The organism is Bacillus sp. TH25 (genome assembly GCF_016650935.1).
In the GTDB taxonomy this organism is placed as follows: domain Bacteria; phylum Bacillota; class Bacilli; order Bacillales; family Bacillaceae_G; genus Bacillus_A; species Bacillus_A mycoides.
Genome location: NZ_JAEKEU010000037.1, coordinates 576,715 through 692,057 on the forward strand (window position 1 = coordinate 576,715; position 115,343 = coordinate 692,057).

General features: G+C 35.3%; 90 protein-coding genes, 5 pseudogenes and 1 riboswitch (2 of these 96 only partly in view). Of the genes and pseudogenes, 73 read left to right on the forward strand and 22 right to left on the reverse strand.

Annotated features, from left to right (window positions below; all coding sequences use genetic code 11):
* From JFT89_RS22010 to JFT89_RS22025, 4 genes are all read left to right on the forward strand, one after another.
* Positions 1–1,077 carry the 3' portion of an MFS transporter gene (locus JFT89_RS22010; protein ID WP_201040575.1) on the forward strand. 126 nt of this gene lie to the left of the window's left edge, so only the last 1,077 of its 1,203 coding nucleotides appear in the window; the start codon falls outside the window, past its left edge; it ends in the stop codon at positions 1,075–1,077.
* 270 nt (positions 1,078–1,347) lie between these two features.
* Positions 1,348–2,052, forward strand: coding sequence for a DUF4352 domain-containing protein (locus JFT89_RS22015; RefSeq protein ID WP_002166321.1), 705 nt, complete (start codon positions 1,348–1,350; stop codon positions 2,050–2,052).
* A gap of 19 nt (positions 2,053–2,071) precedes the next feature.
* The gene (locus JFT89_RS22020) at positions 2,072–2,416 is read left to right on the forward strand and encodes a DUF4064 domain-containing protein (protein ID WP_002166320.1); all 345 of its coding nucleotides are present in this window, start codon (positions 2,072–2,074) and stop codon (positions 2,414–2,416) included.
* 79 nt (positions 2,417–2,495) lie between these two features.
* Positions 2,496–3,080, forward strand: a complete 585-nt coding sequence (locus JFT89_RS22025) for a hypothetical protein (protein ID WP_201040576.1) — start codon at positions 2,496–2,498, stop codon at positions 3,078–3,080.
* A gap of 439 nt (positions 3,081–3,519) precedes the next feature.
* On the opposite strand, the gene JFT89_RS22030 is transcribed toward JFT89_RS22025, so the two are convergent.
* Entirely contained in the window at positions 3,520–3,858 is a 339-nt protein-coding gene (locus tag JFT89_RS22030) for a winged helix-turn-helix transcriptional regulator (RefSeq protein ID WP_002087382.1), read from the reverse strand.
* Between the two features lie 167 nt (positions 3,859–4,025).
* On the opposite strand from JFT89_RS22030, the gene JFT89_RS22035 reads away from it, so the two are divergent.
* Together JFT89_RS22035 and JFT89_RS22040 are read left to right on the forward strand one after the other, a co-directional pair.
* Positions 4,026–4,565, forward strand: coding sequence for an ester cyclase (locus JFT89_RS22035; protein ID WP_201040577.1), 540 nt, complete (start codon positions 4,026–4,028; stop codon positions 4,563–4,565).
* Positions 4,566–4,588: 23 nt separating this feature from the next.
* Entirely contained in the window at positions 4,589–5,134 is a 546-nt protein-coding gene (locus JFT89_RS22040) for an NAD(P)H-dependent oxidoreductase (protein ID WP_201040578.1), read from the forward strand.
* Positions 5,135–5,280: 146 nt separating this feature from the next.
* On the opposite strand, the pseudogene JFT89_RS22045 reads toward JFT89_RS22040, so the two are convergent.
* A pseudogene (locus tag JFT89_RS22045) lies at positions 5,281–5,798 on the reverse strand (general stress protein).
* 32 nt (positions 5,799–5,830) lie between these two features.
* A complete protein-coding gene (locus JFT89_RS22050; protein WP_201040579.1) occupies positions 5,831–7,570 on the reverse strand; it encodes an SgrR family transcriptional regulator in 1,740 nt (579 codons plus the stop codon).
* Positions 7,571–7,676: 106 nt separating this feature from the next.
* Here JFT89_RS22050 and JFT89_RS22055 point away from each other — a divergent pair, with 106 nt between their 5' ends.
* Positions 7,677–8,939 (forward strand): MDR family MFS transporter, encoded by a 1,263-nt coding sequence (locus JFT89_RS22055; RefSeq protein WP_242488420.1) that lies wholly within the window; start codon positions 7,677–7,679, stop codon positions 8,937–8,939.
* 52 nt (positions 8,940–8,991) lie between these two features.
* Here the strand turns inward: JFT89_RS22055 and JFT89_RS22060 are convergent, their stop codons facing one another.
* The 4 genes from JFT89_RS22060 to gapN form a co-directional block, all read right to left on the reverse strand.
* Positions 8,992–9,195, reverse strand: a complete 204-nt coding sequence (locus JFT89_RS22060) for a hypothetical protein (protein WP_002063968.1) — start codon at positions 9,193–9,195, stop codon at positions 8,992–8,994.
* Between the two features lie 160 nt (positions 9,196–9,355).
* Positions 9,356–10,555: an ABC transporter permease gene (locus tag JFT89_RS22065; protein ID WP_201040581.1), complete on the reverse strand. Its 1,200-nt coding sequence runs from the start codon at positions 10,553–10,555 to the stop codon at positions 9,356–9,358.
* Positions 10,556–10,615: 60 nt separating this feature from the next.
* Entirely contained in the window at positions 10,616–12,040 is a 1,425-nt protein-coding gene (locus tag JFT89_RS22070) for an amino acid permease (protein WP_199673273.1), read from the reverse strand.
* A 147-nt stretch (positions 12,041–12,187) separates the two neighbouring features.
* Positions 12,188–12,369, reverse strand: a riboswitch (Lysine riboswitch).
* Positions 12,370–12,546: 177 nt separating this feature from the next.
* Positions 12,547–13,986, reverse strand: a complete 1,440-nt coding sequence (gapN, locus tag JFT89_RS22075) for an NADP-dependent glyceraldehyde-3-phosphate dehydrogenase (RefSeq protein ID WP_201040582.1) — start codon at positions 13,984–13,986, stop codon at positions 12,547–12,549.
* Between the two features lie 627 nt (positions 13,987–14,613).
* Here gapN and JFT89_RS22080 point away from each other — a divergent pair.
* The 5 genes from JFT89_RS22080 (at position 14,614) to JFT89_RS22100 (ending at position 20,920) form a co-directional block, all read left to right on the forward strand.
* Positions 14,614–16,374, forward strand: coding sequence for an ABC transporter ATP-binding protein (locus JFT89_RS22080; RefSeq protein WP_002063973.1), 1,761 nt, complete (start codon positions 14,614–14,616; stop codon positions 16,372–16,374).
* Positions 16,371–18,371, forward strand: coding sequence for an ABC transporter ATP-binding protein (locus JFT89_RS22085; protein ID WP_016094701.1), 2,001 nt, complete (start codon positions 16,371–16,373; stop codon positions 18,369–18,371). Before JFT89_RS22080 ends, JFT89_RS22085 begins: the two co-directional genes overlap by 4 nt.
* A 303-nt stretch (positions 18,372–18,674) precedes the next feature.
* Positions 18,675–19,472, forward strand: coding sequence for an amino acid ABC transporter substrate-binding protein (locus JFT89_RS22090; RefSeq protein ID WP_002063975.1), 798 nt, complete (start codon positions 18,675–18,677; stop codon positions 19,470–19,472).
* Positions 19,459–20,157 (forward strand): amino acid ABC transporter permease, encoded by a 699-nt coding sequence (locus tag JFT89_RS22095; RefSeq protein ID WP_033706449.1) that lies wholly within the window; start codon positions 19,459–19,461, stop codon positions 20,155–20,157. Before JFT89_RS22090 ends, JFT89_RS22095 begins: the two co-directional genes overlap by 14 nt.
* 28 nt (positions 20,158–20,185) lie before the next feature.
* The gene (locus tag JFT89_RS22100; RefSeq protein WP_002010843.1) at positions 20,186–20,920 is read left to right on the forward strand and encodes an amino acid ABC transporter ATP-binding protein; all 735 of its coding nucleotides are present in this window, start codon (positions 20,186–20,188) and stop codon (positions 20,918–20,920) included.
* A gap of 51 nt (positions 20,921–20,971) precedes the next feature.
* Here JFT89_RS22100 and sasP read toward each other — a convergent pair whose 3' ends face one another.
* Positions 20,972–21,175 carry a small acid-soluble spore protein, SasP family gene (sasP, locus tag JFT89_RS22105; RefSeq protein WP_000013349.1) on the reverse strand — a complete coding sequence of 68 codons (204 nt, stop codon included), beginning with the start codon at positions 21,173–21,175 and terminating at the stop codon, positions 20,972–20,974.
* Between the two features lie 653 nt (positions 21,176–21,828).
* Between sasP and JFT89_RS22110 the strand changes: the two genes are divergently transcribed.
* The gene (locus JFT89_RS22110; protein WP_002087367.1) at positions 21,829–22,074 is read left to right on the forward strand and encodes a hypothetical protein; all 246 of its coding nucleotides are present in this window, start codon (positions 21,829–21,831) and stop codon (positions 22,072–22,074) included.
* 16 nt (positions 22,075–22,090) lie between these two features.
* Here the strand turns inward: JFT89_RS22110 and JFT89_RS22115 are convergent, their stop codons facing one another.
* Together JFT89_RS22115 and JFT89_RS22120 are read right to left on the reverse strand one after the other, a co-directional pair.
* A complete protein-coding gene (locus JFT89_RS22115; RefSeq protein WP_002063977.1) occupies positions 22,091–23,551 on the reverse strand; it encodes a YheC/YheD family endospore coat-associated protein in 1,461 nt (486 codons plus the stop codon).
* Positions 23,552–23,570: 19 nt separating this feature from the next.
* Entirely contained in the window at positions 23,571–24,623 is a 1,053-nt protein-coding gene (locus tag JFT89_RS22120; RefSeq protein ID WP_201040583.1) for a YheC/YheD family protein, read from the reverse strand.
* 125 nt (positions 24,624–24,748) lie between these two features.
* Here JFT89_RS22120 and JFT89_RS22125 point away from each other — a divergent pair, with 125 nt between their 5' ends.
* The 6 genes from JFT89_RS22125 (at position 24,749) to JFT89_RS22150 (ending at position 31,514) form a co-directional block, all read left to right on the forward strand.
* Positions 24,749–25,894 carry a DUF445 domain-containing protein gene (locus tag JFT89_RS22125; RefSeq protein WP_016094699.1) on the forward strand — a complete coding sequence of 382 codons (1,146 nt, stop codon included), beginning with the start codon at positions 24,749–24,751 and terminating at the stop codon, positions 25,892–25,894.
* A 122-nt stretch (positions 25,895–26,016) separates the two neighbouring features.
* On the forward strand, positions 26,017–26,370 hold the full coding sequence (locus JFT89_RS22130; protein WP_002030016.1) for a YlbF/YmcA family competence regulator: 354 nt from the start codon (positions 26,017–26,019) through the stop codon (positions 26,368–26,370).
* A gap of 222 nt (positions 26,371–26,592) precedes the next feature.
* A complete protein-coding gene (gene alsS, locus JFT89_RS22135; protein WP_002166310.1) occupies positions 26,593–28,281 on the forward strand; it encodes an acetolactate synthase AlsS in 1,689 nt (562 codons plus the stop codon).
* A 16-nt stretch (positions 28,282–28,297) separates the two neighbouring features.
* A complete protein-coding gene (alsD, locus tag JFT89_RS22140; RefSeq protein WP_002010862.1) occupies positions 28,298–29,056 on the forward strand; it encodes an alpha-acetolactate decarboxylase in 759 nt (252 codons plus the stop codon).
* 218 nt (positions 29,057–29,274) lie between these two features.
* Positions 29,275–30,354, forward strand: coding sequence for a glycosyltransferase (locus tag JFT89_RS22145; RefSeq protein ID WP_016094698.1), 1,080 nt, complete (start codon positions 29,275–29,277; stop codon positions 30,352–30,354).
* Between the two features lie 50 nt (positions 30,355–30,404).
* Entirely contained in the window at positions 30,405–31,514 is a 1,110-nt protein-coding gene (locus JFT89_RS22150) for a glycosyltransferase (RefSeq protein WP_016094697.1), read from the forward strand.
* Between the two features lie 179 nt (positions 31,515–31,693).
* Here JFT89_RS22150 and JFT89_RS22155 read toward each other — a convergent pair whose 3' ends face one another.
* Entirely contained in the window at positions 31,694–32,308 is a 615-nt protein-coding gene (locus JFT89_RS22155) for a DNA-3-methyladenine glycosylase (RefSeq protein ID WP_201040584.1), read from the reverse strand.
* A 134-nt stretch (positions 32,309–32,442) separates the two neighbouring features.
* Between JFT89_RS22155 and JFT89_RS22160 the strand changes: the two genes are divergently transcribed.
* From JFT89_RS22160 to JFT89_RS22175, 4 genes and pseudogenes are all read left to right on the forward strand, one after another.
* On the forward strand, positions 32,443–33,315 hold the full coding sequence (locus JFT89_RS22160; RefSeq protein WP_201040585.1) for a Cof-type HAD-IIB family hydrolase: 873 nt from the start codon (positions 32,443–32,445) through the stop codon (positions 33,313–33,315).
* Positions 33,316–33,733: 418 nt separating this feature from the next.
* A pseudogene (locus JFT89_RS22165) lies at positions 33,734–37,551 on the forward strand (MSCRAMM family protein).
* A gap of 141 nt (positions 37,552–37,692) precedes the next feature.
* Positions 37,693–39,183 carry a coproporphyrinogen III oxidase gene (locus tag JFT89_RS22170; RefSeq protein WP_002010930.1) on the forward strand — a complete coding sequence of 497 codons (1,491 nt, stop codon included), beginning with the start codon at positions 37,693–37,695 and terminating at the stop codon, positions 39,181–39,183.
* Positions 39,184–39,454: 271 nt separating this feature from the next.
* Positions 39,455–41,011 (forward strand): fatty acid--CoA ligase, encoded by a 1,557-nt coding sequence (locus JFT89_RS22175; RefSeq protein ID WP_016094693.1) that lies wholly within the window; start codon positions 39,455–39,457, stop codon positions 41,009–41,011.
* A 38-nt stretch (positions 41,012–41,049) separates the two neighbouring features.
* On the opposite strand, the gene JFT89_RS22180 is transcribed toward JFT89_RS22175, so the two are convergent.
* Positions 41,050–41,520, reverse strand: a complete 471-nt coding sequence (locus JFT89_RS22180; protein ID WP_002010927.1) for a hypothetical protein — start codon at positions 41,518–41,520, stop codon at positions 41,050–41,052.
* 233 nt (positions 41,521–41,753) lie between these two features.
* Between JFT89_RS22180 and JFT89_RS22185 the strand changes: the two genes are divergently transcribed.
* Positions 41,754–43,232 carry a SulP family inorganic anion transporter gene (locus tag JFT89_RS22185; RefSeq protein ID WP_201040586.1) on the forward strand — a complete coding sequence of 493 codons (1,479 nt, stop codon included), beginning with the start codon at positions 41,754–41,756 and terminating at the stop codon, positions 43,230–43,232.
* 234 nt (positions 43,233–43,466) lie between these two features.
* Positions 43,467–43,838 carry a hypothetical protein gene (locus JFT89_RS22190; RefSeq protein ID WP_002125538.1) on the forward strand — a complete coding sequence of 124 codons (372 nt, stop codon included), beginning with the start codon at positions 43,467–43,469 and terminating at the stop codon, positions 43,836–43,838.
* 70 nt (positions 43,839–43,908) lie between these two features.
* Here JFT89_RS22190 and JFT89_RS22195 read toward each other — a convergent pair whose 3' ends face one another.
* Together JFT89_RS22195 and secA2 are read right to left on the reverse strand one after the other, a co-directional pair.
* Positions 43,909–44,790, reverse strand: coding sequence for an accessory Sec system S-layer assembly protein (locus tag JFT89_RS22195; RefSeq protein ID WP_002063995.1), 882 nt, complete (start codon positions 44,788–44,790; stop codon positions 43,909–43,911).
* Positions 44,791–44,801: 11 nt separating this feature from the next.
* On the reverse strand, positions 44,802–47,171 hold the full coding sequence (gene secA2 / locus JFT89_RS22200; protein WP_016094691.1) for an accessory Sec system translocase SecA2: 2,370 nt from the start codon (positions 47,169–47,171) through the stop codon (positions 44,802–44,804).
* 269 nt (positions 47,172–47,440) lie between these two features.
* Here secA2 and JFT89_RS22205 point away from each other — a divergent pair, with 269 nt between their 5' ends.
* From JFT89_RS22205 to sap, 3 genes are all read left to right on the forward strand, one after another.
* On the forward strand, positions 47,441–48,961 hold the full coding sequence (locus tag JFT89_RS22205; RefSeq protein WP_201040587.1) for a putative polysaccharide biosynthesis protein: 1,521 nt from the start codon (positions 47,441–47,443) through the stop codon (positions 48,959–48,961).
* Positions 48,962–49,126: 165 nt separating this feature from the next.
* On the forward strand, positions 49,127–50,227 hold the full coding sequence (gene csaB / locus JFT89_RS22210; RefSeq protein WP_002134639.1) for a polysaccharide pyruvyl transferase CsaB: 1,101 nt from the start codon (positions 49,127–49,129) through the stop codon (positions 50,225–50,227).
* A 746-nt stretch (positions 50,228–50,973) separates the two neighbouring features.
* Positions 50,974–53,424, forward strand: a complete 2,451-nt coding sequence (sap, locus tag JFT89_RS22215) for an S-layer protein Sap (RefSeq protein WP_016094690.1) — start codon at positions 50,974–50,976, stop codon at positions 53,422–53,424.
* A gap of 225 nt (positions 53,425–53,649) precedes the next feature.
* On the opposite strand, the gene patB1 is transcribed toward sap, so the two are convergent.
* Both patB1 and JFT89_RS22225 read right to left on the reverse strand, forming a co-directional pair.
* Complete coding sequence (gene patB1, locus JFT89_RS22220; RefSeq protein ID WP_016094689.1) at positions 53,650–54,840, reverse strand: secondary cell wall polysaccharide O-acetyltransferase PatB1; 1,191 nt, start codon at positions 54,838–54,840, stop codon at positions 53,650–53,652.
* A gap of 179 nt (positions 54,841–55,019) precedes the next feature.
* Entirely contained in the window at positions 55,020–56,435 is a 1,416-nt protein-coding gene (locus JFT89_RS22225) for an MBOAT family O-acyltransferase (protein ID WP_201040588.1), read from the reverse strand.
* 227 nt (positions 56,436–56,662) lie between these two features.
* Between JFT89_RS22225 and JFT89_RS22230 the strand changes: the two genes are divergently transcribed.
* On the forward strand, positions 56,663–58,120 hold the full coding sequence (locus JFT89_RS22230; RefSeq protein WP_201040589.1) for an MBOAT family O-acyltransferase: 1,458 nt from the start codon (positions 56,663–56,665) through the stop codon (positions 58,118–58,120).
* 9 nt (positions 58,121–58,129) lie between these two features.
* Entirely contained in the window at positions 58,130–59,161 is a 1,032-nt protein-coding gene (locus tag JFT89_RS22235) for a hypothetical protein (RefSeq protein ID WP_033706456.1), read from the forward strand.
* 163 nt (positions 59,162–59,324) lie between these two features.
* On the opposite strand, the gene JFT89_RS22240 is transcribed toward JFT89_RS22235, so the two are convergent.
* A complete protein-coding gene (locus JFT89_RS22240) occupies positions 59,325–60,719 on the reverse strand; it encodes an O-antigen ligase family protein (RefSeq protein WP_033706457.1) in 1,395 nt (464 codons plus the stop codon).
* 329 nt (positions 60,720–61,048) lie between these two features.
* Between JFT89_RS22240 and JFT89_RS22245 the strand changes: the two genes are divergently transcribed.
* The 6 genes from JFT89_RS22245 to JFT89_RS22270 all read left to right on the forward strand — a co-directional run bounded on the left by JFT89_RS22245 (position 61,049) and on the right by JFT89_RS22270 (position 66,890).
* Positions 61,049–61,837, forward strand: a complete 789-nt coding sequence (locus JFT89_RS22245) for an enoyl-CoA hydratase (protein WP_002010905.1) — start codon at positions 61,049–61,051, stop codon at positions 61,835–61,837.
* Between the two features lie 137 nt (positions 61,838–61,974).
* Complete coding sequence (locus JFT89_RS22250) at positions 61,975–62,295, forward strand: hypothetical protein (protein ID WP_002010902.1); 321 nt, start codon at positions 61,975–61,977, stop codon at positions 62,293–62,295.
* 17 nt (positions 62,296–62,312) lie between these two features.
* Positions 62,313–62,639: a nucleoside triphosphate pyrophosphohydrolase gene (locus JFT89_RS22255; protein WP_002125566.1), complete on the forward strand. Its 327-nt coding sequence runs from the start codon at positions 62,313–62,315 to the stop codon at positions 62,637–62,639.
* Between the two features lie 277 nt (positions 62,640–62,916).
* Positions 62,917–63,966, forward strand: a complete 1,050-nt coding sequence (locus JFT89_RS22260) for a M42 family metallopeptidase (RefSeq protein WP_002064007.1) — start codon at positions 62,917–62,919, stop codon at positions 63,964–63,966.
* A 219-nt stretch (positions 63,967–64,185) separates the two neighbouring features.
* Complete coding sequence (locus JFT89_RS22265; protein WP_002064008.1) at positions 64,186–65,775, forward strand: N-acetylmuramoyl-L-alanine amidase; 1,590 nt, start codon at positions 64,186–64,188, stop codon at positions 65,773–65,775.
* Positions 65,776–65,936: 161 nt separating this feature from the next.
* Entirely contained in the window at positions 65,937–66,890 is a 954-nt protein-coding gene (locus tag JFT89_RS22270; RefSeq protein WP_000064982.1) for a TRM11 family SAM-dependent methyltransferase, read from the forward strand.
* Positions 66,891–67,042: 152 nt separating this feature from the next.
* Here JFT89_RS22270 and JFT89_RS22275 read toward each other — a convergent pair whose 3' ends face one another.
* Entirely contained in the window at positions 67,043–67,258 is a 216-nt protein-coding gene (locus JFT89_RS22275) for a YflJ family protein (protein WP_201040590.1), read from the reverse strand.
* Between the two features lie 241 nt (positions 67,259–67,499).
* Between JFT89_RS22275 and JFT89_RS22280 the strand changes: the two genes are divergently transcribed.
* The 18 genes and pseudogenes from JFT89_RS22280 (at position 67,500) to JFT89_RS22360 (ending at position 83,461) form a co-directional block, all read left to right on the forward strand.
* Entirely contained in the window at positions 67,500–67,853 is a 354-nt protein-coding gene (locus JFT89_RS22280) for a DUF3870 domain-containing protein (protein ID WP_001225455.1), read from the forward strand.
* A 90-nt stretch (positions 67,854–67,943) separates the two neighbouring features.
* Positions 67,944–68,072 (forward strand): hypothetical protein, encoded by a 129-nt coding sequence (locus JFT89_RS30535; RefSeq protein ID WP_002064011.1) that lies wholly within the window; start codon positions 67,944–67,946, stop codon positions 68,070–68,072.
* A gap of 309 nt (positions 68,073–68,381) precedes the next feature.
* Positions 68,382–69,320 (forward strand): glutarate dioxygenase GlaH, encoded by a 939-nt coding sequence (glaH, locus tag JFT89_RS22285; protein WP_201040591.1) that lies wholly within the window; start codon positions 68,382–68,384, stop codon positions 69,318–69,320.
* Between the two features lie 58 nt (positions 69,321–69,378).
* On the forward strand, positions 69,379–70,581 hold the full coding sequence (gene lhgO, locus JFT89_RS22290) for an L-2-hydroxyglutarate oxidase (protein ID WP_201040592.1): 1,203 nt from the start codon (positions 69,379–69,381) through the stop codon (positions 70,579–70,581).
* Between the two features lie 275 nt (positions 70,582–70,856).
* Positions 70,857–71,909: a proline racemase family protein gene (locus tag JFT89_RS22295; RefSeq protein ID WP_201040593.1), complete on the forward strand. Its 1,053-nt coding sequence runs from the start codon at positions 70,857–70,859 to the stop codon at positions 71,907–71,909.
* Positions 71,910–71,928: 19 nt separating this feature from the next.
* Positions 71,929–72,906, forward strand: coding sequence for an ornithine cyclodeaminase family protein (locus JFT89_RS22300; protein WP_002064015.1), 978 nt, complete (start codon positions 71,929–71,931; stop codon positions 72,904–72,906).
* A 202-nt stretch (positions 72,907–73,108) separates the two neighbouring features.
* Positions 73,109–74,698, forward strand: coding sequence for an ABC transporter substrate-binding protein (locus JFT89_RS22305; protein ID WP_201040594.1), 1,590 nt, complete (start codon positions 73,109–73,111; stop codon positions 74,696–74,698).
* A gap of 122 nt (positions 74,699–74,820) precedes the next feature.
* Positions 74,821–75,771 carry an ABC transporter permease gene (locus tag JFT89_RS22310; RefSeq protein ID WP_016094679.1) on the forward strand — a complete coding sequence of 317 codons (951 nt, stop codon included), beginning with the start codon at positions 74,821–74,823 and terminating at the stop codon, positions 75,769–75,771.
* Positions 75,772–75,777: 6 nt separating this feature from the next.
* Positions 75,778–76,629 carry an ABC transporter permease gene (locus tag JFT89_RS22315; RefSeq protein ID WP_016094678.1) on the forward strand — a complete coding sequence of 284 codons (852 nt, stop codon included), beginning with the start codon at positions 75,778–75,780 and terminating at the stop codon, positions 76,627–76,629.
* Positions 76,630–76,655: 26 nt separating this feature from the next.
* Positions 76,656–77,648 (forward strand): ABC transporter ATP-binding protein, encoded by a 993-nt coding sequence (locus JFT89_RS22320; RefSeq protein WP_016094677.1) that lies wholly within the window; start codon positions 76,656–76,658, stop codon positions 77,646–77,648.
* Complete coding sequence (locus JFT89_RS22325) at positions 77,641–78,612, forward strand: ABC transporter ATP-binding protein (RefSeq protein ID WP_016094676.1); 972 nt, start codon at positions 77,641–77,643, stop codon at positions 78,610–78,612. The genes JFT89_RS22320 and JFT89_RS22325 overlap by 8 nt, the downstream gene beginning before the upstream one ends.
* 117 nt (positions 78,613–78,729) lie before the next feature.
* A pseudogene (locus JFT89_RS22330) lies at positions 78,730–78,969 on the forward strand (nucleotide excision repair endonuclease); the annotation flags it as partial.
* A gap of 170 nt (positions 78,970–79,139) precedes the next feature.
* Positions 79,140–79,769 (forward strand): hypothetical protein, encoded by a 630-nt coding sequence (locus tag JFT89_RS22335; protein WP_002069205.1) that lies wholly within the window; start codon positions 79,140–79,142, stop codon positions 79,767–79,769.
* Between the two features lie 251 nt (positions 79,770–80,020).
* Positions 80,021–80,317, forward strand: a complete 297-nt coding sequence (locus JFT89_RS22340) for a WXG100 family type VII secretion target (RefSeq protein ID WP_000918588.1) — start codon at positions 80,021–80,023, stop codon at positions 80,315–80,317.
* Between the two features lie 160 nt (positions 80,318–80,477).
* Positions 80,478–80,753, forward strand: coding sequence for a TIGR04197 family type VII secretion effector (locus JFT89_RS22345; RefSeq protein ID WP_042889424.1), 276 nt, complete (start codon positions 80,478–80,480; stop codon positions 80,751–80,753).
* Positions 80,754–80,794: 41 nt separating this feature from the next.
* Entirely contained in the window at positions 80,795–81,157 is a 363-nt protein-coding gene (locus JFT89_RS22350) for a DUF3958 family protein (protein ID WP_016094673.1), read from the forward strand.
* A pseudogene (locus JFT89_RS30380) lies at positions 81,154–82,782 on the forward strand (T7SS effector LXG polymorphic toxin); the annotation flags it as partial. The gene JFT89_RS22350 and the pseudogene JFT89_RS30380, both read left to right, overlap by 4 nt.
* 157 nt (positions 82,783–82,939) lie before the next feature.
* Positions 82,940–83,461 carry a SecY-interacting protein Syd gene (locus tag JFT89_RS22360; RefSeq protein WP_016094670.1) on the forward strand — a complete coding sequence of 174 codons (522 nt, stop codon included), beginning with the start codon at positions 82,940–82,942 and terminating at the stop codon, positions 83,459–83,461.
* Positions 83,462–83,568: 107 nt separating this feature from the next.
* Here JFT89_RS22360 and JFT89_RS22365 read toward each other — a convergent pair.
* A pseudogene (locus JFT89_RS22365) lies at positions 83,569–84,140 on the reverse strand (tyrosine-type recombinase/integrase).
* A 361-nt stretch (positions 84,141–84,501) separates the two neighbouring features.
* Between JFT89_RS22365 and JFT89_RS22370 the strand changes: the two are divergent.
* The 3 genes from JFT89_RS22370 to JFT89_RS22380 all read left to right on the forward strand — a co-directional run bounded on the left by JFT89_RS22370 (position 84,502) and on the right by JFT89_RS22380 (position 85,664).
* Positions 84,502–84,906 (forward strand): alpha-ketoglutarate permease, encoded by a 405-nt coding sequence (locus JFT89_RS22370; protein WP_201040596.1) that lies wholly within the window; start codon positions 84,502–84,504, stop codon positions 84,904–84,906.
* Between the two features lie 288 nt (positions 84,907–85,194).
* A complete protein-coding gene (locus tag JFT89_RS22375; protein ID WP_201040597.1) occupies positions 85,195–85,356 on the forward strand; it encodes a hypothetical protein in 162 nt (53 codons plus the stop codon).
* A 20-nt stretch (positions 85,357–85,376) separates the two neighbouring features.
* A complete protein-coding gene (locus tag JFT89_RS22380) occupies positions 85,377–85,664 on the forward strand; it encodes a hypothetical protein (protein WP_201040649.1) in 288 nt (95 codons plus the stop codon).
* A 144-nt stretch (positions 85,665–85,808) separates the two neighbouring features.
* On the opposite strand, the gene blaIII is transcribed toward JFT89_RS22380, so the two are convergent.
* Both blaIII and JFT89_RS22390 read right to left on the reverse strand, forming a co-directional pair.
* On the reverse strand, positions 85,809–86,756 hold the full coding sequence (gene blaIII, locus JFT89_RS22385) for a class A beta-lactamase BlaIII (protein WP_002016516.1): 948 nt from the start codon (positions 86,754–86,756) through the stop codon (positions 85,809–85,811).
* A 565-nt stretch (positions 86,757–87,321) separates the two neighbouring features.
* The gene (locus tag JFT89_RS22390) at positions 87,322–88,644 is read right to left on the reverse strand and encodes an MFS transporter (RefSeq protein WP_016126629.1); all 1,323 of its coding nucleotides are present in this window, start codon (positions 88,642–88,644) and stop codon (positions 87,322–87,324) included.
* A 224-nt stretch (positions 88,645–88,868) separates the two neighbouring features.
* Here JFT89_RS22390 and JFT89_RS22395 point away from each other — a divergent pair, with 224 nt between their 5' ends.
* Genes JFT89_RS22395 through JFT89_RS22405 form a run of 3 tightly spaced genes read left to right on the forward strand, consistent with a single transcriptional unit; the run spans position 88,869 to position 92,126 of the window.
* Positions 88,869–90,458, forward strand: a complete 1,590-nt coding sequence (locus JFT89_RS22395) for an ATP-binding protein (protein WP_201040598.1) — start codon at positions 88,869–88,871, stop codon at positions 90,456–90,458.
* A gap of 19 nt (positions 90,459–90,477) precedes the next feature.
* Positions 90,478–91,155 (forward strand): response regulator, encoded by a 678-nt coding sequence (locus JFT89_RS22400; protein WP_016094655.1) that lies wholly within the window; start codon positions 90,478–90,480, stop codon positions 91,153–91,155.
* The gene (locus JFT89_RS22405) at positions 91,152–92,126 is read left to right on the forward strand and encodes a tripartite tricarboxylate transporter substrate binding protein (RefSeq protein WP_201040599.1); all 975 of its coding nucleotides are present in this window, start codon (positions 91,152–91,154) and stop codon (positions 92,124–92,126) included. The genes JFT89_RS22400 and JFT89_RS22405 overlap by 4 nt, the downstream gene beginning before the upstream one ends.
* Before the next feature lie 130 nt (positions 92,127–92,256).
* Here JFT89_RS22405 and JFT89_RS22410 read toward each other — a convergent pair whose 3' ends face one another.
* Positions 92,257–93,654, reverse strand: coding sequence for a Sau3AI family type II restriction endonuclease (locus tag JFT89_RS22410; RefSeq protein ID WP_201040600.1), 1,398 nt, complete (start codon positions 93,652–93,654; stop codon positions 92,257–92,259).
* Positions 93,655–93,927: 273 nt separating this feature from the next.
* On the opposite strand from JFT89_RS22410, the gene dcm reads away from it, so the two are divergent.
* The 13 genes from dcm to JFT89_RS22470 all read left to right on the forward strand — a co-directional run.
* Positions 93,928–95,211: a DNA (cytosine-5-)-methyltransferase gene (gene dcm, locus JFT89_RS22415; protein WP_201040601.1), complete on the forward strand. Its 1,284-nt coding sequence runs from the start codon at positions 93,928–93,930 to the stop codon at positions 95,209–95,211.
* A gap of 265 nt (positions 95,212–95,476) precedes the next feature.
* Positions 95,477–97,843: a DNA phosphorothioation-dependent restriction protein DptF gene (gene dptF, locus JFT89_RS22420; RefSeq protein WP_201040602.1), complete on the forward strand. Its 2,367-nt coding sequence runs from the start codon at positions 95,477–95,479 to the stop codon at positions 97,841–97,843.
* Positions 97,844–97,846: 3 nt separating this feature from the next.
* The gene (dptG, locus tag JFT89_RS22425; protein WP_201040603.1) at positions 97,847–99,235 is read left to right on the forward strand and encodes a DNA phosphorothioation-dependent restriction protein DptG; all 1,389 of its coding nucleotides are present in this window, start codon (positions 97,847–97,849) and stop codon (positions 99,233–99,235) included.
* A complete protein-coding gene (dptH, locus tag JFT89_RS22430; protein ID WP_201040604.1) occupies positions 99,216–104,300 on the forward strand; it encodes a DNA phosphorothioation-dependent restriction protein DptH in 5,085 nt (1,694 codons plus the stop codon). The genes dptG and dptH overlap by 20 nt, the downstream gene beginning before the upstream one ends.
* A 622-nt stretch (positions 104,301–104,922) precedes the next feature.
* Positions 104,923–105,261, forward strand: a complete 339-nt coding sequence (locus JFT89_RS22435) for a magnetosome magnetite crystal formation protein family (RefSeq protein ID WP_201040605.1) — start codon at positions 104,923–104,925, stop codon at positions 105,259–105,261.
* 3 nt (positions 105,262–105,264) lie between these two features.
* A complete protein-coding gene (locus JFT89_RS22440) occupies positions 105,265–105,516 on the forward strand; it encodes a hypothetical protein (RefSeq protein ID WP_201040606.1) in 252 nt (83 codons plus the stop codon).
* A gap of 8 nt (positions 105,517–105,524) precedes the next feature.
* Complete coding sequence (locus JFT89_RS22445) at positions 105,525–106,268, forward strand: MerR family transcriptional regulator (protein WP_201040607.1); 744 nt, start codon at positions 105,525–105,527, stop codon at positions 106,266–106,268.
* A gap of 148 nt (positions 106,269–106,416) precedes the next feature.
* Positions 106,417–107,115: a hypothetical protein gene (locus JFT89_RS22450; RefSeq protein WP_201040608.1), complete on the forward strand. Its 699-nt coding sequence runs from the start codon at positions 106,417–106,419 to the stop codon at positions 107,113–107,115.
* 524 nt (positions 107,116–107,639) lie between these two features.
* Positions 107,640–108,716, forward strand: a complete 1,077-nt coding sequence (locus tag JFT89_RS22455; protein WP_201040609.1) for a Wadjet anti-phage system protein JetD domain-containing protein — start codon at positions 107,640–107,642, stop codon at positions 108,714–108,716.
* An 8-nt stretch (positions 108,717–108,724) separates the two neighbouring features.
* A complete protein-coding gene (locus tag JFT89_RS22460; protein ID WP_242488421.1) occupies positions 108,725–109,774 on the forward strand; it encodes a hypothetical protein in 1,050 nt (349 codons plus the stop codon).
* Entirely contained in the window at positions 109,771–110,331 is a 561-nt protein-coding gene (locus JFT89_RS30390; protein WP_242488422.1) for a hypothetical protein, read from the forward strand. The genes JFT89_RS22460 and JFT89_RS30390 overlap by 4 nt, the downstream gene beginning before the upstream one ends.
* Positions 110,303–111,055: a DUF6063 family protein gene (locus JFT89_RS22465; protein WP_201040611.1), complete on the forward strand. Its 753-nt coding sequence runs from the start codon at positions 110,303–110,305 to the stop codon at positions 111,053–111,055. The genes JFT89_RS30390 and JFT89_RS22465 overlap by 29 nt, the downstream gene beginning before the upstream one ends.
* Positions 111,056–111,059: 4 nt before the next feature.
* A protein-coding gene (locus JFT89_RS22470; protein ID WP_201040613.1) for a coiled-coil domain-containing protein crosses the window boundary here: on the forward strand, positions 111,060–115,343 show its 5' portion. Its footprint extends 90 nt past the window's final position; 4,284 of the gene's 4,374 nt are visible here — the first part of the coding sequence; the start codon lies at positions 111,060–111,062; its stop codon lies off the right edge, out of view.

The window sequence follows — 115,343 nt, forward strand, 5'->3', positions numbered from 1 at the left end:
ACAGGAAAGACGATGGGTTATCTCGTTGCAGTGTTTGCAATGGCTCAGCTTATTACTTCACCTATTACGGGTCGTTGGGTCGACATTTACGGTAGGAAGAAAATGATAATCATTGGATTATTTATTTTTGGTGTTTCAGAGCTTCTTTTTGGATTAGGTACAGATGTGTGGATGCTTTATGCAGCGAGGGTGCTAGGCGGGATTAGTGCTGCATTTATTATGCCTGGTGTTACGGCATATGTTGCTGATATTACTTCTATTCAAGAACGTCCAAAGGCGATGGGATATCTTTCAGCGGCTATTAGTACCGGATTTATTATAGGGCCTGGAATCGGCGGGTTTATTGCAGAATACGGTATACGTGTGCCGTTCTTTGTGGCAGCAGTGATTGCCTTTGTAGCATGTGTTATTTCCATCTTTATTTTGAAAGAGCCTTTAACGAAAGAGGAACTTGCAGAGATTTCTGCTAATACGAAAGAATCCAGTTTTATCGGAGATTTAAAGAAATCATTAAATCCAATGTATGCAATCGCATTTATTATCGTATTTGTACTCGCATTCGGATTATCGGCATATGAAACTGTGTTTAGTCTGTTTTCTGATCATAAGTTTGGTTTCACACCGAAAGATATTGCTGCCATTATTACAATTAGTTCAATCTTTGGGGTAGTTGTGCAAGTATTTATGTTTGGCAAATTGGTCGACATATTCGGCGAAAAGGTGTTAATTCAAATATGTTTAGTTGTAGGCGCAATGTTAGCATTTGTTTCAACTATAGTCTTTAATTATTGGATTGTACTTCTTGTTACTTGTTTTATTTTCCTCGCATTTGATTTACTACGCCCAGCTTTAACGACGTTTTTATCAAAAGCGGCTGGGAAAGAGCAAGGATTTGTTGCTGGAATGAACTCAACTTATACGAGTTTAGGGAATATTGTAGGGCCAGCGATGGGTGGAATATTATTTGATGTAAATATTAATTATCCATATGCTTTCTCAGGAGTTGTTTTAATAGTTGGTCTTGGCATTACATTTATGTGGAGAGAGAAGCAGTTAGCTGAAAGTTTCGCGAAGTAATTTAGTGAGTAATGAAAAACCCCTTACCATTGTAAGGGGTTTTTAGAGATAATCGAGAAACGTTCTGATTTAAGTGCATTGTAGAAGAAGAGTTTTCTATTGAACAAAAGTGAGGTTTTACATAATTCACCAAATGAATCAATGAGAGCTTCGGCTCACTTTTTTATTTTCATTCGACAAAATATGACAATATCGCGATTGATTGTTTGCTATGATAAACTCGGAAATCTTACATTTTGACCGAAAATTATCAGAAAAGGCGGATTGAATATGGAAACACTAGCAGTACTGATTTTTCTAGCTGCAATTGTTCTGTTTGTATTATTTATAATTGCTATTTTCAAAAAAAAACCTAAGGCGAAACTTATTATTAGTTCGATTGTATGCCTTGTGTTAGCAATGATATTAATACCATCAAAAGATAAAGAAGAAAAATCAAAAGTGAAAGAAACAACCCAACAAGCTTCTACAGAGGTGAAAGAAGAGCCTAAAAAAGAAGAAGTGAAAAAGGAAGAACCAAAAAAAGAACAACCTAAAAAGAAGGAAGAACCTAAGAAAGAGGAGCCTAAAAAGGAACTTTCTAAAGAAGGGGATTCTTCTAAAGTTAAAATCGCTGTAGGTTCTGTTGAATCAATAGATTCTGTTGGTGGCGAATATTTAAAAGAAAATGCACAAGGCGTGTTTAAAGTAGTTGAAATTTCTATTACAAACAATCAAAAAGATGCAATTACTGTTGACGCTAATAGTTTCAAATTAATGGACAATCAAGACCGCGAATTTACATACTCTACACAAGCTCAGACGGCTTATGATATTGGAAATGGTGGTAAATCTGATTTCTTCTTAAAACAACTTAATCCTGGACTAACTCAAACAGGAAAAATCATCTTTGACGTCCCTGCTGACGCACAAGGCTTAGTATTAAAAGCTCGCGGCGGTATGATGGGTAAAGAAATTAAATTAAAAGTAGAATAAACTTTAAAGGAGCACTAAATTGAAAAGAACAGCTGAATTTGTATTAGGACTTATTGGTGGCATTTTTGGTATTATTTGTGCATTTATCGCTTTACTGATCGGCGGTATGGGGGCAGCTTTCGAAGCTGAAGGCGCAAATACGATTATCGGATTGGGATGGGGTGCCGTAGGCCTATCAATCTTAGGAATCGTTGGCTCTGTTATGGTAAGAAACAAAGCAAAAGTTGGCGGTATCATGATGACTGTTGCTGCTATTGGTGGATTTGTTTGTATCTCTATATTTTACTTATTGCCAGGAGTATTATTATTAATCGGCGGATTAATGGGCATCTTCCGTAAAGATAAAGCTGCTGTATCTGCTTAAAAAGGAGCACTCGAAAGAGTGCTTTTATTTTGCCTTTACTAATACTATTTAACAATTATGCATAAATGGAGGAGTCAGCATGAACAAAAAGATAATTGGGGGAATTTTAGGAGTTATTGTGATTGTTATAGCTCTTGTGAGTATGAATGTATTGCAAAACAAAGCTAAAGAAGCTGAAGAAAAGAAGAAACGTGAAGCTAGCTATGTTCAAGCCGCAGCAAAATTTTATAATAATATCGAACTAATGGGGTTTGTTGCTGATACAGTTTTACCAGAGTATTCGAAAACTTGGTCTAAAGCTATTGATGATCGCCAAGATTTTAATGTAGCTGTAAATGCTAAGAAAAGATTCTATAATTCAATGATTTCTCAAGCTTCTGTACTATATAGTGATATGGAAGGTCAATTAAAAACTGTTTCTGAGGCTGCAAAAGAAAATCCAGATAAGTATAAAGAACTTTATGATGAATATAAAAAGATGTATGGAACTATTACATCTTTAAAGGAACAAACTGAATCTCCTAGTGGAACTCTGATGACATTCAACCAAAATGCAAACATGTTATTCCAAGAATACAAGAAATATAAAGGGAATATAGATGTGGCCGTATTTGAGGATGTAAAAAATGAGGTCGATAAAATTAAAGAAAAGAATAAAGAGTAAATACAATAAAATATAGATTTGAAAAACTCCCTTTAGATATCTAAAGGGAGTTTTTTCAGATTATACATTCCTCTTACGACATAACGTTTTGTTTTTTCATTTATTTACCATGAAACCAAGTATTTAAATTAATAGGATTAAAATACAATAATGGTTGTCTATACATTTTTTCGATACAATTACCTTGTAAAGAAATGGAGACTTAATGAAGTGTACGACTGGGTATTATAGGTTTTTTATCCTTTTATTAGAATCATAAATTAACTTGGAATCTATATAAAAAACTTAAATCAAGTCAGAGGAAAGCCCCTTAGCGTGTCATTTCTTTATACATTAAAAAGCCCACCTATTTCCGTAGGTGGGCTTTATCTTTATTACACAATATCAAAGTATACTCTCATTTCCTCATAAACTTTAACATATTTACAAAAACTACACTTTACAAACTTAATCCAAACCGCTTTAATTCAATAAATATCCCCTCTAATTGCTTTCCTTTATCCGTTAACGTGTACTCTACGCGAGGCGGAACTTCTGGGTATACTTTTCGCGTTATAATCCCTTGCGTTTCCAATTCTTTTAGGCGAAGCGATAAAGTTTTCGGACTAATCCCATCCATTGATTTTTGTAAATTACTAAAGCGTAAAGTTCCTTCGATAAGAAGGTCACGAATGATTAAAAACGTCCATTTTGTACTAATTACGTCAAGCGTTTTAGCGATAGGACAAGGTATACCAGGTAAACCTTTCGTTAATACAACTGGATCTATATTGCTCATGGAAATAGCCTCCATAAAATTTTTTAGATGAATTTTCCTTATCGTATCACAAAACTATACTTTTGGTAACTATATGAAAAAATATCACTACTTCCATAAAGGAAGTTAGTGCATATACAATAGCAATACGAAATACAAAGGGTTTGTATGAGGAGGAGGTGATTTCCATGGGTATGAAAAAGTTGTTTATGTTTCTTAGTTTTTTTGTCATTTGCATTGTGCTTGTAGCATGTAGTGGTGAGCAAAAAACTGAAATTCAGTTATTAAAGGAAATGCCGAAGCCAAAAGCACTGACAGTTGATCCTTCATTAAGTAAAAAGGAAGCGACAGAAATCGTGCATGCAGCTCAGCGTTTTTATGCATTTTGGGATACAGGTAAAGAGGAGCTTATTCCGCAGACTGTTACGGGAAATTTTTTCGATAATACGTTGCCGAAAGGTCGTCCACAAGGTACTGAAGGATTAAAGCTTGCGGCGCAAAATTTTCGTAAAGTCGTTCCTGATATACATTGTGAGATTGAAGACTTATTAGTTGTTGGAGATAAAGTAACAGCTCGTCTTTCTTTTACAGGAACTCATAATGATAAGAAAATCAATTTTTTTGCAATTGATATTTTGCATGTGAAAGACGGAAAAATAACGGAAGATTGGCATTTAGAAGATAATCTTACGCTGAAACAGCAACTTGGATTAATAGCTGAAGAGTAGATCATATAGGGGAGAGAAAAGTGATGAAAAATATTTTTATTATAAATGGACATGAAAAATACGGTACGAAAGAAGGACGATTAAATAGAACGTTAGTTGATTATATGGTAACTGTATTAAGTGAGAATCATTATGTGAAAACAACAACGATTCAAGATGGCTACAATATTAAAGAAGAACAAGATAAATTTTTATGGGCCGATGTTGTAATTTATCAAACACCAATTTATTGGTTTAGTGTTCCTGGATTATTTAAAACTTATATGGATGAAGTATATGAATATGGCTTGTTCTTTAAAGGTGCAGATGAATATGGAACAGGCGGTTTATTAAAAGAGAAGCAGTATATGTTTTCTACAACTTGGAACGCACCTGAAAAAGCATTCGGAGATAAGACGAAGTTCTTTGAAGGAGAAAGTTTAGAATCAGCACTTAGTCATTTACATCGTGTGCAGAAGTTTCTTGGCATGAGTCCGTTAAAGAGTTTTGCTTGTTATGATGTGGTGAAAAATCCGGATATTGAGAAATTTTTGATGGACTTGAAGAATCATTTGGCTGAGGTAATTTAATAGTAGTTTGCATCTTTGTGCGTAAAAAGGTTCATCTTTAAACATGTAAGAGAAGGTACTACTAAGGAGGTAGTACCTTCTCTTGCATTCATAAAAATTGCTTAGTTTTTCTTAGCTTAAAGTCTTCATAAGCGGAATTTAACCTTTTATGAAATACGTTGAAAATCTTTACTCATACAGGACTGTTTTAGTTTTTTTGATTTTATCAAATATTTAATATCAGAGATGTTATCGTATGAAAGCTGAGTATGATAATAGTTAATGTACTCAAGTAATGCAAAAATATAAATAAATAGAGTGAATGATAGCCCACCTAAAGGTAAGTGGGGATACCAAATTACAAAATCAATAGTAAACGTAATAAATCCCGTGATAAGTAATGCTATATTTATCTTTTTAAGTATTTTTAAATATTGAATCATCCTAATGGGTGTAACAGATGTTTTCTCTTTTTTAGTCGTTTCCACTTTACGTACCAGTAAAGTGTTCCTTGTAATAAGATAAACTCTAAAAGAAGAAATGAGATCCAAAAAGAATATAAGGAATATAAATGTAACGTAGGATAAGCATAATTAAGTAAGTAACTTGTGAAAATAAAAGTAATGACTGAAAATAACTCACCTGTGTATAGATAGGAAAGCCTTTTTTCTAGGTTGCTTTTCATGGTTCTTCTCCTTTTATAAAAAACTTCACATTTTAATGCGGGGATGGCTGTATCCATAACTTCGCAAAATTCGCCCAACCGAATGAATCAATTGTTACGTTTTTTAAAGAAGAAGGGTATGTTTTTCTTTTTAAAACATGATAGTTAAATAAAATGATGTTTTCAGCTTGTAAAAAATCTTCGATCTCATACATGAGCTTATACCGTTTTTCTTTATTGTCTTCTAATAAAAAGGTATCAAGTAAACAATTAATTTGTTTGGCATAGTGTGGGTCCATGAATCGATTTACGAAGCAACTTTTATTTTTAAATACATTTAAAAATGCAATTTCATGATCAGCAGCAAACACTTCGCCCATAAAAATAATATCGGCATGTTTATCAATAGAACGATCCATATAATCTGAAACGAGAAATGGGTGAAGTTCTACGTGTACTCCTAATTGTTCGCAGCGTTCTTTTAGGAAATGTGCATCATTTGCACTATCTTTAAATGCGAAGAAATAAATATGTATCGTTTCTCCATTATAGGTGCTCTTTTTTAAATAATCTTTCGCTTTTTCTAAAGAGTAGGATCTTCCCTGAGCTTGGCGGCTTCTTTCAGGGAAAAAGCTTGATGCAGCAATTGTTCGTCGCCCCTCTATGTTACGAAGTATCGTTTCAACGTCATATATTTCTCTCCAAGCTTTTCGAAAGTAAATATCGTGATGAGGACCAGGTTTTGTAAAGTTGAAGCCAGCATAAATACAACCTATTTCTTCTATTTGTATGTCATGTCTATCATTTTCGTTTTCATTTGGCAGTTCATAATCAGCATCTATTTGCACATGATCAGGAATACCCCAAAATTCAATACGGTCTAATAATGCGCGCTCTTTAAAATAATGGGTGAACGCTTCGAGTACGATATTGTCTTCAGAGTAATGAGTAAGTTTAAAAGGTCCAGTACCTATGTAGTGATGATTTTGAATAACTGCATCATGCGGTAAAATTGCGAGTTGCATGGAACTCACATAACGTAAGAAAAATAAATTTGGTTTTGCTAAATGGAATCGAATTTGCAGTGGTGATGGTGTTTCAATTTGGACAATTTCCTGTGTTAACCATGCGTAAGGAGATTGAGCTTGCTGCAATCTTTCAAATGAAAATTGAACATCTTTAGAAGTTAAAAGAGTTTCATTATGAAAATGTATATCTTTTCGTAAATAAAACGTCCACGTAAGTTGATCCTGACTTAATTCCCACGTATGAGCAATGTGCGGTTCCATTTGTTCTGTCACATCGTTATAAAAGACTAATGTATCAAAAATTTGACTAGTAAGATGGCTCTCCGTAGTTACAGCCACAAAAGCCGGATCTAATGGGAATATCTTTCTTGATATAGGAATCTTTAATATGTCGTACATATCATTTGAAGGTTCGTATCCAAAATGATGATGTAGTTTATTTTCTATTTTTTTTTGAAGTGCAAGAGGAAGGGGCTCTTTTAAAAGAAGAAAGACATCTTTTAATTTTTCTTGGGCTAACAGTTCATCTGTATAGGATTCAATTGCTTCTACGAAACTATGTGCAAATATAATTTCTGTTTTATTTCCGCGACCACGCCCTGGTGTCCACTTAATGAATTGTTCCTCGCTCATTTTCTTTAATAAAATCTTCACGTTTTTCGTACTGCAATATAAAATATCCGCTAATTCTTGTAAGCTATTTCGTATAAGTTGCTGATCTTGTGAATGTAACCTTAAACGAACATAATAGTCCATAATCTTCATATGTATGCACTTCCTTCTATTTAAAAGGGGAAACTCTTTAGAATATTCTAACCTTTTTCTCCCTCTTTTTCAAAGTAAAATGAATAAGCATAAGGAGGGGGAAACGATGGGATTCTGGAGTATGCATCGAAATATAAAAATTAGAATTATAACATCATTTTTAACACGAGCGGTATCAACGATGATTTTTCCGTTCATGGCAATTTATTTTTCAATAAAGTTAGATAGTGCGATGGCTGGTGCTTTACTACTAATTAATGTAATAGCTTCATTAGTAATTGGTTTATACGGTGGATATATTGGAGATCGACTCGGTCGTAAAAAAGTGATGATTATCGGCCAAAGTATACAAGTCGTTTCCATTGCTTGTATGGGAATTGCGAACTCAGATTATGTAGATTCACCGTGGTTAACATTTTTATTTATGCTAGCGAACAGCTTAGGATCTGGACTTATGAACCCAGCGACCGAAGCGATGTTAATCGATGTGAGTACACCTGAAAATCGAAAGGTCATGTACAGCATTAACTACTGGGCTATTAACTTGTCAATTGCGATTGGAGCAATATTTGGCGGGTTACTATTTGAAAACTATAGATTACAGTTGTTTATCGTATTAACGGTTGTTGCAATCATTACTTTATATGTGATGGCTGTATATATGGAAGAAGTGTATGTAGCACGAAAAACAGTGGAGAAGAAAAATGTATTAAAAGATATGGCAGATAGTTATAAAGTCGTGATGAAAGACCGAGCGTTTTTAATTTTTTGTGCAGCAAGTATATGTACACTATCGTTAGAGTTTCAAATTAATAATTATTTAGGGGTACGTTTGCAGAAGGAATTTGAAACGATTCACTTTTTCTTCGGAAATGGTTTTACGTTTGATTTAACAGGTATTCGAATGCTGAGCTGGATATCTACAGAGAATACAATTTTAATTGTATTATTTTCGGCGCTTGTTATTAAAATGTTGAAGAGCTTCAACGATTTAAAGATCTTATATGTAGGCTTATTCATTTATACAATTGGATTTACCATACTCGGAACGAGCAATAGCTTATGGATTTTATTAATTGCGGGGCTTTTCCAAACCGTAGGAGAGATGATGTATGTACCGGTTCGTCAATCCATAATGGCAGATATGGTGCCAAATGAGGCGCGAGGTTCTTATATGGCGATTAACGGAATGGTCTTTCAAGTGGCAAAAATGAATGGTGCATTAGGTGTTATGTTAGGTTCATTTATTGCCTCTTGGGGAATGAGTGTGCTCTATTTCATAGTTGGTATGAGCAGTATTTTATTATTTATGAAGGCGATAGGGAAAGAGAAGTATGAGGATGAGAGGGAGGTTTCTCAGATTGGATAAAACTATATAAAAAGCGAACCAGTTATACTGGGACTCGCTTTTTATATCATTTTTAAAACGGATCCACTTCAGCTAAGTCAGGATTAGCGTTAGGATTAGTTAATAAATTTTTCAGTTCACCTACTTCTGAGAGAGCGACGAGGATATAACCACTAATGAGGACGATGAGTCCGATGACACGTAATGTTTGCAGTGAAATTTCACGGCTATGTTCTTCTGAATCGTGTGATGGCGTTGAAGGTGGATTATTGTTCATAATAAGGCTCCCATCTATTTTTATTTACATATGTGTAAATCATTATTTAACGTATGGGTAGGAATTGTATAGTCATTTTCACTATATGAGAAATGCCTACGAAAAGTGATTAGAAATTTTAGGACGAGAAAAGAGGCTGTTATGTGCAGCCTCTTTTTCGTTAAAATGAAGAAATTCGTTTCTTCGTTTTTGGTATAATAATAAACTTTATCCAAAGTACACCGATTACCGTAATAATCAAAGCATGTAGTAATTGTCCTGTAGCAATGAGTATAACACTTGAAAATACAATGAGTTGAATACTTAGTAATGTGAAAATTAAGCTGAGAAATTGATTCATTCTTTCTTCAGTAGCAATCGGATATAATGCCACAATAATATTTCCTGAAAAATATTTCCACAGAGAACGAAGTTGCATAGAAATCATATATAGGACGATGTAAGCGATAGCGCCTTTTGCGTATATGTTCGGTATGAAGTATAGGGTGAAGGAACCGATTAACCCCAAGCGAATATATATACCGAAATAATCATTCCCACGTAAAAACGCTAGTGTATGTAAATAGAAGAAAGTAGCTTGTTTTTTATGTAGTAAAGGTTCAATCCAATTTGTAAGCCATTTTCTGCCGTTTACTTGTTTTTTAATTTGCGGAACATCGGTAAAGATGCTAGCGAATTGATAAAAGCGTATGTCCATTTTTTCTTCTTGCTCAATTATGTATTCCCACGGTATTCGCTTTGTGGGCTGTTTCTTCGTATATAGAAGTAGGAAAGCGAGAAGTAAGAGTAATCCGCCTAATACAATTACATTTGCAGTATAAAATAGCATGTAAATGATCAGGGCGTTACAAGCAATACGAATGATAAACCATATGCTTTTTTCATAACTATCACGCCATATCCAATGTATGTATATGTTCCAGCCCTTTAGAATCATTAAAACGATAAAGATTGTACATAGAAAAGGTACAGTCAATTGTAATGATTGCATGGCAATTGGTACGAGAATAAGGAACGTAAATAATAATGGGAAAAGCTGAATGATGTAATTATATAGAAGAGATTTTTTAAAATAAGAAGTTAATTTCTCTTCTAGTGCTAGTAAATAGACAGCATCGGGCTTTTGAATAAATGTACGTATTGGGCATCTCGTTATAATCGCTGTTAAGACGATTGTAATAAGCAATAGAGATATTCCTTTAGAAGGATCCGTTTTAAGAAACTTGGCGTAATAATATGCACCTACACATGAGACGAAGATGAAACTATATAGTAAACCGTTAATCATACGTGCAAAGTATGTGATGGCATTTTGAATATGTTGTTGAAAGCGAGAGCTCCATAGTGATTCGATTGACATGTTTTTCACCTCTTTTTTCTATTATATATGTTTTATTAAGCAAAAAACGAGCAAATTGCGTTATGCAACTTGCTCGTTTTTCTTTTCTTTATTTTTTTTCTGATCACGATTCATTAATGGATAGAAGGCAAAGCCAATTACGAATAAACCAATTCCGAGAAGGAATGTTTTAATATCGGATGCGCCTGTTTTAATAACCCATAGTGCATAGCAAAGTGCGATCACTGCGACTACGCCATCCATAATTCTTGCCCGCATTTCATTTTTGTATGTTTCACCAGTTGCGACTAGTTTTAACTGGAAGATTGGTGAAACGAGATATGGAATGAGGTAGGCTAAAGTTGACACTGTAATAACGAATGTATAAGCTTCCGCAATTGTTCCTGATAATGTTGAGAATAAGAACACTTGCGACATAATGTTTGTTAATCTTAGTGAATGAATTGGACTTCCTTTTTTGTTTGTTTTTGCGAAGAAGGAAGGGAAGAAACCTTCTTTTGCTGCTTGATAAGGCACTTCTGAGCTTAATAAAATCCAGCCTAATATTGAACCGAATAGGGAAGTAAGAGCAAGTAATGCCATAAGTTTCCCGCCGCCGTGACCCATTGCAGCGTTTAATGCATCTGCTAATGGACGTTCAGAAGCTTGTAATTTATCAACGTGAAGTACACCCATTGTTAAAATTGTAATTCCTAAATAAATTGCAACTGTTATTAGTAAACCGGCAACAGTCGCACGTTTTACCGTTTTGGGAGAAGTAGCTCGGTTTGATAAAAGAACGGCTGATTCAATCCCGATAAATGCCCAAAGCGTTGTAAGAGCCGCTAAATTTACTTGTGAAAGGAGGCCGTGTGATACGCCTTCTTTATCGATCATTGGTGTGTACCATTGTCCAAATTTTGAAGCTTCGAACGCAAATAACGTAACGACGATGAATAGAAGGAATCCAGTCACTTTCGTTGTTGTTGCTAAGAAGTTTAGCTTCCCAGCTCCGCTTACACCGTTTGTTAAAATTAAATGTGTTCCCCAAAGTAAGATGGAACAAATAGTAAATGTAATTAGTTTTCCAACTTCTATATTGAAAGAGCCAATTGAAAATAGTAGTCGTGTATCTTTCATAATTGGGAAGAAGAGCGATAAATATCCCGCGAAAGATGTAATAATGGCAACGTTACTTGCCCAGTTTGCAACCCAATATCCCCATACCATGCTGAAACCAGCCATTTTCTTTCTTTTTGGTGTTGAGAATAAAGCATATGCATGACTTTGTGGTCCTGTCGTTAAATCAGGACGACGAATTGCTAAATTACCGAAAACAAGAGCTAGCATTAAAACACCAAACCCTGTTGTTAACCAAGCTAAAGTGACACCGAGTGGGCTAGCTGTTTGTGCCAACGTACTTGGTACCATGAAAATACCAGCGCCAACCATGTTACCGACAACGAAAGCTGTTAGTACCCAAAAGCCCCATTTTTTTTGTTGCATAGAAAATACCTCCAAAGTTAGTATAACCAAGTCAAGCGAGGAGATATGTATGTCTTCCTATTAGGGAAGAGAAGTTCCAAACAAAACAAAAAAAGCACGTAAACTTGCCGCTACATGCTTTCTATCTTATAAGAAACCCACGACATACCTCTCGATAGCTCTCCACAAACGAAACGTTTGTGACAGTTCTGCACTTATTAAATGCAGACCCAGCAAGCGTGCATGGTGGACACATCTTACTTCGGCAACCATTCCTTTCTCATTCATTCATCAATGCCACTACATCTCCTGAAATGATACTCTTAATGATTGCAACCTCTACCTCACCGAGATACGAATGAGGATTTATGTATTAAATTAACATGTTTAAGAGTAACAAATGTATTTTTATACGTCAATGGATATAGTAATAATCAGATTATAGAGAAGAATTTGTTATTAGGTCCTGGAGGGTTTTAACTAAAAAGCAGCTGACCTAAATATTAGATCAGCTGCTGAATATAAGATTAAACTAAGTTTAATACAGTTACTTTTTGACGAGTCATAGACTCAAGACTCTTACGAATACCTTGTGCGCCCATACCTGAACCTTTTACACCGATGAATGGGAAGTGGTCAGGGCCGCGCTCTGTGCGTCCGTTAATTTGAACAGAACCAGTGTCGATTTTGTTAGCAATTGCAAATGCTTTGTTAATGTCTTTCGTGAAGACACTTGCTTGCAGACCGAACTCTGATTTGTTAGCAATTTCAATCGCTTGTTCGTCAGAAGAAACACGGATGATTGGAAGGATTGGGCCAAATGGCTCTTCCCAAGCAACTTTCATTTCTTCTGTTACGTTGTCGATTAATGTTGGATAAATTAGGTTGCGCTCACGTTTGTTACCGATAACGATTGTTGCACCTTTTTCAGCAGCATCGTCAATTAAACCTTGAACGAAGTCAGCAGATTTGTCGTCGATTAATGGAACGATTGTGCTGTTTTGTTCTGGAGATCCAACTGATAGTTCAGCTACTTGCTCTTTTAATAAGCCAGCTAGTTCGTCTGCTACATTTTCATGTACAAGTACACGCTTAATAGCTGTACAACGTTGACCTGAGTAAGAGAATGCACCGCTTACGATATGCTTTGCAGCTTCTTGTAAGTCTGCATCTTCACAAACGATACCAGGATCTTTACCACCAAGTTCTAATACAAGTGGAATCATCGCAGCTTTTTTCGCTAAATGTTTACCTGTATTTGTACCACCTGTGAACGATACCATATTTACGCCAGGATGTTCTACTAAGTAGTCACCAATTACAGAACCGCGTCCTGTAGCTACGTTTACAAGACCTTTTGGTAGGCCTGCTTTATGAAGTGCTTCAACCATTTTAACACCGCTAATTGCACCTTGAGTTGCTGGTTTGAAGATAACAGCGTTACCCATAATAAGTGCTGGTGCAAGTTTTGCAGCAGATAAGTTTACTGGGTAGTTAAATGGTGCAATTGCTAATACAACACCAAGTGGTGCGCGCTGAATAATCGCAAGTTTAGATTTAGATCCACCAGGGAAGCTATCACCCATCATGCTTTCACCGTGCATGTGAAGTGCTTCGTCAACTGTGTAACGAATTAAGTCAGCTGTACGAACGACTTCTTTTTGCGCATCTTTATAGCCTTTACCGACTTCTTTCATAATGATATCGGCAATTTCATCTTGCATATTTACGAGCTCATCAGCCCATTTATATAAATATTTTGCGCGATCTTGTAGAGAAGCTTCAGCCCATGATTTTTGAGCTTCTTTTGCAGATGCAATTGCTTCATCCACTTCTCCTCGAGTAATTGCTTGTACTTGCCCAATTACTTCGTGTAAGTATGGAGATGGAATGTCGATTGTTTGACCTGAAGAGCTTTCTTTCCATTCTCCGTTTAAATAAAATTTGTACGTATTGCTAGTTGTCATGATTAGTCCTCCTAAAATAGCAACTTGTAAGAGTGAGTATAAGGTGATTGTAGGTGGTTTGATAATATTTTTCAAATGAAATGTTTGTGAAAACGATTTCTTACTATTTTTTTATTTTGTATGCCCTTTCTTACAGAAGATTCTCTTATTTCAAACTGAATTATAAGCAGAATGCATCACTTTTATTTTTGTGATAAAAGATTATTTTATTCTAAAGCGAAAAAAATAATTGACAGAATACTCAATAAAGTTTTAAGATTATAAATGGAAAATAAATGAAGGGGGTGTGCGTAATGATTGTAATCGTGAATGTAATGGGCTTAGCTCTGTTAAATGGCGGAAAACATTCATATCATTACGCAACCCGTGCGGATATATAGGACCTTTTTGTCTTATGAGAAGCGTACGTTGCGTATATCGTAACGTACGCTTTTATGCATTCTATTGCATATCGTCAAGCGGCGGTATGCTTTTTTTTGTTTATTTTCCTTGTTACTATAAAAAATCAGAATTTGGAAGGTGGAAAAATGTGATGAAATTGTATGGCTTACGAAATGTAAATGTGATGGGTTTGGATAGCGGGTAAAGAAATGTGAATCAAACGGGAACGAGAAAGGGGAGGTTATATTGTTTTCAGTATTACTAAAGTTAAGCTGGTTTTTTAGAGAGCATTGGAAAAGGTATAGTATCGCAATTGGGGTGCTTTTAATTGTAAACGTGATAGAGGTAATTCCACCGAAAGTGTTAGGAATTACAATTGATAATATTAAAACGGGAGCCTTAACGAATGAGGCGATTATGCAATATATTTTTATTTTACTTGGGGTAACGATTGGTGGGTATGTGCTTACTTTCATTTGGCAGCACCAACTATTTGGCGGTGCGTTCGTACTTGAGAAAACGATGCGTTCAAAATTTATGGGGCATTTACTTAAGATGACACCGACGTTTTATCAAAAAAATCGTACTGGCGATTTAATGGCGAGAGCGACAAATGATTTAAAAGCAATCTCCATGACAGCTGGTTTTGGTATATTAACGCTCGTTGATTCTAGTCTATATATGCTTACAATCGTTTGTATGATGGGCTTTTCAATTAGTTGGCAGTTAACATTTGCTGCGCTTATACCGCTTCCGATTATGGCGTATGCGATGAATAGATACGGAAAGAAGTTGCATGAAAGATTTACAGTCGCGCAAGATGCGTTCGGGGATATGAACGATAAAGTACTTGAATCAATTGCGGGTGTACGCGTTATTCGTGCGTATGTACAGGAGAACGCTGATCAAGAAAGGTTTCATCATTTAGGAGATGACGTATACGAGAAAAATATGAGAGTAGCAAGAATCGATGCATTATTCCAGCCAACTGTAAAAATGCTCGTCGGTCTTAGTTATTTAATTGGTTTAGTGTACGGTGCATATCTCGTATTCCAATCAAAGGTGACACTTGGTGAGCTCGTTTCTTTTAACGTCTATTTAGGGATGATGATTTGGCCGATGTTTGCAATTGGTGAATTGATTAATGTTATGCAAAGAGGAAATGCGTCGCTCGACCGTGTAAATGAAACGTTAGCTTATGAACCGGATGTAAAGAATCCGAAAGATCCAAAGGTTGTACAAGAGCCAGATTACATTCAATTTGATAACGTTACTTTTTCATATCCTTCATCAATTGAAACAAATTTAAAAAATGTTTCGTTCTCATTAAAACAAGGAGAGACACTTGGAGTTGTTGGGAAAACAGGAAGCGGGAAAACGACGCTCGTTCGTCAGCTTCTTCGTCAATATCCACTTGGGGAAGGGGATATTGCGGTTTCTGATGTGAAGCTAGATAAAATTACGAATGATAACGTACTTGGCTGGATTGGATATGTACCTCAGGAACACATTTTGTTCTCAAAAACAGCGAAGGAAAATATTTTATTCGGAAATAGAGAAGCGACTGAAGAAGAACTTGAAAAAGCGATTGAAATAGCTGCGTTTAAAAAGGATTTAGAGTTTTTACCGGAAGGTTTAGAAACGCTCGTTGGAGAGAAAGGTGTTTCTTTATCAGGTGGGCAAAAGCAAAGGATTTCGATTGCGAGGGCTGTTATTCAAAATCCGGAAATTTTAATTTTGGACGATTCTTTATCAGCTGTTGATGCTCGTACTGAAGCGGCAATTATTGAAAACATACGAACAGAAAGAAGCGGGAAGACGACGATTATAACGACGCATCGTTTGTCAGCAGTGCAGCATGCTGATTGGATTCTCGTTATGGATAACGGTGAGGTTATTGAAGAAGGTTCGCATGAAGCGCTCGTTCGAAATGGGGGCTGGTATGCAGAGCAGTTCGAAAGACAACAAGGTGAAAGTGAAAGTACGGATAGTGGGGTGAAAATATGAGTGTTTCAAAACGATTGTTTCAATACGCGATGAAAGTAAAAGGGCCGATTTTTGCAGCGATGGCGATGCTATTTGTTTTCGTTATTGCAGAACTCGCGGGTCCTTTCGTCGCAAAAACGATGATCGATGAGCATATCGTTGGAATAGAGAGACCCTGGTATGAAACAGAAAAGAGTGAGGATGCTGTTTCATATAATGGCGCCTTTTATAAGCGAAGTGATCGCTTTGAACAAGGTGAGCAAAAAGGGAAAGAAGTCCGAGTGATTCAAGTTGGTTTTCAGTACTATTTTGTACCGAATAAAATAACGCTTGAAGGAACTCGTTCTGTTAAGGGTGATGTGCTTACAGTACAAAGTGGTAAGGCAGTGCAAGTGTATAAATCGAAAGCCTTAACGAAAGAAGAAGTATTTGCGTTTTATAAACCAGAAATAAATAGGTTATTACTACTTGGCGGTGGATATTTCGCTTTATTAGTAGTCGTATCATTATTTGCATACGGAAAGCAGTTCTTCTTACAGAAGGCGGCAAACAAAATTATTCAAATTATGAGGGAAGACGTCTTTTCCCATATTCAAACGTTGCCAATTCGTTATTTTGACCATTTACCAGCAGGGAAAATTGTATCGCGTGTAACGAATGATACAGAAGCGATTCGTGATTTGTATGTAACAGTGCTTGCGACATTCGTCTCTAGTATCATCTATATTATCGGGATTTTCGCTGCGCTATTTTTACTTGATGTAAAACTGGCGGCACTATGCTTACTCATCATCCCAATTTTAATTGTTTGGGCGATTATGTATAGAAAGTATGCGTCTGTATACAATCATAAAATGCGTTCGCGTTTATCGGATATTAACGGAACAGTGAATGAATCAATTCAAGGGATGCCAATTATTCAAGCATTTCGTCAAGAACATGAAACGAAGAAGGAATTTGAAGAGTTAAATGGTGATTATTTTAAATATCAAAATAAAATTTTAAATTTAAATGCAGCAACTTCGCATAATTTAGTGTCTGTATTAAGAAACATCGCTTTTACAGGTGTAATTTGGTATTTCGGTGGTGCTTCATTAAGTGCTTCTGGCCTCCTTTCTCTAGGGGTACTGTATGCTTTCGTCGATTATTTAACGAGATTGTTCTCGCCAATTACGAACATGGTGAACCAACTTGCTAACTTAGAGCAATCGCGTGTTGCATCAGAGCGCGTCTTTGAATTGCTAGAGGAAAAGGGAGAGGCAGTAGAAGAAGAACGTATGCCTCGCTTAACCGGAAATGTGAAATTCGATAATGTTTCGTTTTCTTACAATGGAAAAGATGAAGTATTAAAAAATATTTCTTTCGAAGCGAAACAAGGGGAGACAGTGGCACTTGTCGGTCATACTGGATCAGGAAAAAGTTCCATTATGAATGTGCTCTTTCAGTTTTATGAATTTCAAAAAGGGAAGCTTACGATTGATGGTCACGATGTAACAGAGATGCCGAAACAAGCAACACGTGAACATATGGGAATTGTATTGCAAGATCCGTTTTTATTTAGCGGGACAGTGGCATCCAATGTAAGCTTAGAAAATGAAAAAATTTCAAAAGATTGCATCGTAAAGGCGTTACGTGATGTTGGTGCGGAAAGGTTTGCGAACAATATAGATGAAAAAATTACGGAGAAAGGAAGTACACTTTCAACCGGAGAACGTCAGCTTATATCGTTTGCTAGAGCACTTGCTTTTGATCCTGCTATTTTAATTTTAGATGAAGCGACTTCCAGTATTGATACAGAAACAGAAGCGATGATTCAACAAGCGCTAGAAGTTGTGAAAAAAGGACGAACGACGTTTATTATCGCTCATCGTCTTTCAACAATTAAGAGCGCTGATCAAATTATTGTGCTTGATAGAGGAACGATTTTGGAAAAAGGTTCCCATGATGAATTAATGAAAAAGCGCGGGCGTTATTACGATATGTATAAAACGCAAATGGAAGGAAACCAGAGTGCTTAATTTTTAGAAGAACTTGCGATTTTCGCAAGTTCTTTTTTGATTGGATTGTCCGCTTAGAAGTTAATATATTTCACCGGCTGAAAAACTTATAAATAAGTAAGTATTGTTTTACCTTTTTCTTTATAAATGCTATATTAAAAAATGTTACTTATTTTTTGTATGTAGCGCTATTTTTCCATTTTGTTTGATTATGAAGAAAAAGGTTAAACTAAATAAGAACATTTTCATTGAAAAATTGTTCGAAATTGCATACAATCAATATAGTTTTTAAATTCCTATCAGAATACTTGGAGGACTACTATCATGAAAAAATTATTTTCAGTGCTTGCAGTAACTACATTAGCGATTGGGATTGTAGCGGGCTGCGGCAAAGAAGAGAAAAAAGATACAGCTAGTCAAGATGCATTACAAAAGATAAAACAAAGTGGTGAACTTGTAATTGGAACAGAAGGTACATACCCACCGTTCACATTTCACGATTCAAGCAATAAATTAACTGGATTTGATGTTGAGCTATCAGAAGAAGTTGCAAAACGTTTAGGTGTAAAGCCTGTATTTAAAGAAACACAATGGGATAGCTTACTTGCTGGATTAGATGCAAAACGTTTCGACATGGTTGCTAACGAAGTTGGTATTCGTGAAGATCGTCAAAAGAAATATGACTTCTCTAAACCATACGTTTCATCTTCAGCAGCGTTAGTTATCGCAAAAGATAAAGATAAGCCTGCTACATTTGCTGATGTAAAAGGTTTAAAAGGAGCACAATCTTTAACGAGTAACTATGCAGATATCGCTAAGAAAAATGGTGCGGAAATCGTTGGTGTAGAAGGATTTAGCCAAGCGGCAGAATTATTAAGTTCTGGACGCGTTGATTTCACAATCAATGATAAATTATCAGTGTTAAACTATTTAGAAACGAAAAAAGATGCAAAAATTAAAATTGTAGATACAGAAAAAGAAGCATCACAAAGTGGATTCTTATTCCGTAAAGGTAGCGACAAACTTGTACAAGAAGTAAATAAAGCGTTAGAAGATATGAAAAAAGATGGTACGTACGATAAAATAACGAAAAAATGGTTCGGTGAAAATGTATCTAAGTAGCGCATTGATGTCAGATCGATTGTCTACTTGGATAGATATTATGCAGACTTCCTTCGCGCCTATGCTGAAGGAAGCTGTCTTTACGACAATTCCGTTAACGCTTATTACATTTATTATCGGTATTATACTTGCGACGTTAACAGCGCTCGCACGTATTTCAGGTAGTCGTATTTTACAATGGATTGCTCGTATCTATGTATCTATCATTCGCGGAACGCCACTTCTTGTACAGTTATTTATTATTTTCTATGGTCTTCCAACTCTTAATATTGAAGTTGAGCCATATACAGCAGCAGTTATTGGATTTTCATTAAATGTAGGTGCATATGCATCTGAAATTATTCGTGCTTCTATCCTTTCAATCCCGAAAGGACAGTGGGAAGCAGCTTACACAATTGGGATGACATACCCGCAAGCATTAAAACGTGTTATTTTACCACAAGCAACACGCGTATCAATTCCGCCGCTTTCGAATACATTTATTAGTTTAGTGAAGGATACGTCATTAGCGTCGTTAATTTTAGTAACAGAAATGTTCCGAAAAGCGCAGGAAATTGCGGCAATGAACTATGAGTTTTTAATTGTTTATTTTGAAGCAGGTCTAATTTATTGGGTAATTTGCTTCTTATTATCTATCGTGCAACAAATATTAGAAAAACGTTCAGAACGTTATACTCTAAAATAACCCTTTCATAAAAGGAGTTTTTGTTTTTATGATTTCAATTCAACATTTACAAAAAAGTTTCGGAGATAATACCGTACTAAAACATATAGACTTATCAGTTGAGAAGGGCGAAGTTGTTGTTATTATCGGGCCATCTGGATCTGGTAAAACGACATTCTTGCGTTGTCTCAACGTGTTAGAAACGCCGAACGCTGGTAACATTCGCATCGGCAATAAAGAGCTCGATTTCTCTCAAAAAGTATCGAAGAAAGATATTGTAAATCTTCGTACGCAAACAGGTATGGTATTCCAGCACCATAATCTATTCCCGCATTTAACAGCAATTCACAATGTAATGGAAGGGCTCGTTACAGTGAAAAAGATGGGGAAAGAAGAGGCGAAGAAAAAAGCAAACTATTTCCTTGAAAAAGTTGGTCTTGCGGATAAAGTAGACTTATATCCGTTCCAATTATCAGGTGGACAACAACAGCGCGTTGGAATCGCTCGTGCGCTTGCGATGGAGCCGGAAGTTTTACTATTTGATGAGCCAACGTCAGCACTTGATCCTGAGCTAGTTCAAGAAGTTTTAAAGGTTATGAAAGAACTTGCTAAAGAAGGAATGACGATGGTCATTGTAACGCATGAAATGCGCTTTGCTCATCAAATTGCGAACCGTGTTATTTTCATGGATGGCGGTGTCGTTGTCGAACAGGGTACACCGGAAGATGTATTTACAAATCCAAAAGAAGAACGAACGAAGAAGTTTTTACAAATGTTGCAGTAAATTAAGGAAGGTCTCAAGGCATATGCCTTGAGACCTTTTTGCCATATATATTTATTTTTGGAATCCGCCAAGACTTTGCTCAGCCATTGCAACTAAACGTTTTGTAATTTCTCCACCAACAGAACCGTTAGCGCGAGCCGTAGAATCTGCTCCTAATTGTACACCAAATTCTTGAGCGATTTCGTACTTCATTTGATCGATCGCTGCCGTTGCACCTGGTACTACTAATTGATTGTAAGAACTTTGGTTTGCCATAGGAATATATCCTCCTTAGAGTTATAAAAATTTTTTTGGTTGGACTAGCTGGATTTGAACCAGATTATCGCCCCGTTTGGCGCTAATCCATCGGTAATTAAGTTTGTACTCATAGTATGGATGTTACCTAGAAAGATATACAAAAAAATAATTTGTAAATTTTGTAAAAAATATTTCATCATTTCGTAAATTATGAAATAAGAGTAATCGTTGTATTTTTAAGAAAGAAGGCTAAACTAAGAGCGAAATCATATGCGTTTTTTTCTTTGTATAACCAGCTTGGCTTACTTAACTTATGATTTGTTAAAGTGAGACAAATTCCAGTTTAGTAAAATGAAAATTAAATCGGGAGCAACTACATAGTTCTGTTTTAACCCAGGATGGGGCAGAAAAAGGAACTGACCGCGTCTATGCACGGCTAGATGCTCTCTTTAATCTAAAAAAGAGGCTTTTAAACGAAAATGTAATTAAAGTGAGAAAAATTAAAGCTTAGTAAAATGAAAATTAAACGGCAACAACTGCATAGTTCTGTTTTAACCAAGGGTGGGGCAGAAAAAGGAACTGACCGCGTCTATGCACGGCTAGATGCTCTCTTCAATCTAAAAAAAGGGCTTTTTAATTGTTTTTAAACGATAACGTATGGAGGAATCATGATGGGAATTTGCCCGCTTTGCAACGCACTAGAATCACAAACATATTCTTGTCAAAATTGCCAAGGTATACTCCAAGATTATGGGAAAACTGTAGATTACATAGACGATTACAGTGCATATATGGATCAAGAATTATTAAGTGCAGTAGACGGTTTAACACATAATAATTCACAGGAGTATTGCAATCATGTTTTTTATTGCGGAGTATGTAATGTGGAAACAGAAGTTGTAGTGAAGCTCGTTTAAATAAAAAACTTCCACCTTATGAAGGAGGTGGAAGTTTTTGTTTTTGTATTTGTGAGTTAATCATAGGGGAAGGGATGTTTTCGGTATGTGACGAAGGATTTGATTTTATTTGTGACATTTTTTCTTTCGTGTCGCGCAAAGAGTGTTCAGTTAAATAGATGGCATATTCATAAAATAATTGGCGCGTAAGTTCACTTTGTTCTTTTAACTTTTCATCTTGGAATACAGTTCGCCCCGGTTTAGAATTTGCTTCAAATAGCCACGGGTTTTCCGTGGTGTCTAAACCAATGTCAAAACCAATTTCTCCAATGTTCCCGGTTACTTGCCCATCAAGTGCATAACTGATTTGTAAGGCTGTTTGTTTTAGTTTATTTTCAATTTGAACTTGCTTTGTTGAATCAGGAAATAGTTCCTGAAGTAATTTCGTATCACCGCCGCTATTTACATGAGTTGTTAAGCTACCTTTGCCGGCGATTTTTGCGACGATTGCACTGACTACCCAATTACCAAAATGGTTTTTATTTGTATGAATGCGAAAATCGACGGGTTGCCCTTCGAAGCGGAGCAGTGAGATACCTTGTTGTACGATAAACTTTTTTAAATCATGTCCTTTTAACACATGGTTAAGAAGGGCTTCTAATGATTGATACTTTCTTAGTTTGTTTTGTTCATTTTCACGATAACGACAATAGTAGCAATTATCAGTTTGAGAATAGAGTATTTGATGAATATTTCTTCCGAAGCTACCGTGTATTGGTTTCATATAAATGTACTTATACGTACCGAGAAGTCGTTCTACTTGTTCAAAATGTTGAAATACTTCTGTATTTGGTAAGAATGGTTTAATTGAATCTTCTTTCATTAAAAGTTGATGCACTTCCCATTTATTGAAAAATCCCGGATTAAACCACGGAATCGCATAGTCGCTTTCTAAACGTTTTTTTGCTCTTACGATAGGTTTGTAATTTTCTGCTTGCCGATTTGGTAATCGGTCGTAAATGACATTTGGTAAAGGGACTTTGTTTTTTACCCATTTTCCTTCTTGAAAGAAGTACCCTTCAATTGTTTCCTCTCCCCAGTTTATATGTTGAATGCCAAAGACAAATACAAATGGCTGCAATGTGAATGGTGGTGTTAATAACTCACTGAGAGAGATGGAACGACTTCCTAAAGGAGAATTAGAATCATCGTTAAAGCCAGTTGTGAAAATCCCGATTAATGGGCCGAAAACAATGGTTTGATTGTGTAAGAAGGCATGGATTGTTGCTGAATGCGGTAGTAAAAGATCGGCTGCAATCTGTTCGCCAATAATAATTTCTCGCGTGAATGAATAATGAATTTTAATATTCTCACATGTAATATAACGTAAGCCAAAGAAAAAGGATGTAATTGGTGGTGTAATAGAAAAAACGTAAGGTAAAGTAATACTATTTGGATGCTCATCTGAAATACTTAATGTATATATGTGCTCTTTCAACGGGGATTTCCTCCTTTCGTTATGGTGTAAATCGGCTAAACTTTAATGGACCATGAAAAATTTGTTCAGCCAGTTCGTCGTTGTACCTAGTATAAACTTCGTAAGATGGCATCGTATTGACGTACATAAGCCAAATGGCACCTTTTTGATCCATAATGGTAGAAAGCTCTAGTTCAAATAATGAAGAATAGGACTGATCGAGTGTTTTAAACACTTCATTTACAACATCATGTAAAGCATCTTTTAATAATTGAACGCCAGTTGGAGAAAGTAAATATTTAATTTTAGAAAAAGGATGTAACATAGAACGTTCTGTTGCTGAAAGTAAAAATTGTGCTGGGAATGAAGATTTTTGTATAAATTGACCGAGCACTTTCCAATTCTGTTCTTTATTTTTTTGCATAATGGTTCGAATATGAATCGGATATGATAGTTGATTTGGAGGTTGTAACATTGGATGAATCATATAACGGAATGAGTGTATGTTCGATTTGCACCATGATATAAATTCATCTGTTCGTTTGAATTGAGTAGAAGTATGATGTTGTTCATTTATTGTATCGATATGAAATGTTTTATTTTTGTAAGTGGCCCGATATAAATTTTCATTGGAGTGTATATTGATTGGTCTTATAATAATATCTCTTGTTTCTAGTAGTAATTTAAAAATTCCTTGTACTGTTCCTTTTATTATTTTTGGTACGTAAGGGGAAAGACGTTTATTAGTAATAAAAAGATTGTGCAAATCGCTTGGGTTAATAAGTGTGTTGTTTAAAAAAGTAGTGGAAGAACGTTTGTGTAATGAATGAATAATCGCATTTGCTTGTTGGAATTCCTCATCCTCTTTGAAATGACAACGATCATATATATATGAAGGAATGGGAAAGGTTTGATCTATCCAATTTCCTGTATCTGTATCGTAAATAAGACCAGAAACAAGATCTGTCTTTGAATCAATGCTAAACGGTGTGAATTGGGCAACGACGTTATGATAAAGACGAGCTCGCTTAGCGATTTCGGTGTAATACATTTGCTCGTGATGGAGCCCGGAAGTTAAAAGACCAAGAACCAACGAAATCACTCCTTTAGTAATAAGATGTTTGCATTATAGGCGAAGCTATATATTGCAAATACGTTTTTATACCATTATACTTTTGTCCGTATGATGATATGCTATAGTTTTGGAGAAGTGAAAGGTTGATTGTGATGAATATATGGTTAAATATGTTAATAACGACAGGGCTCGGGGCAATTATTGGAGGATACACAAATCATTTAGCGATAAAAATGTTATTTCGTCCTCATCGTCCGATTTATATTGGGAAGTTTCAGGTTCCATTTACGCCAGGGTTAATTCCGAAGCGCCGCGATGAGCTTGCTGTTCAATTAGGTAAAATGGTTGTAGACCATTTGTTAACACCAGAAGGAATCGGAAAAAAACTAACAAATAAAGAGTTTCAAACCAGTTTAATTCGCTGGACACAAGTGGAAGTTGATAAAGTAATTACAAATGAACAGTCGTTACGGGATATGTTAGAAAAATGGAATTTAGAACATGTAGAAGAAGAGGCGATCGGGAAAATCGAACATGTTATTACAGAAAAAATTCATGCATTTTTAGCAGAGTACTATACATATACATGGGAACAGGCGTTACCTCATTCTGTTCATGAAAAAGTAGAGAATGCGATTCCGAATGTAGCATCTTTTATTTTAAAAAGAGGAATTAGCTTTTTGGAAAGTGAAGAAGGAAAGGAACGCCTTTCAAAAATGATTGATGACTTTTTCGCTTCTCGCGGGACATTGCTTAACTTAGTTGGTATGTTTTTAGGAAATGTAAGTTTAGTTGATCGCGTGCAGCCGGAAGTCATTAAGTTTTTAGGACAAGATGGAACAGAGCGTCTGTTAACTGATGTACTGCAAAAAGAGTGGGAAAAGTTAAAAGAAAGAGACGTAAAAGAATTAGAAACGTTCGTAGAGAAAGAAATGATTGTGAACTCCATATTGTCAGCGGTTAAAGTAGAGGAAACAGTGAGTAGATTTTTAAATCAGTCTGTTCAGCAAGTATGTGAGCCAGTTCGAGAAACAATCGTTGAAAAAGTGGTCCCTAGCGCAGTAGAGAAAGGCTTGAAGTGGGGGACAGAAAATGTGGGAAGTATATTGGGAAATCTACAGCTTGCGGAAATTGTCCAGCAAGAAGTGTCTACATTTTCTACAGAAAGACTAGAAGATCTTGTACTATCTATTACAAAAAATGAGTTGAAGATGATTACATATTTAGGGGCATTATTAGGAGGAACGATTGGATTTATTCAAGGCTTGTTGCTCTTGTTCCTTAAGTAATAAAAGTGAAATTTCTTCACATCTCTTGCATAGTTTGATATGGTAAGAAGAGGTGCGGATAAAATGCACTTAAAAGGCAGTGCGAGCGAAAAGCGCTAGCCTTCTAAAGGAGGAAAAATAAAATGACAAAAAACATTCATGATGTTGCATATGAATTACAAAAAACAATCGCTGAAAACGAAGATTTCCAAACACTAAAAGCAAGCTACGCAGCAGTACAAGGAGATGCAGAGTCAAAGAACTTATTCGAAGAGTTCCGCACGATGCAACTTGGCTTACAACAAAAAATGATGCAAGGCCAAGAAATCACTGAAGAAGATAACCAAAAAGCACAAGAAGTTGTAGCTCGCATTCAACAAGATGCAAAAATCACAAAGTTAATGGAAACTGAGCAACGTTTAAACATCGTTATCACTGACGTTAACAAAATCATCATGAAGCCACTTGAAGAATTATATAGCGCGCAACAAGCGTAATGATAGAAGACGCTCCTACTATAGGGGCGTTTTTTTATTGTAGAAAAATGTAAGGGTTTTCCTTTTGTTTGTCAAAATACTGTCAAATACATATAGTTGGAAAAATAATGCATTTGTACTATAATGATAAGCGAGATATATTACACCATGTTAATTAATGTGGTGAAGTATATAAATTAAAAATCTTTATTACACACATTATGAAATAAAGGGATGATTAGTTTGAGTACAGGTGTAAAAGCAAACGACGTGAAAACAAAAACAAGAGGAGCAGATCTTGTTGTTGATTGTTTAATTAAACAAGGTGTTACACATGTTTTCGGTATTCCAGGAGCGAAGATTGACTCTGTATTTGATGTACTGCAAGAAAGAGGACCAGAGTTAATTGTTTGTCGTCATGAACAAAATGCAGCATTTATGGCAGCTGCTATTGGTAGATTAACAGGGAAACCGGGCGTATGTCTTGTAACTTCAGGACCAGGGACATCAAATTTAGCGACAGGTCTTGTTACTGCGAATGCGGAGAGTGATCCCGTTGTTGCTTTAGCTGGTGCAGTTCCGCGTACAGATCGATTAAAACGTACGCATCAATCTATGGATAATGCTGCATTATTCGAACCAATCACTAAATATAGCGTAGAAGTCGAGCATCCTGATAATGTACCAGAAGCACTTACTAATGCATTTCGAAGTGCTACTTCTACAAATCCAGGAGCAACACTTGTAAGTCTTCCGCAAGACGTTATGACTGCGGAAACGACAGTAGAATCTATCGGTGCGCTTTCTAAGCCACAGCTTGGAATCGCTCCCACAAATCATATTGAATACGTAGTAGAAAAAATAAAATCAGCAAAATTACCAGTTATTTTACTCGGTATGAGAGCAAGCACCAATGAAGTAACGAAAGCAGTTCGTGAGTTAATTGCTGGTACAGAACTTCCTGTTGTTGAAACGTATCAAGCAGCTGGTGCAATTTCACGTGAGTTAGAAGATCATTTCTTCGGCCGCGTTGGATTATTCCGTAACCAACCAGGTGATATTTTACTAGAAGAAGCGGATTTTGTTTTATCTATCGGCTATGACCCAATTGAGTATGATCCGAAATTCTGGAATAAACTTGGCGATAGAACAATTATTCACCTCGATGATCACCAAGCAGATATCGATCATGATTACCAACCAGAGCGTGAATTAATTGGTGATATCGCTTTAACTGTAAATAGCATTGCGGAGAAATTACCGAAGCTTGTATTAAATACGAAATCAGAAGCAGTTTTAGAACGATTACGCTCGAAATTATCAGAGCAAGCAGAAGTTCCAAATCGTGCTTCAGAAGGTGTTACGCATCCACTTCAAGTCATTCGTACACTTCGTTCTTTAATTAGTGACGATACAACCGTTACATGTGACATCGGTTCCCATTCTATTTGGATGGCAAGATGTTTCCGTTCTTATGAACCACGTAGACTATTATTTAGTAACGGTATGCAAACGTTAGGTGTTGCACTTCCTTGGGCAATTGCCGCTACTTTAGTTGAGCCGGGTAAAAAAGTTGTTTCAGTGTCAGGTGATGGTGGTTTCTTATTCTCTTCGATGGAGTTAGAAACAGCGGTACGTTTAAATGCACCGGTTGTACATCTCGTTTGGAGAGACGGTACATATGATATGGTTGCGTTCCAACAAATGATGAAATACGGTAGAACATCAGCTACAGAGTTTGGCGATGTTGATCTTGTGAAATATGCAGAAAGTTTCGGAGCAATAGGTCTTCGTGTCAATACACCAGACGAATTAGAAGGTGTATTGAGAGAAGCGTTAGAAGCAGAAGGTCCTGTCATTATTGATATTCCAATTGACTACCGTGACAACATTAAATTAAGCGAAAAATTATTACCAAACCAATTAAACTGATGGGGGCATGAGTGAGATGACAGTTGCGCAATTAATTGATATTGATGCAAAAAGAACGAAAACGAATAATGAAGTATATCAAACATCTACAATGCTTGCGCTATTAGATGGTATATATGATGGTGTTATTAACTTTGAGGAATTGAAAGAACGTGGTGATTTTGGCATCGGTACATTTGATCAATTAGATGGTGAAATGATTGCGTTTGATAATGAGTTTTACCATTTACGTTCAGACGGTTCAGCGGAAAAAGTAGAACCGGAAGAAACAACACCTTTCGCGACTGTAACGTTTTTTGAAAAAGAAATGAGTTATACGGTAGAGCGTCCGATGAATCGTGAAGAAGTGGAAGCATTATTACATGAGTTAATGCCAAGTAAAAACTTATTTTATGGTATTCGAATGGACGGTACGTTCCGTGAAGTTAGAACGAGAACTGTTCCAAGACAAGAAAAACCGTATACGCCGCTCGTTGAAGTGACGAAATCACAACCGATCTTTTCATTTAAAGATACAGAAGGTACGCTAGCTGGATTTTGGACACCAGATTACGCGCAAGGTATTGGTGTAGCTGGTTTCCACTTACATTACATTGATGATGAAAGAAGCGGTGGCGGACATGTTTTCGACTATGTTGTAGAAAACTGTACGATCCAAATTTGTCAAAAAGCTCATATGCATTTAGCACTTCCTGAAACAGCTGATTTTATGGCAGCTGAATTATCAAGAGAAAACTTAGAGAATGATATTGCGACCGCGGAAGGTGCGGAGTAAAAAGGAATCGAAATTATGTATTCTCTATATAAAGAACCGAAGTCTTGTTCAGGCTTCGGTTTTTTTCATTGATTTGCAATCTTCGAGTGAAATTCCCCTATCCAATTTCACTGCACCGCCTCATTATGTTTCTTTTGTAAAATGAAAACTCAATTTTGAAGCAAAAGAAATATAAATTTCTCTCCAAACATATACATCAAAAGGATAGGGGGGATATGATGGAAAACTCCATTACTATTAGTTTATGCATGATTGTAAAAGATGAAGAACAAACTATATCAACATGCTTAGAATCGGTCAAAAGTGTTGTGGATGAAATTATTATTGTAGATACAGGTTCAACAGATGGTACAAAAGAAATTGTGAAGAAGTACGACGCGAAAGTTTATGATTTTCAATGGATTGAAGATTTTTCAGCGGCACGAAATTTTGCGTTTTCTAAAGCTACAAAAGAATACATTCTTTGGCTAGACGCTGATGACATAATAGATACGGAAGATATAAAGAAATTGTTGCAGTTAAAAAGTACGTTAGATCGTAGTACGGATGCAGTATCTATGAAATATTATTTAACTTTTGATATAGAAGGAAATCCAACACATTCTTTAAGGAGATATCGATTAGTCAACAGAAGTAGAAATTTTCAATGGTATGGATTTGTTCATGAATATTTAGAGGTGTATGGAAATCTTATAAATAGTGATGTAGGGGTAAGTCATAAAAAAATAAAAGCATATACTAATCGTAATTTAAAAATATATGAAAAACATCTTGAGAGTGGAAAAGAATTTAGTCCCCGCGATGTTTACTATTATGCAAATGAATGTAAGGATCACAGATTATTTGATAAGGCTGTTAAGGGGTATTCTAGGTTTTTAGATGAAGAAAAGGGTTGGGTTGAAGATAACATTCAAGCTTGTTTAAAAAGAGCCGAATGTTATTTAGAATTGGGGGACTTAAAAAAATCTATACAGTCTTGTTTGCAATCATTGACGTATGACACGCCTAGAGGAGAACTTTGTTGCCACTTAGGACGTGTATTTTTGCAACAAGGGGAATATTCTAAAGCGATATATTGGTACCATGCAGCAATTGACGGGCCACGGCCAAAGGATTCGCCGTTTGTCCGAGAAGAGTGTCATACATGGTTGCCGCATATTCAACTATGTATTTGTTATGATCGAATAAAAGAATATGAAAAGGCAATTTATCATAACGAACAAGCTGCACAGTTCATACCTAATAATCCAAGCATTGAATATAATAGAAAATATTTTGATAGTTTATCGGAAAAATAATATTTAATAATACTAGATAATCATTTTGGCTGCTGAGAGGAGTTTGATTCATGCTCACAAGTATAATTATATTGACTCATAATCAATTACAATATACAAAAGAATGCATCCAAAGTATTAGAACTTATACAGTGGAACAAGAGTATGAGTTAATAGTTGTGGACAACGCGTCAACAGATGGTACTGTAGAATGGTTACAAAAACAATCGGATATTATGCTAGTGGAAAATGCGGAGAATATGGGTTTTCCAAAGGGATGCAATCAGGGGATTAAAGAGGCAAAAGGTGATAATATTCTATTATTAAATAATGATGTGGTCGTAACTGAAAATTGGCTAAGCAACTTAATTCGGTGTTTATATGAAAGTAAGGATACTGGAGCGGTAGGGCCCATAACTAATAATGCAGCTTACTATACTGCTATACCAACCTTTTATAAAGATATTGAAGGAATGCAGAAGTTTGCAACTTTATATAATCAAAGTGATAAAAATAAATGGGAAGAACGTATGAAATTAATCGGATTCTGTATGCTTATAAAAAAATCAGTGTTAGATGAAGTTGGATTATTAGATGAACGATTTACACCGGGGAATTATGAAGATGATGATTTGTCACTAAGAATGTTTGAAAAAGGATATAAACTGTATTTATGTAAAGATACATTTATTCATCACTACGGAAGTGTCTCATGGAAAGAAGATAGTATGAAATTTTCTGTAGTTTTACATGCAAATAATATAAAATTGTATGAAAAATGGGGATTTTATGGTGAAAGTTTATACATTCATTATGATTTATTAGCAATTGTAGATCGATTTGCGCCTGATCAAGTGAATATTCTTCATATAGGAGCTGGGTGTGGTGCAACTTTATTAGAAATGAAAAGGCGTTATCCGGCAGTTTCCATATTTGGAGCAGAAATTAATGAAAAAGCAGCAGCTCTTGCAAATAGGGTAGCTCCTACAACTTCTGCTGAGTATGACAAGTTACATGAGGTATTTACAGATGAAAAATTCCAGTACATCCTACTATCACATCCCATTGAGCCAGCTCAATTACCGTATGTCATACAATCTATGTCACAACTTTTAACACCAACAGGAACTTTTATTATGTCGAAATTCAATTTAGATAATTATTATGCATTAAAAAAATAATGCTTTTAAGATTTTTTCTTTGGAGATGAGCTGTATTTTGCAATGCTTTAGGAACAACGGTTTCTTTTATAGAAACAAAACCGAAATCCAATCCCGGATTTCGGCTTTTCGACGTGTGATGAATTACGAAAAAAGAGCTATCCTATAAGTCAGTGAAACCAACTTATAGGATAGCTTCTTTATTTTGAAACAAACGGATGCTTTTCATAATAAAACCGCCATGGGTAGTGAATGGCTTCTTCTGCGTAATCAATATTAATACGAGGGCCAGCTATTATGTTATATGTGGATAATAAATGTTCTTCTTCCGGAACTAATTCAATATGTAACGTATCATTTTGTAATGATACCCCGCGCTCTTCTAAAGTGATTCCGAGTGCTCGGCATAGTTTTCCGGGGCCATTTGTTAAGTTTTTATACTGAGCTTTCGTAATGTCGGTTTTGTTGTAGCGCGCTAGTTTCATGTTTTCGATTCCATCTACAGGTTCAAGAGCACGTATGAGAACTCCTTGCGGGGTGCCGATTGGTGCTGTAATTACGTTAAAGCAATGATACATGCCGTAAATTAAATATACGTAAGCATGTCCTGGTGCGCCGAACATTACTTCTGTTCGATCCGTTCTTCTTCCGCCGTAACTATGAGCGGCCTTATCATCTGGACCTTTGTATGCTTCTACTTCTACAATAATTCCGCTCCGCTTTATGCCGTCTACAATATGAACAAGTTTATGTCCGAGTAACTTCTTTGCGACTTCTAACGTATCGCCTTCATAAAAAGAAGGTGGTGCCTGCATTGTACTATCTCCTTTGCTGGTTGTATATGTATATAGTAAACCAAATTTCCAGTAGTAATTCTAACTCGTTCTATTTACTACATTTATTTCATAAATTATGGATAGAGTACAACAGCGAAGAGGGGGAGTGCGACATGATTTATCGCTTACTAGCTCTTAATATAGATGGGACACTACTATACAACAACGGAAAAATCGCAAAAGGGTTACGGGAGACAATTGACTTTGTGAAAAGAAAAGATGTATACGTTACATTGTTTACGAATCGTAATTTTCAATCTGCTCATAAAATAGCGAAGGCGTTAAAATTAGATTCTATATTAGTTACGCATGGCGGTGCTTTCGTTTCAGCATCGTTAGATAAGCCGTTCGCTCAAAGGAGATTATCTGAAGAGAAAACCTTTAATATTGTGCAAGTGTTAGAGCATTTTGATTGTAATGTTCGCATTTCGCATGAACGATATTCAATTGGGAATCGTGAGAGAAATACACCAAACTTAATTGCGCGTACTGTATTATCAAGCGCAGATCCATTATTTTATCCGGTTCAATTTGTAGATTCGCTAGGGGATGCACTGCGTGATCATCCAGTAGCTGCACCAAAAATTGATATTGTTTTCCGTACGAAAGGTGAAAAAGAAAGAGGGATGAATACGTTAAGAAAGGCATTTCAAGATGTAGAGTACGTCGAGTGTGATGAAAGACATATAGAAATTCTCCCTCAAAATGTATCAAAACTACGTGGTTTACAATTACTTGGGGAGCATTTAAATATTAACCTTAGTGAAATGGTTGCGATTGGAGATAGCGTAGAAGACTTAGAGGTAATTGAAAATGTTGGGCTCGGGGTAGCGATGGGGAACGCCCCTGTAGAATTAAAGCAAGCCGCAGACTGGATTACACGTTCTAATACTGAGAACGGCGTAGAGTATATGATTAAAGAGCATTTTCGTAAGCAATTCCCGCTTCCTTTTTTAAAGAATCATAAACATACACCGAAACGATGAAAAAAGAAACGTAGCATTTTGGCTACGTTTTTTTGTCGACTTTATTTGAAAAGTTTAAATCAATATTCCAATAGGAAATGAAAGCTTTTCAGGGGATAAATTGTGTCTGGAATCTATACAATTCACTTGAATACTCTAGGAAACTGTTGTAGAGTGGATGATGTTGCCGAAATAGTTACACCACATGAAATATTCTTCAGATTAATTTTATTGAGCTCCCGTACGTAAAAACATTTCCGCGTGATAGTTTAGTTCACGTATTATCTCAAAAATGAATTGTAGTAATTTTATTAATTAGTTGTAGAGTTTCTTTGTTTTATTTAAATGGATTATTTTAAATTAATGTGAGTAAGACTTGGTACATATGAAATGTACTTCTTTTGTGGGTTTAGGAAGTTTAAAAGGGGGAATGAATTTCTTGAGGAAATCATTTAATCAAAAAGTAAAAAAATAAGTAGTAGTTTTATAGTTGTATTACTAATATGTATGAATTTTTTAATCCATTTACCATTTAAAGCAGAGGCAGCTACAACAGAATTAAAAGGTTTAGGTGATGTATCTTATTACAACGCCATCATTTTTGGAGATCATAGTGCAACGAGTGCGGATATTGAGGGTGCGATGGCTGTTCAAAAAAATATGAACGCATCAAGTTATACAGTCCTAGCGGCTGCAACTGGAGCAAACAACTTAGCTGGAGCAACATGGAAAGATGAAGGATATCCATCATTATTACTAGGTGGTCAATTTACGAAAGCGGGAGCAGGACAAGTAATCATCCAAGATGGAACAGTGGCGATGACAAAAGATGGCGACCCAGAGGGTGCAATGAAATCATCTTATGACCGTATCTCTTATAAAGAGCAAGCAGAGATTGATGCTAAATTTAAAGAATTTAGAAAAGACGTTGATGGTGTAATTGGGGATGCGGGTCAATTGCAAACTGATAAGCCAAAACTTAATATGAGCTTTGGAATCGGTGAAGATGTAAACAACCCTAATATTTACGTTTCTTCAGGCTTAACAGGAAAGAAAATATTTGATGTAAGAGATGTTTATCTTCCGAATGTAAATAACAAAGACTTTATTGTTATTTATTCAGACGCAGAAGAAGTGAATTTTGGTAGCGGTGCAATTTTGTACGATACGAGAAATACTGGGATGGCAACAGACTTAATTAATACATCTCAAGCATATGACCCTAATTCAGCTTTTACTGAGTTAGCTAATAAAGTCATTTGGGTGTTCCCTAATGCTACAAAGATAACAACTAAAGGTTATGGTGTAGTAGGTAGTGTGTTTGCGCCTAATGCTGTTGTAGAGACAAAAGGTGGTTCTATTAACGGACAAGCCTATGTTGGGGGATTACACCAAAGAGATGGATTTGAGGTTCATAACTTTAAATTTAATTGGCCAAAGTGGAATAAGCCAGTAGTTGAAAAAGGAAACTTACAAATTAAAAAAGTTGATGCAAATGATGAAAAGATTGTTTTAAAAGATGCAAAATTTGATGTTATAGACAAAGATAATAATGTTGTGGCTACTGTTACAACGAATGAAAAGGGTATTGCTGAAATCAAGGATTTACCACTTGGTGACTATTTTGTAAAAGAAATAAGTGCACCAGAAGGATATATAAAAGTTGATACACCAGTAAAAGTAACAATTGATAGTACAAACGTAATTGAAATTGTTATGAAGAATACGAAAAAAGTAGAGAATGGCCAATTTAAATTATTGAAAAAAGATAGTAAATCTGGTCAACTTCTACCAGGTGCAAAATTTGATGTTATAGATAAAGATGGAAATGTTGTTGAAACAATTATTACAGATGGTAAAGGTGCAGCTTTATCAAAACAACTTCCAGTTGGAACATATACATTAAAAGAAGTTGAAGCACCAAAAGGTTATGAACTATCATCTAGCTCAGTTCGTGTTGATGTAGAGGCTAATAAAGTAGTTACTGTAGATGTGTTGAATAAAAAGATCGTTGAAAAAGTAACAGGTCAATTTGAAATCGTAAAAGTAGATGCGAATGATAAAACGAAGCTATTATCGGACGCAGAGTTTGAAGTGTATAAAGATGGTAAAAAAATAGATACATTACGAACAGATAAAACAGGTAAAATAATCTCTAAGAAATTAGAACCAGGAAAATACACATTAAAAGAAACGAAAGCACCACAAGGATATAAGTTGTTAAAAGAAGAAATTGAAGTCGTTGTGGAAGCAAACAAAGTAGTACAAGTACAAGTAGAAAATGCGAAAGAACTAGGAAGTTTACAAGTAATCAAAAAGGATGCAGAGAGTGGAAAAGTTCTAGAAGGCGCGGAATTCAGACTGAAAAACGAAACTGGTCAAGTAGTTGGAGGAGCGAAAACAACGAATAAAGATGGTGTTGTGACATTCGAAAACTTAGTGCCAGGAAAGTACACGTTAGAAGAAACGAAAGCGCCGGAAGGCTACAAAGCGGTAGAATTAAAAGTGGAAGTAAATGTTGTAGCAAATGAAGTAGTAAAACAGGAAGTAATGAACGAAAAAGTTCTGGGTCAATTTGAAATCGTAAAAGTAGATGCGAATGATAAAACGAAGCTATTATCAGATGCAGAATTTACTGTGTATAAAGATGGTAAAAAGGTAGCAGAGTTGAAAACTGATGAGAGTGGAAAAGCGATGTCACCGAAATTACCATTAGGTGAATACACAGTGAAAGAAACGAAAGCACCAGAAGGTTACAAGATTTCAAATAAAGAATGGAAAGTAACAATTCAAAATGAGAAAGAAGTAGTAAAAGTAGAGGCAGAAAATGAAAAACTCTTGGGCTCTCTACAAATTATTAAAACAGATGATAAAGATCAAGCGGAACGTTTAGCAGGCGCAGTATTTACATTGAAAGATGCTAAAGGAAATGTTGTAAAAGAAAAAATTACAACAGATAAGTCTGGAACGGTTAAAGTAGAAGGACTAGTACCGGGTGAGTATACGTTAGAAGAAACAAAAGCACCAGAAGGTTATGAGTTAACAAAACAAGTAATTCATGTAACAGTCGACGGTGAAAAAGTTGTTGATGTAAAAGTAACGAATAGTAAGAGCCTTGGTCAATTTGAAATCGTAAAAGTAGATGCAAACGATAAAACGAAGCTTTTATCAGACGCAGAATTTGAAGTGTATAAAGATGGTAAGAAAGTAGAGATGTTACAAACAGATAAAACAGGTAAAGTCATCTCTGGAAAATTAGAACCAGGAAAATACACGTTAAAAGAAACGAAAGCACCAAAAGGATATAAATTACTAAAAGAAGAAATTGAAGTCGTTGTGGAAGCAAACAAAGTAGTACAAGTACAAGTAGGAAATGCGAAAGAACTAGGAAGCTTACAAGTAATCAAAAAGGATGCAGAGAGTGGAAAAGTTCTAGAAGGCGCAGAATTCAGACTGAAAAACGAAACTGGTCAAGTAGTTGGAGCAGCGAAAACAACGAATAAAGATGGTGTTGTGACATTCGAAAACTTAGTGCCAGGTAAGTATACGTTAGAAGAAACGAAAGCGCCAGAAGGCTACAAAGCGGTAGAAGTTACAGTAAAAGTAAATGTTGTAGCAAATGAAGTAGCAAAACAAGAAGTATTGAATGAAAAAGTGAAAGAAAAAATCACAGGTCAAGTAGAAATTACAAAGATAGATGCTAATGATACAGATAAAAAATTAGAAGGTGCAGTGTTTGAAATTCTGAAAGACGGAATGAAAATAGACACATTAACATCAGATAAAAATGGTAAAGCAACTTCGAAGAAACTGGAACCAGGAGATTACGTTTTAAAAGAAGTCCAGGCTCCAGAAGGATATAATTTATCTGATAAGGGAATTGAATTTACGATTTCTAATGAGAAAGTAGAAGTTATAAAGCTTCAAATTACCAATGAAAAAGAAACAGGAAAAGGTCCAGAGAAACCAGGTGGAGAGACAGAAACACCAGGTGGAGAGACAGAAAAGCCAGGTGAAGGAATAGAAAAGCCAGGTGAAGGAACAGAAACACCAGGTGGGGGAACAGGAACACCAGGTGAAGGAACAGAAAGCCCAGGCGAAGAAGTAGAAAAGCCTAACTTACCAGAAAAAGAACAAGGCGGTTCTAATAATCAAAAACTTCCAGCTACAGGGCATAATACGGATTACCTTCCATTTATAGGTGTAATTCTGGTGTTATTAGGAATACGTTTAAGATTTATGATTAAAAATAGCTAATAGGTTTATAAAAGGCATAAGAGAAATGTTATCTCTTATGCCTTTAAGTTTTTAATAGAAGAAATAAGGTAAAACCTTCTGTATTGACCTTCAAACGCCCTTCAAGTAAACTAAAGAGAGTTTGCAAATGAAAAGGTGATAATGTTGTTAATTTCAATTAAAACGTTACAAGATGATCGTTTTTTACGTCCGCTACAAAATATTGGCGGTTTATTTTTTGAAGAGAGCACGATAGGGTTTGAGAAAGAAGAAGCAAATCTTATCGTTGATATACAGATAGAAGGTAATGTGACAGCATCGGCTCGTTTAACAGATGTTGCAACCGGAAATGTATATGAAGAAACATTCGCAAAAGATTTATCTGCTTTCACAGAAGAAAAAGAACGTATGAAGCAAGTGAAACATGTTGTTTCTTACGTATATCTTTCTGTACTTCAACAGCTAACTGGACTTGAACAGAGCTGGGGAATATTAACTGGGGTACGCCCAACGAAACTTCTTCACAAACTGCTTCAAAATGGTATGTCAAAAGAAGAAGCGCATAAAGAACTTCGTGAAAGTTATTTAATTCATGAAGAGAAAATTGAACTTCTTCAGCGTATTGTTGATTGCCAATTAGCGGTTGTTCCGGATTTATACCGTTTGAAAGAAGAAGTAAGTATTTACATCGGTATTCCGTTTTGTCCTACAAAATGTGCGTACTGTACGTTCCCGGCTTATGCAATTAATGGACGCCAAGGATCAGTTGATTCGTTCTTAGGCGGGTTACATTATGAAGTTCGTGAAATTGGTAAGTTTTTAAAAGAAAAAGGTGTTACAGTTACGACGATTTATTACGGCGGCGGTACACCGACGAGTATTACAGCAGAAGAGATGGATATGTTGTATGAAGAAATGTACCAAGCTTTCCCTGATGTGAAAGATGTACGTGAAGTAACAGTTGAGGCAGGTCGCCCAGATACGATCACACCAGCAAAGCTAGAAGTGTTAAATAAATGGAATATTGACCGTATTAGTATTAATCCGCAGTCATACCACCAAGAAACACTAAAAGCAATTGGACGTCATCACACTGTAGAAGAAACGATTGAGAAGTATCATTTAGCACGTGAAATGGGAATGAACAATATTAATATGGATTTAATTATTGGTCTTCCTGGTGAAGGATTAGACATCTTTAAGCATACGTTAGATGAAACAGAAAAGTTAATGCCAGAATCGTTAACAGTTCATACGTTATCATTTAAACGTGCTTCTGAAATGACGCAAAACAAACGTAAATATAAAGTAGCAGGTCGCGAAGAAATTACTGCGATGATGCATGAGGCGGAAGAGTGGACGAAGAACCATAATTACGTACCATACTATTTATATCGTCAAAAGAATATTTTAGGTAACTTAGAAAACGTTGGGTATGCAATACCGACGCAAGAAAGTATCTACAATATTGTTATTATGGAAGAAGTACAATCGATTATCGGACTTGGTTGCGGGGCATCAAGTAAATTTGTTCACCCACAAACAGGAGCAATTACACACTTTGCGAATCCGAAAGATCCAAAATCATATAACGATGGCTTCGTGAAATATACAGAAGATAAACTGAAAATTTTAGAAGAGCTATTCGTGTAAGAAGAAGGGGGTTGTTCCGATTTGGAACAGCCTCTTTTTATATTGTCAGTTTTTGTCGGTAAGTCGATATATTCGAAAAATAGCTGATATAAATTGAGTTGCGTTCGATATATTCAAAAAATCGCCGATATAATTTCATTTACCATCAAACGGTCCATATGTAAAACTATGTCGATAATAATCAGAAAAATTAGTCAGATTATTAGAGGACAATGTCTACTTATAGACGAAATGATAGATTTATGAAAGAGAAAAGGGGGAAATTGTTGGCATGTACATGACGATAGGGAGAATTTTTGATTTGACAGTTGGCAAGTATCCGAATAAAGAGGCGTTAGTAGAACCAGAAAAAAATATTCGTTGGACATATAAACAGTGGGATGAGCAAATAAATAAAACGGCGCAAGCTCTATTGAAAGAAGGAGTAAGAAAGGGAGATTGTGTATCTGTTTACCTATATAACTGTCGTGAATTTGTAAACGTTTACTTAGCCTGTGCGAAAATTGGCGCGATCTTCAATCCAATTAATTTCCGCTTAAAAGCAAAAGAATTATCGTATATCCTCCAAGATGCAGCCTCGAAAGTAGTTGTCTTTGAAAAAGCAGTCGAATCAACAGTTGCTATGATTGAACGAGATTTTCCAAATTCGTCTTTTTGGTACGTGGAAGACGATGCACCTTCCTATGCTAGTTCTTACCATGAAAAAGTAAATGAAGCATCAGCTGAGAAAGTAGATATTGTAGTCGATGAAATGGATTTTTGTTCTATGCTTTATACGAGCGGAACGACTGGTCATCCGAAAGGCGTACTACATCGCCATCGTGATATGGCTGAGCATAGTATGATTTGTACGTATTTCATAAAATATAACAGGGATAGCGCCGGGCTTGTGGTAGCACCTTTATATCATTGCGGCGAGTTAAATGCTGGAATCATACCGCGCATTCAAGTTGGCGGAAAGAATGTTATTTTACATCATTTTGATACGGATAGAGTATTACATACCATTCAAGAAGAGAAGATCACAACGTTTTTTGCTGCACCGACGATGTGGAATATGTTACTGCAAAAAGATCTAACTAAGTATGATTTAACTTCAATGAAAATCGGTGTATACGGCGGAGCTGCAATGGCACCGGCGCTAGTGAAGGAATGTAAAGAGCGCCTTTATATTGATCTTGTTCAAATTTACGGAATGACAGAAATGGGACCAGTTGTTGCGTTTCTCGTAGAAGAGGATCAAATTACGAAAGCTGGTTCAGCAGGAACACCGTGCTTTAGCCATGAAATTCGAATTGTGAAACCGAACGAAGATGGACCAGCAGAGCCAGATGATACGTTGCCTCCTTATGAAGTAGGGGAAATTATTTTGCGCGGTCCAACTATGATGGCTGGTTATCATAACCGAGAAGAAGCAAATGCAAAATCGATGTATAAAGGCTGGTATCATTCTGGTGATTTAGGATACTTCGATAAAGACGGCTATTTATTCGTTGCAGACCGCGTTGATGATATGGTAATTAGCGGTGGCGTAAATATTTATCCTCGCGAAATTGAAGATTTTCTTCATAGTCACCCTGGTGTATTAGATGTTGCAGTACTTGGTGAGCCAGACGAACTATGGGGAGAGCGTGTCGTTGCGGTCGTTGTAAAGAAAGATAAAAATATTTCAGAAGCTGATTTAGAAATGTATTGTAAAGAAAGTGATGAATTAGCCGACTATAAACGTCCGCGTCATTACTTATTTGTAGATGAACTTCCTCGTAATGCGAGCGGGAAGTTGCAAAAATTTGTGCTGAGAGAGTCGTTAAAAGGTATGAAAAAATAATGAAAAAATGCCTTTCCAAATTCGGAAAGGCATTTTTATTACTTTCGTGAGAAACCTTCTTCATCAAGGTATTCCGCAGCTTCTGGATAAGAGTTGAATGTACCGTCTAAGTTTACGCCAGCGTAAACGTTCCACATGTCATCCTCTTGAATAAGAGTTAGGATATGTCCGTCTTCGTTACGCCATTCTTCTTCCGCAGCAGGTTCCATTGGTGCTACAATTTCCTCTTGCTCCTGTGATAGACGTTCAATTACTTTTTCAATTAATGAACGCAGTTCTTCTTCTGAAAACTCACGGATGTTAATCATACCTTTATCATCTGTTCTATAACCTTTAATGAAGTTTGCATATACAAATCCGTTTCCATTTGGGTGTAAATGATATACAACGTTCTTTTTATCTAAACGACTTTCTTCAAAGTGAAAGTTTACGCGTTTTAATGATACGTTCTTTCTTTCTAATTCCGGGAAAGATTCAATAATTGATAATTTTTCTTCAAAAGTTAGCATAGTGCCTCCAAGTATATAGTAAAAGATTTAATTTGTTCATTATAGCATAGTCAAGTTTGTTTCCAAAGGTAGATTCGTCATATTGCTGTTTTTTAGTTTGATTTGGGAAGGCTATTTATCAATGTAGACGTTTACTTCACGAGACTGTAAAGAGTTTTTTATAAATACGCTAACGAATGATTTGTTTTAGATGTACAATGGAACATGGACTTTATAAGAAGGTGGTTATTTATATGTTTCAAAAAATAGCAAAGGAATGTTTAGCAGGGTTTACTGTTGCGATTGTTGCTTTGCCGCTAGCGATTGCATTTGGTATTGCCGCAACGGGAACGTCTGAGGGAGCGCTAGTCGGATTGTATGGTGCGATTTTTGCAGGTTTGTTTGCGGCGTTATTTGGTGGTACACCGGGGCAAGTAACGGGTCCTACTGGGCCGATTACAGTTATTGCAACAGGTGTTATTGCAACTCACGGATTAGAAGCAAGCTTTATTGCATTTATGATGGCAGGGTTATTTCAAATTTTATTTGGTGTATGTAAGCTCGGCTCTTACGTTCGTTACATTCCGTATCCTGTTGTTTCAGGGTTTATGAATGGGATTGCACTGATTATTATTTTAGGTGAAATGAAGCACGTACAAAATAGCTTTCTGCTTGTGTTATTAACGATCATTGTAATGATTGTTTCTGGAAAATGGATTAAGGCCATTCCATCAAGTTTAGTAGCATTAGTAGGTGTTACAGTAACGTTGCCGTTATTTTCTTCTATGCTACAAGGAATTACAGTAAACTTACCAGTTGTAGGAACTCTTTCTTTAAATAAGATGATTGAAAAGATTGGTGCAATTCCAGAGGCGATGCCATCTCTTCACGTACCGGCTTTAGACGCAAATGGCATGTTAGCACTTGTATTACCAGCACTTAGTATTGCTTTACTAGGATCAATTGACTCATTATTAACGTCTGTCGTAATGGATAATGTGACGGGGACACGTCATAAAAGTAATAAAGAGTTAATCGGACAAGGTATTGGTAATATTGCGAGCGGTTTGTTCGGCGGATTAGCAGGAGCAGGTGCAACTGTTAGATCTATCGTCAATATAAGAAGCGGGGGAAAGACGGCACTTTCAGCTTGTATGCATAGTGTCATATTATTTATTTTCATTATGGGACTCGGTTCAGTCGTACAATATATTCCGCTTGCTGTATTATCAGGTATTTTAATTTTAACTGGTATCGGGATGTTTGATTGGGAAAGCATGAGGAAAGCGCATGTAGCACCAAGAGGTGATGTGATTGTTATGTTCGTGACGATGGTTGTGACAGTGAAATTCGATTTAATGGTTGCTGTTGCGTTTGGCATTATTCTTTCCTTCATTATATACATGGTGAAGTGTAAAGAACGTAAAGCTTCTATTATAAAAGAAAAAGAAGCGACGTATACGATTCAGGGACCACTTTCATTTCTATCAGTAGATCGTATTTTTGCTTCTTTACAAGATGTGAAGTCACCAGTTAGTTTGCGTATGAAAGATGTACGTTATATGGATGTATCAGGAGCTATGGCGTTATTAAACTTTGTTGAGCAATCGGATAAAGCAGGAGTACGTGTGACACTTGAACATGTACATCCGCATGTTGAAAAGACGATAGTAATGATGGCGAATGATGAGCAAAAAGAGAAACTGCAGTTTTTAAAAGTTAAGGCAATATAACAATAAGAACCTTCACATGAATTGCGTTATAGAGTGTGAAAGTTCTTATTATTTGTATATGTGCTTACTATGTATAAAATCATTATATCTAAATGTTATACGTCTGTTGACAATTGATTTTCTACACAGTATAGTAACATCTTAGATTAGCAATGTGCTATTATAAGAAGGTATATGAATTTTGAGATTCCTTTATATTCAGAAGGAAGAGCTTTAAGCTGGAGGGAATATTTGATGTACAAACAGTTACCACATGGAGTGAAGATCGGGATTACACGATCAATTGTTGTTTCTTTTGAGAGATATATGAAAGAAATTGAATGGAATGAAGAAAAATTTGATATGCAGCAATTTGTTGAACAGTGGAAACAATATTTATACACAAAATCAACTTGGATTAATAAAGTAGATGACGAGTTGAAAGGACATCCAGATTTCCATCAAGCATTAGCGATGAAAGTAAATGAAAAAATTAATGAGCTTATTAGTGAGCAGCCGAGCGAAGAACAATTAGAGCTGTTAAACAAGAGCGAAGTAAAGCATGTAGATGAAATGTGTAAACTAGAAGCTGAGTATCATATTGAACGTTTATTAGTAACGAAGTAGATTTTACATAAAAAATAGAGCCTATCCTAAAGGTGTGATGACCATCTTTTAGGATAGGCTTTTTTGTATATTAGTCTTGTGGTACAAATGCTTTCCAGCTAGATAAATCCATATTTTGTTTCAAGATGGATGAAGCAGGGAAAACAAATGACCACGGTTTTGTAGTATTCGCTTTAATTTCAAGATTAGGTAACGTGAAAGCACCTTTAACAACGACTTCTCCAGAAGTATCTTCAATATGAAGAGGAAGTTGTTCTAATTGAATGTTATCTTTACAGCCGTTACGAATTAGAAGTGTTGTATGTAAATCACCGTTCTCTTTCAGTGCGGCTTGTAAACCTAGGAAGTTAATTTCACCTTCATTTGGAGGTGTTAAATTGTCTACAAAATTACGTAAAGCATCTTTGCTTGCTTCAGGTAACTGAGATTCCCAAGATGGATCTAAATCTAGTTGATGCTTACTTTCAAGTTCGAAAGCTAATTCCCAATCTGATTGAGATAGTTCAGCTTCCGTTATTGTTTCTTGCTCAAATGTAAATACGAAAGGCATATTCACGTTTTCAGGAATATCGCCAAGTGCAGATAGGTTAAATGTTTTACGTGCGCACAGCTTTTTATCTTTGTTTAATAGAAGTAATGTAACTTCTTCGAAAGAAATTGGTTTTGGGACACTGCTGCGAATGAAAGCAGCTACATCGTATGCGCCATCACGTTTTTCAATTTCAATTCCTGATAAGGAAATTTGATATTCTTGTAAACGTGGTAATTCTTTATGTAAGAATTGATAAATGTATTTTTGTTCTTGTGCTACGTCACCCCAGCTAGGATGGAAGTAAAGAACTGGCTTTACCGTTTTATTTTGAGAAGTAGTTTCTTCTTGTCCAAATAATTGATTACTAGAAACAGTAGTATCTTTTCCTTTTTTCTTTGCCTTTTTCAGGAATGATAACATAAATTTTCACCTCATGATTGTACGTTTTCTGGAACTGCTAAATGTCTCGCGATATATCGGCACATTTCTTTTTCGAAATTACCGTAAGTGTATAAGAAAATATCCAAACCTTCTTTTTGGTAAAGGCGAGTTGGATCTTCTTGTTGGTATTGTCTTAAGCCAATACCTTCTTTCAAGTGAGTCATTGCATCTAAGTGATTTACCCAGTTTTGATCTAGGAAGTGTAAACCAACGTAGCGCAGTGATTGTTGTAAATCCGCATGGTCATTTAATTCTTGTACACGTTCGATATAGCTAGAAATTGTATCTTTTAAAACGATTTGTAAATCCTCAGGTGAATGTACGTCGTTCGCAGATAATGGCGGCAAAGTTTCCGCCGCTAAAACTTCTTTAATAGATGCTGTTAAACTAGTGAAATCCCATTCTTCAGGAAGCATTCCTTCAAGAAGGTGCTGCTTAGCAATTGCATCCACAGAGTGTTCAATCATTGGAATAACAAGTTCTATCATATTTGTTTCTTCTTTTAGAAGGTTGTTACGTAGTGTGTATATAACATTACGTTGATCATTAATTACGTCATCTAATTTTAAATTATATTCACGCATTGAGAAATGACCACCTTCACAAGTTAATTGTGTACGGTTGATGAAATCATGAACTTTAGGTGTATTAATAAGTCCCGTTGTGTCAGGTTTCATTGATTTTATTAGCTTTTCTACTTCTTCATGAGCAAAACGTTTTAGCATCTCATCTTCTAAAGATAGGAAAAATTGAGAGCTTCCCGGATCTCCTTGGCGACCAGCTCGTCCTTTAAGCTGGTTATCAACGCGGCGAGATTCATGACGTTCTGTTCCAATTACATGTAATCCACCAAGGGCGTGGACACCTTCACCTAGTAAAATATCAGTACCTCGGCCTGCCATATTTGTAGCAATTGTAATTTGACCTTTTTGCCCAGCAGTTGCGATCAAGTCTGCTTCTTGCTCTGCACTTTTAGCGTTTAATAATTGATATTTGATGTTTGCTTCATTTAAGTAATGAGCAACAGTTTCAGATTGCAAGATTGACATCGTCCCAATTAAAATAGGGCGTCCTTGCTTATGCTGTTTTAGAACTTCTTCACGCACAGCTTTATATTTATCATCAGCTGTTACATATACTACGTCATTTTTATCTTCACGAAGAATAGGACGGTTCGTTGGAATTGGAATAACTTCCATATTGTATACACGGTTGAATTCTTTTTCTTCCGTTTTTGCTGTACCTGTCATACCTGATAACGCCGGATACATACGGAAGAAGTTTTGAATTGTAATAGAAGCTTGTGTTTGGTTTTCTTCTGTAATTTCTAAACCTTCTTTTGCTTCTAGTGCTTGATGTAAGCCGTCACTTAAAGAGCGACCATCCATAACACGTCCTGTGAAAATATCTACAAGTAGTATTTTTTCATCATGCACAATATAGTCAACGTCAAGCTGGAAAGCGACATTGGCACGTAATGATTGAATCATATAATGGTATAGAGTTTGATGCTCTAAATCATATAAGTTATCGATGTCAAATAAATCTTCTATTTTTGTAATACCGTCTTCTGTAAAACTAGCTGATTTCGATTCTGCATCGTATGTATAGTGAAGGGTATCTTGGAACGATTTAATAACTTTTGCACATAAATAATGCAAATCAGAGCTACCTGATTTCTTCCCAGCAATGATAAGTGGCGTTTTCGCCTCATCAATTAAAACGCTATCAATCTCATCGATAATAGCAAAGTGATAGGGGCGCTGAACTTGATCATTTTGTGAAGCAGCCATATTATCGCGAAGATAGTCAAAGCCAAACTCTGTTCCAATACCGTATGTAATATCAGCTTTGTACGCAAGTTTCTTTTCAGAAGGATCGATTTGAGGAATATTTAATCCAACTTGTAAGCCTAGAAATTCATGGACTTGGCCAATTAACTCTTTATCACGCTTCGCTAAGTAATCGTTTACAGTAATAACATGAACGCCTTTTCCTTCAAGGGCACGTACATATGTTGGGAGAGAGGAAACTAACGTTTTTCCTTCACCAGTTGGCATCTCCGCAATATTACCTTCTAGTAATACAAGTCCTCCGATTAACTGCACATCGTAATGGCGTAATCCAAGCACACGTTTTGCGGCTTCACGTACAACAGCGAATGCTTCTACTTTTATGTCATCAACTGTTTTACCATCCTTAAGCATACTTTTGAATGTGACAGTTTTGTGACGTAATTCTTCGTCAGGTAAATCAGACATTTGTTTTTCCAAATCATTAATATTTTGAACGAGTTGTTCATATTTTTTTAGCTTTCTCTTTTGAGAATCTCCTAACAATTTCTTTACCGAATTCAGCATGTTGTAAACACTCCTCTTACTGACAATAGCTACATTATAGCACATGTTTATCTTGAACAAGTAGAAGTAGTAAATTGAAGAAAATACTGGATAAAAATACGCGCATCTTGCACATATTATATTTGAAGCATGAGAAGAAAGAGAGTATTCAATATATAAGAAATTTGGTATGATAACTAAATGAGATAAAGTGATGATTCTCAAGATGAATGAATAATACTGATTTAATATTTTATGTAGATTATATATTGAAAGAAAAGAGATAGAAGATGAATAAAAAGTTTGTAAAAGGCGCTGCGATTTTAACCGTTACAACGTTTATATCGAAAGTAGTGGGGAGTTTTTTTCAAATTCCATTGCAAAATATAGCAGGGGATGAAGTACTTGGGGTTTTTCGCCTTGTTTTTCCTGTATATATGATAGCCTTAACTTTATCAGTAGCGGGAGTCCCGCTAGCAATATCACAGTTAATAGCTGATCTTCATGAAAAGAATGATCGTGACGGAATAGCTAAATTGTTTACGTCCGCATCTATTATCGGTGTTATATTTGGGGTGCTCGGATTTTTAATTATTATCATTGGATCGAGTAGCATTGCAAATATGCTTGGTGGACAAGAGACGAGGCTACCATTAATTGTTACTTCGTTTGCTTTATTAATCGCACCGTATATGGCAGTGTACCGTGGATATTTCCAAGGGTTTGGAGATATGATACCTACTGGTGTATCGCAAGTAATTGAACAGTTGATTCGCGTGTTCTTTATGCTAACAATTGCTTATATATTTGTATATTGGAATAAAAGTAGTGATATCATAACAGGTGGAGCGATGATCGGTTCTTGCTTTGGTGTTATTACGTCACTCATATATTTGCGAATGAAATATGTGAAAAGCACGTATCGCTATAAGAGTGAAACATATTCATTACAAGACTTTAAGAAAAATGCGAAAAGTATACTCCGTGTTTCAGTTCCTATTGCAATCGGAGCGTTATCGATGCCTGTTTTAAATTTAGTTGATTCTGTAACAATTCCACATGTATTACATGAATCTTCTACAACGATTCAGGAACAATTTGGTATATATAGCCGTGGTTTTGCATTTACGCAATTAATCGTTGTATTTGCAAGTGCGATAGTATTTCCATTAATTCCATTATTAACAGCGGCTTTAACAAAAAAAGATATAGCTTTAGCTAAACTGACAGTAAAACGTACAAATGAGTTTGCACACGTTTTAACAATGCCGATAACGATATGGCTTATGGCGCTTGCAGTACCGCTTAATGTTGCGTTATTTACAGATACAAAAGGAAGTGGCATGTTAGCTATTTTAATTGGTAGCTCGTATTTCACATCACTTATGGTATTATCAATAGGAATCTTGCAAGGGATTAATCGTTCGATGCAAGCAGCATGGATTGTCATCGGTGTAAGTTTTGTAAAAATTGTATTAAATATAGCGCTAGTAAACCAATTCGGTATAAATGGAGCAGCGTATAGTACTCTAATTATTTATATAATGATTTGTATCGCAAATCATATTTATATTAGAAAAGATCTTTCCTATCCAATAGCTATAGGGAAATTTTTGGCTGTGATTGGAGTATCTAGTATTTTAGGTATAGCATTATACTTTGGGTCTACATTAATCAATGTGACAGATTCCAGGATTTTAGCAATGATATATAGTGCTGTAGCGCTAAGTATAGCTTCAGTGTTATATGGCATATGTGCATTGAAACTAAACTGGATATCGAAAGAACAAATTCCATTTTTACGTAAATAAAATCGTTGATTATAGAAAATGAACAATATTATACATGGGTATGACTTGTTAGATGTTTGTGAAAGAAATCAATTTGAAGTTATCAAACCTTTCTCGGCAAGGAATGGATAACAATTTGTTTAATTACAAAAAGAGTTGATTGCGAAATGTTGGAGGAGATTAAGAGTGCGGTTAGTTTTATCAGGATATTATGGTTTTTATAATGTTGGGGACGAAGCAATTTTGCAATCAATTATTAAAGCGCTACATGAAGAGGATCCTACTCTTGAGCTTGTTGTACTTTCAAATGACCCCGACTATACAAGAAAAATGTACGGTGTAGAAGCAGTAAATCGCTGGGATATAAGAGCGATTTACCGAGAAATAAAGAGAAGTAATGGTTTAATTAGCGGAGGCGGAAGTCTCTTACAAGATAAGACGAGTATTAAGAGTATTTTATACTATACGGGTATTATGCGGCTTGCCCGTTTTTTGAAAAAGCCGTATTATATTTACGCCCAAGGAATCGGACCTATTACGAAGAAGCAAAATCGTTTATTAGTGAAATGGCATGTATCAAAGGCTGAATATATATCAGTACGTGATGAAGACTCTTTTTTGTACTTAAAAGAAATTGGTATTAAGAAAGACATCGAACTTGTTCCAGATCCAGTATTAGCTTGTCAGCCAGAAGAAAAGAAATCCGATTGGCTTCAAAAGCATGCACTGCAAGGAAAGGTCGTTGCGGTTAGTGTAAGGTACTGGGATGCAAAAGAAGATTATATGAAGAAGTTAGCAGATACGCTGAAAAAGCTTAAGCAAGAGGGATACCATATTTTATTTGTACCGATGCATGGACCATTTGATCAAAATGCATCAAGGGATATCATTAATTTGATGGGAGAAGAAGCGCACATGCTCCCTTATAAAATGGATATTCATGAGAAAATCTCTATTTTATCAGAATGCTCTCTTTTAATAGGAATGAGACTGCATGCTCTTATATTATCGGCAGTTGCAAACACGCCTATGGTTGGAATTTCATATGATCCAAAGATCGATTCGTTTTTACAACAAGTAAATCAGCCGATTATTGGGAATGTGGATGGAGACTGGACGACAGAAACATTACATAGTATGGCGATTAAACAATTAGAGCAGACAGAATATGTACAGGAAACGTTAGGACAAAGGGTAGAGGAGTTGCGAGAGCAAATTTCCATAGCGTCCAAATATATTATTAATGACTTACATGTAAAAGAGTCTATAAAAAGAGGAATGGAATAGAGGCCATTCCTTTTTTTATTCAATAATTGAGTAGAAAAAAGAACAGGGATCACCTGTTCTTTTTTGCTATGTAAGTAAAAGTTTGAAAGAGAAGCGTATTGAAGAAAAAATAAAATGTCGACAAAAAATATAAAAAATGTAGAATAATGTCGAAAAAAACAAAAGATTCGAGTTTTATTTTTCCTGAATATGTATGTTTTTAGTGGTTCTTAATCTTAAAATCTTAACATTAGCATATAAAGAATATTGATATAAAGCGTTTTATACAAAAACACTTGGATAACGAGGCAGGTTTTGTTCAGAAAAATGAATTTAAGAATGATGTCGAAAATCATAGAAACATCTTGTCGATTTATGTCGTAATATCTTTATAGTTGGATGTTGAAATTGTAAACGTTTTTCTGCTATAGTAGTAAGTGGTTATGTACAGATTGTGTGAAGCTTATGTTGATACACAATTAATACATACTTGATAATGAAGCCTATACATAATTTTTATGAGATGTCGAAAAATAAAGTTGGATAATTGTAAATCTTTTTATTTTTTTGGCGTTTAGGCATTTTATTTTTCAATAAAATGGTGTAATATGTGTATTGTTCTATATTATGGAATGGTTTTCGCATTTCTATAATGTAATAATTCAACCAAATTTATAGTTACTAGTTTTCATCATACATAGGAAATTTTTATTTATCTCATATGCTATGAAACTAGTATTACATTCCTGAAGGAGGAAATATATAAAATGGCAAAGACTAACTCTTACAAAAAATTAATCGCTGGTACAATGACAGCAGCAATGGTAGCAGGTGTTGTATCTCCAGTAGCAGCAGCAGGTAAATCATTCCCAGACGTTCCAGCTGATCACTGGGCTTTAGATTCTATTAACTACTTAGTAGAAAAAGGCGCAATTAAAGGTACAGACACAGGAATGTTCGAGCCTGGAAAAGAATTAACTCGTGCAGAAGCAGCTACAATGATGGCTCAAATCTTAAACTTACCAATCGATAAAGATGCTAAACCATCTTATACTGACGCTCAAGAGGGCTGGGCTACTCCATTCATCGCAGCTGTAGAAAAAGCTGGTGTAGTTAAAGGTAAAGGTAACGGCATATTCGATCCAAACGGAAAAATGGATCGCGTTTCAATGGCATCTATGCTTGTAGAGGCTTACAAATTAGATTCTAAAGTAACTGGTACTCCAGAAACTAAATTCTCAGATTTAGAAAAATCATGGGGTAAAGCAAAAGCTAATATCCTAGTTGAATTAGGAATTTCTGCAGGTACTACTGCAACTACTTGGGAGCCTGAAAAAACTGTAACTAAAGCAGAAGCAGCTCAATTCATTGCTAAGACTGATAAAGATTTCGGTGCGGCAGCAAAAGTTGAATCTGCAAAAGCAGTTACATCTCAAAAAGTAGAAGTTAAATTTGACAAAGCTGTTGAAAAATTAACTAAAGAAGACGTTAAAGTAACAAACAAAGCTAACAACGATAAAGCGTTAGTTAAAAACGTAACTTTATCAGAAGATAAAAAATCTGCTACAGTTGAGTTATACGATAACCTAGCAGCTAAACAAACTTACACTGTAGATGTAAATAAAGTTGGTAAAACAGAAGTAACTGTAGGTTCTTTAGAAGCAAAAACAATTGAAATGGCTGATCAAACAGTAGTAGCTAATACAGCAACTAAATTACAATACAAAGTTACAGATGAAAACGGTACTGAAGTTGTTTCACCGACTGGTATTGAATTTGAAACTCCAGCTGCTGAGGGAACAATTAAAAATGGTGAAATTACTTTAGCAAAAGGTACTTCAACTACTGTAAAAGCTGTTTATAAAAAAGACGGTAAAGTAGTAGCTGAAAGTAAAACAGTAAAAGTTTCTGCTGAAGGTGCTGCAGTAGCTTCAATCTCTAACTGGACAGTTGCAGAACAAGGTACAGCTGACTTTACTTCTAAAGATTTCAAACAAAACAATAAAGTTTACGAAGGCGACAATGCTTACGTTCAAGTAGAATTGAAAGACCAATTTAATGGAGTAACAACTGGAGCAGTTGAATACGAGTCATTAAATACAGAAGTAGCAGTAGTAGATAAAGCTACTGGTAAAGTAACTGTTTTAGCTGCAGGGAAAGCACCAGTAAAAGTAACTGTTAAAGATACAAACGGTAAAGAGCTTGCTTCAAAAACAGTTGAAATTGAAGCTTTCGCTCAAAAATCTCTAAAAGAAATTAAGTTAGAGCAAACAAACTTAACACTTTCTACGAAAGACGTAACAGACTTAAAAATAAAAGCTCCAGTATTAGATCAATACGGTAAAGACTTTACTGCTGATAAAGTAGAAGTAAAAGTTCTTGATAAAGACGGTAAAGAGCTAAAAGATCAAAAAGTAACTGCTAAGCATGAAAATAAAGAATTAGTAGTAAATGCTAATGGTCAAGAAGCTGGAAAATACGTATTAGAATTAACAGCTACATCTGGTAAAAAAGAAGTAAAAGCTAAAGTAGCTCTAGAATTAAAAGCTCCAGGTACATTCTCTAAATTTGAAGTTCGTGGCTTAGAGAGCGAGTTAGATAAATATGTTACTAAAGACAATAAAAAGAATGCTATGACTGTTTCTGTCCTTCCAGTTGATGCAAATGGATTAGTTTTAAAAGAGGCTGAAGGTGCTGAACTAACAGTAACAACAACAAATAAAGATGGTAAAGAAGTAGCGGCAACTAGTGAGCAAGTAACTGTGGACAATAACAGTGTAATTACTGTTGGAGCAGGTGCAAAAGCTGGTGAAACTTACAAAGTAGCTGTGAAATTAGCTGATGGTAAGTTAATCGCAACTCATTCATTCAAAGTTGTTGACACAGCACCAGCTGCTAAAGGATTAGCAGTAGAGTTCACAAGCACATCTCTAAAAGATGTAGCAGCAAACGCTGATTTAAAAGCTGAGCTTGCAAAAATTCTATCTGTTGATAACGTACCTGCAACTACAGCAAACGCAACAGTTTCTAAAGTAGAATTTGTTTCTGCTGACACAAGTGTTGTAGCTGAAGATGGAAAAGTTGGTACAAAAGGTGCAACATCTATCTACGTGAAAAACCTGACAGTTGTAAAAGAAGGTAAAGAACAAAAGGTAGAATTTGATAAAGCAGTAAGAGTAGCAGTTTCTATCAAAGAAGTAAAGCCTGCACAAAACTAATTTAAAATAATTAAATAGTAAGTGCTTAATAAAGCCTATGAGAAAATAGATGAAAGTCTATGAGTATCATAGGCTTTTATTTTAATAGTAGAATTGTATAAAAAATTTAAGAGGAAGGAGAAAATAGCAATAAGATGCCTTTATTTTTTAGTTTGAGGTGGATAATGAGAGAGAAGCTAAAATAAAAACACAGCCATGCATAAGCTTTATGGCTGTGTTATATGATTATTTCTTAAACTTAAACATGTCCCCGCTCAAATTCGAATCACTATACACGAACAATACCATGTTAATGTTGTTGTCTTTAATGTATTGATAGACATCCCTTTCGTGATAGTGACGAAGGTCGAGGATGGATGTGTGTTTGAAGCTTTGTGCTAAGTGAGGCACAATTGCGTTTGCGAATGAGTCTTTTAGGACTAAAGCTCGTACATCATTTGGTGCATTGTTGTTTTCGATGACGATTTCTGGATAGTCGTTTGCATAATAGCCGGCGTATGATGTTGTGTCTTTTTGTTTTTCTACGCCATATAGTTCATCTAATGTGCGATATACGGTGCCATTTACATCTTTTGCAGCTACGCTCGTAAAGTTGAAACCGTCTTTCGGTGTGTAGTAGCATAGTTTTTCTCCAGTTGCATCGATTAGTTGGTATAGCTGGTTGTTAAAGCTTCCGACTAGATGTTTATTCGGAGCGCACGTACGAGTGTAATCTTCTTTTTTTATTTCTTGTCCTTTATATATAGAAGATTGTTGCGCGATTGTGTTCATTATATATTGATAGCCTAAGAAGGCACCATCCATATTCCAGTGATGGTCTGTTTTAAAGTACATACTTTGTATTTCTTCATTTGTATAGTTTTTCTTGAAATGTTCCATGAGTTTAATTGGCTTTACGTCCGCAGGAAGTTTATTTAGAAAGTAATTTAAATTCTCCTGTGCATATGTGTGAATATGAGAAGGTAATTTAAATGATAATGCATTCGTTTTGGACGGTGGTAAAGCAAAGTAAAACTCAATGTTTTGTTCTTTTAAAAACTGAGATAAGTCGTTTACAGCTGGCATAGCTTGGTCAATCTCATTATATTTTGTAGTCCAAGCAGGGTTTTTCAGAAGCCATTTATCATCAGTTAGAATAATATCGTTAATGAGAGACTTGCCCATTTTAATTTGGGTAAGTGTATAGTTTTTTATGAGATCATCTCTGCCGATTAATTGATCGTTTGTATATGTCTCAAAGTCTTTAAAGAAACTACCATTTAAGGCAACTTCTTTTGTAAGAGCTGGTTTTTGAGCGAGCGGACGATTTTCAACGGACGAAACTGCTCGGTCAGTTTTGAGAAGCGATAATATGCCAAATGAAAAGATAATGGTGAGAAAACCGATAAATAGGACGATGTTCCCCAATTTTTTCATAATAACTTTTCCTTCCTACATAAAGTGAAACTTTAATCAGTGGGGGTTTTGTTCATCCGCCACTGATTATCAGCCTTAATCAATCGGGCTTTTACGGGCAGCCCGCCCCCCACCTAACTTCTTTGCTTTCGCTGAATTTTGAGGTGGGGGTCTTACTGCCCGTAAAATAGCGGGATAAGTTAAAACCTGAAGTAAATAAATGGATTATACGTCGAATTAATTAAATACATAATCGAAATCATAAATAATGTTAGTAATAATATAGGACGTACAACTTGCATCGTGAATGTATACGTTTTTGGTGCAAGTTCTAATATGTTTTTAACACGTTTCAAAATTGGTGTCGCTGCGATAAAGGCGATGATAAATATGACAATGTATTCATGTATATATAGCAGTGTGTTGTCATCGATGAAAGATTGCCTCTCTATGCCAAACATCGCTTTTAAATATTGGAACGAGTATGCGAAGTTATCAGCTCGGAAGAAGACCCAACCGATCATAACGATGATTAGTACATATGCATGTTGCAGCGGCTTCCATAGCTTATTTAATATTTTCTCGAATCCAGCTTTTTCAATCGAGATAATAAAGCCGTAATATAATCCCCAGGTGATAAAGGTCCAGCTTGCCCCGTGCCATAAACCGGTTAATCCCCATACGATGAAGAGGTTACGGTAATTTGCTAGTTTGGATACACGGTTTCCGCCGAGCGGAATGTATATATAGTCGCGGAACCAAGAGCCTAGTGTAATATGCCATCTTCTCCAAAATTCTGAAATGGATTTCGAGATGTACGGATAATTGAAGTTTTTCGGGAAATCAAATCCGAACATTTTTCCAAGTCCAATTGCCATATCAGAGTATCCTGAGAAATCGAAATAGATTTGAAGTGTATAGGCGATAATACCAATCCAAGCCGTTCCAGCGCTCATTTCAGATGGTGGTAAGGCAAAGATTTTATCTGCGACAAATCCAACTTGATTGGCGATTAACATTTTTTTCGCTAATCCTAAAACGAAAATTTGGATACCTTCTGTAAATCGTTCAAAAGAATGGATGCGCGTTTTAATTTGATCAGCAACGATATTGTAACGAACGATTGGTCCGGCAATAAGCTGCGGGAAAATTGATATATATAGCGCTAAGTTAAGTGGATTCTTTTGAACATCTCCATCTTTACGGTATATATCGATGACATATGACATCGCTTGGAACGTATAGAATGAAATTCCAATTGGTAGTGGAATAGGATCCACATGAATAGATAAATGCAAAGTTTGATTCAAAATATCTGTGAAAAAGGAAATATATTTAAAATAAGAAAGTAATAAAATATTCCCGACCACAGCCATAATTAAAAATGTGACTTTCATATTTTTTCGTTTATCATAATGATGCACGAGTAGGCCGAAGCAGTAGTTTAATATAATAGAAAAGAGCATTAAAAGAACGAAACGTGGTTCTCCCCATGCATAGAAAATTAAACTAAATGCAAGTAATACGAAATTACGTAGCTCGGCACGCACTATAAAATAGAAAAATAATACGAGAGGTAAAAAGATAAATAAGAAAACAGAACTACTAAATACCAAAGGACTCTCCTCACTTTTTTCAAAAATACATTTCGTGCAAAAAACCGACATTTCTATTATATATTCTTTTAAATAAAAGTGCCTTTAATATTTTATCATGTTAATAATTCGATTAAAATGATTATTATATATAATAGAAGAAAAGGGGAGCGGAATCCTTTTGACACTCACTATTTGGATAAGATAAGATGAATAAGGTGTGATTTGTTTAGAAAGGAAGAGATGGTGTGTTATTTAACTCATTTGAGTTTATTTTTTTATTTTTACCGATAGCATTTCTTTTATATTTTCTATTAAATAAATTTGGATATGCTACATTAGCGAAAGCTTGGCTCGTTGCGGCCTCTTTATTTTTCTATAGTTATTGGAATGTGAAATATTTACCGCTTATGTTAGTGTCGCTCATTGTGAACTACTTTATCGGAATGAGGCTCGTAAAACATAAGAGTAAACTTCTTTTAACGGTAGGATTAATATTTAATATAGGAATGCTTAGTTATTTCAAGTATTATGATTTCTTCTTACAAAATGTGAATTCATTATTTGGAACTCAGTTTACATTATTATCTTTAACGTTACCACTTGCGATTAGTTTCTATACGTTTCAAAAGATTGCATTTTTAGTAGATACGTATCGCGGGGAAACGAAGGCATGTCATTTTCTTGATTACGCATTGTTCGTAACGTTTTTCCCGCAGCTTATTGCAGGACCGATTGTACATCATGCGCAAATTATGCCGCAGTTTGCTGACGATAGTAAAAAGCGCTGGCAATCGAAGTATATCGTTCTTGGTATATTCGTATTTGCAGTTGGTATTTTCAAAAAGGTAGGTATTGCAGATGTATTATCACCCCTTGTACATGAAGGGTTTGATGTGCAGCAATCATTAACATTTGTCGAAGCGTGGCTTTCGTCGTTAGCGTTTACGTTCCAATTGTATTTTGATTTTAGTGGATATAGTGATATGGCAATTGGAATCGCTTTAATGTTTAATATTAAATTACCTCAAAACTTTAATTCACCGTATAAAGCAGTGAATATACAAGACTTTTGGCATCGTTGGCATATGACGCTTAGCCAGTTTTTAACGAAGTACGTATACATTTCTCTAGGAGGAAATCGAAAAGGAATTACGCGTACATACGTAAATATTATGATTGTATTTTTAATAAGTGGACTTTGGCACGGAGCTGGTTGGACATTTGTTTTTTGGGGGTTCTTGCACGGTTTGGCTTCTGTTATTCATCGCCTATGGAGTAAAGCAGGAGGGCGCATGCCAGCCTTAGCTGGTTGGTTCGTTACGTTTTTCTTCATTAATATAACGTGGGTATTCTTTAGGGCAACATCTATGCATGATGCGGTGAAAGTGTTAAAAGGAATGTTCGGGCTAAATGGAATCGAATTAGCAAATAGCGTATTCCCAGCATTTATAATAGAGAAGCTGCAATTTTTAAAAGAGTACGGTGTTTCATTTAGTGAAGGGTACCATGTCTCTTTATTAGATCCGAAAATGGTAGCGTATATTTTCGGAGCGTTATGTATTAGTTTCTTCTTAAAAAATTCAATTCAGTTAAAAGATTCATTCCGTCCGAATGTATGGACTGCTTTATTTACTGCAGTATTACTCGTATATAGCGTGTTACATTTAACGAGTATTAGTGAGTTTTTATACTTTAATTTCTAGGTGGAGAATATGAAAAACAAACATTGGCTTATTTTCGTTTTTGTATGTGTTTTTGTTCCTCTGGCAGGTGTCGGGATATTTAATAGCTATATAGATTCACTTTGGTTATTCCCGCATAAAAATAAGTGGAATGATGTTCAGTACGGGTTTAACGAGAGACAACAGAAAACAAATTATATAACGTACCGTCCGTTTACATATGATGGAGTTATACTTGGAAGTAGTAGAACGACTTTTATTAACGAGAATGACTTCACCGGGTTAAACGCATTTAATTATGCGGTAAGCAGTACAGATCCGCGTGAGTATGATGCATATATTGAATATGCAAAAGAACAAAAAGGTAGTGGACTCGAGTCTATTGTACTTGGTTTAGATTTCCTTGGAACGAACAAAAATAGGGAAATTGGTTTTGATAAACCAGAAGCGTATATTAATCAGGCGCAAAGTTTATTGTATCCGATTAAATCGTATGTAAGTATGGACGGGATTACTTATTCAAAGAATACAATTGCAAATTCCACTCATCATAGTACGAATCTTGATTGGTACAATCGAGAGAATATAAAATCGATGCGCGATTATACGAAAGAAGAACGTGATGCGCAAATAGCGGCGCAAGTAGATAAGTTTAGTAAAGAGATTTACGGCGGGAATTATGAGTATCAAAATATGAAAGAAATATTAGGAACAGTAAAGGCTCATAATCCGAACACGAAGTTTTATATTTTTACAACGCCTGTTTCAGAGCCTCTGTTCCGTACGATGATTCAATCAGGGCGATGGGAAGATTATAAAAGATGGCTTCATGACGCTGTAGATGTATTTGGCGAAGTGCACCATTTCATGTATCTTAATTCCGTTACAACGAATTTAGATAACTATATGGATGGGCATCATTTCAGACCAGAAGTTGGAAAGTTGATTGCGCATAAAGTTGTAAATGAGGAAGATAGCAACGTCCCGAAAGACTTCGGTATTGTTATTACGAAGGATAATATTGATGAGGTGTTGGAGGAGATTCGGGCGTCTTTTCAATAGGGGAAGCTTGAAAGGCTAGATCATATGTGGTCTGGCCTTTTTTTATAGATTGCTGCTTTATCAAACTTTGTCGGTAAATCGATATCTTCTGTAGAATCATTAATATAATTTCATGTATTACTTTCAAAAGAAAAAGCAGCATCCAAATGGATGCTGCTTCACTTTATTCTACCTCTAAATCAACAATTAAGTAAGCGAGTATAACGACAAAGAAAATACTAACGGCCGGCGCTGTTAATACGTGGCCGGACATAAAGCCAATTCCAAGTGATAGTACAACGGTGCTAGCTAATAGCATATATTTCACAGTTAATATTTTCTTAAAGTTTGTTATGATGCTGAGTAATAATTTAATACCGAAGTAAAGGAATGGTATGAAGTAAATAAGAGAACCGATGATTCCGAATGCAAAGAATATGTCATGGAAGTCCATTTCGATTAATTTAATTTTAACCGTATAGTTACCAGCATAGCCCATTCCGAATAATTTTTGTGATAGTGGTGCGTCTTTATAGTATTGTTTGTATACTTTTAAAAACTTATCGCGATCACTGTAAATTAAACTTTTGACCTCAGAGTCTGTTAGTTCACCTTTTGCATGTTTTTTCTCTGTGTCAGGATCTTCTTTAATTATTTTTCCTTCTTTTCTATCCTTTTCTTCTTGTACTGATTTTTTGTATTCGTATATTTGCATGTGGATGCCCATATTTTTTGCGATAGGAGTATGCGGTGTAAGGGCAATTAAACCTCCTAGTATAATAGCGGCAACAACTGTATTTACGAGATATGTGAATCCTTTTCCTTCTTTTTTGCGATGAACCATATATTCAATGAATGAGAATAAAAGTGCCACGCCAAGCGTTAGAACAATTGCACCATATCCTACTTTCGTTCCGACCATAATACTTGCATACATCGCGAGTATTGTTGGAATCCAGTAATAGATTTTCGAGAAAGAAGTTGTTTTATGAATCGAATATAACACTACGATTGGGAACATAATTGCAAAAATAGAACTTAAATCATTTCCAGCAAAGAACCAACCTCTTGAACCAATTTTTGAGTGAGGGTAGCTTGGGAAATCTGTACCAGTTTGCATTGCAACAATCAGTGTGATACTTAAAATTAAAGTTGCATATAAGAAATATGTAATGATTTTATGAAACGTATATTCTTTATTTTTTAATTCTTTAAAGACGATAATATATCCAAACAGTAGCACAATTGGATATATGCTCTTTAAAATAAATTTCACTTCTTCGCCAAATGAAACTGGGGATTTAATCATCATATTATTTGCAAGACCAATTGCTAGTACGATACCGAGTAGGCATAAATAGAGAATGTACTTTTTCGCTCCATGTTGATTTCTATGAAGAAGTAGATAACCTAATGCAAGAAGCATAAAGGCGAAACGGACTACGATTCCAACTGTTGCGCTCATGTGTAATACATAGATTGAAAAAGACGTTAATAAATCTAAAATTGGTTGAAACACAATGAATAGCAATAGGAAATGCGGGAAGTAGTTATCCGTTTGTTTCAACTTATTAACCATATATTCCTCCATTTCTTCATTCCTTTAGTTCAATACCCAAGAGATGGGGATAAAAGCCTTATTTACATAATAAGGCGAATGAATTTCAATATTTGTTTTTTTGCATCAAACTTAAGAATACACCATTTCATTGTAATGGTAAATAGATGAAAAGCATGGATAAACCGACTTTAATTTCTATATTTTTTAACGAAATTGTATGTTTTATACGGAGATATATACAAATTACGAGGAAATTAGACAGAAGATTAAGAAAAAAGAAGGATTTTTAACATGCTTTCTATAATTATATAAGTATAATCTTTATGTTGAAAAGAGGGGTATATATAATGGAAGTAACAAGTAAAACGGAATCTGTTGTTGTGAAATATGAAGGGCGCGTAGCAACGGTTATGGTTAATCGTCCAGAGGTTTTAAATGCATTAGATGAACCAACGTTAAAAGAGTTATTACAAAAGTTGAAAGAAGTGGCGGAAAGTTCTGTTCACGTTGTTGTGTTGTGCGGAAGTGGCCGTGGTTTTTCTGCGGGTGGAGATATTAAATCGATGCTTTCAAGTAATGATGAAAGTAAGTTTGAAGGCATCATGAATACAATTTCTGAAATCGTTGTGACTTTATATACGATGCCAAAGCTTGTTATTAGTGCAATTCATGGGCCAACTGCTGGACTTGGATTAAGTATTGCATTAACAGCTGATTATGTCATGGCAGATATATCATCAGTTATTGCGATGAACTTTATTGGAATCGCTTTAATTCCAGATGGTGGTGGCCATTTCTTCCTCCAAAAGCGCGTTGGTGAAAATATGACGAAGAAAATCATTTGGGAAGGGAAGAAATTATCAGCGACAGAAGCACTAGATATCGGTTTAATTGATGAAGTAATCGGTGAGGATTTCCAAACGGCTGTGAAGCAAAAAATTAATGAATGGTTACAAAAACCAATCAAGGCAATGATTCAAACGAAACAAATTTTATGTGAAGTAAATCGTTCTAATTTAGAACAAACACTTCAGCTCGAAAAGCGTGGTCAATATGCGATGAGACAAACAGCGGACCATAAAGAAGGTATTGCTGCTTTTCTAGAAAAACGTTTACCAGCATTTAAAGGGGAATAAAGTGAAACTTTAATCCGTGGGGATTTGTTTATCCCCCGCGGATTATTAGTCTTACTGCCCGTTAATTCGAGATAAAGGGAAGAAAGTGCTAACACATTTTAGTATAATTGTGTTAGCACTTTTTTTAGGAGTAATAAATGAAGAAAATTATCGGTGTTATCGTTATTATTTTACTAACATATTATGCTTTGCATAGTACACCATCTCTTGCGGTACGGACTGCATTATTCTTTGAGGGACATCCAACTGTTGCTTTCTCTGGTGAAGTGAAGAAAGAACGGGATGTGAAAAAAGAGGCGATTCCTGATGAGTACCAAACCTTATACGGCGATAAGAAAGAAGAACCAGAGCATTACTTCTTTCCGGTAGTAAAGGCGCACGGATCAGGAATTGATATGTTAAGTGCTTGTGTGAAAAAAGAGTGGTTTTTCTATAAAGCAGAGCTTGGGTGTTATTAAAAGTGGGAGGAAAAGTGATGTCAACTTATAACAGGTTAGTAAGAGATCGTGTCCCGGAGAAAATTTTGATGTCTGGAAAAACATATACAGCACAAAAATTAACAGGACAAGCTTACATACAAGCGTTAGCGAAAATTGGTACAGAAGAAATTCGTGAATTTGCTTCGATGAAAGAGCGTGAACATGCGCTAGATTCACTTGCAGATGCACTTGAAATTATTATTTCATTAGCGCGTGCAGAAGGTGCAACAATGGAAGATGTAGAGCTTATTCGTAAGCAGAAAGAAGAAGAGCGCGGCGGATTTACAAGAGGGATTTATTTGATGGACGTTTCGGAAGAGTAGTTTTATCCCGCTATTTGCGGGCAGTAAGACCCCAAACTCAAAATTCGGCGAATGCGAGGGAGTCGGGCTGCCAGTAAAAGTCCGATTGATGCGGGCTGATTAAAGTTTCACTTTATAGAAAAAGCACAGTGTTAATGGAGATAATGCGGTGCTTTTTTGTCATTGAGATTAGGATAAAGTGAATTTTATTATAATTTAGAAAATTAAACTATATGAGTAGAGGTTTTATCGTAATTTCGCTATACTGAATAGTAGAGAAAATGAGGAGGAAACGACAATGGCACATCATACGAAAGAAACGATGGAACTTATTAAGGAGCTTGTCTCTATTCCAAGTCCATCTGGAAACACGGCGAAAATTATTAGTTTTATTGAAAACTATGTAAGTGAGTGGAATGTAGAGACGAAGCGTAATAATAAAGGTGCTCTTATTTTAACGGTTAAAGGAAAGAATGATGAGCAGCATCGTTTATTAACTGCACACGTTGATACGTTAGGTGCGATGGTGAAAGAAATTAAGCCTGACGGTCGCCTTCGTCTATCTATGATTGGTGGATTTCGCTGGAATTCTGTAGAAGGGGAATATTGCGAAATTGAAACGTCAAGTGGTAAGAAGTATACAGGTACAATTTTAATGCATCAAACTTCTGTGCATGTGTACAAAGATGCAGGGGAAGCGAAGCGCGATGAGAAAAATATTGAAGTGCGTATTGATGAGCGTGTCTTTTCAGCAGATGCAGTACGTGAGTTAGGAATTGAAGTAGGAGACTTCGTTTCATTTGATCCACGCGTTCAAATTACAGAGAGTGGATACATAAAATCACGTCATTTAGACGATAAAGTAAGTGTAGCAATTCTATTAAAATTGATTAAAAGATTGCAAGATGAAAAGGTAACATTGCCATATACAACACATTTCTTAATTTCTAATAATGAAGAAATTGGATACGGTGGAAACTCAAATATTCCAGAAGAAACGGTAGAATATTTAGCAGTTGATATGGGAGCGTTAGGTGATGGACAAGCATCTGATGAATATACAGTATCCATCTGTGCGAAAGACTCTAGCGGTCCATACCATTACGCTTTACGTAAGCATTTAGTTGAACTGGCGAAAGCGAACGCTATTGAATATAAAGTGGATATTTATCCATACTACGGATCAGACGCATCAGCTGCGATTCACGCCGGATTTGATGTGAAACATGCGTTAATTGGAGCTGGTATTGATTCTTCTCACGCATTTGAGCGTACGCACGAAAGCTCGATTGCACATACAGAAGCACTTGTTTATGCATATGTGTTATCAGAAATGATAGTAGAATAGTGAGAGGGTGGTTGATTCTATGAATCAACCACTTTTTTGTGTATAAAAAATACTTTAAGTGTATTTTATTTTACAATATTAAGAAAGTAGGTTTACTACAGAATTCTAGTATTATAGAATGATAGAGGCGCACTAATTTTTTTTGTTCGGATTTATTATGATTTGCATATTAAGATTACGCGTTATTATAAATGGTTTTTGAGAGGAGTATTATTATTTATGAAGTATCGTGCAGTCGCGGCTGGTATTTTAGCCGCAAGTTTATTATCATCTCCAGTAAGTAGTTTCGCAGCAGGGAAAAAGTTTTCGGATGTTCCTACATGGGCGCAGGAATCGGTTGACTATTTAGTAGGGAAAAAAGCGCTTGATGGAAAACCAGATGGAACGTTTTCTCCATCTGAAGCAGTAGATAAAGGATCAGCTGCAAAAATATTAGCAGCAGTTCTTGGCTTACCAATTGATCCAAAAGCGAAACCATCTTTTAAAGATTCGCAAGATCATTGGGCAGCACCATATATTGCTGCGGTAGAAAAAGCGGGTGTAATTAATGGAGATGGTACTGGGAAATTCAATCCATCAAGCCAAATTAACCGTGCATCAATGGCATCTATGCTTGTACAAGCATATTCATTAGATAAGAAAATTATTGGAGAACTTCCAACGCAGTTTAAAGATTTGGAACCTCATTGGGGTAAGAAACAAGCTAATATTTTAGTAGCTTTAGAGATTTCAATGGGTACAGGAAATGGCTGGAATCCTGACGGTACTGTAACTCGTGCTGAAGCAGCTCAGTTCATCGCAATGGCAGATAAAAATAAAACAAATACATCGAAAAGAATGTATATGAATAGAAACTTTATTACATATCATCAAGCATCGTTATCATCTGGTATTACTGACGTTCAACATAAGCCACAAATGATTGAAGTGAAAGAGCAAAGAGCGGACGGTTGGTTGAAGGTTGTAACGAGTAAAGGTGAGAAGTGGACGCCTTTAACAGAGAAAACAGATGTTATTAATGAAGGATTTACTGCGTATGCAGAAGCTTCACATCAATCTAAAGTTTCAGGTACATATAACGCACAAAAAGTAACTGTTATTGAAGAAAAAGATAGCTGGATTCGTATCCGTATGGGAGCTGGTTTCCAATGGGTGGATAAAAATCAATTAAACCCAGTGAAGCAAGGTAACTTCCTAGAAGGTAAAGCGATTATTATTGATCCAGGTCATGGTGGAATTGATTCGGGGAACCCTGGTTATTATGAGAAAGAAAGTAAAACCGTATTAGATGTATCATTACGATTACAGAAAATATTTGAGAAAAAGACACCGTTTACTGTGTTGTTAACTCGTGAGAATGATACACGTCCAGGAAACACTGCAGCTGAGTCTTTACAAAAACGTGTAGAATTTGCTCAGGCAAATAAAGGTGATATTTTTGTAAGTATTCATGGTAATGGTACGGATAGTAAACAAGGACAAGGTACAGAAACATTCTACTATGAATCAGCGACAGCAAGAGGGACAAACCCGAATGTATCAGAAAGTCGTTTATTAGCAGAGAAAATTCAAGAGCGTCTTGTAGATGCACTTGGAACAAAAGATCGCGGTGTGAAGAAAGGCGATTTATATGTAATTAGAGAAAACACGATGCCAGCTGTATTAGCAGAATTAGCATTTGTAGATAATAAAAGCGATGCTGATAAAATTGCTACACCAGAACAGAGACAAAGTGCAGCAGAAGCTATTTATCAAGGGATTTTAGATTACTACGAAGCAATGGGTAACAACGTATCTTCTTTCCGTTAATAAATAAAAGAGATTGCCATAGGCAGTCTCTTTTTATTTATAAAACAAATTATAAAGGTTTCTCTTTATTTCGGGCATATGATATCATTTAATTTTATATGAAAAAAGTATTTGAGTAATTTTGATCATAACAATTTTAAACGATAAAGGATGATAATAGATTGAGTAATCATAGTAAAACACCTGCATGTATATATACGTATGCATTTCGCGAAGAGGAGCGTGCTTTATGTTACTTGGAAATGCGCTCGTTCTTTGGGATGGAGTCTCACGTTAATATTTTAAAAAGTGAAGTCAAGATCGCTCCGAGTAGAAGTCCGTTTATTAAAGAGCGCGTCGAGGTTATGTATGAAGGGGACGACTTAGAAAGCATTTTAGAACAAGTGGAACAAATTGATTTAGCGGGAGCGACATTTAAAGTTATCTTCGTTAAAATCAATGATCTTGGTAAAGAAAATAAAATTGAATATGGAGAAAGACGCCTTATTGAACGAGACCTCGGTATGCATATTGAAGGAGAAGCGGATGTTCGTAATCCAGAGCGTGTATTCGGGATTGTTCCTCTTGGAGGACGTTGGTACTTCGGACACTATGTAGAAAGTGATCCGGTTTGGTATCATCACATAAAAAAACCGCATAGCTATTCGACATCACTGAGCACACGTGTTGCTAGAGCTGTCGCAAATATCGCTGTACCAAACCCAGATGGAGTACGAGCAATTGACCCGTGCTGCGGCATTGGAACAGTAGTAGTAGAAGCACTTTCTATGGGGATTAACATCGTTGGTAGAGATATAAATCCACTTGTGGTTCTTGGAACGAGAAAAAACATCGCACATTTCGGGTTTGAAGGAACAGTAACAAAAGGTCCAATTGAAGAAATTACTGAGAACTACGACGTCGCAATTATCGATATGCCGTACGACCTATTTACGCACGCAACACCAGAAGATCAACTCTCAATTCTTTCAAGTGCGCGCCGCATTGCAAAAAAAGTAGTCGTTGTCACGATGGAAACAATGGACGACATGATTCATGAAGCGGGATTTGAAATTACAGACCGCTGTATCACAAGAAAAGGATCATTTTCTAGACAAATTCTTGTTTGTGAATAAGAAAGAAAGGTCACCCGTTTGGGTGACCTTTTTTGGTTTGTATTGATGTGTGATTGGTTGGTGGAATGGAGGGATGATTTGGCGGGATTTGTTGATAAGTCGATATTTTATGTCGAATCGCTGATATATTCAGAGAATCAACCGATATCAAATTACTCTTCTTTCGTCTTCTCTTGTTGTGCGATTAATAAATTGCGTAATACGTGTCCGCGGTAACTTTCTAGTTTTTGTCCTTCATGATAGCGAACACCTAATTTTTTTAGCTCAGCTACGTACCAGCCTTTTGTTCCGTAATACATGAGACCACTTCCTTTTTTCTTTTGAACAGTATATGTGCCGGGACGAGAGAATTTTCTTTTTTTATTCATGAAATTTGCGGAATTTAACATTGAATATTCAGTTTATTTTTATTATGATTAACTTATTATCGGATGACAGTGATTAGCCTCGCTGTAAGCCCAGATTTATGTTTGAAAATGAAGAGAGTAAACTTCTTTCCACTTGAGCTTCTTTAGCAGAAGTACGAGCTATAAGGATAAGGGTAGTAAAATTCAATGCAAATGTGTACATTGTTTTTCTGGCTCTTAACATAGTAACGGAGGATGAAATATGCGTAAAGGGACTTTTTTTATGGCAGGACATTCGAGACTTCCGAAAGGTATGGCTGTTCGCAGTATGTATGAAACATTAACAATTACAATTGAGGCAGATCATAAATATCATGTCATTATTGAAGCGTCATGTACGCTTGCGACAGAGCATGGTAGAGACTTCGTCGCTCAAATGTTGAGAGGACATAGTTTGCAAGATGGTATTGAGGAAATCGTTCAAGATATTACGGACCATTATCAAGGAAAAGCGCAAAATGCTATCGTCAGTGCGGTAAAAGATTTACATCGCCAATACGTAAGTTATTTAAATGATGAACAGCCTAGAGGAGAGTACGAGGAAACAACACCATAAAAACTGTCTAGTTTATAACCATAAACAAGAGCCAGTTGTATTTCCGTTAACGGGATACGACTGGCTTTTTATATTGAGGAGGCAAGGAATATGAAAAAATTAAGTGAAGTTCAAGCTGTGAAACAAGAGACGAAAAAAAGAGGATGTGCGGAAAGTAAGGGGATTTGTGAAATGTGTAAAGTATGTAGAGAAAAAAACAAAAAACGAATTGACAGTTAGAAAATTTTGAATTATTATTTAATTAATAAGATCCATACGAGAAATTAGCCTTCTCTATATTCGATCTTGCTTTCCTGTTTTACAAATATTTTCATAAAAACTGTCTATTATTATTGTACTTTAAGAGATTAAAGAACATTCGTAATTATGAGCCAGTTGTACGTTTTCGCGATTTTATGTCGTGGATGCGTATGACTGGCTTTTTCGATGTTAGGGCAGTAAGACCGAATCTCAGCATAAGAAGATAAGGATAACTGTCTGTAAAAAGCGTCCATAAGTTCTTCATATTTAAATTAGGGAGGAATTGAAATGTCGATTATTACAGAACAAAGTACGAAGATGAAATTTGCAAAGAAATATGAGGGGTATGAAATTGTTCCGCATCCAGAGCATAAGCGTTTATACCATATTGTGTTAAATCAGCAATTGCTTAAGCAGTTTTTTGAAGAGGTAAAAGAGCATTCAGAGCAGTCATTACAATACATTCCTTATTCTCGGTTTAATCTTGCTGATGACATGAGAAAGATTTTTGGGCAATCATTTATGGATAATATTCGCGGCATTGTTCATGATCGTGAAACGGGCGGATTTACAATTGGGGTGCAAGGTGAAACGTCAGATCCAGCAGACTACGTGAAATTTGCAACAGCATTAACACATTTAATCGGGGAGCCAAACTTTGATGCAATGACAGGAACGTATTATGCTAGGTTTAATGTGAAAGATACGGATAGTAGTGATTCTTACCTTCGTCAAGCGTACCGATTGTTTACACTGCATACAGACGGTACATTCGTTGATGAGCCGACAGATTGGCTTCTTATGATGAAAATTGAAGAGCAAAATGCAGTAGGCGGAGAATCTCGTTTACTACATTTAGATGATTGGGAAGACCTTCAGAAATTTAGAAATCATTCGCTCGCATCTGTTAAGGTTACGTATAAAGCACCACCAAGTAAAAATACGCAAGAAATCGTCTATCGTGAAACATTTTTTGATGTGAATAACGCACCATGTATTTGTTTTATTGATCAGTTTGCCTATCCAGATAATATTGAACAAGCAAACTATTTGAAAGACTTATCATATTCTGTTGAAAACTCACCAGCAACACATGCATTGAAATTACCAATTGGTGACTTAGTTCTTTTAAACAACTTATTTTGGATGCACGGAAGAGCTGCGTTTGAGAAAAATAAAGATTTATATAGAGAACTAATGCGTCAACGTGGTTGTTTTTCTAAATAAGTTTGTACGGCGGGTCTTAAAAAAGGCCTGCCTTTCATCATATTAAGGGGGAAGTAGGATGTATGACTTTATAATTATTGGCGGAGGAATTGTTGGCCTTTCAACTGGAATGGCGTTAACGAAAAAATTCCCTAGTGCGAAAATCGCGATCATTGAAAAAGAAAAGGAACTTGCACATCATCAAACTGGGCATAATAGCGGAGTAATTCACTCTGGAATTTATTATAAACCAGGGAGTTATAAAGCAAAGTTTGCCAAAGAAGGAAACGCAGCTATGGTTCAATTTTGTAAAGAAAATGACATCGCTTATGACATGTGCGGGAAAGTAATTGTCGCTACAGAAAAGGACGAACTTCCTCTTTTACATAACTTATATGAAAGAGGCTTACAAAACGATTTACATATTTCAAAAATAGATAAGGAAGAATTAGCTGAAATTGAACCTCATGTAAAGGGACTTGGCGCAATCCGTGTTCCATCTTGCGGGATTGCTGATTATAGAGGAGTAAGTTATGCATTTGCCCGTTTGATTCAAGAAAGCGGGGGAGAAGTACATTTAGGAACAGCCGCAGAGCGTATTACTGAGAAGAAAGACGCTGTAATAATTGAGACAAATCAAGGTGTATTTAAAACGAAATTTCTCATTAATTGCGCCGGCTTACATAGTGATCGTATTGCGAAAAAGACAGGTATATTAACGGATATGAAAATTGTTCCGTTTCGTGGTGAATATTATGAACTTGTCCCAGAAAAACGCTATCTTGTAAAACATTTAATCTACCCAGTTCCAAACCCTGAATTTCCGTTTTTAGGTGTTCATTTCACAAGAATGATAAACGGAGACGTACATGCAGGACCAAATGCAGTATTAAGCTTCAAACGCGAAGGCTATACGAAAACGGACTTTGATATTAAAGACTTCATGGAAACAATGACATACACAGGCTTTTGGAAAATGGCGATGCCAAATATGAAAGAAGGCATAAAAGAGATGGTGCGCTCATTTAGTAAACAATCATTCCTAAAAAGCTTGCAGCGCCTAATACCAGAACTTACAGAGAAAGATATCGTGCCAACCCATGCAGGTGTAAGGGCACAGGCTATATTATCAAACGGAAATATGGTTGATGACTTCTGTATTATCCCTGGTATCAATTCTCTGCATATTTGTAATGCGCCATCTCCAGCTGCGACGGCTAGTATAAAGATTGGTGAGGAGATTGTAAGGCAAGTGCCGGATGTGGTGGCGGTTAGGGTTTGATGGGTCCCCCGAGGTTTTTGGGGGATTTTTTAGTTTTGGATGCCCGGGCGGGGCTGGTTGTAGCTTAATGGCCGCTAACTGTCTACTGTATAAAAAAGTAGACAGTAGTGTATGCTTTTTTTAAAAATGTATACAGATTTATCCCACTATTTGTGGGCAGTAAGACCCCCACCTCAAAATTCAGCGAAAGCAAAGGATCTAGGTGTGGGCTAATAATCAGTGGGGGATGAAGCCCCCCACTGATTAAAGTTTCACTTTATACTCTATGCGTTGGCATGATACTTGCAATAAAAATAGTATCAATATATAGAGGAGAGATAGAAATGAAGGTTAGTAAAATATACACAACAATTGATGCGCACGTAGCTGGGGAACCGCTTCGAATTATTACGGGCGGAGTGCCAGAGATAAAGGGAGAAACGCAACTAGAAAGACGTGCCTACTGCATGGAACATTTGGATCATCTTCGTGAGATTCTTATGTATGAACCGAGAGGACATCACGGAATGTACGGTTGTATCATTACTCCGCCTGCAAGTGCTCACGCTGATTTTGGCGTATTATTTATGCACAATGAAGGCTGGAGTACGATGTGTGGTCACGGCATTATCGCTGTTATTACAGTAGGAATTGAAACGGGTATGTTTGAAGTGACAGGTGAAAAACAAAAGTTCATTATTGATAGCCCTGCTGGGGAAGTCATTGCGTACGCAAAATTTAAAGGGAGCGAAGTTGAATCCGTATCATTTGAAAACGTTCCTTCGTTTGTATATAAGAAAGACGTGCCTATCAAAATAGATGACTATGAATTTCAAGTAGATATTGCATTTGGCGGTGCATTTTATGCGGTAGTAGACTGTAAAGAATTTGGTTTGAAAGTAGATTTCAAAGATTTATCTGCCATTCAAACGTGGGGCGGTAAAATTAAGCACTATATCGAGAGCCAAATGGAAGTAAAACATCCACTTGAAGAAGATTTAAAAGGAATATACGGTGTTATTTTCTCAGATGAACCGAAAGGAAAAGGTGCCACTTTACGAAATGTAACGATCTTTGCTGATGGGCAAGTAGACCGTTCCCCTTGCGGCACAGGAACTTCCGCAAGAATCGCAACCCTTTTTGAAAAAGATGCCTTACAAAAAGGAGAGATTTTTATCCACGAATGCATTACTGACGGCAAATTTGAGGGAGAAGTATTGTCGGTAACAGAAGTAGATAAATATGAAGCTGTCGTTCCGAAAGTAACGGGAAATGCATTTATTACAGGATTCCATCAGTTTGTTGTAGATCCGAGGGATGATTTGAATCGGGGGTTTTTGTTAGGATAGAAGGAGGAGGTGAACAAATATGCTAGTCATAAGCGCAAATGAACAAAGAAACTTAGTAAATATGAATGAAGTCATTGAATACGCGGCGCTTGCTTTAAAAGAGTTTTCCGCAGAAAGAACGATCACACCAATACGCGGTTCATTACCATTTGCGAACGAGCAAAATACCGCATTAATTATGCCTTCAGTAGCGGAAGGACTCGAAGCGCTCGGTTTAAAAGTAGTAACGGTAGCTCCGCATAATAAAAAGATAGGAAAGAAAACGATAAACGGGATCGTTATGCTATCAGACTTTCAAACGGGAGAACCACTCGCACTTTTAGAAGGATCGTACTTAACGATGATTCGAACAGGCGCCTTGTCAGGAGTAGCGACAAAACATTTAGCTCGTCATAACGCGAAAACCTTATGCATTATCGGCACAGGTGAACAAGCGAAAGGAATTGCAGAAGCTGTAATCGCCGTTAGGGACATTGAAAAAATCATTTTATATAACCGAACGGAAGAAAAAGCGTATGCATTCGCACAATATATACAAGAGAAGTTCAATAAACCAGCTTACGTCTACAGGAGTCCAAATGAAGCAATAAGCGAAGCAGACATCATCGTCACAACAACGAATGCATCCACACCAGTCTTCTCAGAAAAACTACAAAAAGGCGTCCACATAAACGCCGTCGGTTCATTCAGACCGAGCATGCAAGAGCTACCATCTCACGCCATCGCTAACGCGAGCAAAGTAGTAGTCGAATCAAAAGAAGCAGCATTAGAAGAAACGGGTGACCTTCAAGTTCCGATAAAAGAAGGCTTATTTGAGGCAGGCGATATCCACGCCGAACTTGGTCAAATTATTAGCGGGGAAAAAGCTGGTAGAGAGAACGATGAAGAGATTACTATTTTCAAATCAGTAGGTTTAGCGGTAGTAGATATTATTGTTGCGAAATACTTATATGAAAAAGCGATGGAGCGTGGAGTGGGTACTATGATTCAGTTGTGAGGCTGCCTTTGGGTGGTCTTTTTATTTTACCCTCCGCATAAATATATTTTATCGCAAGAATTCATTGATAGATTTCAAACTTTCTACCTTTGCGAAAAAGTTTGACAATACATACGGGTAGTGGTAATTTAAAACCTATAAGAAAACTCGGTATTAATTCCGAGTTTTCTTATAGGTGTAAATAGTCGAGAGGGGTCGAAATATGAAGAAGAAGTTGTTTGCATTACCATTTGTCCTACTATTACTTATTGCATTAGCGGCTTGCTCAGGGGAGAAAGATTCTTCGAAGCAAGCAGGAACTAGTACGCCAGGGACTCCGAAAGATGGAGGAACGTTAACAGTTGGTGTTAGTGATAATCCAGATACGATGAATCCGCTTTATGCGAATGATCGAGTGTCGTTAACGATACAGCAAGCTTTATATGCACCGCTGTATCATATGGAAGACGGTAAGAAAAAGTTTGTTCTTGCTGAGAGCTTTACGCCTTCAGAGGATCAATTAACATGGACTTTAAAATTAAAGGACAATTTGAAATGGCATGATGGTAAGAAAATTACATCAGATGATATTGTATTTACATTCAAATCTATTCTAGATGAGAAGCAAAATAGTTCAAGCCGTGAAAACTTTATTTTTAAAGGAAAGCCGCTTGAGGTGAAAAAAGTGGATGAGCTAACGACTCAATTCGTTTTACCACAAGTAAGTGCATCTTTCGAAGGGGTTATGAATGATTTCTTCCCAATTCCGAAACATGTATTTGAAGGTGAAGCAGATTTAGTGAAGAGTAAGAAAAACTTACAACCTGTTGGATCAGGTCCATTTAAATTAAAAGAGTTTAAATCAGATGAATATGTTGCGCTAGAGCGATTCGATGATTATTTTGCTGGTAAAGCGAAATTAGATTCTGTCGTGTACCGCGTTGTAAAAGATCGTAATACAGCAAATGTTTCACTTCAAAATGGTCAAATCAATATGAAGATGATTGAGCCGCAAGACTTTAAGAAATTAGATAGCACTGGGAACTTCTCGATGGTGACATTCCCTGAAGGTAGATTATTCTACTTAGCTTATAACTTTAATACAGACCTTATGAAGAAAAAAGAAGTGCGCCAAGCGATTGCGCATGCATTAGATAAGAAAGAAATGATTAACTCAGCATTCGTTTCTAGTCAATTTGCAGAACCGGCAAATTCAATCTTAACGCCAGACGCTATGTATTATGCAAAAGACATAAAAGAGTATAAGTATGATCAAAAAGAAGCGAAAGATTTATTAGCAAAAGCTGGTGTGAAAGATAAAGAAAAAGTACGCGTTATGTATGTAACGAATAATAAAATCATGGAAAGTTTAGCGCTATATACACAACAAAAATTACAAGAAGTTGGCTTACAAGTTGAACTGAATGCATTAGATGCTAGTGCGGCAAGTGAAAAAGGCTTAGATAAAGCGAATAAAGACTATGACATTACATTCGGTGGTTACATAATGGGACCAGAGCCAGATTCATATAAGAGCTTATTCTTAAGTAATGCAGAATACAATTATGCACGTTATAAAAATGCTGACTTTGATAAGTTATGGGAAGAAGCTGCGGTTGAAACAGATAAAACGAAACGCGCAGAGCTATACCATAAAATCCAAGATACAGCTAGAGAAGACTTACCTTATCTTCCAATCGCATATCCGAAAGCAGTTATTGCAGTAGATAAAAAGTTTGATGGATTAAAAGAAGCAAAAGCAATTCCAGTTACAATGTTTGAAGATCTATCGAAGATTTATGAAGTGAAATAAGAAACCGTAAAGAAGCTGGTGGAAATCAGCTTCTTTATCCCGCTTTAACGGGCTGATAATCAGCGGGGGATGGACAAAACCCCACTGATTAAAGTTTCACTTTATCTTGAGGGGGGAAGTTTGTGTATAAAGTAATTGCAAAGAGGCTTTTAAATGCAATTCCGCTTTTATTTGTTATTTCTATTATTTCTTTTCTATTAATAAAACTAGCGCCGGGCGATCCCGTTCGAAACTTTGTAACGCCGAATATGAGCCCGATTGATGTCGAGCGTATTCGTAAAAGTTTAGGACTAGATCAACCAATTTACATGCAATATATTTTATGGCTAAAAAATATTTTAACAGGGAATTTTGGATACTCACTTCAAAATCACCGCCCTGTTTTAGAACTTATCACAGAAAGACTACCCGCAACAATCGGGTTAATGGGGTCATCTTTACTCGTCTCATTTGTAATCGCAATACCACTTGGGCTATTTACAGGTGTGAAAAAGAATTCTATCTTTGACCGCATCGTGAACTTCATCTCTTATGTGGGAATCTCAATGCCAGTCTTTTGGTTCGCGTTACTATTAATCTACTTATTCTCTTTAAAATTGAACATGCTTCCGAGTATGGGTATGCGTACAGTCGGTCAAGATTCATTCTGGGATATTGTCCAGCACGGCATTTTACCTTGTATGGTGCTAGCGTTCCAAAACGTCTCTGTTTATATGAGATATATTCGCTCAAGTACCATCCAGCAATTAGAAGAAGATTACGTACAAATTCAATATGCGTACGGCGCTTCAAAGAAAACAGTTTTATTTAATCACGTACTTCGAAACGTATTAATACCGATCATTACAATTTTCGGATTATCCATTCCAAGTTTAGTAGGCGGAGCGTTCATTACAGAAACAGTATTCTCATGGCCCGGACTTGGTTCACTCGGGGTGAATGCTATTTTTAGATTTGATTATCCAATTATTATGGCAATTACATTACTATCATCATTCATGTTAATTCTCGGTAATTTAATTGCTGATATTTTATATGGCGTAGTAGATCCGCGCATTCGAATGAGGGGGTGATTTGGAATGAATAATAGGAGATTTCAAACGATAAAAAGTAGTTTTACAAAAAATAAGTTTGTAGTAATGGGAGTTATTATACTTGGTGTTTTAACAATTGCGTCTCTTTTCGCATTCATATCACCGTACGATCCTAGTAAAATGTCAATTCCAGATCGTTTACAAGAACCGAGTTTAAGTCATCCTTTCGGCACAGACGATTACGGAAGGGATTACTTAACGAGAGCGTTATATGGCGGACGAGTTTCCCTTGCGGTTGGTTTTCTAGCGATGGTTGTTTCCATTACAATCGGGACCGCAGTAGGAACAATTAGCGGATATTTTGGCGGAAAGTTAGACAACTTCTTAATGCGAATTGTTGAAGTTTTAATGTCAATTCCATCATTCTTTTTAATGCTACTATTAAATGCTTATTTAAAACCAGGAATTACAACGCTTGTTCTTATTATCGGACTACTGACGTGGATGGATACCGCTCGTATCGTAAGGGCAGAAACGTTATCTGTAAAAGAGCGTGAGTACGTTTTATATGCAAAAGTATCTGGGCAAAAATCACTCATGATTATTGTAAGGCACATCATTCCAAACATTTTATCGACCATTATAATCGCAGCGACATTAACAATTGCGACATCTATTTTAATGGAATCATCACTTAGCTTCTTAGGTTTAGGTATTAGAGAACCAGATTCTTCTTGGGGCAGCATGCTAAATAATGCGCAAGGATACATAGGTGAAGCTTGGTATTTAACACTCTTCCCAGGGTTCCTTATTTTATTAACAGTACTAAGTTTTAACGTAATCGGTGAAGCGCTCAAGAAAGCTTTCGCACCAAAAGGAGCTGGGAATGAGGACTAAAGTGTTAAGTGAAAGGAGTGAGAAGCGTGTCTGAAAAACTATTAGAAGTGAAAAATTTAAAGACTTCTTTTTTCATAGAAAGTGGTGAAGTAGAAGCTGTTCGCGGCGTTTCATTTCATTTAAATAAAGGAGAAGTCGTTGGGATTGTTGGCGAATCGGGAAGCGGAAAGAGTGTTATGGCGAAATCTGTTATGGCTCTCGTTACGTCACCAGGGAAAGTGAAAGAAGGAGAGATTCTTTTTCAAAATGAAAACGTGCTTTCTAAATCGGAGAAAGAATTACGCTCTATTAGAGGAAATCAAATTTCACTTATATCCCAGGATCCAATGTCGGCATTAAACCCAGTTGTGAAAATTGGGAAGCAAATGGCGGAAGTAATTATTCGGCATCAAAAAGTGAAAAAGAAAGAAGCGCAAAATATCGCGGTCAACTTGCTAAAACAAGTCGGTCTTTCTTCACCAGAAGAAAGGGTGAAACAATATCCGCATGAACTAAGTGGTGGTATGAAGCAGCGGGTTATGATAGCAATGGCGATGTCTTGTAATCCAGACCTTCTCATTGCGGACGAACCGACGACAGCACTTGATGTAACGATACAAGCACAAATACTAGATTTAATGAAAAACTTAAAAAACGAAACGAATATGTCGTTGCTTCTTATTACGCATGATCTTGGAATTGTTGCACAAAACTGTACACGCGTTATCGTTATGTACGGCGGGCTTATTATGGAAGAAGGACCTGTACTTGATATTTTCCAATCGCCGAATCATCCATATACGAAAGGGCTATTAAACTCTCTGCCAAAAATATCGAACGGCGTAAAAGAAAGACTAGCGCCAATTCAAGGTGTAACACCAAACCTACTACATCCGCCGAAAGGTTGCCCGTTCGCAGAGCGTTGCCCACATAAAATGGACATTTGTGAAAAAGAACGTCCGCCATATTTTGAAATTGGAAACGGAAGGCGTTCTATGTGCTGGCTAAATGATAGGGCGGTAGGTGATTCCCATGCATGAAGAAAACTTAATTGAAGTTCGGAACTTAAAAAAGTATTTTCCTATTAAAAAAGGACTGTTCGGCAGAAAAACAGAGCAATTAAAAGCAGTCGATGACTTAAGCTTCACAATTAAAAAGGGTGAAACATTCGGACTAGTAGGAGAATCAGGCTGCGGAAAATCAACGACAGGAAGAAGCATCATTCGTTTACACGACGTCACTTCGGGTAACGTTTTATTTGACGGAAAAGATATCGCGGATCTAAAAGAAAGTGAACTAAAAGAATATCGAAAACGAATGCAAATCATTTTCCAAGACCCATACGCATCATTAAACCCGACAATGAACGTATTCCAAATTATTAGCGAGCCAATGAACATTCACGGATCTTACACAGCGGAAGAAAGAAAAGAAATCATTCTAGACCTTCTCAAAAAAGTAGGCCTAAAAGAAGAACACCTATATCGCTACCCGCACGAATTTAGCGGAGGCCAAAGACAGCGCATCAGCATCGCGCGCGCACTATCTGTAAAACCTGACTTCATCCTATGTGACGAACCAATCTCAGCACTAGATGTCTCAGTCCAAGCACAAGTCGTAAACATGCTGCAAGACATCCAAGAAGAAACAGGCGTCACATACTTATTTATCGCACATGACCTATCCATGGTAAGACACATATCAGACAGAATCGGAGTCATGTACTTAGGAAATATAGTAGAAATTGCCGACAGCGAAGACCTATACACAAAACCGGCACATCCATACACACAAGCACTACTCTCATCCATGCCAGAACCAGATCCAACAAACACAGGAAAAGACCGGATCATCCTGCAAGGGGAAGTACCAAGCCCGCTCAACTCACCATCCGGCTGCAAATTCAGAACGCGCTGCAAATTCGCCACTGAAAAATGCGCGCAGGAAGTACCAAAAATGGTGGAGATTGCGAAGGGGCATCAGGTGGCTTGTCATTTATTTTAGAGGAGAAAGCACTAGGGGGGACCTGGTGCTTTTTTCTTTTGTGTGGGGGTGTGGGATTGGTTGTAGACTAATGGTCAGTGAATGTCTATATTTGCATCTCCTATCATATAATTCTCCTTATTTTTTAACTATAATTTGAATGACGAACTTCTTTTTGTTGGGAAAGTACGCAAAGTAAGAAAACGTATTAAAAAGCATTTTGAAGATAATGTATCACCAATTAAAAATCATCGTGATGAAGTGTATCGTATTGATGTATGTATTGTAGAAAATCCGATGGAAAGAGAAATTTACGAAACATATATGATTAACGAATTTCAAGCGAAGTATAATGTGGATAAAGTATTTTATAAATAACATCAACGTAAAACATGATCTTGGTACTACATCAAGATCAGGTTTTTTTATATGCAATAAAAACAATTGATTATTCTTAATCATTCGACAAGATGCAACAATTTAAGATGGTGTTTTTTGCTATGATAAGTAAGGAATTTATATATCGTGTTATTGGGGGATAAAAAGAGATGTTGAAAAAATTTACTACATGTATTTTAGGGGGCGCTTTAGTATTCAATTTATCTGGTTGCGGCAATACATCCGACAAAACTTCTTCAGAATCTAAAGAAACCAATTCTAAACAAGAAGAAAAGAAAGTGCAAACAACTGATGAGGCGAAAACGAAAGAGAATACAAAGCAGAAAAATACAGAACAAACAAAAGAGAAATCAAAAATAAAAGAAAAAGAGTATGCTGTAAACAAGGATTTTCATACACCTAAATTTGATGTAACTGTAAAAAGAGTTGTAGAAAGAGATAAGGTTGGTAAAGAAAGTATAGGATTCCAAAAACCTGAAGATGGACATGTCTTTATTGTTGTAGAAGCAGAAGGGAAAAACATCACAAACGAACCGATGAAATTAGCCGTTTTACCATCAGTGGATTTAGTGGATGAAAATGATAATGCTTACCAAAGTGATGTGTGGGCAGCTAGTAGTTATGGGGTTGAAAAAGGCGAGACCTCTACTATTACTAAGGAATTGAAACCAGGGGAGGTAAGGAGAGAAAGTAAAGTTTACGTGATTAATAAAGAAAAATTTGATACAGGAAAATGGTATGTACTTGTTAACCATGAGTATAAGGAACAAATTAAATAGTGTTTATTTATTAAGAGGAGATGACTCCTCTTTTTTTGTTACAAGTTAACATAAAATTTCGTTATGAGGGACTGCCTTTTGGTGGTCTTTTTTTCATAAAATCTTGTAAAGCAAGAAAAAGTAGAATATTAATATTCTAATATTCAATAGAAAGATAAAACATTTAAAAGTTCAGAATAATACATTATAATATATTTAGTAAAATTAACCAATATATATTTTGCTCATTATGTATTAAAGGGGAAATGAAAATGGCTGGACAAATTCGTATGTCACCAGAGGAGCTTAAATCGAAAGCTGCTCGATATGGACAAGGTGCAAATCAAATTGAGGACATTTTAAGTCAACTACAAAACTTACAAAATGAATTAAGAGGAGAATGGGAAGGCCGTGCTTTTGAAGGTTTTGACCAACAGTTCAATGAATTAAAGCCAAAAGTACAAAACTTTGCACAGCTATTACAAGAAATTAATATGCAGCTGAATAAAACTGCAGAGGCTGTTGCTTCTCATGATGAAGAATTATCACGTAATTTCGGTTTGAAATAAAAGTTGTTTTACTCTATATAACAAGAATTTCAAATGAGCCATACAACTTATATTGTATGGCTCATTTGATTGCATGCTCAGTGAGTGATATTGATAGGGATATATATGTATTGAGATTTCTTTGATGCGTTTGGAAAATTTATTGAAAGGGTTTGAAAGAATGGGACAATTTCAAAGTAATTTAAAAAAAGCAACGCAAATTGCTACGAAAATGGGATCAGCCTCTGATAGGATTCAAAGTGCAACAACTCGTTCTATAACAAAGGCGACGCGTACAACGTTGTCTGTTAACTTCAAATCACAAGAAGCGAATCAGCAAGTTTTAGACTTGACGAAACAATTTTCCGCTGCCTTTCAACAAGCGGTTGATAATATTCATTCAGTAGCCCAAGAGTTTGAGAGAATGGATAACGAACTTCACAACACTTTTCGCTAATGTGACAACCTACATAAGGGTAAAATGGTAGGAGGAATATGATGAGTCAAGATATTGAAAAACAAATCAATGAAGTAAATCAAAAGTTAAGAAGTGTATTTGAAGAACAAGACCGAAATCAATCCGCGATTCACATTCAGGAGCAAGCGGAAGCAGATTTTTATGAATGGAGAGGTCGAAACCATCGTTTGTTTGATCGAATTTTAGGAACTTGGCATGGGGATAGAGAAATGTCTCAGTTTTTTATGAATACGTATCAAGATGCACAACATATTGAACGAAAAGTTACATTTGAATTGGAAAACAAAAAAGAAACGTTTCTTAAAGAAAGACGAGACCTTATTGATTTAGAAAACGACCTTTCCTATCAACAACAACAATTAGCAAGGGAGGTCAATGCATGAGTTTAAATATGTATTTCGGAGAAGTACAAAGCCAAACTCAAAGCATGAATGCTGTATGTATCGCTACTATTCAAGGCATGGAACAAGCGATTCAGTCGATTGACGCTTTTGCAGTTGATACTGTGTTACAAGGGCAAACATATAGTAGTGCAAAAGCATTTTTTGTTCAAACCTTTCGTCCTTTAGCGCAAGGAATCATTTATTTATGTGAAGAATTAATCCGTCAGAATGATGCTTTTCCAAGTCAATTTCAATCAAAGGTAGCTTCAACTGATGTCATTGAACAAGAAATATTAGAACAGATTCGGGACATTGACCGAATGAAAGCAAGTATGGAAGCCATTAGTCAAGCTATGCCAATCCCGGGTATGGACGCTATGGCGAATCTTTTTACTGTCATGAGGAAAAAACTGCAAGAAAAATTAGAACATCTATATGAATTTAATTATACTTCTAGTAGTAATTATGATACTGCACTCCAACTAGCCGCTAGTATCGCACAAGGTTTAGCAGAGGTACAAAGTGGAAAAGGTTTTAGTCCTGCAAGTGGTACATTTAGTACACAAGGGTTGAATATGGAATGGACAACTTCAATTCAATCGATCGGAGAAGAGAGGGCACGTCAGTCTGAAAATCTTCTAAAAAGTAGTTCAATTGAAGAAGGGGCAATGTGTGGTAAGCTACCTGAAAAATCTACTTTCGAAAAAATTCGGGACGGTATTGTAGAAGGTGCAGGGGAAGCGGTTGAAGATACTATAGAAGGATTTAAGGCACTTGGTAAATGGGAAACGTGGGAAAACATGGGGAATGCTGCGTTGCATCCTATTGATACCCTCAGTACGATGTATAATGTATTGTCAGATTCATTTATTAATGATGTAATAAATGGAGATGCTGAAAGTCGTGCTAAATGGGGAAGTTATGCTTTAACACAAGTTGGATTAGGACTTATTGGTGATAAAGGATTAAGTAAGGCAAGTAAATTAGGTCAAGTGGGTAAGGCAACTACATTGATAAAAGGTATAGACACTTCAAAATTCCCACAAGGTTTTTCTTATGTTACAAGTAATTTAAAAATGGGAGACCGTCTTGCTTTTTCAGGTATGGGTTCATTTAAAAATGAGACTGTTACATTTAAGGATTTTTTTGTCAAATCAAGTAGTGGAGAAAGTCAAGGATTAGAGCGAACAACTGTTACGGAAGTAAAAGTAAGTGATGAAACTTATCAAATTTCTAGAGATGAAAGAAAAACCGTTAATACAAAATTTTCTGATGAATTACTTTCGAGTAAAGATAGTCCTGTTAGGACTTATCGGGGTACGGATGTAGCAAAGCTTGATGAGAAATTTAAGGCAGATCCTGATCTTATTGTTGAAATGCCTTTTGTAGGTAAAGGACAGCGTAATGCTAATTCCGAAGGATGGTTACGTGATTCTAATTACTACTGGAATGAAATGTTGGAAAAACATCCAGAGGCTTTTAGTGATTTTAATAAACAAATAATTAATGGTAAAATTCCAAGAATGAAGGCACCAGTAAATGATGAAATGTTTAGAGGGAAATTTCCACAATATGATTTTACAGGATTACGTGGAACTAAATTAGTTCATCACCATATTGGTGGTGGTGGTCAAGCTGTTGGTGTTCCGATGCCACTACATCCTGGTTTTGGAGGAATTCATAACGCAGAAAAAGTGATTGGAGCATGGGGAAAAGATGCAGAATATGCAGAAATGCTTCAGAAATTTATTGAACATCATAAATTAGGAGGTAAATAAAAAAATGAAAAATGAAATGAAAAATTGTTTTGATAAAATAATTAGAGAGTGGCAAGATTGTAATAATTCATTGCCAAAATCTTTATGGATAGAAGAAGCAGATGCTTTTATCTATGAAGGAGAACCAGATACAGAGGGGTACGTATTCTGGAAACCTTTAGAGAAAAATATAATTCATGATTTTTCTGATATAGAAAAAGATTTGGGGATACAATTACATAATTCAATTAAAGAATATTATAATTCTTATTGGTTTTTAGACTTAGGAGGTAATTATTTAGGTTATGATTTTGAGTTAAATCCTGTTATACCAGGAATTGAACTGCAAGATTTTTATGTATCTTTACAAGGATACCAAGGCGCACATGATAATCAACTGAATAATATTCCTATTGGTATGGAATTTAATGGTCTCTTGGTAGTTGTAGATAATGAAAATGGACAAGTGAAATTAGAAGATTATGAAAGAGAAAGCTTCGAAGTTATTTGTGATAGTTTAGCAGAATTAATTTTAAATCTTTCATAAGATATATTAAAAAAAGTAAAAGTTGGCTCTTATGAGTCCGCTTTTACTTTTTTTAATATATAGTTTGGATTTACTGTTATATTTTTCAATAAAGTTATTTTTAAAAATTAGATAAAGAATGTATCAAGGATATTATCTTTTTTTCTTTGTTGATTCCAATATATTCAAGTGTAATTTGAGGTGTATTATGATTAAGGATTTCTTGCAATATCGCCACATCTTTTGTTTGTTTATAAAACCAATAGCCGAAGGTTTTGCGCATGGTGTGAGTACCGATGGATTCTACATCAGCAAAATCTCCGGCTTTTTGCAATTGTCGATAAGCCTGGATCTTACTAATGGATTGATCCCCTTTTCTTGAAGGGAATAACCAGGTACTTTCTAGTGCTTGGGCATACGAATAGACTTCATCAAAAATAGAAGTAAGGTTAATCATGCGTTCTTTCTCTGTTTTTCCTTCTTTGATCTTAAATTCTTTTCTTTTTTTTCGTTTTAACTTTACTATGGTTTGGGTTTCAATTTGGAGTAGATCGCTGACACGTAATCCTGTATGGGTCCCAATAAGGAAGAGAATATAGTCTCGTTCAGAATAATGACGTTTGAGAGCCCATTTCATATCTTCAATCTGTTCTTTACTTCTGATGGGGTGGACATCAATGAGATATGGTTTTTTGTTCACGGATTTTTAACATCTTTATTTACAGTGTTTTGAATGTAAACTAATAATAAAAAGTTTGCTTTCATATTAGAAAAGGTTAGTCCCTCACCTCACTCCAGCTAAAAACCTCACACCAAAAAACAAAGGGGAGCTCAATTGTTCAAACTCATATAAAGTTTCAATCTTGTCTAAGCATCCATTAGGATATACAATTGATCATCTATTTTTCTTTACATAATCTCCAGATACAGTCCATATCAACTATAGATTCTTGTCTTATGCTAAATGTAATCAAAAAGCAAGTAGATAAAGATAATGACTAAAACATTAACTCTAGATACTTTTTTGATGAATATTACAAATAAACAGGAGGTAATGAAAAATGATTAAAACATTATTAGCAGGAGCACTTTTAAGTACAGGATTGGTAGCGGGAGGTGCAGTAGGTGCAGATGATGCGAAAATGGACAATTTAAAGTCAAATGAAGATAGTTCAAATCAAGTAATTACACAAAGTGTAGATGGAACAACGTCTTTCTCACAAAACTTTGATTTACCTAAAGATGCAGTGCCAGCAACTCCTAAAGAACATGCAAAAACTGTTGAAAGAACAGAAGGTACAGGTTCTCAAGAAGGAAAAATGGTACCAACAAAAGAAGGTACAGATTCTCAACCTGGATTTGAAATGGGAGCCCCTGAAAAACCAGAACATGCAAAAACTGTTGAAAGAACAGAGGGTACAGACTCTCAAGAAGGAAAAATGGTACCAACAAAAGAAGGAAATTAAATAATATATAGTTATAACGAAGAGCATCCAAAAAGTGGTGCTCTTTTTATATTATAGGGATTAACTAGTTTTACTCAATATAGAACTGTAGCGGGAATTCAAGCTAGAATATGGGTTACTGTCTCTTCAAATCATGGTGTTTGAAGCACTAGTTTTGGTGGTAACGTTACAACATAAACATTTTATTAGAGATTTTTTAAATTTACATACACTCTAGATAAACTACATATCAACTTCAGATACTTGTTTTATGATACAAGTAATCAAGCAAAAGGAGGGCAATACAAAATGATTACAACAGTATTAACAGGGCACTCTTTTAAGTACATGAGATTATTAGCAGGTGGAGCAAATGTTGAAGATGTACAGACAGATAAACATATTCCATATGAACAAAATGAATTACAGCAAACTCTAGAAAAGTACGATTCGAAGAAATTTGAGTTATAAAAAGAAAATAGATAAATATAGTGAAAATAGATAAATTGACAAGAGAAAAGCACTTTGTGTATATCACAGGTGCTTTTTATTTTCATTTTGATATAGGGCTTGAATTAAATTTTTACACTAAAATATATACGGCAAAAAGGGGGAGTTCATTGCATAAAGTTATTTATGGAATATTAATTTTAATTTATACTTTGTATTCATTTTTTGTAAGTGATGGAAGTGAAGTAAGGTTTATTATGGTGTTAACTATAGTACTTATCTTTTCTGTGGTTTTAGAAAAAGGAAATGCAAACAAAACGACTGATTAAAGGTCTTTTTGTTTGCATTTTTTAGTTGACTATTACAGTCCAGATGTTTTAGGGATAGCACCAAATTTCGTTTTTGGGACACTATTAAATTTTTAGTTGATGAAAACACCCGCCTAAAATAGAAAACTTTTAACCTATTATCATTTATTCCGTAGCTTTTAAGGTATTTAACACGACTTTGGTTGCGTCTGCAATAAGTTTATCATCGTATTTAGCATCTTCTTTATCATGATTAGAAAGTATAGCAAGAACAATCGGCTTTTTATTTGGTGGCCAAATAATGGCGATATCATTTCTTGTTCCGTAAGATCCCGCGCCTGTTTTATCAGCTACTTCCCATCCTTTTGGTACGCCCGCACGAATCAATTTATCTCCAGTTGTATTTCTCTTCATCCAATCTACTAATAGTTCACGTTTTTCTATTGGAAGTGCAGTTCCTAATGTAAATGATTGAAGTGTCTTAGCTATCGCTTCTGGTGTACTGGTATCATGTGTTTCTCCTGGATGCACTTCATTTAATTCAGGTTCAAATCGTTCTGAAGTAGTAACAGTATCTCCCATTTCTCTCAAGATTTTTTCAAATTCAGAGGGCCCCCCTAACTGTTTAAGAATCAAATTATGTGCTGTACTGTCACTATATCGAACGGAAGCATCTGCAAGTTCTTTTAACGTCATTCCTGTATCAACATGCTTTTCAGTAATTGGATTATAATTAGAAAGATCTTCATGAGTATACGTAATCCTTTGATCAAGAGCTTCTAATGAGTTCTTGCGTAAAAGAGCGCCCACAGCTAATGATTTAGATGTAGATGCAAATGCAAAACGATCATCTGAATGATAAGCAACAGTTTGGTTTGTACCTGTGTCCAGTGCATAAATACCAAGCTTAGCATCATATTCTTTTTCAAGTTTAGCGAAAGATTGATTACCTGTATTTTCTTGTTTAATTTGATTAGCTTGATTCGTTTGTTTAGGTGGTTCAGATTGAGTGTTACTATTGGAACAGCCTATAAGTGATACACATGAAAGTAATACTACAGGCACAATCTTTTTGTAATGTAAAATGTTAAAGAACTTGTTTAAAACGAACATAAATTTTCAACCTCTTTCAAGAATATATGGATTTTGTCTAGGTATTCTAAATACCAATGCAATTAAGGATGGCATAGGGTAACAATACTACTGCAGCTAAAATTTCACAGGTTAAATGACATCCAAAACGTTTATATGATTGATAAATCACGGTTTGGGGTGTTTCTTTTTTTTTTTGCTACTTGTAATGCTTCACCTGTGAAAGTATTAAACTTGTAATACTTAACCGTAGTCTTACAATACATGTTTTTTACTTTTGGGAATAATAAGTCCTTTCATTTTTTTGTAATACATAAAAATAGATGTCAAACAGGATATGTTGTATCCAATCTGGACAACTCATATTAGAAATACACTTATTAGACACTCTAAGTAATAAATTTGTTCCACTTTAAGATGAGGAAGAATTTGGGGTTTGTAAAATAACAATGGAACTACGTGTTTTTTCGTCATACAAAAACCTCTACATATAAGTAGAGGTTTTTAAATTGTATATTAATGAATTATGCTTTTTTAGATAAAGCAAATCGGTTTCAGGTAAAAGAAGAACATAGAATACATAATTTTAACTAGATTTATTATTAGCTAGTTTATCTCCACCATTAAGCTCCGCCTCAATCTGCGAAGTCTTCGATGACTCATCCATACGCCAATACGTAATAAAGCTTATCGCGATACATCCAGCTACGTAAAAATAGAATAGTGATTCCATCCCGATACTCTTTAGCCATAATGCGATAAATTCCGCTGTTCCGCCGAATATCGCAACGGTTAGAGCATATGGTAAACCTACGCCTAGTGCGCGAATTTCAGTTGGGAAGAGTTCTGCTTTTACAATTGCGTTAATGGAAGTGTAACCAGTAACGATAATAAGGCCGACCATCATGAGTAAAAATGCTACGATTGGTTCTGTCGTTTTTTCCATAAAGAAGAAGATCGGTGCTGTTAGTAACGTTCCGAGAATACCGAAAGCCATTAAGAGTGGGCGGCGTCCAATTTTATCGGATAATAGCCCCGCAATCGGTTGAAGTACAACGAATATAAGTAGTGCGACAAAGTTAATCCAGCTTACAACTTCTTTAGGGAGACCGACTGTATTTACCATGAACTTTTGTAAATATGTTGTGTACGTATAGAATGCAACAGTGCCTCCTAGTGTTAGGCCGACTACTGTTAATACTGCTTTCGGGTGTTTCATAAGAGCGCGAACGGTTCCTGCGTTTTCGCGGTTTTTAGATTCCATTTTTGAGAACTGCTCCGATTCATCCATTGTGCGGCGAAGCCATAATACAGCTACTGCTCCCATCGCACCAATAATGAATGGAATACGCCATCCCCAAGCTTTCATATCTGGTTCGCTTAGTAATTGCTGAAGAACAATTTGAACACCTAACGCAACCATCTGTCCAGCAACGAGCGTTACATATTGGAAGCTTGAATAAAAACCACGGCGGCCACTACTAGCCATTTCAGATAAATATGTTGCGGAAGTTCCATACTCTCCGCCGAGTGATAATCCTTGAAGTAAACGGGCAAGAACTAAAATAATTGGTGCCATAATACCGATGCTTTCGTAACTCGGTGTACAGGCAATAATTAAAGAACCACCGGCCATAACCGTAATGGAAAGCGTTAATGCTGCCCGGCGTCCGTGCCGATCTGCATAGCGTCCCATTAATAAACTTCCGATAGGGCGCATTAAAAATCCGACTGCGAAAATAGCTGCTGTGTTCAGTAACTGACTCGTTGGATCTCCTTTAGGAAAGAACTCTGCTGAGAAGTAAACAGCGAAAGCAGAGTAAACGTACCAGTCGTACCATTCAATTAAATTGCCAACGGAACCTTTAAAGATATTGCCGGCGACTCGGTTAGATTTTGCTTGAGCCATAATAATTCCTCCTCTTGCTTATAAATAAAATGATAATTATGAAAGCGTGTTCAATATAGTTGAATTGTACTGTCTTTGAATTGAAATCTCAATATTATGACAATATTATTCTTTTTGTACTTTATGTACATGAAGGTTTTTATAGTTGATTCATTTTCAGTTTTGTCATAATAATAGAAAAAGGAGATTGATAGTTTTGAATATTTTATCAAAGGATATGAAGTATGAAAAAATCACGCAAAGTGTCATTACAAACGAAAATAGTAAGCTTAATTATCGCGTTAATTTTATTTGTCGTTCTCCTATTAACGGGAATATTTGTTTACATTCAGTCCGTTGATACGAAGCACCAAGTGGAACAGCTAGCACTGCAAACGGCTAAATCTCTTTCTTTTATGCCAGCTATAAAAGAGGCTTTTCAAAATAACGAGCATAAAAGTACTATTCAATCCATTGCGGAACAAGTTCGCGAGCAAGCTGGTGCGGATTATGTAATTATAGAAGATCGTTATGGGGTTATGTATTCCCATTCTAATTCGGAGTTGATTGGTACAAAGAGTAACAATTCATATAACTATGAAGCACTCACTTTTGGTGGATATTATACGCTTGAAGGAAAGGGAGTAAGCGGTCCAGCTTTAATGGCGAAGGCACCTATTATTATTCATAACGGAGACTACGATCAAGTAGTAGGCGTTGTAACAGTAGAGTTTTCAATAAAAGGTATTGAATCTAACATATTGAGTAGAACGAAAGAAATCATACTATTTTCCTTAGCGGTATTATTAGCCGGCATTGTTGGGGGAATTCTTTTAGCACGTAGTATTAGGAAGGATACACTTGGTTTGGAACCGAATGAAATCGCAGCGTTATACCGGGAACGAAGTGCAATACTACTATCTATAAAAGAAGGAATTATCGCTATTGATCAAAACGGTTTTATTACGATGATGAATACGTCGGCAGAAGAAATGCTTCATGTAAATGGTGATTATATGCAGCAGCACATTTTGAAAATTTTACCTGATTTTAATATGGAGAGAGTACTAGAAAACGATCAAGAAATCGCGTTTCAAGATAAAGTGTTTATTTTAAACATGACACCAATACTCGAAAATAACAGTACGGTAGGCGTTGTATGCAGTTTTAGAGATAAAACAGAACTGCAAAATCTTGTTAACACAATATCTGAGGTAAGGAAGTATTCAGAGGATTTACGCGCTCAAACGCATGAATTTACAAATAAGCTTTTCGTCTTATCAGGATTACTTCAGTTAGGGCACTACAGAGAAGCGATTGAATTTATCCAGCAAGAATCTAATATTCATCAAAGTCAAAACCATATTTTATTCCATCAAATTCATGATGCGAAAGTACAAGCTATTTTATTAGGAAAACTCGGAACAGCGTCTGAGAAGAAAATTGATTTTCATATTGAAGGAGATAGTGCGCTTCATCCGTTACCAGACCATATAAAAGTTTCGCACCTTATTACGATACTCGGAAACATAATCGATAATGCGTTTGATGCAGTGAGTGGGCAAGAGGAGAAGAGTGTTTCCTTCGTTGTTACGGATATTGGACACGATATTGTGTTTGAAGTGATAGATAGTGGAGCAGGAATACCAGCAGAAAAAATCGCGACCATTTTTCAAAAAGGATTTTCAACGAAAGGAAATGATCGTGGTTACGGACTAGCAAACGTGAAAGAAATGGTAGATCTACTAGAGGGAACAATTGAAATTCAAAACGAGAAAAATGGGGGAGCTATTTTTACAATTTACCTTCCGAAAACATTGAGAGAAAGTACATAACAAACAGGGGGATGGGCATATGTTGAAGGTTGCAATTGCAGAAGATGATTTCCGCGTCGCGCAAATTCAGGAAGAGTTTTTATCAAAAATAAAGGACGTAAAAGTGATTGGAAAAGCATTGAACGCGAAAGAAACGATGGAACTACTACAAAGGGAAGAAATCGATTTACTTCTATTAGATAACTATTTACCAGACGGAATCGGAACAGACTTATTGCCAAAAATTCATGCTGACTTTCCAAACGTCGACGTCATTATGGTTACTGCGGCAAATGAAAACCATATGCTAGAAAAAGCAATTCGAAACGGTGTAAGCAACTACCTTATAAAACCAGTCACGTTAGAAAAATTTGTTCGCACAATTGAAGACTATAAGAGAAAGAAGCAATTATTACATAGTAACAATGAAGTGAATCAAACACTTATCGATAACTTCTTCGGTACTTCGCAAACACAGGACATAAAAAACTTACCGACAGGTGTTGATCCGTTAACACTGCAAAAAGTGAAAGGCATTATAAAAGGATTCGAAGAGGGCATTACAATAGAAGAAATGGGAGAACAAATGGGGGCCTCCAGAACAACCGCCAGAAGATATTTAGAATACTTAGTAGCGACAAACGAATGCACAGTAGAGTACACATACGGCATTATCGGACGACCAGAACGAAAATATCGAATAGGACGAGGACTATGAAAAAACGATTATTACTATGTATATGGATCATGACAGGAGTAATAGCTGGTTGTTCCTCAAAAAAATCCCAAACGAATACAGTAAACATAGACAAAGTAGAAATCGTTGCGCCAAACGTTCAAGGAGCTGGATGGGACTTAACAGCGCGAGCAATGCAAAAAACACTAACAGAAGAAAAAATCTTCACAAAACCAATCACAGTCACAAACAAAGTAGGGGGCAGCGGTGACGTCGGATGGAAATATACGAAACAAAAAGGCGGTCACGTACTGGCGATTAACTCAAGCTTACTCATAACGAACAACCTACTAGGCCACAGTAAACTAACATATAAAGACTTCACCCCGCTCGCGACACTCGCATCGGACTGGGAAGTCGTTGTCGTAGCAAAAGAATCAAACATAGAAAACGCAAACGAACTAATGGAACAACTAAAACAAGACAAGAAAAACTTCAAAATCGGCGTTGCCCCAGGCCTAGGAAACGACGATCACCTATCCTTCGTACAAGTAAGCAAAGCCTTCGGCGTAAACCCTGCCGAACTACAATTCTTCGTCTACGAAAACAAAGAAAAAATCATAAACGCCCTAACGAACAAACAAATAGGTGCCGCAACAATGACCCTATCCGAAGCCGAAAAACAATACAAAGCCGACAAAATAAAAATACTAGCCGTATCCGCACCAAAACGTCTAGACCGACTACCAGAAATTCCAACATGGAAAGAACAAGGAATCGACGTTGTCTTCCAGCACTGGAAAGGGATTATGGGGCCGAAAGATATGACGGAGGAAGAGATTGCTTATTGGGATGGTGTTATTAAAAGAATGGTGGAGAGTGATAGTTGGAAGGGGATTTTGAGGGAGCGGGGTTGGAATTCTTATTATAAGGATAGTGGGGAGAGTAGGGGATTTTTGGAGGAGAGTAGTTTAGGATATGGTGAGTTGATAGGGGGAATTGGCCTGAAATGACGAGAGGTAGTACTCCTACAATAAGCCATGTAAATCTCTTATAGAAAAAACACCTTCTCACTGTATGTACTAATCATGTGAAGTGAGAAGGTGTTTTTTATGGTTATAGAAATTATAGATTAAGATTAAATTATTCGTTAACATTATTGGCAACAACAGAAGCAATATAAGAATTATTCAACCAATAACACTGCTTTGTAATTTGCTGACCATCAGGTAAAGTTACTTTGTCAGAGCCATTACGAGCTTTTGGTCTAATATGCGCAACGCCGTTGAAATTCATTTTTGGTAGGTTATTTACTTCAACGATTTTACCACCACGTGTTTTATATTCAAGTTGAATACCTTCATTTACTACTGTATTTACTTCTTCCCAAAGTCCTCGTATTTCTTTTTCTATTGTAGGGACAGGCATGTTCCAAAGTTTAATACCTTTAAAGTAGAGCTCGCGGTTTGGGTTTTCTTTTTTTGTTTGTTTGAATTCAAAAATTACAAATAAAAACTTAGTTTGATAGAAGCGTTCACGGATTTCACTTTCTTCCCATGACTCGTTTGTCCATTGATGAAAATCAATCGTTTCAAATGACATGCTTTGTTCTGGTTTTCCGTTTGGCTCTAGGCGAATTGTTTTAAATTCTATATTGGCTTTTGCAAATTCTTCAATATTAGTAAGGCGTGTGTTTTTTATACCTAGTAAAGAACTTACCAATGATGGAACGAAATTTTTTGCAGTAGGTTTAGAATCTATATCTAGTGATTGGGAGATCTCTTTATCTGTTAATCCTATATAAGGTTCGAATTTGGAATGAAGAAATTCCTCTAATGATTTTCCTTTTAAGTCGTTGGCTGTTGTGAAGCTTATTAACTCTTCATTTTTGATATATCTGCGAACTAATGTAGTCATATAAGAAGGTTTTAATGAAAATGCTCGTTGCATTGCTGGTATTTCTGAAAATGGTTGTGAACGAATTGAATTTTTATTTGCTCCTTTTGTACAAGCTCCTAAATAATTTGTATCGCCTTCGGATAACTCGTGTGCTTTTCCAGAGCAAATCTTAGATACGATTGTTTCCCAATCTTGTTTTATTATTTCTAAATCAGCTTCAGGATATGAAAATAGAACACTTTTTGTGATATGGAAGTCTTGACGATTTACGTCTGCTTTCCATTCGTAGAACATAAGTAATAATTTTTGGTTCTTTTCCCAGAAGCTAGACTCTTCGAAGGATGTATTAACTTCCTCCATGTAGTTAATGATATTTAAAACTAAGCGTTCTTTAGAGGATAAAGAACCATTTTTATTTTGCTTAAAAGGTGTTACTTTCAGTTTGACTCCAAGGTTTTTAAAGTCAATGTCCGCATCTGAGGGGCTTGCATACCCAAAAAATCTCTCTTTGACTAATTGGCCAAGTTCACCTTTTGAATTTGCTGTTGCAAGTTTATTTGTTGAATTGATTTCACTAAATTTGTGTCCTTCAGCCTTTTTTGCTTTTAACATTAGTTCATCTAGTGTAGCGTATGTAACCATAGTAATCCCCTTTCGTTATCTATATTAATCGGTTTGCTTAGAAACCTTTAAATGAAAAGTTATGATATAATAAAAAGCTGTTTCAATTTTGTGGAGATAAAAACTCTGTAAAGGAAAAGCCGCGGATTTCTTATTAAATAAGATATGGAAATCAAAAATTTATATTATGGAACGGAAGTATGTACTCTCATAATATAGGGATTGATCTTTTCCTTACTTTTTATTATAATGAAGCATAAAGAAATAAAATACCGAAAGGATGTTCGTGTATTTATGGTGAAAGTAGTAGAACTTTTTGCGGGAGTGGGGGGTTTTAGGTTAGGACTTGAAGCGAACGGGAATTTTGAGATTATTTGGGGAAATCAGTGGGAGCCTTTAACTAAAGCGCAACATGCATTTAATTGCTATGCCACTCAATTTGAAAATAGAGGAATACATGAAAATAAAGATATAGCAGAGGTTTGGCCAGAGATACCTGAGCATGATTTATTGGTAGGTGGCTTTCCATGTCAAGATTATTCAGTAGCACGTACTATCTCAAATGAAAAAGGGATACAAGGAAAAAAGGGTGTTCTTTTTTGGGAGATAATAAACATAGTTAATTCTCGCAAGCCAAGATTTGTTTTGTTAGAGAATGTAGATAGATTATTGAAGTCACCAGCAAAACAAAGAGGTCGTGATTTTTCTATTATGCTGGCGAGCTTTAGAGATGCAGGATATGCAGTTGAATGGAGAGTTATTAACGCTGCGGATTATGGGAATTCACAAAGAAGACGAAGAGTATTTATTTTCGCATACTTAAAAGAATCTCATTTCGCATCTGTTCAAAGTGAAATGAAGTCATTAGGGATATTGTGTAAAAATGGATTTTTCGCTCCGATTTTTAATGTGCATGAGGCACCTGAGGAAAACAAAAAAAGAGGAGAATTTGTGTTGCCGGTCGATATTGTTGAGGTTTCTGATACATTTAAAGCTGAATACTATAATTCTGGCGTGATGATAGATGGACAAGTATATACTGAAGAATTAGTTCCAGTAACTGAAAATCCAGAGACTTTAGGTGAAGTTGTTCAAAAAGTATATGATAAATTTGGTCCTGCAGATGAATCATATTATTTGAAAATGGATAAGGTTAACAAAAAGGGAAGAACGGAATTTGAGGAACTAAAGTATCTTAAAGGTCCTAAAAAAGAAGAAAGAGTATCAAAGGCGACGGGGCATAAATACTTCTACGCTGAGGGAGGAATGGCTTTCCCTGACAATTTAGATAAGCCTGGACGTACCATGTTAACAAGTGAAGGAACATGTAATAGAAGTTCTCATGTAATTGAAGATCCTTATACGAAAAGGTTAAGATATTTAACACCTGCAGAATGTGAACTGTTAAATGGTTTTCCGATGGACTGGACAAATACTGGTATGCCACAAAGAAATAGATACTTTTGTATGGGAAATGCTTTAGTGGTCGATTTGGTGAAGCAAATGGGTCAGAGGATTTTAGAGATTAACAAAGAAGAAGAGAAGATGGATAGTATTGTGCAGTTGAGTTTATTCTAAGAAATAAATAGGGCACATGCTTATTAGATATTTAAAATAATAAAGTATGGGAATAACCTGATTCTATAGCTAGCTATAGAATCAGGTTATTTTTTATGCAAGTTTTTAATTGAGAAGGGAGTAGTTAATAGGGAAATAATCAAATTTATCGCGGAGTAGCAATTCACTAATTTCCTTTGTACTTAATACCAACAATTCCTCTATAGATATTGTATAATATGGAATATATTCGAAACGTATTTTTATATTAAGAGGTGTTACATCATTGGAGAAATATACATTTGATTTTCTACAAGAGATATTCCCGGAGTTAGCGGAGATGGGTAGGGATATTGAAAATATTTTTTATCAAGATCCCCAATCGGTTTTAATTAAGGGAAGAATATTTGCGGAGCTATTATCAAAACGCATTGCGGAAGAGCATGAACTGTATGACGTACAATATTTAAAGCAAGTAGAGCGTATTCAAAAATTAGAAAGAGAAGATATTTTATCAAAGGAAATTTCACGTTCATTTGATACTGTTCGCTATTTAGGAAATAAAGCGGCACATGAACATATTGAAAGTGGGGTAGAGAGTGCTTTTAAAATGCATAAAAATCTATTCCAAATTGCAGTGTGGTTTATGGAGGTATACGGGAGTTATGAGTTTGTTGCCCCGAAATACAAACACCCACAGCCGAAGAGTAGTGTGCATATTGTGGAGAAATTAGAAGAAAAGATATCTGCTAGTTTAGAAGAAAAGTTAAAAATGCTAATTGAGATTGCAAGTAAACAAAATACATCAAATCAAACTGAGGAATTAACAGAAATAAATAACGCTGAGATTGCGGTAGGGTTAGAAATCGAAGATAAACAGTCTGTGGATAATGAAGAAGAAGCAGATAACAATTTTGTGTATGATGATTTTATTTTAGGAGAAGGAGAGAGTTATTTACTAGCAGAACTCTCGAAGCTGAAAGAATCATCTCAAGAGGCTATCGAAAATCCTAATGAATTTAGTTCGTTTAAGGATTATTTACATGTAGAAAGAACGATACAGAAAGATATGATGTCTGCTCTAACAGCAGCAGCTGGGAAAAATACAAGTCAATTAATTTTCTTGTGTGGTAGCGTTGGAGATGGGAAATCACATTTATTATCGTATGTGAAAAATAAATATCCTGAATTGATGGAAGAGTTTTCGGTGCATAATGATGCTACGGAAAGTTTTGATCCACAAAAGAGTTCCCTTGATACATTAGCGGAAGTATTAAAGCCATATAGTGATAATGAGATTGATGGTTCTAGATTCAAGCTAATTTTAGCTATTAACCTAGGAGTTCTGCATAACTTTATTGAATCAGATTATGCAAAAGAGAACTACCGAATTTTAACAAAATTTATTGAGGAATCTGGAATATTTGAGGCAAATGAAGTTGCTACTAATCAACAAAGCGGTAATTTTCACTTAATTAGCTTTAGTGATTATCAACCTTTTGAATTAACTAGTGAAGGGCCAAAATCAGATTACTTTTCATCAATTTTAAAGCGAATTGTGGTTGAGTCAGAAAACAATCCATTCTATCAAGCTTATTTAAAGGATAAGCAACGTGGTATAAATGGATTCTTTATGGTGAATTATGAGTTATTGCAACAGCAACAAATACGAGATGGTGTTTTAAGCATTTTAGTTGAAGCAATAGTTAAGCATAAGATGATTATTTCGACACGCTCCATGCTTAATTTTATTTATGATATTTTGGTCCCCTCTCATGGGAATGAAGATTTTCTTGGGGCAGGTATGATGGAAAAAACCGAAGCTTTATTGCCGAATTTATTATTTGATGGTCAAGAGAAATCAAATTTACTAGCAGTTATTTCTAAAATGGATCCTATTCATCTTCGATCAAATAGTGTAGACCAAATGCTAATTGAGCTAAACAATTCAGTAAATATGAAGAATACTTTCCAAAAGCATTTAGTTTTAAATGGACTTGATGGATGGATAGAAGGGCTAGAAGAGATGGGACCTTTCTTTGAGTTAAGTGATTCATCTAGACAGGTATTTAATAAAACATTAATACGTATGTCATTCTTTTTATCTCCTGTTTTGAATGAAATGTTCGCGGATGAAAATTATAAAAAATATATGGAATATTTATATGCTTTTAATAAGGGGAATCGATCTGATTTAAGAGAGATGTATAATTTAGCGAGAGAATCGATATTCTTGTGGAACGGACGTCCGAAATCAGATTATGTATTTATGGACTATTCAAATGATACTACTCAGGTGGCACAGTCTCTTAAAATCAAGCCATTTGTAGGACATTTGAAAGGGATAGAACCAGAGGTTTTAAATCGATTTAAATTAAATATATTACTTGCTTTTTCTAATGAAGATAAAGTAGCTCCTGTATATTTAGAAATTGATTATCCGTTATATGCAATGACGGTTAAACTTTCAAAAGGTTATCGTCCGAATAAAAAGGATAAAGAAGATTGTATTCAGTTCGTTGAATTTGTGGATAAGATAATGAAATTAGGAAATAGAGAAAAAGAATTATTGTTTGTTCAATCTAATGAAAATGGAATGTTTAAACTAACATACGATGAAGATTTTGAAGAATTTACGTTTAGAAGGGATTAAAAAATGATTGTAAGAGAGAATTTAGAGGATTTAAAAAGCTCGCTGAGTATTAAACCAGAAAAATTAGGATTAAAACATACAATAAATAAAAAAGCTCCTCTGTTACCTTTCTCTACCCGAGGAACAGAGCGGGCAAAATTCGCAAAAGGGTTTCAGGGAGTATTAGGAGAGTTTACGCGTCTAGTCAGCGGAAATAAGTTAAAAATGGAAGTTAACCTAGAAGAACTTATTGGAGAGATTAGTAAATCTGTTGATGTATCAAAGCAAGATAAGTCGCAATTTGAACAAATACTACGTACCTTTCTGCAGGATAGTGATAATACAATTAAAATTTTTCATTTGCATTTGTTTCAATATTTACCATTAAGTGATAAGGCTGATAAAAAAGGAGAACAAGATATTGCTAGATTCCTTTTAGACGTCTTATTAGGTGAAAAAGAAACAGTAGAAGAGATTTTTGGAAAAAGCGATTCAACAGATTTAATGTCACGTCTTGTGTTAAAACAATTAAATCATTTGGAGAGCGACGAAAAAGAACGCCGTCCTTATATTAATCAAATTCCATTTATCTCGAAGCTATTCAAAGAAGATTTTCAATTTTTGGTGGAACATAAAGATTATTTTAGAACTCATTATCACTTGTTTCTTAGTTATTATTACTTTTTATATATTACTCAATTGACTTTAAAGCTTTCACAAGTTGGGAAAGCGAACTTTAGTGAGAACAATGAAGTTTATTTTACACTTGACTGGGAGTCTACGAGTAAGAATAGAAAAGGTTATACTCATGGTTATCAAATGATTAAAGATACAGGTAGACATTTACTACTACATATTAATTGCTTAGAACATTTAAATTTCCTAATGGGAGCAGAAAAAGCAGGTGGCTATCCTGAATTAAAGGAAACATATCAGCGATTATCAGATGAGGATAAAAAAGTATTTTTAGAGATGCTTTGTGATTGGGTTATGGAATATAGAGGACATTTAGGTCTTGGGGCTTATGAAGGAAATTTAGAATTAGAATATGATACGCTTGTACAATCCTTATTCCGTAGTATAGAAGAAGCCTATGAAAAAGATACGATGCAAGGACCTCGACATAGATACTCTTTATCAATAGAAGAGGTTGGAAAAAAATATTTCTTAAAAACTCGAGGTTCACTTGGTTATATGCTTAATATTAGTCAAGATATGTTGTTGCTACTAACAGCATTGAGTTTAAAAAAGGAAAGAAAACCTTTGAAGCAAGTATTCATAGATTTAGAGGCTAGAGGCTTATTCTTTGATCGGTACTCAAAAGAAGAAATTGTACAGTTATTTGATAAGCTGAATTTAATAGACAAAAAAAGTGATAGCGGTGATGCACAGTATGTTAAACCAATTTTATAATTATCTTTCAGATAAACTAATAAATTATTTAGAAGCGGAAAATCTTAGAGGTGGAGAGCGATTTTACCTTCAATTTGATAATCATGAACAAGTGCAAGCATTTTATGACACATTAAAAGAACAAGATTTATCGCAGGCGTTTTATTACCAGCATAAGCAAGGAACTCCATACGAAACGATTGCTATTAAGGTTTCAGAGGAAATGAAAGTAGTTGTTGCGACTACATCGGCAAATGTTACTCCTGACTTTTTAGTAACACTTCGTAATGAAGTCGGTGAACAAAAGGATGTTTGGGAGAAAACAGCTTTACTTAGTATATGTCATGAGACACTGGACAGTATTAAGGGAGGTAGCAGTGATTTGCAAAAAGAAGGTATGCCATTTAATGTGAAATCAATTTTGAAAACATTAAAAGAAGAGATTGAAACTTCTTCTCTAAATAAAGAGGAGAAGGAAGTACTTTCATTTTATTTACGTAAAAAATTAGATGATACAATTGTGCGACCATCTCTTTGGGATTATGAAGAAATTCTTGGATTTTTATCAAAACAAGAGATTGCGAGAGAAGATTATTCTAATCTAGGTATTTTTTATGATGAAAATTTAAATCAATTTACTTCAGCTCAAATGAAAAAAAGGCTAGAAGAAAATGCTTCATTTTTTGAGAAAGTACAACATATGCACGAGTATGAGCATTTAGAGAGTCAATTAGAAAAATTATTCGATGAAAAAGGTGTGTCTCGTCTAAAGAAGGAAGATTGGCAGCAAGCGGATTATGTTCTTATTAAAGATTCTTACGACAAAATGACTGAAATAGATCACCCTTTAGAATATATTGAATCAGCAAAGAAATATTCAAAAGAAGGTTTGCTATATTGGGAAAAAGCACAAGCTGAGACAAAGGCTGGGAGACGTAAACGTCATATTATTGTTTTTAATCCTACACAGATAGAAAATATCAACCTAAACTTTGAATTTGAAGAAAAGTTAAAGAAGGAATACATTCATAAAAATTCACAAGGTTTTTGTGGAGTATCTGGGAAAAAGCTAACTGTTAGTTTAGTGCATAAGCAAAATGTGACTTCATTCCATAAAGTTGTATATACACATAAAATGCAATCTAAGTCGAAATATGAGTTTCATATTGCTGTTGTAGAATGTGAAGCCTCGTTTTTACAATCTCTCCAAACAATTTATGAAGTGAATATGAATAAGAAAAATATAGTTATGAATAAAGCCGAAGAATGTATTGTTTTTGGGGATATTTCTAGTGAACCAGAAGAATTATTTATTGAAGAAGATGCACAGATTATAAATTGGCAAGGAGGAAGTTTTGAAGTCTCTGAATCTTCCCCTGCATGGAATGATGATAGCTTATCCTTTTCTGTTCAAATTGAAACAACTTTAATCCCTATTCTTATTAGAGAGCAAGTTGCAAAGACTGTTCCAGTATCAGGAGAAAGGGTATGGAAATTAAAAAGAGAACATCAAGAAAGTTTCGAATATAACCTTGATACAAATAAATTAAAACAGGGTGCAAGGGAATTTTCAGCACGAGAAGGATTTCGAAATTATTTGCAAGACGAGAGAGTATGGATTGAAAATGAAATTGCGTTTGCAGTAAGAGGAGTATCAGGTCTAAATAAGGTTGAATTAGCAATTAATCCATCATTGAGAGATGCGTACCAAGAATTATTAAATTACTATAAATTTAATAATACGGTTCCTAGTCTTTGTTTTGTGGATGATCAATTAAGAGAGCTATCTATAAGATACTTGAAAGCTTTTAACGAAAGCGTTGCTCATATACAAGAAAATGTAATGCTCAAAGAAGAAGAAAAGAACCTGTTTAAATTGGGGGCTATTGAAGAGGAACAAAGAGTTATACTAACACCGTTGCATCCTCTTAATGTTGCCTACCAGTTAAGTATTAATGATGAAATTAAAAATGAAGTAGTTGAAATGCATATTTTAAATCGTCTGCATCCTAATAATCTATTGCCATATATATATGGACAGAATGATGAATTGTATCGTCCAGTTTCTCAAAATGAAGCGCCTGAATGGATCGTTTATGAACCGCTTCATAAGGTTGCGATTGGAGAATCTAATGCATTTTTAGCTAATGTAGTTGAAGAAAAGCTTCAACAATTTGTGGAGCATTTCCAATACTTATTTTTACAAGAATCTAAATCTCCGATACGAATCAATGTTATTAATATAAATAATGATAAAGAAGTTGTAAGAGGGTTAGTGCATTTTATTAAGAAGCAGATAGATAAAAAAGGACCATCAAAAATTATACCAGTAGAGGTTGCTTTATATCATGAGAATAGTATATTAAGTGCCTTTGAAAAGTTTTCTATTTATGATGATGTTCAAAAATTCGAGGAGTTTTTTGAATTATCGTTAGCATCAAAGAATCTTGATGCCGTAGACGTATTAAGGCTGATTCGAGAAAATGTTTTCTACTATAAACTTATAGGTACGAAAGAATATGGTTACGCTCATATTTCATTCTATAAAATGATTTCAAATGAGAAGCATGCGAAAAGTACAATGGAAGATATTGAAACAGGATTATCTTTAAATGGAATGTTATCATCTCTATCATCTATTAGTACAGAAGTAGATTATCGTACGGGCTTCGGGCTGAAAAATGTATTGAATAATGAGCATTTGCTAATTCAAACTGTTAGAAGAATGAACGAATTAGGGAGTAATTTAAATAACGATGGTACAAACCCTTACCGTAAGAATGAAACAATTGTTACGAGAACATCTACTTATGATGAACAAGTTCTAGAACATTTATATGAGTCTTCTTATTGGGTAACATTTATTGAGCCTAATGTAGGTTTAGATTTCTTCCAAGAGTCATCACGTAATTTATTGGTCATCCATTATAGTGATCAATATTCTTCATCAAGCCAGTATGATGCAATTACAGTAACGGATAAAGCAAGACAGTATCGAACAGTTATTGAACAGTATTTGGCAGAAAAAGAAATTGTATCGACACCTGAAAAAATCAATACAGCTATTAGAGCTTTCAATAGTTTAAATGGTGAGTGGTTGCTACGAATTATAGGAAGTAAGGGACAATTCTCAAGAGAAAAGTTAAGTATTATTTCGGCTGTGAAATATATATTAAGTGCGCTAGATCATGAGAATATTTTATGGGTTCCTATCTCATTAGAAGAAATATTACGTGTTGCTGGAGCAGTAAAGTTAACGAAAAGTGAAGGGGTATTTTCTGCGAAAAATCTAGGCGGAAAAGGTGCACATAGTGACGATTTACTGTTAATCGGAGTAGAAATGCAAGATGATAAATTATCAGTGCATTATTATCCAGTGGAAGTAAAAATTGGTTTAAATCAAGACAGTGCTATTGCAAAAGCGAAGGAGCAGATTAATGCTACTAAGCAATTGTTTGATACGCAACTTTCTAAAGTAAGTGAAGATGGTTTACATGTATTTAAACATAAGTTTTTCCGAAACTTCTTTGTACAGTTATTGCTAGCGAATGCAGAGAAATTTATTGCAAATAACATTTGGCCAGAAAAATCTTATGAGAAAATTGAAGAACTAAAGAAAAAATTATTAAATGATGATTATGAAATGAGTGGAGATTTGGATAGTAAAATTGGGAAAGGTGCGATTTTATCATTCAAAAAAGAACAAGCATGGAGATCCATTAAAATCGAAGAAGATATTTTATTAGTGGAATTAACCGAAGAGGATGGATATGAAGGAGTAGTCGAAGAAATTGAGGCACTCAAAACAAAAATTCATTCTGGTGGAACTGATATTAATCCAGATAGATTATTGAATAAGAATCATGACTCCAATCAAGAGTTAAAAGATTCTAGCAATAAAGTCGTTCCAACTGTATCTCATTTTCAAGGGACGGTAGAAGAAAAGGAAACAAAGGGATTAAAAGACATCCGCGTTCTACTAGGAACGGTAGAGGGATCGACTCAAGAAATATATTGGGAATTCGGAAACCCAGAGTTAGCAAATAGACATATTTTAATCTCGGGTAAATCAGGGCAAGGTAAGAGTTATTTCATTCAATGTCTGCTTCTTGAACTGGCGCAAAATGGAATTTCTAGTATGATATTTGACTATACAGATGGATTCAAGAATTCTAAGTTAGAACCGGAATTTAAAGAGAAACTTCAAGATAATATTGAACAATTTCTAGTAGCAAAAGATAAATTCCCAGTAAATCCATTTAAACGGAATCAAAAAGAGTTGGATGAAGGAATTTATATCGATGAAGATAATACAGATGTTGCTGAAAGAATTAAAAGTGTATTTTCAGCTGTATATAAAGATTTAGGTATTCAGCAGCAAAACGCTATCTATGAAGCAGTAATGCGTGGTTTAGGTAAATATGATGAGAATATGAATTTAAATTATTTATTAGCAGAATTAGAAGAAGATACTTCGGGTCCAGCTAAAACAGCAAGGTCACAAATTAAGCCATTCATTGATAAAAATCCATTTAATCATAGTGCTGTATATGATTGGGGAGAAATATTAAACCAAAAAGGTAAAGTATTTATTGTACAATTAACGGGCTTTAATAGAGATGTCCAGCTCATGATTACAGAGTTTATCTTGTGGGATATTTGGAACTATCAATTACATCATGGAGATAAAAATAAACCCTTCCCAGTTATATTAGATGAAGCGCAAAATCTTGATCATAGAGAGAAATCACCAAGTGCCAAAATTTTAACTGAAGGAAGGAAGTTTGGCTGGTCCGGTTGGTATGCAACACAATCATTAAAAGGCCAATTTACAACGGATGAAATTTCACGACTACAAAATTCAAGTCAAAAAGTATATTTCATGCCACCAGAAAATGAAATTAGTGCCATTGCATCAAATCTTGCTCAAGATTCAGCTGTACGAAAAGAGTGGGAAAAACGACTTGCAACATTGAAGAAAGGTCAATGTATCACTTCGGGACCAATATTACAAAAAGATGGTACGTTGAAGTCGGGTAGTCCTGTAATTATTAATATTAGTGCGTTGCAGGATAGATTGAAGTAGTAATTTTATAGTGATATGAAAGTTTTTGAAAACCACCTTGGACAGTATATTTGTTTGGGGTGGTTTTTGTATTGTTAATCATGTTGAAAGCTAGAAATAATAGGAGGTCCTCCTTGCCAAGGCTTTTAAAATTTTTAAGTGATTTTCATAGAGCGCAAGGTGAAGGGAATTCGTGACTAGATAAATTCTTAGTATTTAAAGAGCCTGTATACGGTTGATCTTTTAATTTAGCGGAGATATAATAGGTGAATCATAAAAATGAAAGGGGGAAGAGGGGTGAATTTTATGATTCCTTTGACTGGTATCTCAATCTTGTTTCTCTTTTATTGGTGTGTTGTGAATCAATATATTGTAGTTAAATGGAATGCTATTTTTAAGAAGTTTAATGAAAACGTAGTGTTTGGGATATTTATTACATGTATGTTATTTTGGCTGCAGTATTTATTTCAAATGTTTTTTAATAGATAGTCAGTTTGTTTATGAGCTAAATAGATGCAATGGAGTATGTGCAAAATTTCATTGTGTCTATTTTTTATAACGAATTATAGTTTATCCCTTGCACCTCCCCCAACGTCACCCCCTAACCTAAAGAAGACAAATTAAAAGGGGGATAAAACCAACCATGAAAACCACGACAAAAGAAAAAAGAAACACCATCATCATGCTACTACTATCAGCCGCAATAGGAATCTTTTCACCACTACTCATGTACATCACGCTGGCACGTAAAAATGAGGTGTACAAATATCATTGCCGAAAGGCGTTCAACTTTCATTTGTTAATCTTTCTTTTATTTAATATTAGTTCGCGTATTAGTGATGTTTTGTTTTGGATTGTATTTGCCTTAGAGGTCGTTCAAGTGATCATTGTTGCGTGGAAAGTAATACGCGACGAGCCATATCGTTATTTCATTCGAATTCCGTTATTTAAAGAAGATAAGTATGTAGTGGAAGGAGAATAGGTGATGAAAAAAGAAGTGGAGATAAGGGGAAAGCGAATTTTTATTATGATTGCAGTGTTGTTTATTGCGATTTATATCGTTTTACGAAGACGAAAGTATGAGTACTTTTATGATGGTATTAGCGAGTATGAAAATCGTTATAGAGGGAATGTCCCTTTTTTGTTACTCGTTGTAGGTTTGTTTCAATATTGTAGGCAGAGTGGGATGAGTCTTTCTCATATGCTTCAGTATGTGAAAGATAAGTTATCGGAGTAGGTGAAGATATGGCGTGGATGATTAGTGAGTTTGCAAATGTTGGGGATGTTACGGTGCGGACGCTTCGTTATTATGACAAGATTAATTTATTAAAGCCGAGCGATTATACTGAGGGCGGGCATCGGTTATATACGAAAGATGATTTGTATGTGCTGCAGCAAATTCAATCGTTTAAGCACCTCGGTTTTTCGCTTGGGGAAATTCAAAATATTATATTGCAGCGTGATATTGAGACTGAAGAATTTTTAAGACAAATAAATTTTCAAAGAGAGATGCTTTTGGCAGAGCAAGAAAGAATTACGAAGGTACTTTCGCATATGGATGAGATGACGAAGAAGTTTCAAAAGGCAGAACGAGTGGATATCGCTTTGTTTTCTTCCTTTCTACAAACTTTTATATGGGAAAAAGAAAATAAAGAATGGTTAGAGGAACATTTTTCGAAGGATAGTGTTCAAGCTTTTTATAATAATAAGGAATTAAAAGAAAAGTTTGATCGACGTTTTATGGATGTGATAGGGAATTTGAAAAGATTTAAGAAAGAGGAGAAGGATCCGGGTCATCATGACGTTCAAGTTGTCTTGAAGGAATTTTTCAATTTAATAGAAGAGGTAACGAACTATCTTGAAATACCTCAAAGTGATATAGAGGATATAATCCAAAAATCAAACCTCCCACTATCCGAATTCCCAACTCCTTTCACAATCGAAGAAGAAAACTATATAAAAGAAGTAATGCAGCAGTTTAACAACTAGTTAAACTGCTTTTCCCATATATAAGTTGAGCCTATTCTCAATTCTTATATATTTTTGTGAGTGAGAAAGAGTAATAAATAATTTATTTACAATTAAAAATCTTTACATCAAAATATTTTTATTAATTATGAAGAACGGAGGTAGACAAATGAGTAATTACTGGTATGAGAATTTTAAAGATAATCCTGATTTTTATTCAAGATACTGTAGTAAACTATGTCGTTCTTTAGGCATAAATGAGTTACATACTGTTAAAGTTTTATATTTTGCTAATCTTATTCATACTGTTACTGCGAAGTATGATGATATTCTTTTACAATGTGGAATTAGATTGCCCTCAGAGACGTTTACTTGGAAACTTAGGGAAGCAGATTCAAAGGAAGAAAAATTTGATATCGAAAGTTTTTTGGATTATGCCAATGATTTGGTTGATGATTATGCAAAAATTGATCCTAATAATTTAAGAATCAGTTTATTACCTTTACAAAAGCATGTTCAATCCTCTTCAAAATTTGAGTTGTTCGTTTTAAATGGGGATATTTTTAAGTTTATTGATGAACACTCTAACTTACCAGGTGTATTTGTAATAACTTGTGATGACGAATATCTTTTTGCGTCTGAAACAAGTGTTGATATTGCGAAAGCCATGGATGCTATTGTAAAAATTAAACGAGATTATTCAATTTTTGATTTACATGTAATTTTTACCGATACAGAATCGGATGCAGAATTATATTCAGTTTATTTGAATCTGAAATATTTAGGTGCGGAAGATCTAAATATAGTCTTAGATATTCCAGAATACAGTAAAAGTTTAAGGTGTAGTTTTGAGGATTGCATAGTATAAGTAATTTGTGATTAATTTCTTTGATGCATAACAATTAATATTTTGTATGGAAAACCTCGTCAACTTGTGGTGAGGTTTTTTATCTCAAAAAATTAAGGTCAGGTAGACGACAACTAATATAATTGATGAGAAGCTACTATGACGAAAAATAAAAGAGAAAGAAGAACCTTTACAACGGAATTGAAACACCAAATGGTTCAACTATATCAAATATATTTTACACTTCGGGAATATCAAGGGTTTATAAGGTACTTTATATTAATTTATTTAAATGTTATGATTTATAAGAGTGAAATTTATTGATCAGAATCTTGACCAGCTTTTAACTAGTTTTCTGTGAGTTTAAAGAAAAGGTTTGTACCAAGATATTGTGACTATATCTACTGGATACTATTAATTGTGAAGCTAAATAAGCTTAATAGTAAATGCTTTTTTGTAAAATATTTAGAATTTTAAATTAATACCATTGATTACTATTGTATGCAATGGTATTATGATTATGAAAAGCTGATGGAGGTGTTTGAATGAGAAAATGGGAAACATTTATCATAGATTATATGAATAAATCTAGAAAGACCCTTGTGAAAACGATAGATATTGAACATCATCTTAAAACATTACTCAAACAAGAATATGATGACGATGGTGGATATTTTAGATTTTCTTCTACGTTGAAGAAAATGGTAGAAGAAGAGAAGATTCAACCAGTAAAAGCAAGAGGGCATAATCATCAGACCCCACCTGTATTTAATGAATATAGATTAGTAAAACAAGAAAGAAGAACGAATCCCACTCACATTAAAAAGTTAATGACCGATTATCCATTCTTCAATATGACTGCTTTTTATGATGAAGCAGAATTTGAAAAATGGAAGTTTTATATAGATCGAGTTCATGTTTTTCTTACAAACAACAGTGATATCAAAAAGAATATATTAAAAGCAAATGAACGTTCCTTTGAACTATTTAGAAATGAAAAGTTTCTTTTAGATAAAGAAGGAATAAAGTTTTTAGCTAATTTAGGACTCACTCTATCGGATTTAAACTGTCGAAGAACTTATGAACCTTTTGTAGAGTACCAGTCAGATCCCTCTAAAAAGCCAAAAACCATTTTAATTATTGAAAATAGGGATACCTTTGATTCGGTAAAAGAGTTAATGATGGATGGCATTGATACATGGAGTGGAATTACCTTTGATATGGTGATATACGGAGAAGGGGATAAAATACAACGAAGCTTCTATTTTTTAGAGGAATACAAGCTAGAAGATTATGAAGTCTATTATTTTGGGGATTTAGATGCAAGAGGGATTCATATTTGTTCCGAATTAATCAAAATAGATAGCAGAGTAAAACCATTTATTCCTTTTTATATAGAACTTTTAAATCGTTATGGTCATGAGCCTTCAACGAGAACCATCGAAAGAAAATTGAAACAAACTATTATTGACGATTCATTAAAATTATTTTTATCTTTTTTTGAAGATAATTATATTGATGAACTCAAAAAATATACTGAAATTATTCGGAATGTTCAAATATACATCCCGCAAGAAGGATTGAATTTAGCGATTCTCCGTAAATTAGGGGAAAGGAGGTAGGGTTCTTTTTGAACACGAACATTGAATCTATGCTAGAAGGTTTTAATGAGCGGATGAAGCATATAGCGATGTTTTCACCCATCCTGCGATTAGAACAACCAGTGAAGTTTAAAGAATTGCCTATCCCTACGGTTGCTCTCTATATACTTCTTTATATGCTCGAAAACAAACTAGCATTTAATAAAAACACGACAAAAGAAGAATTACAATATGTCATTTTAGAAGTGGTCCAACGATATTGGAACAAAGGTTTTACCAAGGCAGAAGCAGACGAGCTCGAAGATTGGTTGGTTTCTAAAAATCTTCGAAACAGAGGGAAAGCTCACTCATTTACGTATTATGATTTCAATAAAAGAGAAGACAAAACTTATTATTTTCATCTAATTGAATATGGAGAAGGAACGAATGTTTTTAGTGATACAGAAGATAGCCTAGACGAGTTTACACTAACTTCAACGGGATTGGAGCTGCTATTCAAAACTAAAGAAGTATTTGGAGAACTTCAAATCACCATTTCTCAATTATTCTTCAAACGACAATTTGAAAAGGGACTTTTCACCGATGCTTTAAGGAGAGTTCACGAAATGCATACTTTGATAGAAGATGAAAAAAAGAAAATAAAAAAATTACAAAATACTATTATCAAAGATGCTCTTGGTGTTTCTCAACGATCTGAACTTGAAGTCATGATAAAAAGAATCGATGAAACTTTAAAGTCAGAACACGAACAATTTGATGATTTAAAAAAATTGGTAGAAGAAAAAATTGATGAATTCTATGAGGGTAGCCTAACAGAAAAAGAACAAGAAGGAATCCATATAATTCAAGAAATTGAAGGGAAATTACTTCAAGCAATTAGTGTACATGAATCCTTATTTACTGAAAAACAAAAAACACAAAATATTATGAGCGAATCACTTGAATCTTCCATTATTCAAGCATTTTCAGTTCATTTAGATTTTGAACAAGAAATATTAAGGGAACTAATAGAAACCCCTGCTACAGAAGAAGTATTAAATACTATTTCTAAACCATTTCTAAACCATTTCTACCTTTGAGGCATCATAAAACGTTTAATCCGCTACTTGCATTAGTTCCTCAAAAGAGATATAAGAAAAAACAACTAAAAGAAGAAGAAATTGTTGAAGTAGATGAAGAAAAAATGAGGTTGCAAGAGGAAGAAGAAGCTAGGAAAAAAGAAGAAACCGAAAACAAAGAATATCGATATATAACTGCTTTATTGAAACACTTGGTTGAGAAGGACGAGTATCTATTAAGTGATATTTTCCAAATGATTGAAACTCAAGATGAACGTCTTTATGAGGATATTTTATACAATCCAGATCCACTGTTGGGGTTGATTGCAGAACTACATCAGTCCGAATACAATCGTTTTGAAAAAGTGACTTCAGATGTGTGGAAAAACCTCCCGGATGATAAAAAGATTAATAGAATGTTAATAAGACTATCAAGTGAATTTTCAACATTACAAGAGATAGAATCCTTTAGTTTATTAGAAACAGGTAGATTTCACTATATCGGAACTATGAAATACAAGGATATGTTAATTACAAGAGGTGACTTTTATGGAGTGGACAGAAGAAATCGTAAGTAAAGGGTTTGCCTTGTATGTGGCCCTTAGTAAAAAAGGGTTTATTACAAGCAAAGAAGATGAATATTTTCAGTGGTATGAAGAAAGAGTCGTGCAAGATTTTATTCGAAAAGTAATTGAACCTACAGGGAAAGTCATGATCTTCTTAGATGAACAAGATGGCGTTATTCAAATGGTGCCGGAGGTCGAGAATGAAACTATGTCTTATACGAATGAGGATTTAAAGAAAGAATTAGGCTTTAAGGACAATAAAGAAATTCATCTATTTTACTTTATTTTGTTCATCTTAATAGCAGAGTTAGAGCAACCATATGATACGGAGTCTGCTGACCGGATGTATCTCCCAATGGAAGAACTATTGGATAAAATGAATGGATACATCGAGCAATATGAACGACTGGGCGAAGAGAAGTTAGAAGAGTTAAGTGATGAATATAATGTGGACGTGGCTGGGATTGTAGAAGTTTGGGGCAGAATGCCCGATTTTAAAGAAGGTGCTACAAGCCATATTCGAACAAAAGATAATCGACGGATGTATATCGAGAAAACATTGAAATTCTTAGAAAAAGAAAAGCTTATCAGAATAAGAGAACATACTAATATTTCTGTTACCAACAAAATGAAAAATATTATTAGTCATTATTATCACAATGTCGAGAACAAGAGCAAAATTCATGATCTATTGCTGGTAACAAAAGAAGGAACCGTGGGAGAAGAGGAGGAATGATAATATGCCACGATTAATGAAAGTGAGAATGACCAATATCCAATTAGATGAAGGGAAGAAAATCATCTCAAACAGCTTGTGGGAACCAAATGCCAAAGATGCTTTATTCATCTTAGAAAACGGTGGAGGAAAAACGAGTTTTATTCAACTAGTTACTCAAACTGTTCGTCCTAACTCCAATTTAAGCAAACGTTTATTAAAAGAAGTGGTGTATAAAGGTACAACTGGTCATATTATGACGGAATGGAAACTAGATGGAGAAAACCTTCCGTATGAATACTTATGTTTAGGGTTTACCTATATGAATGGGGAAACAAAAACAGAAGAATTAAATTATTTCACATATCTGTTTACCTATAACAGAGGGGACACATTAAATATCAATACCCTTCCTACCACAGTAGATGGGAAAGTAACAAGACTAAATGAATACCGCAAGTTTTTAAGACAAAATGATATTCGTATATTTGATGTCAATCGTGATTATAAAAAGGAATTAAAACGATTCCACCTTATTGAAGATGAATGGAAGATGATACAAAAGATTAATGGGGATGAAGGTGGAGTAGATAATTATTTCAAAACTGCATCCAGTACGTATGACTTATTAGTGAAACTTCTTATCCCAGAAGTCGAAAACACCATATTTGATAGCGAAGAAAAGAAAAAGGAAATCCAAACGTACTTTAAAGAATACAGTAAAAATCTATTAAGTATTCCGGATATGAAAAGAGACTTGGATGATTTCCAAAGGATAAAAAATGGTGCTGAAGACATGGTAAAAGCGGTAGAAAACTTTCAAGTAAAAAAGAAATCCTTTGCGGAAGCACAAAAGCATGTAGTTACGTTAAAGAAAAGCATTGAACTTCAAATTGCTGATAAGGAAGAAAAAATCGATATCTTAATGGGGGATATTAAGAAAAATCAATCATTAATGCATGAAGCGGATTGGAAGATTGACAGCTATAAGTCTCATATTTTAAAAGGACAGATCGAAACAAAAGAAATAGAGCTAGCTGCTGTTGAAAATGAACACAAAATGAAAACAGAACAGTTAAAACAAGCAAAAGCATTACTACAACAATTGGAAGCAAAAAATGAATATGGAGATTATCTAGATATTCATAAAAAAGTACTACAGTTAAATGAAGACATATCTTCTTTAACAGCAAGTGAACCAGAATTAGAAAAGAGAAGAAATGAATCTAAAACTCTCTTAACAGAAGCGTTAAATTTTCTCATAGAAGAACAACAATTTGCTTTGGATGATATTAACAAAAACATCAAATTTATGATAGAAGAAGTGAATCTTAAAGACGCAGAACGGAAACGATTAGAGAGGGGAAAACAAGATTTATATGGCGAGTGCAAGGATGCAGAAAATGATTTAAGTAATTACCAAAAAGGTAAACAACAACTGATAGATAAATTAGGTGAAGAAGCTGGATATCATCCATCTGTCACGTTCAAATCACTAAATGAACAACAACAACAATCTTCAGTGACTATTATCCAAAAAGAAGAGAAAAGTCAATTAAACAAACAGGAGATGGATGAAAAGCGTGAGTTTGTAACGAGTCAAAGAATTGCTATAGACAACAAAAATAACGAAATTACTTTGTTAAAGGCCGAACATGCCACATTTGAAAAGGAGAAAAATAACTTACTTTCACTTCTTTCAGACGATGGGAAAAATACGATAAACATATTCGAAGATATGCAGGAGTTTCTTCGGCATTATCAGTATTCGCAAGTGGAAGCGGGCCGAAAAATCGATAAACTTAAACAGTATATTCATGATTTAGCAAAAAAACTTAGCCTTTGGGAATCACACGATTTCTTTGTTCCTGATGAAACTTTATTAAAGGTTCAACAACATCTAGAACAAAAAGGTGTTATTACTATGTTAGGTAGTGAATGGCTATCGGAACTTTCTAGTGAAGAAATGAAAAGTCAGTACCTTAATTCCTATCCATTGCTTCCTTATACGTTATTGGTTGAAGAAGCAAACTTAACAGAAGTCAAAAAATCCTTGAATAGCTTGAATAAAGAACTGTTAAACGTACCGTTACTGTTTTATGTAAAGAGTAAACTTCAAATTCAAACAAAATCAGTAGATGCAAAAATAGATGAACTTTTCCCTCTATATGATGAGTTATATCTCTATCATCAGTTAGATGTTCAGTGGTTCGCATCTAGAGCTAAAATTCAAGAAATTATTGATGGGTTAAAAATGGAGCTTTCTCAATATAAAGAACAATTAACTTTTGCACAAATAACTCTCAATAATTACAATGAAATATTAACTGCATTAGAAACATTCCATACTCGTTATTCTAGTACATTCCCGGAATCCAACATGCAAGCTGTCCAGAAATTATCGGAAGATATAAAAGAGATTCACCAACAAGTAAATGATATCAATGAACATATTAAGATATTAGAAAATGAGAACGAATTAATTAGTAAATTTATCTCAGATGAAAAAGTAAAAATAGAAAAAAGAGATTCTCATATAAAGCTTCTTCAAAGCTTTATGGACCTTTACCCAAACCCCGAAGAGTTAGTTGAAAAAGTAAAATATTTAAAAGACCAACATGACCAATACGGGACAAAAGTAAATCTGTGTGAAGAAGAAGTAATAGAGCTACGTGAAAAATTAGATAGACAGAAAGATAAGAAGCGAAACATTAAATCTGTTATAGATGGATTAGATAAAGAAAGAAAACAATACCAATTGGACGAGAAACTTGAACCTTCTGATAGTTACACCAGTGAAGAAAAGAATGAGTACGTAGCCTGTTTTACTGCAGTTCAAAAAAAGTACGCTGAAAAAGATCAAGCGAAAAATTTTCTTGAAGAAAGTCTTTCAGATAAAAAAAATGAACTTTTAAAATCTGAAAAACGAATCAATGATATCGGATTTACTCTAGAAGAAGTTAAAGTGTTCTATTCTGAAGAAATCAATCTAGAAGATTTAATTACAAAACAAAAAGAGGCAGTTAACACACTTTCTATTTCCGAAAGGGATATTGAAATCGAAAAAGGAAAAGTAGGAGAAAATCTAAAAGAGAAAACTGAACAATTAGAATTATCCGATAAGGAGATTGATGACGAGTACGGAAAAGAAGTATTCCTTTATGGATGGGAGCATGAAGAAGAACTTAACCGTTTCAAGCGGTCAAAAGAACAATGGGGCGAAGCTAATAAAGAACTTGTAACTAAGAAGGAATTGTTAAGAAATTCTATAACAGATGCTGAAAAAGCAATGGTACATTTGCAAATTGAAAATCTTCATCTATACAATGAAAGATTCGGTTTAATACTTGAAGAAGAAATTATTTCAAAGTCAAAAACATATCAAAAATATGCACAAACTCATGCTAATGAGCACTTAACAAAGTTGCAAAAGTTAAAAGAGAGTAAAGAAGGTGTATACCAATCATTTGACACTTATTTAAAAAAGATTCAAGAATCTAATAACCCGAAGACTGAACAATTTGCGAATGGTTTGTCAAAATTAAAAACAAGTGATCAAATATTTGATTTAGAGTTTATTTTAGAATCGTTTAATCGCATCTTTGACACTATTAATGCCTTTGAAGAGGATTTAAAGCGAAAGATAACAGAATGTGAAAAGGATAAGATAAAACTGGTAGACTTATGTTTTCAACGAGTAGAGGCTATTTATAAGAACGTAACTGAAATCCCGAAATTCTCCAAAGTGAAAGTATTTGGTTATGAATTGCAATTGATTAAAATGAGATGGGACCGTTTTGATGATGAAACCACTCATAGTAATTTACATTACCATGTCCAAACCATTCTGGAAACCTTACAACGAATGAAGCGAGCGAACAAACTAGAAGATGAATTGAATGAATACCTAGTACAAAAACTTGATACAGTGGTATTATTAGATAAAATTGCACCTATCAAGAAGTGTTTTGTTAGTATATATAAACCACGAAAAAAATCACTTATGACGACCAGTCCAGAAAACTGGAAACCTTGGGATGAAGTTTCTAAATGGTCTGGTGGAGAGGAATTCAGTTCCTATATGTCCATGTTTATGATACTTGTAACGTATTTGCGTAAAAAAGTTAACGCTAGAGACGATTCTTGGAAAGTGATTATTGCGGATAATCCTTTTGGTAAAGCTTCATCAGAACACGTAGTAAAACCAATAATGGAACTAGCTAGAAATAGTAAAATACAACTGTTTTGTCTAACAGCTCATAACAATGAAGACATTCGTTCTCATTTTGAATGTGTCATGAGTAATCGT

Bases quoted from the DNA above. Each gene is read 5' to 3' on its own strand.
- JFT89_RS22275 (WP_201040590.1), bottom strand. From the start codon at position 67,258: ATGAATAAAAAAAGAAAATTCTCTCGTCCCGGCACATATACTGTTCAA.
- JFT89_RS22160 (WP_201040585.1), top strand. From the start codon at position 32,443: ATGATTTATCGCTTACTAGCTCTTAATATAGATGGGACACTACTATAC.
- JFT89_RS22280 (WP_001225455.1), top strand. From the start codon at position 67,500: ATGCGTAAAGGGACTTTTTTTATGGCAGGACATTCGAGACTTCCGAAA.
- JFT89_RS22015 (WP_002166321.1), top strand. From the start codon at position 1,348: ATGGAAACACTAGCAGTACTGATTTTTCTAGCTGCAATTGTTCTGTTT.
- JFT89_RS22395 (WP_201040598.1), top strand. From the start codon at position 88,869: ATGAAAAAATCACGCAAAGTGTCATTACAAACGAAAATAGTAAGCTTA.
- JFT89_RS22175 (WP_016094693.1), top strand. From the start codon at position 39,455: ATGTACATGACGATAGGGAGAATTTTTGATTTGACAGTTGGCAAGTAT.
- dptG (WP_201040603.1), top strand. From the start codon at position 97,847: ATGATTGTAAGAGAGAATTTAGAGGATTTAAAAAGCTCGCTGAGTATT.
- JFT89_RS22335 (WP_002069205.1), top strand. From the start codon at position 79,140: ATGTTGAAAAAATTTACTACATGTATTTTAGGGGGCGCTTTAGTATTC.
- alsD (WP_002010862.1), top strand. From the start codon at position 28,298: ATGACAGTTGCGCAATTAATTGATATTGATGCAAAAAGAACGAAAACG.
- JFT89_RS22155 (WP_201040584.1), bottom strand. From the start codon at position 32,308: ATGCAGGCACCACCTTCTTTTTATGAAGGCGATACGTTAGAAGTCGCA.
- blaIII (WP_002016516.1), bottom strand. From the start codon at position 86,756: ATGTTCGTTTTAAACAAGTTCTTTAACATTTTACATTACAAAAAGATT.
- JFT89_RS22455 (WP_201040609.1), top strand. From the start codon at position 107,640: ATGAGAAAATGGGAAACATTTATCATAGATTATATGAATAAATCTAGA.
- JFT89_RS22465 (WP_201040611.1), top strand. From the start codon at position 110,303: ATGGAGTGGACAGAAGAAATCGTAAGTAAAGGGTTTGCCTTGTATGTG.
- JFT89_RS22070 (WP_199673273.1), bottom strand. From the start codon at position 12,040: ATGCAACAAAAAAAATGGGGCTTTTGGGTACTAACAGCTTTCGTTGTC.
- JFT89_RS22185 (WP_201040586.1), top strand. From the start codon at position 41,754: ATGTTTCAAAAAATAGCAAAGGAATGTTTAGCAGGGTTTACTGTTGCG.
- lhgO (WP_201040592.1), top strand. From the start codon at position 69,379: ATGTATGACTTTATAATTATTGGCGGAGGAATTGTTGGCCTTTCAACT.
- JFT89_RS22085 (WP_016094701.1), top strand. From the start codon at position 16,371: ATGAGTGTTTCAAAACGATTGTTTCAATACGCGATGAAAGTAAAAGGG.
- dptH (WP_201040604.1), top strand. From the start codon at position 99,216: ATGTTAAACCAATTTTATAATTATCTTTCAGATAAACTAATAAATTAT.
- JFT89_RS22195 (WP_002063995.1), bottom strand. From the start codon at position 44,790: ATGTTATCATTCCTGAAAAAGGCAAAGAAAAAAGGAAAAGATACTACT.
- JFT89_RS22450 (WP_201040608.1), top strand. From the start codon at position 106,417: ATGAGTAATTACTGGTATGAGAATTTTAAAGATAATCCTGATTTTTAT.
- JFT89_RS22340 (WP_000918588.1), top strand. From the start codon at position 80,021: ATGGCTGGACAAATTCGTATGTCACCAGAGGAGCTTAAATCGAAAGCT.
- secA2 (WP_016094691.1), bottom strand. From the start codon at position 47,171: ATGCTGAATTCGGTAAAGAAATTGTTAGGAGATTCTCAAAAGAGAAAG.
- JFT89_RS22370 (WP_201040596.1), top strand. From the start codon at position 84,502: ATGATTAAAACATTATTAGCAGGAGCACTTTTAAGTACAGGATTGGTA.
- JFT89_RS22390 (WP_016126629.1), bottom strand. From the start codon at position 88,644: ATGGCTCAAGCAAAATCTAACCGAGTCGCCGGCAATATCTTTAAAGGT.
- JFT89_RS22170 (WP_002010930.1), top strand. From the start codon at position 37,693: ATGTTGTTAATTTCAATTAAAACGTTACAAGATGATCGTTTTTTACGT.
- JFT89_RS22445 (WP_201040607.1), top strand. From the start codon at position 105,525: ATGGCGTGGATGATTAGTGAGTTTGCAAATGTTGGGGATGTTACGGTG.
- glaH (WP_201040591.1), top strand. From the start codon at position 68,382: ATGTCGATTATTACAGAACAAAGTACGAAGATGAAATTTGCAAAGAAA.
- JFT89_RS22100 (WP_002010843.1), top strand. From the start codon at position 20,186: ATGATTTCAATTCAACATTTACAAAAAAGTTTCGGAGATAATACCGTA.
- JFT89_RS22090 (WP_002063975.1), top strand. From the start codon at position 18,675: ATGAAAAAATTATTTTCAGTGCTTGCAGTAACTACATTAGCGATTGGG.
- JFT89_RS22305 (WP_201040594.1), top strand. From the start codon at position 73,109: ATGAAGAAGAAGTTGTTTGCATTACCATTTGTCCTACTATTACTTATT.
- JFT89_RS22050 (WP_201040579.1), bottom strand. From the start codon at position 7,570: ATGAAGATTATGGACTATTATGTTCGTTTAAGGTTACATTCACAAGAT.
- JFT89_RS22255 (WP_002125566.1), top strand. From the start codon at position 62,313: ATGTCAACTTATAACAGGTTAGTAAGAGATCGTGTCCCGGAGAAAATT.
- JFT89_RS22360 (WP_016094670.1), top strand. From the start codon at position 82,940: ATGAAAAATGAAATGAAAAATTGTTTTGATAAAATAATTAGAGAGTGG.
- JFT89_RS22055 (WP_242488420.1), top strand. From the start codon at position 7,677: ATGGGATTCTGGAGTATGCATCGAAATATAAAAATTAGAATTATAACA.
- JFT89_RS22035 (WP_201040577.1), top strand. From the start codon at position 4,026: ATGGGTATGAAAAAGTTGTTTATGTTTCTTAGTTTTTTTGTCATTTGC.
- JFT89_RS22150 (WP_016094697.1), top strand. From the start codon at position 30,405: ATGCTCACAAGTATAATTATATTGACTCATAATCAATTACAATATACA.
- JFT89_RS22065 (WP_201040581.1), bottom strand. From the start codon at position 10,555: ATGTCAATCGAATCACTATGGAGCTCTCGCTTTCAACAACATATTCAA.
- sasP (WP_000013349.1), bottom strand. From the start codon at position 21,175: ATGGCAAACCAAAGTTCTTACAATCAATTAGTAGTACCAGGTGCAACG.
- JFT89_RS22345 (WP_042889424.1), top strand. From the start codon at position 80,478: ATGGGACAATTTCAAAGTAATTTAAAAAAAGCAACGCAAATTGCTACG.
- JFT89_RS22350 (WP_016094673.1), top strand. From the start codon at position 80,795: ATGAGTCAAGATATTGAAAAACAAATCAATGAAGTAAATCAAAAGTTA.
- JFT89_RS22130 (WP_002030016.1), top strand. From the start codon at position 26,017: ATGACAAAAAACATTCATGATGTTGCATATGAATTACAAAAAACAATC.
- JFT89_RS22440 (WP_201040606.1), top strand. From the start codon at position 105,265: ATGAAAAAAGAAGTGGAGATAAGGGGAAAGCGAATTTTTATTATGATT.
- JFT89_RS22025 (WP_201040576.1), top strand. From the start codon at position 2,496: ATGAACAAAAAGATAATTGGGGGAATTTTAGGAGTTATTGTGATTGTT.
- gapN (WP_201040582.1), bottom strand. From the start codon at position 13,986: ATGACAACTAGCAATACGTACAAATTTTATTTAAACGGAGAATGGAAA.
- JFT89_RS22190 (WP_002125538.1), top strand. From the start codon at position 43,467: ATGTACAAACAGTTACCACATGGAGTGAAGATCGGGATTACACGATCA.
- JFT89_RS22145 (WP_016094698.1), top strand. From the start codon at position 29,275: ATGGAAAACTCCATTACTATTAGTTTATGCATGATTGTAAAAGATGAA.
- JFT89_RS22040 (WP_201040578.1), top strand. From the start codon at position 4,589: ATGAAAAATATTTTTATTATAAATGGACATGAAAAATACGGTACGAAA.
- JFT89_RS22375 (WP_201040597.1), top strand. From the start codon at position 85,195: ATGATTACAACAGTATTAACAGGGCACTCTTTTAAGTACATGAGATTA.
- JFT89_RS22265 (WP_002064008.1), top strand. From the start codon at position 64,186: ATGAAGTATCGTGCAGTCGCGGCTGGTATTTTAGCCGCAAGTTTATTA.
- JFT89_RS22235 (WP_033706456.1), top strand. From the start codon at position 58,130: ATGAAAAACAAACATTGGCTTATTTTCGTTTTTGTATGTGTTTTTGTT.
- JFT89_RS22405 (WP_201040599.1), top strand. From the start codon at position 91,152: ATGAAAAAACGATTATTACTATGTATATGGATCATGACAGGAGTAATA.
- JFT89_RS22205 (WP_201040587.1), top strand. From the start codon at position 47,441: ATGAATAAAAAGTTTGTAAAAGGCGCTGCGATTTTAACCGTTACAACG.
- JFT89_RS22180 (WP_002010927.1), bottom strand. From the start codon at position 41,520: ATGCTAACTTTTGAAGAAAAATTATCAATTATTGAATCTTTCCCGGAA.
- JFT89_RS22435 (WP_201040605.1), top strand. From the start codon at position 104,923: ATGAAAACCACGACAAAAGAAAAAAGAAACACCATCATCATGCTACTA.
- JFT89_RS22240 (WP_033706457.1), bottom strand. From the start codon at position 60,719: ATGGTTAATAAGTTGAAACAAACGGATAACTACTTCCCGCATTTCCTA.
- JFT89_RS22060 (WP_002063968.1), bottom strand. From the start codon at position 9,195: ATGAACAATAATCCACCTTCAACGCCATCACACGATTCAGAAGAACAT.
- JFT89_RS22410 (WP_201040600.1), bottom strand. From the start codon at position 93,654: ATGGTTACATACGCTACACTAGATGAACTAATGTTAAAAGCAAAAAAG.
- JFT89_RS22295 (WP_201040593.1), top strand. From the start codon at position 70,857: ATGATACTTGCAATAAAAATAGTATCAATATATAGAGGAGAGATAGAA.
- dcm (WP_201040601.1), top strand. From the start codon at position 93,928: ATGGTGAAAGTAGTAGAACTTTTTGCGGGAGTGGGGGGTTTTAGGTTA.
- JFT89_RS22300 (WP_002064015.1), top strand. From the start codon at position 71,929: ATGCTAGTCATAAGCGCAAATGAACAAAGAAACTTAGTAAATATGAAT.
- JFT89_RS22095 (WP_033706449.1), top strand. From the start codon at position 19,459: ATGTATCTAAGTAGCGCATTGATGTCAGATCGATTGTCTACTTGGATA.
- JFT89_RS22250 (WP_002010902.1), top strand. From the start codon at position 61,975: ATGAAGAAAATTATCGGTGTTATCGTTATTATTTTACTAACATATTAT.
- JFT89_RS22110 (WP_002087367.1), top strand. From the start codon at position 21,829: ATGGGAATTTGCCCGCTTTGCAACGCACTAGAATCACAAACATATTCT.
- JFT89_RS22325 (WP_016094676.1), top strand. From the start codon at position 77,641: ATGCATGAAGAAAACTTAATTGAAGTTCGGAACTTAAAAAAGTATTTT.
- JFT89_RS22315 (WP_016094678.1), top strand. From the start codon at position 75,778: ATGAATAATAGGAGATTTCAAACGATAAAAAGTAGTTTTACAAAAAAT.
- sap (WP_016094690.1), top strand. From the start codon at position 50,974: ATGGCAAAGACTAACTCTTACAAAAAATTAATCGCTGGTACAATGACA.
- JFT89_RS22260 (WP_002064007.1), top strand. From the start codon at position 62,917: ATGGCACATCATACGAAAGAAACGATGGAACTTATTAAGGAGCTTGTC.
- JFT89_RS22400 (WP_016094655.1), top strand. From the start codon at position 90,478: ATGTTGAAGGTTGCAATTGCAGAAGATGATTTCCGCGTCGCGCAAATT.
- JFT89_RS30535 (WP_002064011.1), top strand. From the start codon at position 67,944: ATGAAAAAATTAAGTGAAGTTCAAGCTGTGAAACAAGAGACGAAAAAA.
- JFT89_RS22030 (WP_002087382.1), bottom strand. From the start codon at position 3,858: ATGAGCAATATAGATCCAGTTGTATTAACGAAAGGTTTACCTGGTATA.
- JFT89_RS22245 (WP_002010905.1), top strand. From the start codon at position 61,049: ATGGAAGTAACAAGTAAAACGGAATCTGTTGTTGTGAAATATGAAGGG.
- patB1 (WP_016094689.1), bottom strand. From the start codon at position 54,840: ATGAAAAAATTGGGGAACATCGTCCTATTTATCGGTTTTCTCACCATT.